Annotated in this window: 88 protein-coding genes, 1 tRNA gene, 4 pseudogenes and 1 riboswitch; of the genes and pseudogenes, 46 read left to right on the plus strand and 47 right to left on the minus strand. The window is 72.0% G+C overall.

Annotation, left to right across the window (positions count from 1 at the left end):
* Window positions 1-47: 47 nt before the first annotated feature.
* Genes ACFV57_RS06925 through dnaK form a run of 4 tightly spaced genes read right to left on the minus strand, consistent with a single transcriptional unit; the run spans window position 48 to window position 4248 of the window.
* On the minus strand, window positions 48-500 hold the full coding sequence (locus ACFV57_RS06925) for a heat shock protein transcriptional repressor HspR (RefSeq protein ID WP_385226524.1): 453 nt from the start codon (window positions 498-500) through the stop codon (window positions 48-50).
* Window positions 501-505: 5 nt separating this feature from the next.
* Window positions 506-1684, minus strand: a complete 1179-nt coding sequence (gene dnaJ, locus ACFV57_RS06930; RefSeq protein ID WP_385226526.1) for a molecular chaperone DnaJ — start codon at window positions 1682-1684, stop codon at window positions 506-508.
* A gap of 42 nt (window positions 1685-1726) precedes the next feature.
* A complete protein-coding gene (gene grpE, locus ACFV57_RS06935) occupies window positions 1727-2386 on the minus strand; it encodes a nucleotide exchange factor GrpE (protein WP_385226528.1) in 660 nt (219 codons plus the stop codon).
* Window positions 2383-4248, minus strand: coding sequence for a molecular chaperone DnaK (gene dnaK / locus ACFV57_RS06940; RefSeq protein WP_385226530.1), 1866 nt, complete (start codon window positions 4246-4248; stop codon window positions 2383-2385). The genes grpE and dnaK overlap by 4 nt, the downstream gene beginning before the upstream one ends.
* Window positions 4249-4599: 351 nt before the next feature.
* Here dnaK and ACFV57_RS06945 point away from each other — a divergent pair, with 351 nt between their 5' ends.
* The 5 genes from ACFV57_RS06945 to ACFV57_RS06965 all read left to right on the plus strand — a co-directional run bounded on the left by ACFV57_RS06945 (window position 4600) and on the right by ACFV57_RS06965 (window position 11064).
* On the plus strand, window positions 4600-6864 hold the full coding sequence (locus tag ACFV57_RS06945) for a heterodisulfide reductase-related iron-sulfur binding cluster (protein ID WP_385226532.1): 2265 nt from the start codon (window positions 4600-4602) through the stop codon (window positions 6862-6864).
* Between the two features lie 373 nt (window positions 6865-7237).
* Window positions 7238-8062, plus strand: coding sequence for a trypsin-like serine peptidase (locus tag ACFV57_RS06950; RefSeq protein ID WP_385226534.1), 825 nt, complete (start codon window positions 7238-7240; stop codon window positions 8060-8062).
* A gap of 115 nt (window positions 8063-8177) precedes the next feature.
* Window positions 8178-8318 (plus strand): hypothetical protein, encoded by a 141-nt coding sequence (locus tag ACFV57_RS06955; protein WP_385226536.1) that lies wholly within the window; start codon window positions 8178-8180, stop codon window positions 8316-8318.
* Between the two features lie 229 nt (window positions 8319-8547).
* Window positions 8548-9516: an AraC family transcriptional regulator gene (locus ACFV57_RS06960; RefSeq protein WP_385226538.1), complete on the plus strand. Its 969-nt coding sequence runs from the start codon at window positions 8548-8550 to the stop codon at window positions 9514-9516.
* Window positions 9517-10068: 552 nt separating this feature from the next.
* The gene (locus ACFV57_RS06965) at window positions 10069-11064 is read left to right on the plus strand and encodes a Yip1 family protein (RefSeq protein ID WP_385226972.1); all 996 of its coding nucleotides are present in this window, start codon (window positions 10069-10071) and stop codon (window positions 11062-11064) included.
* Window positions 11065-11182: 118 nt separating this feature from the next.
* Here ACFV57_RS06965 and ACFV57_RS06970 read toward each other — a convergent pair whose 3' ends face one another.
* The 4 genes from ACFV57_RS06970 to ACFV57_RS06985 form a co-directional block, all read right to left on the minus strand.
* Window positions 11183-12715 carry a ricin-type beta-trefoil lectin domain protein gene (locus ACFV57_RS06970; protein ID WP_385226540.1) on the minus strand — a complete coding sequence of 511 codons (1533 nt, stop codon included), beginning with the start codon at window positions 12713-12715 and terminating at the stop codon, window positions 11183-11185.
* Between the two features lie 336 nt (window positions 12716-13051).
* On the minus strand, window positions 13052-13549 hold the full coding sequence (locus ACFV57_RS06975) for a phosphoribosyltransferase (protein ID WP_385226542.1): 498 nt from the start codon (window positions 13547-13549) through the stop codon (window positions 13052-13054).
* A 16-nt stretch (window positions 13550-13565) separates the two neighbouring features.
* Window positions 13566-14141 (minus strand): dCTP deaminase, encoded by a 576-nt coding sequence (gene dcd / locus ACFV57_RS06980; protein WP_385226543.1) that lies wholly within the window; start codon window positions 14139-14141, stop codon window positions 13566-13568.
* 356 nt (window positions 14142-14497) lie between these two features.
* Complete coding sequence (locus ACFV57_RS06985; protein ID WP_385227002.1) at window positions 14498-14659, minus strand: hypothetical protein; 162 nt, start codon at window positions 14657-14659, stop codon at window positions 14498-14500.
* 221 nt (window positions 14660-14880) lie between these two features.
* On the opposite strand from ACFV57_RS06985, the gene ACFV57_RS06990 reads away from it, so the two are divergent.
* Window positions 14881-14954 (plus strand) — tRNA-Gly (locus tag ACFV57_RS06990).
* Window positions 14955-15418: 464 nt separating this feature from the next.
* On the opposite strand, the gene ACFV57_RS06995 is transcribed toward ACFV57_RS06990, so the two are convergent.
* Entirely contained in the window at window positions 15419-16012 is a 594-nt protein-coding gene (locus ACFV57_RS06995) for a GNAT family N-acetyltransferase (RefSeq protein WP_385226545.1), read from the minus strand.
* A gap of 247 nt (window positions 16013-16259) precedes the next feature.
* Between ACFV57_RS06995 and ACFV57_RS07000 the strand changes: the two genes are divergently transcribed.
* Window positions 16260-16997 carry an ANTAR domain-containing protein gene (locus ACFV57_RS07000; RefSeq protein WP_385226547.1) on the plus strand — a complete coding sequence of 246 codons (738 nt, stop codon included), beginning with the start codon at window positions 16260-16262 and terminating at the stop codon, window positions 16995-16997.
* A gap of 95 nt (window positions 16998-17092) precedes the next feature.
* Window positions 17093-17806, plus strand: a complete 714-nt coding sequence (locus tag ACFV57_RS07005; protein ID WP_385226549.1) for a GAF and ANTAR domain-containing protein — start codon at window positions 17093-17095, stop codon at window positions 17804-17806.
* Window positions 17807-18405: 599 nt separating this feature from the next.
* On the opposite strand, the gene ACFV57_RS07010 is transcribed toward ACFV57_RS07005, so the two are convergent.
* Both ACFV57_RS07010 and ACFV57_RS07015 read right to left on the minus strand, forming a co-directional pair.
* Window positions 18406-19890, minus strand: coding sequence for a M1 family metallopeptidase (locus ACFV57_RS07010; protein ID WP_385226552.1), 1485 nt, complete (start codon window positions 19888-19890; stop codon window positions 18406-18408).
* 548 nt (window positions 19891-20438) lie between these two features.
* Window positions 20439-20936, minus strand: coding sequence for an RICIN domain-containing protein (locus ACFV57_RS07015; protein WP_385226554.1), 498 nt, complete (start codon window positions 20934-20936; stop codon window positions 20439-20441).
* Window positions 20937-21083: 147 nt separating this feature from the next.
* On the opposite strand from ACFV57_RS07015, the gene ACFV57_RS07020 reads away from it, so the two are divergent.
* Window positions 21084-21458: a hypothetical protein gene (locus ACFV57_RS07020; protein ID WP_385226556.1), complete on the plus strand. Its 375-nt coding sequence runs from the start codon at window positions 21084-21086 to the stop codon at window positions 21456-21458.
* A 122-nt stretch (window positions 21459-21580) separates the two neighbouring features.
* Here ACFV57_RS07020 and ACFV57_RS07025 read toward each other — a convergent pair whose 3' ends face one another.
* Window positions 21581-22549 (minus strand): D-alanyl-D-alanine carboxypeptidase family protein, encoded by a 969-nt coding sequence (locus tag ACFV57_RS07025; RefSeq protein WP_385226558.1) that lies wholly within the window; start codon window positions 22547-22549, stop codon window positions 21581-21583.
* A gap of 805 nt (window positions 22550-23354) precedes the next feature.
* Between ACFV57_RS07025 and ACFV57_RS07030 the strand changes: the two genes are divergently transcribed.
* Entirely contained in the window at window positions 23355-24101 is a 747-nt protein-coding gene (locus ACFV57_RS07030; protein ID WP_385226560.1) for a BTAD domain-containing putative transcriptional regulator, read from the plus strand.
* A gap of 148 nt (window positions 24102-24249) precedes the next feature.
* On the opposite strand, the gene ACFV57_RS07035 is transcribed toward ACFV57_RS07030, so the two are convergent.
* The 7 genes from ACFV57_RS07035 to sbnB all read right to left on the minus strand — a co-directional run bounded on the left by ACFV57_RS07035 (window position 24250) and on the right by sbnB (window position 43713).
* Window positions 24250-25068 (minus strand): ABC transporter permease, encoded by an 819-nt coding sequence (locus ACFV57_RS07035; protein WP_385226562.1) that lies wholly within the window; start codon window positions 25066-25068, stop codon window positions 24250-24252.
* Window positions 25061-26026 (minus strand): ATP-binding cassette domain-containing protein, encoded by a 966-nt coding sequence (locus ACFV57_RS07040; protein WP_385226564.1) that lies wholly within the window; start codon window positions 26024-26026, stop codon window positions 25061-25063. The genes ACFV57_RS07035 and ACFV57_RS07040 overlap by 8 nt, the downstream gene beginning before the upstream one ends.
* 5 nt (window positions 26027-26031) lie before the next feature.
* The gene (locus ACFV57_RS07045; protein WP_385226566.1) at window positions 26032-26244 is read right to left on the minus strand and encodes an MbtH family protein; all 213 of its coding nucleotides are present in this window, start codon (window positions 26242-26244) and stop codon (window positions 26032-26034) included.
* 47 nt (window positions 26245-26291) lie between these two features.
* Window positions 26292-33521 carry an amino acid adenylation domain-containing protein gene (locus ACFV57_RS07050; protein WP_385226568.1) on the minus strand — a complete coding sequence of 2410 codons (7230 nt, stop codon included), beginning with the start codon at window positions 33519-33521 and terminating at the stop codon, window positions 26292-26294.
* A gap of 47 nt (window positions 33522-33568) precedes the next feature.
* Complete coding sequence (locus tag ACFV57_RS07055; RefSeq protein ID WP_385226570.1) at window positions 33569-41509, minus strand: amino acid adenylation domain-containing protein; 7941 nt, start codon at window positions 41507-41509, stop codon at window positions 33569-33571.
* Between the two features lie 92 nt (window positions 41510-41601).
* On the minus strand, window positions 41602-42621 hold the full coding sequence (gene sbnA / locus ACFV57_RS07060) for a 2,3-diaminopropionate biosynthesis protein SbnA (protein WP_385226572.1): 1020 nt from the start codon (window positions 42619-42621) through the stop codon (window positions 41602-41604).
* A gap of 48 nt (window positions 42622-42669) precedes the next feature.
* The gene (gene sbnB, locus ACFV57_RS07065) at window positions 42670-43713 is read right to left on the minus strand and encodes a 2,3-diaminopropionate biosynthesis protein SbnB (protein WP_385226574.1); all 1044 of its coding nucleotides are present in this window, start codon (window positions 43711-43713) and stop codon (window positions 42670-42672) included.
* A gap of 262 nt (window positions 43714-43975) precedes the next feature.
* Here sbnB and ACFV57_RS07070 point away from each other — a divergent pair.
* Window positions 43976-44614, plus strand: a pseudogene (locus ACFV57_RS07070) (LuxR C-terminal-related transcriptional regulator); the annotation flags it as partial.
* Window positions 44615-44726: 112 nt separating this feature from the next.
* Here ACFV57_RS07070 and ACFV57_RS07075 read toward each other — a convergent pair.
* From ACFV57_RS07075 to ACFV57_RS07100, 6 genes are read right to left on the minus strand one after another with little or no spacing between them, the layout of a single operon-like run.
* Window positions 44727-45470 (minus strand): 4'-phosphopantetheinyl transferase family protein, encoded by a 744-nt coding sequence (locus ACFV57_RS07075; RefSeq protein WP_385226576.1) that lies wholly within the window; start codon window positions 45468-45470, stop codon window positions 44727-44729.
* Window positions 45467-46312 carry a hypothetical protein gene (locus tag ACFV57_RS07080; protein ID WP_385226578.1) on the minus strand — a complete coding sequence of 282 codons (846 nt, stop codon included), beginning with the start codon at window positions 46310-46312 and terminating at the stop codon, window positions 45467-45469. Before ACFV57_RS07080 ends, ACFV57_RS07075 begins: the two co-directional genes overlap by 4 nt.
* The gene (locus ACFV57_RS07085) at window positions 46309-46575 is read right to left on the minus strand and encodes an acyl carrier protein (protein WP_385226580.1); all 267 of its coding nucleotides are present in this window, start codon (window positions 46573-46575) and stop codon (window positions 46309-46311) included. Before ACFV57_RS07085 ends, ACFV57_RS07080 begins: the two co-directional genes overlap by 4 nt.
* A gap of 30 nt (window positions 46576-46605) precedes the next feature.
* Entirely contained in the window at window positions 46606-47895 is a 1290-nt protein-coding gene (locus ACFV57_RS07090; protein ID WP_385226582.1) for a type III PLP-dependent enzyme, read from the minus strand.
* Complete coding sequence (locus ACFV57_RS07095; protein ID WP_385226584.1) at window positions 47885-49279, minus strand: ATP-grasp domain-containing protein; 1395 nt, start codon at window positions 49277-49279, stop codon at window positions 47885-47887. The genes ACFV57_RS07090 and ACFV57_RS07095 overlap by 11 nt, the downstream gene beginning before the upstream one ends.
* 26 nt (window positions 49280-49305) lie before the next feature.
* A complete protein-coding gene (locus ACFV57_RS07100) occupies window positions 49306-50241 on the minus strand; it encodes a 3-oxoacyl-[acyl-carrier-protein] synthase III C-terminal domain-containing protein (protein ID WP_385226586.1) in 936 nt (311 codons plus the stop codon).
* A 316-nt stretch (window positions 50242-50557) separates the two neighbouring features.
* On the opposite strand from ACFV57_RS07100, the gene ACFV57_RS07105 reads away from it, so the two are divergent.
* From ACFV57_RS07105 to ACFV57_RS07120, 4 genes are all read left to right on the plus strand, one after another.
* Window positions 50558-52033: an MMPL family transporter gene (locus ACFV57_RS07105; protein WP_385226588.1), complete on the plus strand. Its 1476-nt coding sequence runs from the start codon at window positions 50558-50560 to the stop codon at window positions 52031-52033.
* A gap of 97 nt (window positions 52034-52130) precedes the next feature.
* Complete coding sequence (locus ACFV57_RS07110) at window positions 52131-53435, plus strand: sensor domain-containing protein (RefSeq protein ID WP_385226590.1); 1305 nt, start codon at window positions 52131-52133, stop codon at window positions 53433-53435.
* 163 nt (window positions 53436-53598) lie between these two features.
* Window positions 53599-54210, plus strand: coding sequence for a GNAT family N-acetyltransferase (locus ACFV57_RS07115; protein WP_385226592.1), 612 nt, complete (start codon window positions 53599-53601; stop codon window positions 54208-54210).
* Window positions 54211-54320: 110 nt separating this feature from the next.
* The gene (locus ACFV57_RS07120; RefSeq protein WP_385226594.1) at window positions 54321-56465 is read left to right on the plus strand and encodes an MFS transporter; all 2145 of its coding nucleotides are present in this window, start codon (window positions 54321-54323) and stop codon (window positions 56463-56465) included.
* Window positions 56466-56497: 32 nt separating this feature from the next.
* Here the strand turns inward: ACFV57_RS07120 and ACFV57_RS07125 are convergent, their stop codons facing one another.
* Window positions 56498-57085 (minus strand): DUF6344 domain-containing protein, encoded by a 588-nt coding sequence (locus ACFV57_RS07125; RefSeq protein WP_385226596.1) that lies wholly within the window; start codon window positions 57083-57085, stop codon window positions 56498-56500.
* A gap of 394 nt (window positions 57086-57479) precedes the next feature.
* Between ACFV57_RS07125 and ACFV57_RS07130 the strand changes: the two genes are divergently transcribed.
* Window positions 57480-58862: an alkaline phosphatase gene (locus tag ACFV57_RS07130; RefSeq protein WP_385226598.1), complete on the plus strand. Its 1383-nt coding sequence runs from the start codon at window positions 57480-57482 to the stop codon at window positions 58860-58862.
* A gap of 264 nt (window positions 58863-59126) precedes the next feature.
* Window positions 59127-59582 (plus strand): tellurite resistance TerB family protein, encoded by a 456-nt coding sequence (locus ACFV57_RS07135; protein ID WP_385226600.1) that lies wholly within the window; start codon window positions 59127-59129, stop codon window positions 59580-59582.
* 81 nt (window positions 59583-59663) lie between these two features.
* On the opposite strand, the gene ACFV57_RS07140 is transcribed toward ACFV57_RS07135, so the two are convergent.
* Window positions 59664-60239 (minus strand): TerD family protein, encoded by a 576-nt coding sequence (locus ACFV57_RS07140; RefSeq protein ID WP_385226602.1) that lies wholly within the window; start codon window positions 60237-60239, stop codon window positions 59664-59666.
* A 168-nt stretch (window positions 60240-60407) separates the two neighbouring features.
* Here ACFV57_RS07140 and ACFV57_RS07145 point away from each other — a divergent pair, with 168 nt between their 5' ends.
* The 4 genes from ACFV57_RS07145 to ACFV57_RS07160 all read left to right on the plus strand — a co-directional run bounded on the left by ACFV57_RS07145 (window position 60408) and on the right by ACFV57_RS07160 (window position 63812).
* Window positions 60408-60842, plus strand: a complete 435-nt coding sequence (locus tag ACFV57_RS07145; protein ID WP_385226604.1) for a BlaI/MecI/CopY family transcriptional regulator — start codon at window positions 60408-60410, stop codon at window positions 60840-60842.
* A gap of 7 nt (window positions 60843-60849) precedes the next feature.
* The gene (locus ACFV57_RS07150; RefSeq protein WP_385226605.1) at window positions 60850-61815 is read left to right on the plus strand and encodes a M56 family metallopeptidase; all 966 of its coding nucleotides are present in this window, start codon (window positions 60850-60852) and stop codon (window positions 61813-61815) included.
* Between the two features lie 187 nt (window positions 61816-62002).
* Window positions 62003-62257 (plus strand): hypothetical protein, encoded by a 255-nt coding sequence (locus ACFV57_RS07155; RefSeq protein WP_385226607.1) that lies wholly within the window; start codon window positions 62003-62005, stop codon window positions 62255-62257.
* A 220-nt stretch (window positions 62258-62477) separates the two neighbouring features.
* Window positions 62478-63812: an LCP family protein gene (locus tag ACFV57_RS07160; RefSeq protein WP_385226609.1), complete on the plus strand. Its 1335-nt coding sequence runs from the start codon at window positions 62478-62480 to the stop codon at window positions 63810-63812.
* A gap of 84 nt (window positions 63813-63896) precedes the next feature.
* Here ACFV57_RS07160 and cobN read toward each other — a convergent pair whose 3' ends face one another.
* Entirely contained in the window at window positions 63897-67568 is a 3672-nt protein-coding gene (gene cobN, locus ACFV57_RS07165) for a cobaltochelatase subunit CobN (protein ID WP_385226611.1), read from the minus strand.
* A 35-nt stretch (window positions 67569-67603) separates the two neighbouring features.
* Window positions 67604-67756, minus strand: a riboswitch (cobalamin riboswitch).
* Between the two features lie 45 nt (window positions 67757-67801).
* Here cobN and cobG point away from each other — a divergent pair.
* From cobG to ACFV57_RS07185, 4 genes are all read left to right on the plus strand, one after another.
* Entirely contained in the window at window positions 67802-69181 is a 1380-nt protein-coding gene (cobG, locus tag ACFV57_RS07170; protein ID WP_385226613.1) for a precorrin-3B synthase, read from the plus strand.
* Window positions 69182-69200: 19 nt separating this feature from the next.
* Complete coding sequence (locus ACFV57_RS07175; protein WP_385226615.1) at window positions 69201-69833, plus strand: precorrin-8X methylmutase; 633 nt, start codon at window positions 69201-69203, stop codon at window positions 69831-69833.
* Complete coding sequence (locus ACFV57_RS07180) at window positions 69830-71344, plus strand: precorrin-2 C(20)-methyltransferase (protein ID WP_385226617.1); 1515 nt, start codon at window positions 69830-69832, stop codon at window positions 71342-71344. Before ACFV57_RS07175 ends, ACFV57_RS07180 begins: the two co-directional genes overlap by 4 nt.
* Window positions 71345-71535: 191 nt before the next feature.
* On the plus strand, window positions 71536-72030 hold the full coding sequence (locus tag ACFV57_RS07185; protein WP_385226619.1) for a hypothetical protein: 495 nt from the start codon (window positions 71536-71538) through the stop codon (window positions 72028-72030).
* Between the two features lies 1 nt (window position 72031).
* Here ACFV57_RS07185 and ACFV57_RS07190 read toward each other — a convergent pair whose 3' ends face one another.
* Window positions 72032-72241 carry a DUF397 domain-containing protein gene (locus tag ACFV57_RS07190; protein WP_385226620.1) on the minus strand — a complete coding sequence of 70 codons (210 nt, stop codon included), beginning with the start codon at window positions 72239-72241 and terminating at the stop codon, window positions 72032-72034.
* On the minus strand, window positions 72238-73059 hold the full coding sequence (locus ACFV57_RS07195; RefSeq protein ID WP_385226622.1) for a helix-turn-helix domain-containing protein: 822 nt from the start codon (window positions 73057-73059) through the stop codon (window positions 72238-72240). Before ACFV57_RS07195 ends, ACFV57_RS07190 begins: the two co-directional genes overlap by 4 nt.
* A 130-nt stretch (window positions 73060-73189) precedes the next feature.
* On the opposite strand from ACFV57_RS07195, the gene ACFV57_RS07200 reads away from it, so the two are divergent.
* The 3 genes from ACFV57_RS07200 (at window position 73190) to ACFV57_RS07210 (ending at window position 75572) form a co-directional block, all read left to right on the plus strand.
* Complete coding sequence (locus ACFV57_RS07200; protein ID WP_385226624.1) at window positions 73190-73417, plus strand: hypothetical protein; 228 nt, start codon at window positions 73190-73192, stop codon at window positions 73415-73417.
* A 559-nt stretch (window positions 73418-73976) separates the two neighbouring features.
* Window positions 73977-74885, plus strand: a complete 909-nt coding sequence (locus ACFV57_RS07205; protein WP_385226626.1) for a zinc-binding alcohol dehydrogenase family protein — start codon at window positions 73977-73979, stop codon at window positions 74883-74885.
* 45 nt (window positions 74886-74930) lie between these two features.
* Window positions 74931-75572 carry a TetR/AcrR family transcriptional regulator gene (locus tag ACFV57_RS07210; RefSeq protein ID WP_385226628.1) on the plus strand — a complete coding sequence of 214 codons (642 nt, stop codon included), beginning with the start codon at window positions 74931-74933 and terminating at the stop codon, window positions 75570-75572.
* On the opposite strand, the gene ACFV57_RS07215 is transcribed toward ACFV57_RS07210, so the two are convergent.
* Window positions 75542-76321, minus strand: a complete 780-nt coding sequence (locus ACFV57_RS07215; protein ID WP_385226630.1) for a cobalt-precorrin-6A reductase — start codon at window positions 76319-76321, stop codon at window positions 75542-75544. The two genes, ACFV57_RS07210 and ACFV57_RS07215, sit on opposite strands and share 31 nt — an antisense overlap.
* A gap of 17 nt (window positions 76322-76338) precedes the next feature.
* Between ACFV57_RS07215 and ACFV57_RS07220 the strand changes: the two genes are divergently transcribed.
* Window positions 76339-77508 (plus strand): cobalt-precorrin-5B (C(1))-methyltransferase, encoded by a 1170-nt coding sequence (locus ACFV57_RS07220; protein ID WP_385226632.1) that lies wholly within the window; start codon window positions 76339-76341, stop codon window positions 77506-77508.
* A gap of 3 nt (window positions 77509-77511) precedes the next feature.
* On the opposite strand, the gene ACFV57_RS07225 is transcribed toward ACFV57_RS07220, so the two are convergent.
* Genes ACFV57_RS07225 through cbiE form a run of 3 tightly spaced genes read right to left on the minus strand, consistent with a single transcriptional unit; the run spans window position 77512 to window position 80310 of the window.
* Window positions 77512-78090, minus strand: coding sequence for a cysteine hydrolase family protein (locus ACFV57_RS07225; protein ID WP_385226634.1), 579 nt, complete (start codon window positions 78088-78090; stop codon window positions 77512-77514).
* A gap of 40 nt (window positions 78091-78130) precedes the next feature.
* Window positions 78131-78928, minus strand: a complete 798-nt coding sequence (cobM, locus tag ACFV57_RS07230; protein WP_385226636.1) for a precorrin-4 C(11)-methyltransferase — start codon at window positions 78926-78928, stop codon at window positions 78131-78133.
* Entirely contained in the window at window positions 78925-80310 is a 1386-nt protein-coding gene (cbiE, locus tag ACFV57_RS07235; protein ID WP_385226638.1) for a precorrin-6y C5,15-methyltransferase (decarboxylating) subunit CbiE, read from the minus strand. The genes cobM and cbiE overlap by 4 nt, the downstream gene beginning before the upstream one ends.
* Window positions 80311-80604: 294 nt before the next feature.
* Between cbiE and ACFV57_RS07240 the strand changes: the two genes are divergently transcribed.
* Both ACFV57_RS07240 and ACFV57_RS07245 read left to right on the plus strand, forming a co-directional pair.
* Window positions 80605-80838: a hypothetical protein gene (locus ACFV57_RS07240; protein ID WP_385226640.1), complete on the plus strand. Its 234-nt coding sequence runs from the start codon at window positions 80605-80607 to the stop codon at window positions 80836-80838.
* 190 nt (window positions 80839-81028) lie between these two features.
* Window positions 81029-82168 carry a cation diffusion facilitator family transporter gene (locus ACFV57_RS07245; RefSeq protein WP_385226642.1) on the plus strand — a complete coding sequence of 380 codons (1140 nt, stop codon included), beginning with the start codon at window positions 81029-81031 and terminating at the stop codon, window positions 82166-82168.
* Between the two features lie 30 nt (window positions 82169-82198).
* On the opposite strand, the gene ACFV57_RS07250 is transcribed toward ACFV57_RS07245, so the two are convergent.
* The gene (locus tag ACFV57_RS07250) at window positions 82199-83140 is read right to left on the minus strand and encodes an NADP-dependent oxidoreductase (RefSeq protein ID WP_385226644.1); all 942 of its coding nucleotides are present in this window, start codon (window positions 83138-83140) and stop codon (window positions 82199-82201) included.
* Between the two features lie 278 nt (window positions 83141-83418).
* Here ACFV57_RS07250 and ligD point away from each other — a divergent pair, with 278 nt between their 5' ends.
* Together ligD and ACFV57_RS07260 are read left to right on the plus strand one after the other, a co-directional pair.
* Window positions 83419-84354 (plus strand): non-homologous end-joining DNA ligase, encoded by a 936-nt coding sequence (gene ligD / locus ACFV57_RS07255; protein ID WP_385226646.1) that lies wholly within the window; start codon window positions 83419-83421, stop codon window positions 84352-84354.
* 106 nt (window positions 84355-84460) lie between these two features.
* Window positions 84461-85690: an ABC transporter ATP-binding protein gene (locus tag ACFV57_RS07260; protein ID WP_385226648.1), complete on the plus strand. Its 1230-nt coding sequence runs from the start codon at window positions 84461-84463 to the stop codon at window positions 85688-85690.
* A 39-nt stretch (window positions 85691-85729) separates the two neighbouring features.
* Here the strand turns inward: ACFV57_RS07260 and ACFV57_RS07265 are convergent, their stop codons facing one another.
* The 4 genes from ACFV57_RS07265 to ACFV57_RS07280 form a co-directional block, all read right to left on the minus strand.
* Window positions 85730-86647 (minus strand): ABC transporter substrate-binding protein, encoded by a 918-nt coding sequence (locus ACFV57_RS07265; RefSeq protein ID WP_385226975.1) that lies wholly within the window; start codon window positions 86645-86647, stop codon window positions 85730-85732.
* Window positions 86648-86712: 65 nt separating this feature from the next.
* Window positions 86713-87387: an ABC transporter permease gene (locus tag ACFV57_RS07270; protein WP_385226650.1), complete on the minus strand. Its 675-nt coding sequence runs from the start codon at window positions 87385-87387 to the stop codon at window positions 86713-86715.
* Window positions 87384-88064 carry an ABC transporter permease gene (locus ACFV57_RS07275; RefSeq protein ID WP_385226652.1) on the minus strand — a complete coding sequence of 227 codons (681 nt, stop codon included), beginning with the start codon at window positions 88062-88064 and terminating at the stop codon, window positions 87384-87386. The genes ACFV57_RS07270 and ACFV57_RS07275 overlap by 4 nt, the downstream gene beginning before the upstream one ends.
* 157 nt (window positions 88065-88221) lie before the next feature.
* Window positions 88222-89541, minus strand: coding sequence for an alpha/beta hydrolase (locus tag ACFV57_RS07280; protein WP_385226654.1), 1320 nt, complete (start codon window positions 89539-89541; stop codon window positions 88222-88224).
* Between the two features lie 530 nt (window positions 89542-90071).
* On the opposite strand from ACFV57_RS07280, the gene ACFV57_RS07285 reads away from it, so the two are divergent.
* The 7 genes and pseudogenes from ACFV57_RS07285 to metG all read left to right on the plus strand — a co-directional run bounded on the left by ACFV57_RS07285 (window position 90072) and on the right by metG (window position 98743).
* Window positions 90072-91589, plus strand: coding sequence for a VWA domain-containing protein (locus ACFV57_RS07285; protein WP_385226656.1), 1518 nt, complete (start codon window positions 90072-90074; stop codon window positions 91587-91589).
* A gap of 674 nt (window positions 91590-92263) precedes the next feature.
* Window positions 92264-92914 carry a hypothetical protein gene (locus ACFV57_RS07290; RefSeq protein WP_385226658.1) on the plus strand — a complete coding sequence of 217 codons (651 nt, stop codon included), beginning with the start codon at window positions 92264-92266 and terminating at the stop codon, window positions 92912-92914.
* Window positions 92915-93439: 525 nt separating this feature from the next.
* Window positions 93440-93508: pseudogene (locus tag ACFV57_RS07295) on the plus strand (hypothetical protein); the annotation flags it as partial.
* 37 nt (window positions 93509-93545) lie between these two features.
* Window positions 93546-94280, plus strand: coding sequence for a hypothetical protein (locus ACFV57_RS07300; protein WP_385227005.1), 735 nt, complete (start codon window positions 93546-93548; stop codon window positions 94278-94280).
* 129 nt (window positions 94281-94409) lie between these two features.
* Window positions 94410-95993, plus strand: coding sequence for an MFS transporter (locus tag ACFV57_RS07305; protein ID WP_385226660.1), 1584 nt, complete (start codon window positions 94410-94412; stop codon window positions 95991-95993).
* Window positions 95994-96028: 35 nt separating this feature from the next.
* Window positions 96029-96820 carry a class I SAM-dependent methyltransferase gene (locus ACFV57_RS07310; protein WP_385226662.1) on the plus strand — a complete coding sequence of 264 codons (792 nt, stop codon included), beginning with the start codon at window positions 96029-96031 and terminating at the stop codon, window positions 96818-96820.
* Between the two features lie 213 nt (window positions 96821-97033).
* Window positions 97034-98743, plus strand: coding sequence for a methionine--tRNA ligase (gene metG, locus ACFV57_RS07315; RefSeq protein ID WP_385226664.1), 1710 nt, complete (start codon window positions 97034-97036; stop codon window positions 98741-98743).
* 73 nt (window positions 98744-98816) lie between these two features.
* On the opposite strand, the gene ACFV57_RS07320 is transcribed toward metG, so the two are convergent.
* From ACFV57_RS07320 to aspS, 4 genes and pseudogenes are all read right to left on the minus strand, one after another.
* Window positions 98817-99389, minus strand: coding sequence for a Uma2 family endonuclease (locus tag ACFV57_RS07320; protein WP_385226666.1), 573 nt, complete (start codon window positions 99387-99389; stop codon window positions 98817-98819).
* 48 nt (window positions 99390-99437) lie between these two features.
* The gene (locus tag ACFV57_RS07325; RefSeq protein ID WP_385226978.1) at window positions 99438-99647 is read right to left on the minus strand and encodes a type II toxin-antitoxin system VapB family antitoxin; all 210 of its coding nucleotides are present in this window, start codon (window positions 99645-99647) and stop codon (window positions 99438-99440) included.
* Window positions 99648-99662: 15 nt separating this feature from the next.
* Window positions 99663-100226 (minus strand): annotated as a pseudogene (locus ACFV57_RS07330) (Uma2 family endonuclease); the annotation flags it as partial.
* Window positions 100227-100294: 68 nt separating this feature from the next.
* Window positions 100295-102058 carry an aspartate--tRNA ligase gene (gene aspS, locus ACFV57_RS07335; RefSeq protein ID WP_385226668.1) on the minus strand — a complete coding sequence of 588 codons (1764 nt, stop codon included), beginning with the start codon at window positions 102056-102058 and terminating at the stop codon, window positions 100295-100297.
* 167 nt (window positions 102059-102225) lie between these two features.
* On the opposite strand from aspS, the gene ACFV57_RS07340 reads away from it, so the two are divergent.
* Window positions 102226-104490 carry a SpoIIE family protein phosphatase gene (locus ACFV57_RS07340; RefSeq protein ID WP_385226670.1) on the plus strand — a complete coding sequence of 755 codons (2265 nt, stop codon included), beginning with the start codon at window positions 102226-102228 and terminating at the stop codon, window positions 104488-104490.
* On the opposite strand, the pseudogene ACFV57_RS07345 reads toward ACFV57_RS07340, so the two are convergent.
* The 3 genes and pseudogenes from ACFV57_RS07345 to ACFV57_RS07355 form a co-directional block, all read right to left on the minus strand.
* Window positions 104421-105539: pseudogene (locus tag ACFV57_RS07345) on the minus strand (AI-2E family transporter); the annotation flags it as partial. The gene ACFV57_RS07340 and the pseudogene ACFV57_RS07345 overlap by 70 nt on opposite strands.
* Window positions 105540-105677: 138 nt before the next feature.
* A complete protein-coding gene (locus tag ACFV57_RS07350) occupies window positions 105678-106634 on the minus strand; it encodes a pirin family protein (RefSeq protein WP_385226672.1) in 957 nt (318 codons plus the stop codon).
* A gap of 164 nt (window positions 106635-106798) precedes the next feature.
* Window positions 106799-107269, minus strand: coding sequence for an SseB family protein (locus ACFV57_RS07355; RefSeq protein WP_003980379.1), 471 nt, complete (start codon window positions 107267-107269; stop codon window positions 106799-106801).
* Window positions 107270-107376: 107 nt separating this feature from the next.
* On the opposite strand from ACFV57_RS07355, the gene ACFV57_RS07360 reads away from it, so the two are divergent.
* Window positions 107377-107817, plus strand: coding sequence for a hypothetical protein (locus ACFV57_RS07360; RefSeq protein WP_385226675.1), 441 nt, complete (start codon window positions 107377-107379; stop codon window positions 107815-107817).
* Between the two features lie 214 nt (window positions 107818-108031).
* A complete protein-coding gene (locus ACFV57_RS07365) occupies window positions 108032-109858 on the plus strand; it encodes an acyl-CoA dehydrogenase (RefSeq protein ID WP_385226677.1) in 1827 nt (608 codons plus the stop codon).
* A gap of 360 nt (window positions 109859-110218) precedes the next feature.
* On the opposite strand, the gene ACFV57_RS07370 is transcribed toward ACFV57_RS07365, so the two are convergent.
* A complete protein-coding gene (locus ACFV57_RS07370) occupies window positions 110219-110551 on the minus strand; it encodes an ArsR/SmtB family transcription factor (protein WP_385226679.1) in 333 nt (110 codons plus the stop codon).
* A 162-nt stretch (window positions 110552-110713) separates the two neighbouring features.
* Here ACFV57_RS07370 and ACFV57_RS07375 point away from each other — a divergent pair, with 162 nt between their 5' ends.
* From ACFV57_RS07375 to ACFV57_RS07385, 3 genes are all read left to right on the plus strand, one after another.
* Window positions 110714-112009: a M18 family aminopeptidase gene (locus ACFV57_RS07375; RefSeq protein WP_385226681.1), complete on the plus strand. Its 1296-nt coding sequence runs from the start codon at window positions 110714-110716 to the stop codon at window positions 112007-112009.
* Between the two features lies 1 nt (window position 112010).
* Window positions 112011-113987: a BTAD domain-containing putative transcriptional regulator gene (locus tag ACFV57_RS07380; protein WP_385226683.1), complete on the plus strand. Its 1977-nt coding sequence runs from the start codon at window positions 112011-112013 to the stop codon at window positions 113985-113987.
* 283 nt (window positions 113988-114270) lie between these two features.
* Window positions 114271-115263, plus strand: coding sequence for a hypothetical protein (locus ACFV57_RS07385; RefSeq protein WP_385226685.1), 993 nt, complete (start codon window positions 114271-114273; stop codon window positions 115261-115263).
* Window positions 115264-115343 lie beyond the last annotated feature (80 nt).

A 115343-nucleotide genomic window follows, 5' to 3' on the forward strand; every position in this document is an offset into this window, starting at 1 on the left:
GGGTGCGTGTGCACCCCGGCCCCGCGCCGCGAACCCTGTGAAGGCCCCTACTCGGAGCGCTTCTTCGGACGCCAGACCACCAGCGCGCCGGTCTGCTGCACGTCCTGATACGGCACCAGGTCCCGGCGGTACGAGGCGTGCACCGCCGCCTCCCGCTGCTGGATGGCGGCGGCCGCGCCCTCGACCGCGTGCTGGAGCTCGGCGACCCGCTGGCGCAGGGCCGTGACCTGGTTCTCCAGTTCGATGATGCGCTTGATGCCGGCGAGGTTGATGCCCTCGTCCTGCGACAGCCGCTGCACTTCCCGGAGCAGTTCGATGTCCCGGGCCGAGTAGCGCCGGCCGCGCCCCGCCGTACGGTCCGGCGAGACCAGGCCGAGGCGGTCGTACTGACGCAGGGTCTGCGGATGCAGACCCGAGAGCTGAGCCGCGACGGAGATGACGTACACCGGCGACTCTTCGGTCAGCTCATACGGGTTCCGACGCCCGCCCCGGCCATCCATCCGACTCAAGCTCCCTTCGCGGCCTGGAACAGCTCCGCCCGCGGGTCCTCACCCGCGGTCGCCTCGCGGTAGGACTCCAACGACTCCCGTGCGGTGTCGCCGAGGTCCTTGGGGACGCTCACCTCGACGGTGACCAGCAGGTCGCCCCGGGTGCCGTCCTTGCGCGTGGCGCCCTTGCCGCGCACGCGCATCGTACGTCCGTTGGGAGTGCCGGCCGGGAGTTTGAGCGTCACCGGCGGGCCGCCGAGCGTCGGCACCCGCACCTCGCCGCCGAGCGCCGCCTCCGGGAAGGTGACCGGCACGGTGACGGTGAGGTTGTCGGCCTTGCGGCCGAAGACCGGGTGGGCCTCGACGTGCACGACGACGTACAGGTCGCCGTTCGGTCCGCCGCGCTCGCCCGGGGTGCCCTTGCCGCGCAGCCGGATGCGCTGCCCGTCGGAGACGCCCGCCGGGATACGCACCTGCATCGTGCGCGAACTGGTCGCCCGGCCGCTGCCCTTGCAGACGTCGCACGGGTTCTCGGCGATCAGGCCACGGCCCTTGCAGTCCACGCACGGGTCGGTGAGCGAGAAACCGCCACCGCCGCCGCGGCTGACCTGTCCGGTGCCGACACAGGTCGGGCACACGCGCGGCGTGCCGTTCTTGTCGCCGGTGCCCGAACACGCCTTGCAGGGCGCCTGGCTGGACATCCGCAGCGGGACCGTGGCCCCGTCCGCCGCCTCGGTGAAGCTGAGCGTCACCTCGGACTCGACGTCCTGGCCGCGGCGGGGCTGCGTACGCGTACCGCCGCCACCGCGGTTGAACAGGCCGCCGAAGACGTCGCCGAGACCGCCGCCGAAGCCACCGCCCTGGGCGCCGCCCTGCGCGCCGCCTCCGAAGAGGTCACCCAGGTCGAAGTTGAACGATCCGCCGCCGGCGCCGCCGGGGCCGGCGCGGAAGCCGCCGTTGCCGAACAGCGCCCGCGCCTCGTCGTACTCCTTGCGGCGCTTGGGGTCACCGAGGATGTCGTTGGCCTCGGAGATCTCCTTGAAGCGGTCCTCGGCCTTGGCGTCCCCCTTGTTGGCATCCGGGTGGAACTCCCGGGCCAGCTTGCGGTACGCCTTCTTGATCTCCGCCTCGGTGGCGTCCTTCGGGACGCCGAGGACCTTGTAGTAGTCCTTCTCCACGAAGTCCTTGGTGTTCATCCCCGACGTCCCTCCTCCCGTACTGCTGTCCCTGCCGCCGCGTCAGCCCTCGTCCGGGCCACCGCTCTCCTCGTCCGAAGCCTTGGCGTCGTCCTCCGAGGCGGCCTTGCCGGGCTGCGCGCCCGGCTGCGGCTCGGCGACAGCGACCCGCGCGGGGCGGATCGTTCGTTCACCGATGCGATACCCGGGCTGGAGGATGGCGACGCACGTGGTCTCCGTGACATCCGGAGCGTACGAGTGCATCAGGGCCTCGTGGATCGTCGGGTCGAAGGGCTCGCCCTCCTTGCCGAACTGCTGGAGGCCCAGCTTCGCGGCCACCGTCTCCAGCGACTCGGCCACCGACTTGAAGCCGCCGACCAGCTCGCCGTGCTCCCGGGCCCGGCCGATGTCGTCGAGCACGGGCAGCAGCTCGGTGAGCAGATTCGCCGCGGCGATCTCCTTCACCGACACCCGGTCCCGCTCCACCCGGCGACGGTAGTTCTGGTACTCCGCCTGGAGCCGCTGGAGGTCCGCGGTGCGCTCGTTGAGCGCGGTGCGCACCTGGTCCAGCTGCGCCGTGACGGCTACGTCCTGGTTCGTTTCCCCGGCCGGGGCCGAGCCCGCCGTGTCGGCGGACTCGGCCTGCGCCGCGTCATCAGGGGTCTGTGCGGCTTCGGCGGGGACGTCGGGCTTCTCCTCGAAGCCCGGAGTCTCCTCCGTCACGCGGCACCGTCCTTCTTCGGCTTCTCGTCGTCGACGATCTCGGCGTCGACGACATCGTCCTCGGCCTTGGCCTGCTGGCCGCCGGCGGCACCCGCGGCACCGGCGGCGCCCTCGGCGCCACCCGCGGCCTGCGCGTCGGCGTACATGGCCTGGCCCAGCTTCTGGCTGACCGCGGCGACCTTCTCGGTCGCGGTGCGGATCTCGGCCGTGTCCTCGCCCTTGAGCTTCTCCTTCAGCTCGCCGACGGCGGTCTCGACCTCGGTCTTCACCTCGGCGGGGACCTTCTCCTCGTTGTCCTTGAGGAACTTCTCCGTCTGGTAGACGAGCTGCTCGCCCTGGTTGCGGGACTCGGCGGCCTCGCGGCGGCGGTGGTCCTCGTCCGCGTACTGCTCGGCCTCCTGGCGCATCCGGTCGACCTCGTCCTTCGGCAGCGAGGAGCCGCCGGTGACGGTCATCTTCTGCTCCTTGCCGGTGCCGAGGTCCTTCGCCGCGACGTGCATGATGCCGTTCGCGTCGATGTCGAAGGTGACCTCGATCTGCGGCACGCCGCGCGGGGCCGGGGGCAGACCGGTCAGCTCGAACATGCCGAGCTTCTTGTTGTACGCCGCGATCTCGCGCTCGCCCTGGTAGACCTGGATCTGCACGGAGGGCTGGTTGTCCTCGGCGGTGGTGAAGATCTCCGAGCGCTTGGTCGGGATCGTCGTGTTCCGCTCGATGAGCTTGGTCATGATGCCGCCCTTGGTCTCGATACCGAGGGACAGCGGGGTGACGTCCAGCAGGAGGACGTCCTTGACCTCACCCTTGAGGACACCGGCCTGCAGCGACGCGCCGATGGCGACGACCTCGTCCGGGTTGACGCCCTTGTTGGCGTCCTTGCCGCCGGTCAGCTCCTTGACCAGCTCGGCGACGGCCGGCATACGGGTCGAGCCGCCGACCAGGACCACGTGGTCGATCTCGGACAGCTCGATGCCGGCGTCCTTGATGACGTTGTGGAACGGGGTCTTGCAGCGCTCCAGGAGGTCCTGGGTCAGCTGCTGGAACTGCGCCCGGGTGAGCTTCTCGTCCAGGTGCAGCGGGCCCTCGGCGGAGGCGGTGATGTAGGGCAGGTTGATCGTCGTCTCGGTGGACGACGACAGCTCGATCTTCGCCTTCTCCGCGGCCTCGCGCAGCCGCTGGAGCGCCATCTTGTCCTTGGACAGGTCGACGCCGTGGCCGTTGTTGAACTGCTTGACCAGGTAGTCGACGACGCGCTGGTCCCAGTCGTCACCACCGAGGTGGTTGTCACCGTTGGTCGCCTTGACCTCGACGACACCGTCGCCGATCTCCAGCAGCGAGACGTCGAAGGTACCGCCACCGAGGTCGAAGACCAGGATGGTCTGGTCGTCCTTCTCCAGGCCGTAGGCCAGAGCCGCGGCGGTGGGCTCGTTGACGATGCGCAGGACGTTCAGACCCGCGATCTCGCCGGCCTCCTTGGTGGCCTGGCGCTCGGAGTCGTTGAAGTAGGCCGGAACGGTGATGACCGCGTCCGCGACCTTCTCGCCGAGGTAGGCCTCCGCGTCCCGCTTGAGCTTCTGCAGGATGAAGGCGCTCATCTGCTGCGGGTTGAAGTCCTTGCCGTCCAGGTTGACCTTCCAGTCAGTGCCCATGTGGCGCTTGACCGAACGGATCGTCCTGTCGACGTTGGTGACCGCCTGGCGCTTCGCGACCTCGCCGACCAGCACCTCGCCGTTCTTGGCGAAGGCGACGACGGACGGCGTGGTCCTGGCGCCCTCGGCGTTGGTGATGACGGTGGGCTCACCGCCTTCGAGAACACTGACGACGGAGTTCGTCGTGCCCAGGTCGATGCCGACCGCACGTGCCATTTCGATTCCTCCATGACTTGAGTGGAACAGGCTCAAGCGTGCAGCACGTCCGCCAGCCTGTCAATTGACCTGAGCGTGGCCCGCTCAACTTTTATGTCGCACTTACCGTCACTCCCCGCTTCGGAGGACGCGGGACGGGGCGGGAAGGGTTGCCTGCGCGACACAGATCACCGGCCGGGCGGCTTCATGGGGCTCGGGATACTGGGTAACCTCAGCGCAGACCCGAAAAGTTACTGCTTAGTAATCGCTGTAGACCTTGTACCGCCGGACTCCGCGTACCCCTCATACGTACGCGCAGCCCCTCAAAGTATTCCCCGTAACCCCCGCACTCGCAGGCCCGAGGAGCCACCCATGCAACTCGCCGCGATCATCGTGTCGCTGGTCCTTATCGCGGTCGGCGTCGCACTGTTCGGCCGTGCCATCCTGCAGATCGTCCGCACGATGCGGCTCGGCCAGCCCGTACCCGCCGGCACCCGGACCGACGACCCCACGCAACGCACGGTCACGGTGGTCAAGGAGTTCCTCGGCCACACCCGGATGAACCGCTGGGGCGTCGTGGGCGTGGCGCACTGGTTCGTGGCGGTGGGCTTCTTCTCGCTGCTGCTGACGATCGTCAACGCCATCGGCCAGCTCTTCAAGGCGGACTGGCTGCTGCCCGTCATCGGCGAGTGGGCGCCGTACAACGTCTTCGTCGAGTTCATCGGCACGATGACGGTGCTCGGCATCCTGTTCCTGATCGGCATCCGGCAGGTCAGCAAGCCCGGCAAGGCGGGCCGAAAGTCCCGCTTCACCGGCTCCAACTTCGGGCAGGCGTACTTCGTCGAGGCGGTCATCCTGATCGTCGGCGTCTGCATCTTCATGCTGCACGCGCTGGAGGGCGCCCAGCACCACGTGGACGGCTACGAGGCCTCGTTCTTCATCTCGTACCCGGTCGTCTCGTGGCTGGCGGGCATGGATGTCGCCACGCTCCAGAACCTCACCTACTTCTTCGCCGGCCTGAAGATCGCGACGTCCTTCATCTGGATGATCACGGTCGCGCTCAAGACCGACATGGGTGTGGCCTGGCACCGCTTCCTGGCCTTCCCGAACATCTGGTTCAAGCGCGAGTCCAGCGGCGACGTGGCGCTCGGCGCGCTCCAGCCCATGACCAGCGCGGGCAAGCCGATCGACTTCGAGGACCCGGGCGAGGACGACCAGTTCGGCGTCTCCCAGGTCGAGCACTTCTCCTGGAAGGGCCTGCTCGACTTCTCCACCTGCACCGAGTGCGGCCGCTGCCAGTCGCAGTGCCCGGCCTGGAACACCGGCAAGCCGCTGTCGCCCAAGCTGCTGATCATGGCGCTGCGCGACCACGCGCACGCCAAGGCCCCGTACCTGCTCGCCGGCGGCGGCAAGGACGAGGAGGGCACCGAGAAGGCGACCGCCGCCCAGCTCAAGGACGTGCCCGCGGACGCGCTCGCCGAGGCGGAGCGCCCGCTGATCGGCACCCTCGAAGAGAACGGCGTCATCGACCCCGACGTCCTGTGGTCCTGCACCACCTGCGGTGCCTGCGTCGAGCAGTGCCCGGTCGACATCGAGCACGTCGACCACATCGTCGACATGCGCCGCTACCAGGTCATGATCGAGTCCAGCTTCCCCAGCGAGGCCGGCACGATGCTGAAGAACCTGGAGAAGAAGGGCAATCCCTGGGGCCTGGCCAAGAAGCAGCGCCTGGCGTGGACCAAGGAGGTCGACTTCGAGGTCCCGGTCGTCGGCAAGGACATCGAGGACCTCACCGAGGTCGAGTACCTGTACTGGGTCGGCTGCGCGGGCGCCCTGGAGGACCGCGCCAAGAAGACCACCAAGGCGTTCGCCGAGCTGCTGCACATCGCCGGCGTGAAGTTCGCGATCATGGGCGGTGACGAGGCGTGCACTGGCGACTCGGCCCGCCGCCTGGGCAACGAGTTCCTCTTCCAGCAGCTCGGCCAGCAGAACGTCGAGATGCTGAACACGGCGTTCGGCGAGGACGCGGACGAGGGCGTGACCGTCCCCAAGGCCAAGAAGAAGATCGTCGCGACCTGCCCGCACTGCTTCAACACGATCGCGAACGAGTACCCGCAGCTCGGCGGCGAGTACGAGGTCGTCCACCACACCCAGCTGCTCCAGCACCTCGTCGACGAGGGCAAGCTGGTCCCCGTCACCCCGGTCGAGGGTCTGATCACCTACCACGACCCCTGCTACCTGGGCCGCCACAACAAGGTCTACACACCGCCGCGCGAGATCATCGCCAAGGTGCCGGGCCTGCGGAACGAGGAGATGCACCGCCACAAGGAGCGCGGCTTCTGCTGCGGCGCGGGCGGCGCGCGCATGTGGATGGAGGAGCGGATCGGCAAGCGCATCAACAACGAGCGCGTCGACGAGGCCCTGTCCCTCAACCCGGACATCGTCTCCACCGCCTGCCCGTTCTGCCTGGTCATGCTCACCGACTCGGTCAACGGCAAGAAGAACGACGGCAAGGCGAAGGAATCCGTCCAGGTCGTGGACGTGTCCCAGCTGCTGCTGGACTCCGTCAAGACCCCGGTCGACCCGGCGGGCGAGGAAGCCCCGTCGGACGCCCCGGAACCGGAGCCGGTGAAGTAACCGGCCCACCCGTCGGCCCACGGCCGGTCCCGCTTCGGCGGGGCCGGCCGTTGCCGTTGAGGAGGGGTGGGGTGACGTTACGGGGGCGTAGTGACGTCACGTGGCCGTATCGACGTTACGGAGGCGTATCGACGTCACGGGTGCGCAGCGACGCGTCCATAGCGTCACGACGTTTCGGTACCGTGTCGTCGTGCCCGTACCGTAGCGACGTCACAGTGACGTAGCGACGTGCCAGGCCCGTCACAACGCACCAGCCCCGTAGCGACGCACCAGGAGCGTTCCGACGTCACGCCCTCGTATCGACGTACGCGCGCGTGACGACGTACCGAAGTCGTCGCGGCGTGCCGGGGCGTCACGACGTACCGTCCCGTACATGAGAACCGCCCCCGCCGTCCTCGCCACGGCAGCCGCGCTCGCCGCACTCGTCACGGTCGCCGGGTGCGGCCTGTCGCAGGCGGCGGACCCCGCGCAGCCCGCCGCCCGGTCCTTCGAGGGGCTGCCCTTCGTCGGCGTCCTGATCTCCGAGGGCGAGCACTACTGCACCGCGAGCGTCATCGACAGCCCGAAGGGCAACATGCTCGCCACCGCCGCGCACTGCGTCCACTTCCGGGAAGAGGACGAGGACGAGGACACGGACGAGGACGACGAGTACGAGCCCGGTCCGATCACCGGCGACGTACAGTTCGCGCCACGCTTCTCGGGGGCCGGGGAGGGCACGTTCCCGTACGGGAAGTGGAAGGTCAGCGGCGTCCACGTGCCCAAAGCGTGGCGCGACGAGGACGACGACCGCGGCGACTACGCCTTCCTCACCGTCGAGCCGGACGCGCAGGGCCGCACGGTGCAGGAGGTCGTCGGCGCCGCCACCCCCGACTGGTCCTCGGATTTCCGCCGCCACGTCACCGTCGTCGGCTACCCCAACGAGGCGTACAACCCCGGCAACCGCCCGATCACCTGCACCACGGACTCCCGGCGTGACGACGACGAGCCCTACATGACGCGGATGCGGTGCGGCGGCTTCTACGACGGCACCAGCGGCGGCCCCTGGCTGGCCGACCACCACGACGCCCGCCGCCCCGGGCGCCTGATCGGCGTGCTGAGCGGCGGCGACACGGACGCGGAGTCGACGGCCGTCCTCTTCGACAAGGGGGCGCGGGAGCTGTACGAGCGGGTGGCGCGGGGCGCGGCGAAGACGTCCTGATCAGCACCGTCGCATTCCGCCGCGGCCATTGCGCTCTGTCGGGCCGCCCTGCACCATCACCACCGACCGACGGTGCTACTGGGCCTCTTGAGGCGGAGCGGGACACGGTGGACGCATGTCCGGACGAGCACGCCGCACGCCCGTACGAGGCCGAAGACGCACCCCGAAGAGCCCCCGGGCCACCACCGCCCTCGACACCCCCGGCACGGACCTCGCACCCCTCCCCGGACCCCTCGACGCCGACGGCTACAGCTGACCGCCCCGCGCCCCCGGAGCGGCCCTCGCCGTCCGCGGACAACCCCCGTCCGCCGCCCGGGGCATGCACCTATTCTTTCCCCGTGCGCAGTTGAGGCGGCCGGAACCGGACGGACGGTTCTGTCCGCCCGGGGGAGAGGGTCGTACTGATCATGTCTGCGGAGCCGCGGGCCGATGCCCCGTCGGGGCCTTCTGTCCCTTCTGTTCCTTCTGTTCCCTCCACACCTTCCGTGCTGTCCCTGCGTACGGCCGACCTGGACGAGGCGAGGTGGGCGCTCGGTTCGGCGTTCCACCCCAACCACATCGACCGGCTGCGCCCGAGCGACGACGTGGGCGCGTCCTTCGACGTCGTACGGCTGGGCGCGGTCACCGTCGGCGAGGTGGGGTTCGAAGCGGAGCTGCGGCTGCGGTTCGGGGAGCTGGGCTCGTACCACGTGGACGTACCGCTGACCGGCGGCATCCAGTGGCGGCAGGGGGCCCGGGTGTCGGAGACCGCCACACCGGAACGGGCCGGGGTGTTCCAGCCGGACGGCGCCACCACCATCGACCGGTGGAGCGGCGGGTGCCGGCTGCTGGCGGTGAAGATCCGTACGGCGGACCTGGAACAGCATCTGGAGCACCTGCTCGGCCGGGCCGTCCGCACCCCGGTGCGCTTCGCCCCCGCCCTCGACGTGTCCAGGGGGCCGGGGCTCAGCTGGGCGCGGCTGGTGCGGACGGCCGTACGGGACATCCAGGAGGCGGACGGGCTGATGCACCAGCCGCTGGTGTCGGCGCCTCTTCAGGAGGCGCTGCTGAGCGGGCTGTTGCTGGCCGCCGAGCACCCGTACCGCGAGGAGCTGAGCCGGCCGTCCGCCCCGACGGCGCCGTCGTATCGCCCGGCGCCCGTGAAGCGGGCGGTGGACGCCATCGAGGAGCGGCCCGAGCACCCCTTCGACACCGCCGAGCTGGCCGCCGTCGCCCGGGTCGGCGTGCGGTGGCTCCAGGAGGGCTTCCGCAGGCACGTCGGCATGTCGCCGATGGCCTATCTGCGCGACGTACGGCTGCGCCGCGTACGGGACGAGCTGCGCGGCGCGGGGCCCGGCGAGCTGAGCGTGGGCGAGGTGGCGTACCGGTGGGGCTTCGTGCACCTCGGGCGGTTCGCGCGCAGTTACCGGGAGCGGTTCGGGGAGACACCGTCGCAGACGCTCCAGTCACCGTGAGGAAGCAGCCGCTCCAGTCACCGCGAGGCCCCGGCTACCCCGGACATCCCGGGCACCCCTGGCACCGCGGCCGCCATGCGGACGCAGCCACTCCAGTCACTGTCGGGACGGCCGCCCCGCCGCCAACACGCAGCGTGATCCGGATACCGGCTGCGCAGAATGGATCATGCGGCTGCCCCCGTGCGGCTACGGTCTGGGTGCCAGGGTCGAGTCGGCTACGCCGGTGCGTCCGCGCGTCGGTGCATACCGACGGCGTCCACCGATGGCGGGCCGGCCCCTGGGTACCGGCCGGTATCCCCCCGTAACCGCAGCCGGACCCCCGCCCGTGAGGCGTCGGACGACGACGATCCGATGCCTCATGGGCCGGTGGAGCGCGGTCCGCGATTGCTCCCGCGCCCTCCCCTCCCCGCCTTGTGTCGCGCGTCCCCTCGGGGACCCGCCTGCGCTCCCCTAGGGGATGTCACAGGTCGGCAGCAAACCCGCCCGGTGTCCCCGCACCCGGCCACGGGGCCTCCGAGACCAGGTACGTTCGATGACGTGGCTGGATTCAGGATGGGTCGCGGACGGGACGCCCGTTCCGCGCAACAGGGGCAGCAGCAGGGGCAGCAGGCACCGTACGGGCAGCAACAGCCGTACGGGCAGCAGCCCCCGTCTCCGCACGGGCAGCAGTGGCAGCAGCAACCGCACCGGCCGCCGCAGCCCCCGCAGCCGTACGGCGGCCCGCACCCCGCAGGCCCGCACGGCGGCGACCGGCACGGCGAGCCCGAGTACTTCGGTGACGGCGGCTACCAGCCGCAGCAGCAGTCGTACGCCCCGTACACCAACGACAACAGCCCGGGCCACACACAGCAGTTCAGCGTCGGCGAGGCCCCGGACGCGTACGGCCCGCCCGGCGCGCCGCCGAACGGCCACTACGACAACGGCGGCCCCGGCGGCCAGTACGGCGACGAGGCGTACGGCGACGGCGGCACCTACCGCGCGGGCCAGGCCACGGCCCCGCCGGCCAGCCCCCGCCTGCACTGGAAGCAGCTGCTGACCGGCCTGGTCACCCGGCCGAACCCGACGTTCTGGCAGATGCGCGACCACCCGGTCTGGGGCCCGGCCCTGATCGTCACGTTCGTCTACGGCCTGCTCGCGGTCTTCGGCTTCGACAAGGCCCGCGAGGACGTGCTCAACGCCACGCTGTCCAACAGCATCCCGTGGGTCCTGATCACCGCCGTGATGTTCGTCATCGGCGGCCTGATCCTGGGCGCGGTCACCCACACCCTCGCCCGCCAGCTCGGCGGCGACGGCGCCTGGCAGCCGACCATCGGCCTGTCCATGCTGATCATGTCGGTCACGGACGCGCCGCGCCTGCTCTTCGCGATGTTCCTGGGCGGCGACAGCACCCTCGTACAGGTGGTGGGCTGGGCCACCTGGCTGGCCGCGGGCGCCCTGTTCACCTCGATGGTGAGCAAGTCGCACGACCTGCCGTGGCCCAAGGCGCTGGGCGCCTCCGCGATCCAGCTGGTCGCGCTGCTGGCCCTGGTCAAGCTGGGCACGCTCTAGCCGTACGCCCAAGCCGGCCGCAGGCCCACCCACTGTCCGGGCGCCACTTCCGGAAGGCCCCGCTCCGCCCGGAGCGGGGCCTTCCGCGTACCGGAACGACCAGGTCCCTACCCGTCCGTCACGCGAACCGCTGTGCCGCCGACCCGTCGCACTTCCGCAGCCGTACCGCGTCCTTGGCCGAGCCCAGCGTCAGGCACAGCCCCGGCGCCGCCGCCGGCCGGACCCACCCGCTCGCGGCGTCCCTCGTGAACTGCTGGTTGGCCGCGCCCGAACAGTTCCACAGCACCAGCCCGGCCCCGGCCTCGTACTTCGCGCCCGGCACGTCCAGGCACCGGTCCTGCGTCAGCCCGACGTGCACCGAGCGGCGCTCCGCGTCGTGCCACCACTCCTGGTTCCGCTGACCGTTGCAGTCCCAGCCCACGACCGCCGTGCCGTTACCGCTGCCCGCGCCCTCGGCGTCCACGCAGCTGCCCGTACCGGCGTTCTTCAGCGGCTTGTACACGTCGTCCCAGGCCGGCGGGAACAGCTTCGGCTGCCCGGTGCTCGCCGGGTCGGCGCAGGACGCCTCGCGCCGGTCCGACGCGTAGAGCTGCGTCAGGCAGGAGGCGAAGGCGGCGTGACCGCGCGCGTTCGGGTGGAAGGACTGCCGTACGGAATTGGAGTCCGGCGGGAAGGGATTGGCCAGGTCGACGTACAGCCCGCGCGCCCAGGCGTCCTCCATGCACACCTCGTGCCCGTGGAAGAGCCGCGAGTTGTCGAGGTACGTCGCGCCGGTGTCCGCCGCGACCTTCCGCATCCCCTTCTCGAAGGCCGGTACGGCGGTGTTGCGGCCCCACGCCGCGTCGGAGGTGTAGCCCGTGCACCCGCCCGGCAGCTTGCCGGGGAAGTTCGGGTTGTCCTCGATGTCCGGCCCGATCGGGCTCGGATAGCCCATCACGACCAGCTTGTAGTCGCCGTCGGCGTACCCGGCCCCGCGCATCACGGTCCGCAGATCGCGCACGCTGCGCTCGACCTTGGGCACCAGCGCGTCGACGCGGCCCTGCCACCCCGGCCGGTACTTGGGCTCGCAGGTGCCCTGCAAGGTGAACCAGCGGGTGACGCAGTCCGTCATCACCGACGAGAACTGCAGGTCGTCGTTGGCCCCGGCCACCAGCAGCACCAGCTTCAGCCGGGTGTTCCTGGCCTTGATCGCCAGGTTGTCGCTCTGCACCAGCTCGTCGGCGTACTGCTTGCTCCCGCCGATGTTGATGTTGCCGGTGGTCGCGCCGGAACAGGCGACGTTGTACGTCACGTCCGCCGGTATCCCGGTCCGGTGGACGGCGGCGTCCGGCGAGCGGTGGCACCAGTTGTCCGGCCCGTTCGTCCCCGGCTCGTACGTCCCCACGCCCTCGCCCGCGATCTCGCTGTCCCCCACCGAGATCAACGCGGACTTGCGCTGCGCGGCCGGCCGCTCGGCGGCGTCCCCGTAAAGCCGCACGGCCTCGGCCGCCCGGATCTTCTCCAGCTCCGGAGGCAGCGGCTCGGCGGCAGCGGCTGCGCCCCGGGCGGCCACCGCCGTACCGGCGCCCACCCCCGCGACCACACCCGCTCCGCCGAACCCCACCGCCAACGCCGCTGCGGCGGCCAACAGCCGCCCCGCTCTCGCACGCACCCTCGGGCCTCCCCTCCAGTCTGCAGTCACCGCCGGTTTCTACTCGGAGGTAGCGACCGGCGGAACAGCCGGAACGGGATTGGCCCGAATTCACGTACCGCACGGCAAACACGGATGGCGCGTCGCGCCACGGCAGGCCACAGCAATGCCGAAGCGTGGCAATGCGGCAATGCAGAAACGCGGAAACGCACCGGGTGCGTCACTCACCCGATGCGTTCCTCGGCCCGGGACCGGCAGCCGCCCCACCGCCCCACAAGCCCTACGCGTCACGCGCCACGCGGTGCGCTCTGTGCCGTATACGCCGTATACGTCCTTCGCCGTACTCAGACTCAGGACTCAGGCGTCGAGGACCTGACCCTCACGGCGGACCACCGGGGGCTCGACGCTCCACGGGAAATTGATCCACTCGTCCGTGCGCTTCCACACGTACTCGCACTTCACCAGCGAGTGCGACTTCTCATAGATCACCGCGCTGCGGACCTCGGCCACCGTCCCCAGGCAGAAGTCGTGCACCAGCTTCAGCGTCTTGCCGGTGTCGGCGACGTCGTCCGCGATCAGCACCTTCTTGTCGGAGAAGTCGATCGCGTTGGGCACCGGCGCCAGCATGACCGGCATCTCCAGCGTCGTACCGACCCCGGTGTAGAACTCCACGTTCACCAGGTGGATGTTCTTGCAGTCCAGCGCGTACGCCAGCCCGCCGGCAACGAAAACGCCGCCGCGCGCGATCGACAGCACGATGTCGGGCTCGTACCCGTCGTCGGCGACCGCCTGCGCCAGATCACGAATCGCGCCACCGAAGCGCTCGTACGTCAGGTTCTCCCGCACACCACTCACTGGTTCTCTCGCACCCTCAGACCTGTGTCCGATGAAAATTCTTGAACGACCGCGAGGGCGTCGGCCCCCGCTGGCCCTGGTACCGCGACCCGTACTTCGCGGAGCCGTACGGATGCTCCGCGGCCGACGTCAGCCGGAACATGCACAGCTGCCCGATCTTCATACCGGGCCACAGCTTTATCGGCAGCGTCGCGACATTGCTCAGCTCCAGCGTCACGTGGCCGCTGAAACCCGGGTCGATGAAGCCGGCCGTCGAGTGCGTCAGCAGCCCCAGCCGCCCCAGCGAACTCTTACCCTCCAGCCGCGACGCCAGGTCGTCGGGCAGCGTGATGACCTCGTACGTCGAGGCGAGCACGAACTCACCGGGGTGCAGGATGAACGCCTCGTCCCCCTCCGGCACCACCTCGCGCGTCAGGTCCTGCTGCTCCACCGCGGGGTCGATGTGCGGGTACCGGTGATTCTCGAACACCCGGAAGTACCGGTCGAGGCGCACATCGATACTCGACGGCTGCACCATCGACTCGTCGTAGGGATCGATGCGGACCCGGCCCGCGTCGATCTCGGTCCGGATGTCCTTGTCTGAGAGAAGCACGCATCGAGGATACGCGCCCGCCCCCACCCACCCCGCACACCACCGCCCTCTCCCCCGGCCGCGACGCGCAACTGCTGCACCCCGGGGCGCTCCATCTGCCGAGCGCGCCCCCGCCACGACGGTGCGACGGGGCGACGGCGCGACGGCGCGACGGGGCGACGGGGCGACGGGGCGACGGGGCGACGGGGCGACGGCCCACCCCACGGCAAGGGCCCGGCCCCCACCACCGGGGAACCGGGCCCTCACCCACATAATTCACAGCCGCTCCACCGACTGCCGTCCGCCTCGCATCCCCACCCGGCCCGCCACCGGACCGCCGCCCCAGGGCGTACGGTCGGGGCCCGCCGGCCTCGGCCTCAGCGCTTCTCGCACTCCACCGGCACCGAATGCCGCAGCCGCGCACAGCGCGGACACCGCAGCAGCCGTCCGGGGCCGAGCCGGTCCGTGGTCTGCATGGGGAACGAAGCGGTGCTGAACACGTGCCCTTCGGCACAACGTACGACGGTGCGCTCCATCAAGTCCCTCTCCCAAGTGCATGGACAACAAAAGCCACATTAGGGGATGAACTGGGCGCCACCGAAAGCGGCACTCCGCGCCCCAACCGTACGCCCCAACTCCCGCCCACCCGACCGCAACCCACCCCCCACACACGACCGGGCCCCACGGCCAACTGCACCGGGGGCCTGCGATGAGGTAGAGTGTGCGACGCTGCATCGCCCTCACCACGGGCGACGCTCAAGCGGGTGTAGTTTAATGGTAGAACATGAGCTTCCCAAGCTCAGAGCGCGGGTTCGATTCCCGTCACCCGCTCCATATCGAAGTCCCAGGTCAGCGGCCTGGGACTTGTTTGTTGTCTAGACCAATTTGAGTCGCGTGCCACTCGCGTGCCACAAGGCGACGATTGGCGCACCGAGTTGACGGCCATAGCCCTCATCCGAGAGCCCTGACCTCCCGTTCGCCGGCCACCAAGCCCGCTCGACCACGCCCGCCGCCTCGGCCGGTATACCGGCCCGGAGCGCAGCAGCCTCGTCCCGCCCCAGCTCGCGGGCCACCTCACCGCCAACGGCCACCACCTCCTGAGCGGTCCCGCAGACCTCGGCCAGCAGGGCCGCCAGCTCCCGACTGGTCGAAGCACGCCACGGGCTCGGCCTCCGCCCCAGGGGGCAGCTCGCCCGCACGGAACTTCGTGCCCATGAGGTCGGCCGGCCGGTACATCTGGGCCTGCCGCAACGACCAGCAGAGCTTCGCTTTCCATGCCCGCGAACAGGCCCAGGTGGTCATGGTCCAGCCACCAGCCGTCCAGGATCTCCCCGTCTCGTCCGCGCCCCCGCACTTCCCCGCGCGGAACCGAACCCCAGGCTCGTCCACATGTCGCTGATCCCGTAGTCGCGACGGCACTTCGCCTTGATCCCCAGCCGGTCCCGGTGCCTGCGCCGGATCTCCTCCACCAGCAGCCGCGTCACACCGTTCCCGCAGTGCTCCCCGGCGACGCACAGGTGCGCGAGCCGCACGTGCGGACTCCGCTTCGGAAGACCGAACAACGCGTACCCGATGACCTCGCCATGCTCGACCGCGACGAGCAGACCACCATCGCTCGCGCGCTTCGGTACGGTGATGATCCGCGCTGTCCGCTGACTGCGGCTCCAGGCGGGCTCCTGCGCGAGGACGGGCACCAGCCTCGATGCGTGAAGAGGGGCTGGGCGGCTCAGCTCACGCCGGAACGATGCGAAGTCGGCCCGGTGCTGTCCGGCCGACCACGGGTGTGGTTGCCCGAGTAACTTCGGTCCTTCACCGGGACGCCACGGCGGCTGGCTGAGGTTCATCGCACTCGTAACGCCGATATCCGTGCCGAAAACCTTGACAGCCGGCACGGTGAACCCTGCCCGTATCGGGCCTGGGGCGCTAAGCTGGAGGTGCACCGTGAGGTCGTCTCGGGCTGGGTGGAACCAGCCGGCGTGGCGGCCGGGGCGGGTCAGGCGGAGAGCAGGTGGCATCAGCGGTTCCCGTCCGCGGGCATCGGCGGCCCCGTGTGGCCGGACTTCCGCTCCCACCGCTAGGCGCGCGCCCTGTCCCCGCGTCCACGCCGTGGAGGCGGGAGCCTGCCGATCGGCGTCCTTCATGCCTGCGACCCTGCGGGAAGTGCGCATCGCCGAAGCGGTGCGCGATCTGGTTCACCGCGCTGCGGACTTCGATCCGCTGGAGCTGCTGCACGACCTGACCGCATACACAACCGCCCTGCTGCCGGTGGCCGGGGCCGGCGTGACCGTCCTCGACGACCTGGGTCGGGTGGAGTACGCGACCGCCTCCGACGAACGCTGCCGCCAGCTGGAGGACGACCAGATCGACCTCAACGAGGGCCCCTGCGTGGACGCCACCCGCGAGGGTACCGCCGTGCCCACCGCCGTCCTGACCGGCCCGGCTGCGCTGCGCTGGCCACGCTTCGCCCGCCGCGCCCAGCGGGCCGGCATCACCGCTGTGGCCGCGGTCCCGCTGCGCACCCCTGCCCTCAGCGTCGGAGCCCTGAACCTGATGGGCAGCGGGCAGGACACCGACGCCCTGCCCGACGGATCGGACCTGCGGATCGCCCAGGCGCTGGCCACTGCCGCCGCGTCCTGTTTCGGCCACCGGCACGACCTGCACGGCCAGGCCGTCCTGATCGAACAGCTGACCACCGCGCTGGACAGCCGTCTGGTCATCGAACAAGCCAAGGGCGTGCTGTCCGAACGCCTGCGCATCAGCCTGGACGACGCGTTCCACCGGTTGCGCGCATACGCCCGCGCCCGCCAGCGCAAACTCACCGACCTGGCCACCGACGTCGCCCACGGCACGGTCCCCGACGAACTGTCCCGCTCGTGACGGCCCCGCCGTACACAGCATCCAGCGGCGCCCCGCCCCGCCGCGGTGCCCGCGGTGCCCGCGGTGCCCGCGGTGCCCGCGACAGAAGGTGGACCATGCCCCGTGCCGAGATCAATACCCTCTTCGACCGGCTGCGCCATGCCGCGCGCACCGGCCGGGGCCTTGACGCCCTGTCCCCCGGGGCGACCGCGCGCCTGCTCGGCCACGACGCACTGACCCTGTGCCTGGCCACCCCCCGCGGCCACCTCGAACTCGTCTGGACCGACAACGCGGCCGACCTGCTCGGCCCGCAACTGGACGACCTGCAATACACCCTCGGCGAAGGCCCCACCCTGGACGCCGCCCGCACCGGCCGCACCATCACCGAACCCGACCTCACCCGCACCGCCCTCGACCGCTGGCCGCAGTTCCTGCCCGCCGCCGCCGACACCCCCGCCCGCGCCGTCGTGGCCGTACCGCTACGCCTGGGCGTCGTCCCCGCCGGCGTCCTGACCGTCTACCGCATCCGCCCCGGCCCACCCACCGCCCCACAGCAAGAAGCCACCGACCGCTTCGCCCGCGCCGCACTGACCCTGCTCCTGCGCACCTCCCCCGCCCGCCTGCTCACCGGCGAACACGGCCCCGGCCTCGCCCTGCACCGTGCCGAGGTCCACCAGGCCGCCGGCGTCCTCTCCGTCCAGCTCCGCCTCCCCCTCGACCAGGCCCTCCTCCGCTTACGCGCCCACGCCTACACCCACGACCGCCCCCTGCTCGACGTCGCCCGCGACATCCTCACCCACCGCCTCTACCTCAACAACAGCACCGCATGACGCACCACCGCCCCGACACGTCCGGCTGCCCGACGGAGCCGTACGTGGCGTTCCACTTTCGAGGAGCGAGCCGACTCCCTCACGTTGTACAGGGAGGTAGGGCCGGCCCGGGCGCGCCCCGAGACGACGGTGTCAGCCACCGCCCTCAGACAAATTCCGCAAGGCCCTCATTCGCACCGGCAACCCCCGCGGGCCCACGTTCACCGTCGACCAGCCGATAGTCCTCTCGCACGGCCTTCAAGGCACGGCATCGTGACCCTCACAAGCCGCCGTGCCGGTGTCGTGCCGGACACCGCGGTATACGACGGTCAGCGGAGAGCCGGGGAGTCACCTACAGCCATGCCCCGATACGGATCGTTTACCCAGGTCAGGGAGGCGTCAGAGGCACCACGCCCCCTGATTGCCAAGCTCGGAGCGCGGGTTCGATTCCCGTCACCCGCTCCACAGACAAAGGCCCAGTCCAGGGATATCCCCAGGCTGGGCCTCTGTGCTGTCCGAGTTGGTTTGGTTTGGGCTTTTCGTGCCCGTGGCGTGGACGGTCTGGCCTGGTCGCTGGTGACCGTGTGGCTGGGGCTGCCGGGCTCGGAGGCGGGCTGGGGTCAGCCCGTTTGGGCGGGCTTCCAGTCTGGGTGGCCGGGCATCGGTGGTGTGGTCTTTCCGTAGATCCAGGACTTGAAGTACGGCGTGAGGTCTTGGCCGGAGACGCGGTTGGCGACGTCGATGTAGTCCTGGGTGCCGGCCGAACGGCCCTGGTACGTACGGAAGAAGGTGGATTCGATCTTCCGGAAGGTCGATTCGCCGACCTTGTTCTGCAGCCCGTAGAGCATCAGGGCGCCGGGGGCGTCCGTGTTGAAGAGCAGGCTCGTGGCCTTCTTCAGGCGTCCGGGCGGGCCGCCCGAGGCGCGCTGCCCGGCGTCTCCCGCGTACTCCTTCTTCATGGTGGCGTCGAGGGCGTCACCGCCGTGGGACGCGGCGTAGAGCATCTGGTAGTAGGTCGCGTGGCCCTCGCTGACCCACATGTCGTCCCAGGTGCGCACGGATACGGCGTCGCCGAACCACTGGTGCGCGATCTCGTGCACCATGATCGGGGTGACCTTCTCCGGGGCCACCGTCAGGGCGTGGGCGGAGAAGGTGGAGAGAGTGGCGGTCTCCAGTGCCACGCCGTTGTAGTCGCTGTCGACGCCGAGGACTCCGTACCGGGCGAAGGGGTAACGCAGGCCGAGCGTCTTCTCCAGCCAGGAGACCTGGTCCGCGGTGCGCTGCGCGTTCTTGACGGTCTTGTCGTACTGCCCGGCCGGCACCCAGCTGCGTACGGGCAGGCCGTGCGGGCCGCGCTGGTCGACGGGACGGAAGTTGCCCACCGCCACCTGGGTGACGTCCGTGGGGATCTCATCGCGGGTGGCGTACGTGAACTCGTCGCGAGAGCCCGCGAGCTGCCGCTGCCGTACCAGGTCGCCGTTGGCCACGACCTTCGTGCCGCGCGGCACGGTGACGCCGAAGGTGACGCGGGCCTTGTCGGCGGGCACGTCGTTGGAGGGGAAGAAGAGATGGGCGCGGTCGGGCTGACCCATGAAGGCGAAGCCGTCCTTGGTGTTGATCCAGCTCTTGACCGGCCACTTGGTGCCCTTCGGAAGGTGATAGGCGGGCGAGACCGGGTCCTTGGAGCGGTCGGCGGTGTAGCGGATCCGGACGCGGAAAGCCTTGCCGTCGCGCACCGGTTTCTCCGGCACTACATGCAGCTTTTCGCGCTTGTCGTCCGTGCGGAAGCGGGCCGGGCGGCCGTTGACGGTGACCATCTCGACGTCCTTGACCGCCGAGTCGAGGCTGAAGCGGGAGAGATTCTGCGTGGCGACGGCATCCATCACGGAACTGGCCGCCATCTGGGACGTACCGGCGCGGTAGTCGAAGTGGACGTTGTAGCTCCGCGCGTCGTAACCGCCGTTGCCGAGGCCGGGGAAGAGGCGCTCGTGGCCGTGGTCCGCGCCGGGGCGGGCGTCCGCCGGCGCGCCGGCGGTGTGGGCCGGGCTGGCGTCGGCCGGATAACAGCCGGTGGCGGCCAGCGGCACAAGGAGCGCGAGGGTCACAGCCGAGGCCCTCTTCTTCACAGACGCAGGCACACCCGCGGCGTGTGCACCGGTCTGTCGGGGCGGTATGGAGAGCATGGTGGGGGGATCCTTCCTCCCCGTCCGGCGGGCCGGTGTGGGGAAAGGCCCGGTGAACGTGCCGGTACGGAGACGGTGCGTGAGAGTCGTTTGCCCGCGGACGGGGAAGCCCGCCAGGCAACAAGTCCGCGGAGGCCGGGCCCTGTTCTCCCTGCCTCCTGCACCTTCGAGGCTATGCAGGAGCGAATGACCGGCACCTCGCCTTCGGGAGGTACTTCCCGCGCCTGCGATCACACCGGGGCATGACGGCCCGGTACGCCCGGAGAGCGACTTGCATGATCCTCAAGAGGTACGCGCCGCCGTCTGACCAGCACTTGCAGCGCCGGCCGTGCCTGTGGGGCGGTTCGGTTCCCGTCGCCCGCTTCATGACGAAGGCCCAGCCCGGGGAAGTGGTTCCCAGGGCTGGGCCGTTGTGTTCCGCAGCCGTCGGCGAAGCCGGTCCCGCGAGGCGTGGCCGGCCGGAAGCGGTTTTAGAAGGGGCCGGGCGAGATGGCGAAGAGCTCGTCGATCGCGCCGTTGCAGGTCCACTGGATCAGCCGGGTGCCCTGTCCCTTTTCGGAGCCGGTGCCCAGGCACTTGCCGGAGTAGACGTTCCGGAAGACGCCGTTGCCGTACCACCACTTCTCGTCGACCGAGCCGTTGCAGCTGTACTGGATGACGGGGGCACCGTTGCCGAGCTCGGAGCCGACACCCATGCACTTGCCGGAGTGGTCGTTCTTGAGGAAGTAGGCGCGCGCGCCGTTCGCGTCGGTAGTGGGTACGAAGAGCCAGCTCTCGTCCCTCGCGTTGGGGTTACACGTCCACTGGATCACCGGTGCGCCGTTGCCCCACTCGCTGCCGACGCCCGCGCACTTGTCGCTGTACGCGCTCTTGATGAAGCGGCTGCCCGAAGCGTTGGCGGTCGCGTCGCTGATGCCGATCAGAGCAACTGCCGCAGCAGCAACGCCGAGTGTCCTGGAGAACTTCATCCTCGCCCCATTCGCATAAACGTTCGGAAGCGATGACAGTATGTGAGCGTAAATAAGCTGTCAATAAATTTTCAGGTTCACAAGGTGGCATATACGGACTCGTTCTCTCGAAGAGCGTGTGCCCCGATTGTCATACTGGGTGGCACGGTGCTCGGTCCGGATGGCGAGCAGCAGCTGGCCGAACTGCGGATGCCGCCGCGGAAGAAGCGGTGGCGGCCCGTGTACGAGATCCGCCTGCCCGACGGCACGGTGCTGCGCGGTCGGGAGGGGACGGTGCCGTCGCTGCTTCTGTGTCTGGTGCTGCTGCCGTTCGTCCTGCTCTACCTGGTGGCCCTGACTCTCTCCGACTCCCCCGCCGGCACCGCCACCGCGCCCCTGCGAACCGCCTGGAAGCGGCCGGGTGGGCGCTTCGGCCGGGCGGCCCTGACCGAGTCCGCGCGGGGGCGGTTCCGGGTCCGGGGTGCGGGGCTCGACCGGCGGGTGGCGTACGCGCAGGCGGTGGCGAAGTACTGGGAGCGGTGAGACGGCCGGGAGGGGGTGTCGGTACAAGGGCCCCGGGGGCCCCGGGACGAGAGCCGTGGAACGACGCGAAGGGCGCGGCCACTTCTGTGGCCGCGCCCCTCATTCCCGTTCCGGGTGGACGGTCAGTCGCGCTGCGTGTTCGCCGGGAGGGTGCGGAGCTTCATGTTCTTCGCGGTGTCCGCGCCGAAGCCGTAGTCCAGGAGCTTGGCCGCGTCGGCGTAGCGGTCCTTGCTGTTGAGGACGGTGCCGACGAGGGTCTTGTCGCCGCGGGTGGCGGCGAAGACGAGGCAGTCGCCGGCGGGGGTGGTGGTGCCGGTCTTGATGCCGATGACGCCGTCGTACGAGCCGAGCAGCTGGTTGGTGTTGTTCCAGGTGTAGTAGCGCGTACGGCCGTTGGCGGCGGGGGCCTCGCCCTTGTACTGCTTGGTCTTGACGATGGTGCGGAAGGTGTCGTTCGCCATGGCGTGGCGGGCGAGCTTCGTCAGCTCCGTCGGGGTGCTGGAGTCGTTGCCGCCGCCGTCGAAGGAGTCGAAGGTGGTGTGCGACAGGCCGAGTTCGCCGGCCTTGGTGTTCATCTGGGCGATGAACGACTTGGTGCGTTCGGCGCTGGTGGCGCCGGTGCCGAAGGTGTCGGCGATGCCGTAGGCCGCGTCGGCGCCGGAGGGCAGGAGGGTGGCGTAGAGCAGCTGGCGGACGGTGAGCTTGTCACCGGTCTGGAGGTCCGCGGTGCTGGAGCTGTGCTGGGTGACGTAGTCCCGGTACTCCTGCTTGACGGGGACCTGGCGTTCCAGGTCGACGCCCTTGGTGTCGAGGACCACGGAGGCGGCCATGATCTTGGCGGTGCTGGCGATGGGGCGGGCGGTGTCCGCCTCCTTGCCGAACAGGGTCTTGCCGCTCGCGCCGTCCACGAGGGTGGCGCCCTTGGCGGCTACGGCCGGGGCCGGCGCGGGGGCGGTCCGGGCGGCCTGGGGGGAGGATGCGTTCTGCGTGGGGGGTGTGGCCTGCGCGGCCTGAGCGGTCAGGGGGGAGAGCGCGAGCAGGGCGCCGCCGGCGACGACGGCTGCGCGCGATGACAGGACTCGGGCAGTCAAGTGGGAACGCTCCATAACTGTCGTGCTTGTTGTCGAACCGTGCACCCGTGCGTGCGCGGGACGAGCACGCAAAGGATGCCCGGTACATCAAACTCCATGAGTGGCCGGAAGTAACCCCCGGGGCCCGTTTCTTGTGGTGAGCGTCACTGTGCGAGCGTCCGCGTCAGCGCCGGTGCCGGCGTTGGAGCTGGTGGCGCGGGCCCCGGCGGCGTGTGGCTTTCGGCGCGGGCCCGGCGCAATACGCCGGCACGGGGCGAGGGAATTGCGCTCGGGCGGCATTCCCCGTCACGCCACGGCCGTTGACCGTTGAATTGGTCGGCCGGGTGAAGAATTCATTGCGGGAAATATACGCCGGGCGACTTGCGGAACCAGCGGCTCCGGGCTGTTGTCGGGCTTGTGGGCAATGATCCCGGGCGTCGCGGCAACCTGCGCGCCCGGGGTGGACGGGCAGCACGCAGCGGCCCGTCCGCACAGGGGGGACTTGGCTAAGATGGCTTTAAATCTCAGGCGTTTCCCGATCCTTTAGCGGATTTATGCCCGTTTCTCGACGCTTGACAGGCATCATCGAAGACGGGAAGATCTCAATGGTCTAGGTATAGACCACCAAGAGAGCGTCAAAAAGCGTCAAAAAATCATGCTGCGTACGTAGCGTTGGCATTCGCGATGGCAGCGGGGGGCCCAGGGGGTAGGGCGCTGCCGATGAGCTTCCGCTCCCTGCTGGACCGGAAGACAGTCGCCGGCAGATGCGGCTCTACGCGCACCAGCGGGGATGGGAAAACCGGTGCTGATCAATGTTCTTGGTCCAATGGGCGTCGAACACGGGGGAAAGACCTACCGGATCCGGGCGAAGAAGGTTCGCACGCTGTTAACCGTTCTGGCGTTGCACGCCGGGCGGACGGTTTCCTGGGACACGCTGGTCGGTGAGCTGTGGCCGGACAAGGACCTGGCGAACAGCAGGAACGCGCTGCACGCCAACACCGTACGGCTGCGCAAGCAGCTGGAGGCCTGGGACCTGGGGGCGCACCCCAACGACGTGGTCGTGACGGCCAACAACAGCTATCTGCTCGCCGTCCCGTCGGACGCCACGGACGCCGCCCGCTTCCTGCGGCTGGCCTCCCAGGGGTCGGAGCTGCTCCGCGAGGACCCCGCGCGGGCGGGCGAGGTGCTGCACGAGGCCCTGCGGCTGTGGCGGGGGCCCGCCCTGCTGGACGCGGGGGACGGCGTGCTCTGCCGCTCCACCGCCGCGCAGCTCGAAGAGCGGCTGATGACCCTCCGCGAGGACCTGGTGATGGTGAAGCTGCACACCGGCGGCGAGCGCGAAGTGATCGCCGACCTCCAGGAGTTGGTGGTGGCGCATCCCGGGCGGGAGCGTTTCAGCGAGCAGTTGATGATCGCGCTCTACCGCTGCGGGAGACAGAGCGAGGCGCTGGACGTCTACCAGCGCACCCGCGCCTGGCTGGTGGACGAGCTGGGGCTCGACGTCGGGCGCTCGCTGCGGGAGCTGTATCAGTCCGTACTCGCCCAGGACCCGGTGCTGGACGCGCGGGCCTGACCGGACATCGAGCAGCTCACTTTGTTAGCTGAGATGGACGGGGTGCAACGGTGAGGCTCATACGAGCTTCCCGGGCGCCCCGTCCACGGCGTTCCCGCCGTCTTCCGAGGGCGCCCGTCGGCACGTCGTCCCGCCGCGCGGCACCGGCTCACGCCTTCCGGTACGCCCGCAGGCTCAGCGGTACGCATACGGCCAGCAGCACCGCGAGGGTGCCCGCCGTCACCAGGACCGGGTGGTCCGCCGGGAACCCCGTACCGGACACGACCGGGTTGCCCCACAGGGTGCGGCACGCGGTGACGACCGAGCTGACCGGGTTCCACTCGGCCAGGGGGCGGATCCACGACGGCAGCCCCTGGACGGAGAAGAAGGCGTTGGACAGGAACGAGAACGCCACCAGCACGATCGCGCCGACCGAGTCGATGGTCTCCGGGGACCGCAGGAGCAGGCCGAGCAGCACGCCCACCCAGAGCATCGCGTAGACGAAGGCGAGGATCAGCGCGAAGCCGCCCGCGACCGACAGCGGGTCCGCGTGCGGCCGCCAGCCGACGGCCAGGCCCACCAGCATCACGATCACCAGGCCGAGCGCCGAGACGATCAGGTCGGAGAGCGTCTGGCCGACCAGTACGGCCGTACGGGAGACCGGCAGCGACCGGAAGCGGTCGACGAGGCCGCCGCGCATGTCCATCGCCACGCCGATGGCGGTGGGGCCGATGCTCGCCAGGCCGACCTGCACGGCCACGCCGGCCATCAGGTACTCCTGGTAGTTGCCGCTGCCCGGCACCGAGATGGAGTTGCGGAAGAGATAGCCCACCGCGATCAGCAGGATCAGCGGGTTCATCACGATGCCGAGGAACTTCCCCGGCGCCCGCCGCAGGTGCAGCAGGTGCCGCCCGGCCAGGGCGGCCGTGTCGGCCAGGCCGGCGAACGGGCCGCCCGGCGGCACGGTCGCGACGCGCAGTTCACTCATGGACGGCCGCCTCCGGCTCGTTGCGTTCGGTCAGTTGGAAGAACACGTCGTCGAGGGTGGGGCGCCGTACCTCGAAGTCGGTGACCTCGACGCCCGCGGCCCGCAGCGCGCCCGCGAGGGCCGCCACGCTCTCCAGCCCGGCGTCCAGCTGCACCGTCAGCCGCAGCGCCTCGGAGTCCACCACCGGCTCGGCCCCGGTCAGGGGGGAGACGGCGGACAGCGCGGCGGACAGCTGGCCGGGGCGGGCCACGGCGACCTGGAGGTGGTCGGTGCCGACGGCGCGCTTGAGTTCGGCCGGGGTGCCCGCGGCGATCACCCGGCCGGTGTCGATCACCACGATCTGGTCGGCCAGCTGGTCGGCCTCCTCCAGGTACTGCGTGGTGAGCAGCACGGTGATGCCCTCGTCGACGAGGTCGCGCACCACCTTCCACAGCACGGTGCGGCTGGTCGGGTCCAGGCCGGTGGTCGGCTCGTCCAGGAACAGCACCGGCGGCCGGGCGATGATGCAGGTGGCCAGGTCGAGCCGGCGCCGCATCCCGCCCGAGTACGTGCCCACCGGGCGGTCCGCTGCGTGCTCCAGCTCGAAGCGCGCGAGCAGTTCGGCGGCCCGCTGCCGGGCGCCGCGCCGGCCCTGGCGCAGCAGCCGGCCGAGCAGGATCAGGTTCTCGCGGCCGGTGAGCAGTTCGTCGACGGCCGCGTACTGACCGGCCAGGCCGATCCGGCGGCGCACCTCCTTGCTCTGGCGCACCACGTCGTACCCGGCGACGGTCGCATGTCCCGCGTCCGGCGTCAGCAGCGTGGACAGCACCCGTACGGTCGTGGTCTTGCCCGCCCCGTTGGGTCCGAGTACGCCGAGCACCGAGCCCGCGGCCACCGACAGGTCGACGCCGCGCAGCGCGTGGTGGCTCTTGTAGCGCTTCTGCAGCCCTTCCGCGTAGACCGCGGTGTCCGCCCCCATCGCGGTCAGCTGCCGGAGTGCGCGGTGACGAGGCTCTTGGGCCGCATGTCGGTCCAGTCGCGCTCGACGGCGGCCAGTGCCTCGGCGCGCGGGCGCGCTTCGAGGGTCACCGTCCAGCCGGGCGGTACGTCGGCGAAGACCGGCCAGATGCAGTGCTGGCCCTCGTCGTTGACCAGGACGTGGAAGGTGCCGTCTTCGTTGTCGAAGGGGTTCGCCATGGGACTCTCCGTAAGGTGTCGGATGGGGTCGGGTTTGCGGGCGCGGATCAGGGGCGCAGCCGGTCTAGTTCGGCGGCGACGGCGTGGCCGATGGCGGCCTGCGGTCCGGAATGCATCATGAATTCGTGGCCGCACGGGACCGGGTGGACGACCGGCCCGCCGTCGGTGTGCGCGGTCCACCGGCCGGGCCGGGCGGCGCGTTCCCGCGGGGTCAGGCCGAGTTCCGCGACGAACAGGTGCATCGGGGCCCGTACGTGTCCGGGCGTGTGCTCCCGTACGAGGCGGACGTGGTTGCGCATGACGTCCACGAGCCGGGGGATGTCCAGGTCGCCCAGCGGGCTGTCGGCGCGGCGCAGGGCGTCGCGGACGGACGCGGGCGTCGGACCGTCCGTACCGTCCGGGCCTTCGCCGTCAGGCACGTCCTGCTCCAGGCCGCAGTATTCGAGGACGGCGGTCAGCAGCTCCGCATCCGTGGGGACGGGCTCGGCGAGGTCGGCCGGGTAGCTGTCCAGGTTGGCGAGCAGGGCCACTTCCTCGCCCGCGGCCTCCAGTTGCGCGGCCATCTCGTGGGCGACGATGCCGCCGTACGACCAGCCGAGCAGGTGGTAGGGGCCGGCCGGCTGGATCGCGCGGACCCGCTCGACGTACTCGGCCGCGACCTCCGCGATGCTTCCCGGCAGCGGCCCGGTGCCGGTCAGGCAGGACGCCTGGAGGCCGTAGACCGGGTGGCCCTCGCCGATGTGTCCGGCGAGGCCTAGGTACGGCAGCGCGAAGCCCATGCCGCCGTGCACGCAGAACAGCGGCGGCAGGTCGCCGCTGGTGCGCAGGGGCAGCACCGGGCCGTACGGGTCGAGTGGCGCCTCGTCGGCGGACGGGTCGTCGAGCCGCTGCCGTACGCGGTCCAGGAACGTGGTGCCGGCCGCGCGGTCGGCCCGCTCCAGGGCGGCGGCCAGCGCTTCGACGGTCTTGTGCCGGAAGATGTCGGGCAGCGCGAGGTCGAGTCCGGCCTTGCGGGCCCGGCCGACGATCTGCACGGAGCGGATGCTGTCGCCGCCCAGCTCGAAGAAGTCCGCCTCGGCGCCGACCTCGGGCAGGTTCAGGACCTCCGCGAAGACCTGGCACAGCAGCGTCTCGTGGGCGGTGCGCGGGGCCCGGCCGTGGACGGCCGCCTCGGTGGTGTCGAGGGCGGGCAGGGCCTTGCGGTCGACCTTGCCGTTCGGGGTGAGCGGCAGGGCGTCGAGCGTCACGAAGGCGCCGGGGACCATGTAGTCGGGCAGCAGCCCGGACAGGTGCTCGCGCAGTGCGGCGGCGGGCACCGGCGCGTCCTCGGGGACGAGGTACGCGGCCAGCCGCCGGTCGCCGGGCCGGTCCTCCCGTACGTCGGCGACCGCCTGGGCGACGCCGGGGTGCGCGGCGAGCGCGCTCTCGATCTCGCCGAGTTCGATACGGAAGCCGCGCAGCTTGATCTGGTGGTCGACGCGCCCGGCGTATTCGAGGCTGCCGTCCGCCGTCCAGCGCGCCAGGTCGCCGGTGCGGTACATCCGGGCGCCCGCCGGGCCGAAGGGGTCGGCCACGAAGCGTCCGGCGGTCAGGCCGGGGCGGCCGAGGTAGCCGCGCGCCAGCTGGGCACCGGCGAGGTACAGCTCGCCCGTCACGCCGGGCGGCACCGGGTTCAGCCGGCCGTCCAGGACGTAGGTGCGGGTGTTCGACAGCGGCCGGCCGATGGGCGGCTTGCCGTCGCCGGTCAGCGGGTCGCTGGCGGTGGCGCAGACGGTGGACTCGGTGGGGCCGTAGCAGTTGTACAGGGCCCGGCCCGCGGACCAGCGGGCGGCGACCTCGGGCGGCAGCGCCTCACCGGCGGTGATCAGGGTCAGGCCGTCCGGGAGCGCGATGTCCTCGGGGAACGCGGCCAGCACGACCGGGGGCAGTACGGCGAGATTGACGCCGTACCGGGTGACCAGGTCGGCGAGGGGCTCGCCGGGGCCGCGGCTCTCCGGGGTGGCCAGGACGAGGGTGCCGCCGGACAGCAGGGCCATCGACAGTTCGGCGGTGGCCGCGTCGAAGCTCGGGGAGGCGAACTGGAGCACGCGGGAGCGCGCGCCGAGCCCGAAGCGCCGGATGTGGTCGGCGGCGAGGGCGGCCACGCCCGCGTGCTCGACGACCACGCCCTTGGGGCGGCCGGTCGAACCGGAGGTGTAGATGACGTACGCGGCGTCGCGGCGGGTCAGCGGGCGGATGCGGTCGGCGTCGGTGAGGTCGGTGTCGGCGTCGGTGACGTCGGTGTCCGGCAGCGGGCGGTCCGTGGAACCCGTGAGGTCCGCGGCGTCCCCGGCGAGTTCGATCACCTTCGCGCCGCTGTCCCGCAGCGCCCCCGCCGCCCCCGGTGCCGCCAGCACGCACACCGGCCCGGCGTCGCCGACCATGTACGCGATCCGGTCGGCCGGATAGTCCGGGTCGAGCGGCAGATAGGCCGCGCCGGACTTCAGGACGGCCAGGATCGACACGATCATCCCGACCGAGCGGGGCAGCAGCAGCCCGACGAGCGCGCCGGGCCCGGCGCCGCGTGCGACCAGCACACGGGCCAGCCGGTTGGCACGGGCGTTCAGCTCCCCGTACGTCAGTGTCCCGTCGCGGAAGGCGACGGCCTCGTGGTCCGGCTGCCGGGCGGCGTGCTCCTCGAAGAGCTGCGCGACGGTCCGGTCGGGCACCTCGGCGCTCGCGCTGTTCCAGTCGGTCACGACGCGCCGGCGCTCCTCGTCGCCCAGTACGTCGATGCTGCTCAGCGGCGCCTTCGGGGCGGTGGTCACGGCCGTCAGGACGCGGCTGAAGCGCTCGGCGAGCGCCCGTACCGTCTCCGGCCGGAACAGCTGGGTGCTGTACTCGACGAGCAGGTCGATCCCGCCGAACTCCTCCCGGGAGCCGCCGTCCCGCGCCCCGGTGGCGCGCTCGGTCAGCTGGAACGCCAGGTCGAACTTGGCCGTGGCGCTGCCGACGGGCTCCACGGCCGCCGCCAGACCGGGCAGCGCGGCCTCGGCCTCCGCCGTGTTCTGGAAGGCCAGCATCACCTGGAACAGCGGCTGCCGGGCCAGCGAGCGGACCGGGTTGCAGACCTCGACGAGCCGCTCGAACGGCACGTCCTGGTTCTCGTACGCGGCGAGGTCCGTCTCCCGGACGCGGCGCAGCAGTTCGGTGAAGGCGGGGTCGCCCGAGGTGTCCGTACGCAGGACGAGGGTGTTGGTGAAGAAGCCCACCAGGTCGTCGAGCGCCTCGTCCGTACGGCCCGCGATCGGGCTGCCGAGGGGGATGTCCTCCCCGGCGCCCATCCGGGTGAGCAGGGCGGCCAGCGCGGCCTGGACGACCATGAAGAGGCTGACGCCGTGTGCGCGGGCCAGGCCGGCCAGGGCGCGGTGCAGGTCGGGCCCGATGACGGCGGCGTGCTCGGCGCCCTCGTGTCCGGCGACGGCCGGGCGGGCGAAGTCCGCGGGCAGTTCGATCTCCTCGGGCAGCCCGGCCAGCGCGTCCTTCCAGTAGGCGAGCTGGCGGGCGGCGAGGCTGTCGGTGTCGTCCTCGTCGCCGAGCACGTCGCGCTGCCAGAGTGCGTAGTCGGCGTACTGGACGGGAAGTTCGGCCCACTCCGGCGCCGTACCGCCGCGGCGTGCCGCGTAGGCGCGGGCGAGGTCGTCGGCCAGCGGGGTCAGGGACCAGCCGTCGCCCGCGATGTGGTGGAGCACGAGCAGCAGTACGTGTTCGGTGTCGGACAGCCGGAACAGGTCGGCGCGCAGCGGGATCTCGCGGGCCAGGTCGAAGCCGCGGGCGGCTCCATCGGCCAGCAGGCCGCTCAGCCGTGCCTCTTCGGTGGTGTGCTCCCGCAGCCCGAACTCCGCTTCCTCAAGCGCGAGTACGTGCTGACGCGGCGTCCCGTCGCGGTCCGGGAAGACCGTGCGCAGGCTCTCGTGGCGGCCCACGAGGTCGCTCAGCGCGCCGCTCAGCGCGTCCCGGTCGAGGTCGCCGGTCAGGCGCAGGGCGAGCGAGATGTTGTACGTGCCGTGCGCGCCGTCCAGGCGGTTGAGGAACCACAGCCGCAGCTGGGCGTAGGACAGCGGTACGTCCTCGGGGCGGCCTCCCGGGCGCAGCGCGGGCCTGGCGGCACCGGCGCGCGGCAGGCGCTCGGCGAGGCCGGCGGGCGTGGGTGCCTCGAACAGCGCGCGGACCGGGACGTCGGTGCCCAGGACCGTACGGATGCGGCTGACCACGCGCGCGGCCAGCAGCGAGTGCCCGCCGTGCTCGAAGAAGTTGTCCTCGGGACCGAACCGCGCAAGGCCCAGCACCTCGCCGAACACCTGGCACAGCAGGTCCTCCTGCGGGCTGCGCGCGGCGCGTCCGGTGGCCTGGGACCGGAGTTCGGGGTCGGGCAGGGCCTTGCGGTCGACCTTGCCGTTCGGGGTCAGGGGCAGGGCGTCCAGCGTCACGAAGGCGGCGGGAACCATGTACTCGGGCACCCGCTCGGACAGGAACGCGCGAAGGGCGCCGGGCTCCGGAACGGCGGCGCCGTCGGCCGGGACCAGATAGCCGGCCAGCAGGGGCTCGCCCGGCCGTGCCTCGCGTACGGCGACGACGGCCTGGGCGATGTCCGGGTGTCCTGACAGGGCGTTCTCGATCTCGCCCAGCTCGATGCGGAAGCCGCGGATCTTGACCTGGTGGTCGGCGCGGCCGACGTACTCCACCTGCCCGTCGGCGCCCAGGCGCACCAGGTCGCCGGTCCGGTACATCCGGCCGCCCGCCGGGTCGGCCGGGTCGGCCACGAACCGCTCGGCGGTCAGGCCGGGGCGGCCCAGGTAGCCGCGGGCGAGGCCGTCGCCCGCGATGTACAGCTCGCCGACGACGCCGGGCGCGACCGGCCGCAGCCAGTCGTCCAGGATGTGCAGCCGGGTGTTGGCGACGGGGAAGCCGATGGCGGGGGCGCCGGGGCGGATGCCGTCCAGCGGCGGGGCGCCGGTGGACCAGATGGTGGTTTCGGTGGGCCCGTAGAGGTTGGTGATGCTCGCGGTGGCCTTGCGCAGCGTCTCGCCCAGCGGTTCGCTCAGCGCCTCGCCGCCGACGAAGCCGCGGACGCCGCCGAGGACGTCCGGTGCCACGGTGACCAGGGCCTGCCACAGGCTGGGCGTGGCCTGCAGGACGGTGGCGCCGGTCGCGGTGACCGCCCGGCCCAGCGCGGCCGGGTCGCGTACGGTCTCCCGGTCGGCGAGGACCAGCCGGGCGCCGCTGACCAGCGGCCCGAACAGCTCGGTGTTGGCGATGTCGAAGCCGAACGTGGTGACGCTCAGCAGGGTTTCGCCGCGCTCCAGGGCGTAGCGGTGCCGGATGTCCTCGACGACGTTGGCGAACCCGCCCCGGGTGACCACGACGCCCTTGGGGCGGCCGGTGGAGCCGGAGGTGAACAGGACGTACGCGGCGTCGTCCGCGCTGATCGGGCGGGCCCGGCCGGCGTCGGTGAGGTCGGTGTCCGGGAAGCCCGCCACCAGCGCCGCGGCCTCCGCGCCGTCCATGATCCAGCGGGCCTGTCCGGCGTCCGGCAGCGCGGCGTCGGTGGCCGTGGTGGTGAGCGCCAGGACGGGCCGGGTGTCCTCCAGGACGACGGTGTTGCGCTCGGCCGGGTGGTCCGGGTCGACCGGCAGGTAGGCGGCGCCGGACTTCAGTACGGCGAGGGCCGCGACGACCAGGCCGGTGGAGCGGGGCAGGGCGATGGCGACGGTGCGGCCGGGACCGGCGCCGTGGGCGACGAGGGCGTGCGCGAGGCGGTTGGCCCGCGCGTTCAGCTCCCGGTAGGTGAGAGCGTCGTCGCCGCACACCACGGCGGTGTCGTCGGGCAGTTCCCGTACGCGTTCCTCGACGGCCTCGGCGACCGGGCGGGCCGGTGCGGCGGTGGCCACGGCTTCCCCGGCCGCCTGGAGCAGCCGCGCCTCCGCGGGCTCCAGCACGCCGATGCGGGCGAGCGGCTGCGCGGGGTCGGCGGCGACGGCCGCCAGGACGCGCAGCAGGCGGCGCCCGAACAGTTCGGCGTCGGCGGGACCGTACAGGTTGGGCGCGTAGTCGAAGCGCAGCGCGAGGCGGGTGCCGGGGCCGGGCAGCACGGCGAGGGCGAGCGGGTAGTGGGTGACGGAGCGGATGGCCGCGTCCGCGACCCGCAGGCCCGGCAGCGACGCCGCCAGCTCGTCCTCGTCCATCGGGTAGCTCTGGAACAGCATCACCGTGTCGAACAGTTCACCGATGCCGGCCTGTCGCTGGATGTCGGCGAGCCCGACGTGCTCGTACGGCATCAGCCCGGACTGCCGCTCCTGTACGTCCGCGAGCAGTTCGGCCACCGACTGGCCGGGGCGGGCTGTCACCCGCACGGGAACGGTGTTGGCGAACAGGCCGACCATCGTCTCGACGCCGGGCAGCTCGGCCGGGCGGCCGGCGGTGACCGTGCCGAAGACCACGTCCTCGCGGCCGGTGAGGGCGCCGAGAACGAGCGACCAAGCGCTCTGGAAAACGGTGTTGAGCGTGACGCCGAGGCTGCGTGCGCGGGCCGCGAGGTCAGCGGCCAGTTGCTCGGGCACGTCCATGGTCAGCGACTGCGGCAGCACCGGGGTACGGCCTTCGGCGGGCGCCAGGCGGGTGGGCTCGGCGAGTCCGGCGAGCGCGTCCCGCCACGCGGTGTGCGCGGCGGTCTCGTCCTGCGCGGCCAGCCAGGCCAGGTAGTTGCGGTACGGGGCGGCCTTGGGCAGCCCGGCACCCTCCTCCTTGCCGCCGTGCGCGTACAGCGTGAACAGGTCCTGGATGAGCATCGGCAGCGACCAGCCGTCGGACAGGCTGTGGTGCAGCGTCCAGATGAACGTGTGCCGCTGCGCCCCCTGCCGGACCAGGACGAAGCGCATCAGCGGCGGCCGCGCCAGGTCGAAGCGGCGGCCCCGCTCCTCGTCGGCGGCGGCGCGCAGCTGCCCGGCGTCCGCGTCCGGCAGGTCCAGTTCGCGCCACGGCAGGTCGACCTCGTGCGGGACGAGCTGTACGGGGTCGCCGGTGGCCCGGCGGCGGAAGCAGGCCCGCAGGTTGGGGTGCCGGCGCAGCAGGCCCTCGCACGCGGCGCGCAGGGCGCCGGTGTCCAGCGGACCGTCGAGTTCGACGCTGAGCTGGAGCGAGTACGCGTCCGCGCTCTGCGGGTCGTACTCGGACAGGAACAGCAGGCCCTTCTGCAGCGGCGCCAGTGGCAGTACGTCGCTGATACCCGAACGCTTCACGGCGCCCTTCCCTTCGTCCTTCGCCGAACTCACCGAAAGTCCCGTGCTCACTGAAAGTCCCCGAATTCCATGTCGAACCCGTCGAGTTCGTCGTCTGACAGCGCGACCAGCGGCTGGTCGGCGGCCACCGGCTCGTACGCGGCCGGCGCGTCCTGGACCGGCTGCGCGGCGGCGGCGAGCGCGGCCGGTGTCTTGTGCAGGAACACGTCCCGCGGCGTGATCACCAGCCCGGCCCCGCGTGCCCGGCCGACGAGCTGGATGGAGCTGATGCTGTCGCCGCCGAGGGTGAAGAAGTCGGCGTCGGCGGCGACCGTCGGCAGGTCCAGCACCTCGGCGAAGGCGGTGCAGAGGATCGTTTCCTCCGGAGTGCGCGGCGCACGGCCGGTGCCCGTCAGCGCGGTCGCCTCGGGGGCGGTGAGGGCCTTGCGGTCCACCTTGCCGTTGGGGGTCAGCGGCAGGGCGTCGAGGGCGACGAAGTCCCCCGGGATCATGTACTCGGGCAGCACCCGCAGCAGCGCGGCACGTACCTCGTCCGCGCCCGCCGGTCCGACGAGGTAGCCGACCAGGCGCTTACGGCCGGAAGCCGCGTCCGTGTGCACCTGCGCCGCCGCGTCCGTGACGCCGTCCACGGCCCGCAGCGCCGCCTCGATCTCCCCCAGCTCGATCCGACGGCCGCGGATCTTCACCTGGTGATCGCGACGCTCCAGGAACTCCAGCTGCCCGTCCGCGCGGTAGACCACCCGGTCACCGGTCCGGTACATCCGCTCACCGGCCGGGCCGTACGGGTCGGCCATGAACGTCGCAGCCGTACGCCCCGGATCTCCCAGGTAGCCGCGGCCGACACCGGTCCCCGCCACGTACAGCTCACCGGGCACACCGACCGGGACCGGCCGCAGCGCATCGTCGAGCACGTACAGGCGGGTGTTGCGCACCACGCGGCCGATCGGCACCCGGGAGCCCGTCAGGTCCGAGTCCACGGTCAGCACGGCGTGCGTCACGTCGTCCGAGCACTCGGTCGGCCCGTACGCGTTGACCAGCGGAATCCCCGGATAGCGGGCGAACCAGCGCCGGCAGACGTCCACCGGCAGCGCCTCGCCCGTCACCACCAGGTGGCGCAGCTTCGGCAACGACGGGAAACCACCCGCCGTCTCCCACGCGTCCAGCGCCGCCCGCAGCAACGACGGGACGACTTCGAGGACGGTGACGCCTTCGGTCACGGTCACGTCGAACAGCGCGTCCGGGTCCGCGGAGGTCACCCGGTCCACCACGCGGGTGGTGCCGCCCGCCACCAGCGCGGCCAGCATCTGCCACACCGAGATGTCGAACGTCACCGGCGCGTTGTGCACCAGGACGTCGCCCTCGGCCATGGCCAGGTCCTCGACCTTGGCGAGAAGGTGGTTGACCATGCCCCGGCGGTGCACCATCGCGCCCTTCGGGCGTCCCGTGGAGCCGGAGGTGTAGATCACGTACGCGAGATCGTCCTCACCGCCGCGCACCGGACCCAGACCCTCGGCCCGCGCCCCAGCGGCCGGGAAGGGCTCGTCCAGGCACAGCACGCGCAGTTCGCTGCCGTAAGCGTCGGCGATCTCCCGCGCGCGGGCCAGCTCGCCCGGCCCGGCCAGCAGGAACCGTGCGGCACTGTCCTCCAGCAGCCCGGTCTGGCGGGCGATCGGCGCGTCCACGTCCAGGGGCAGCCATGCCGCACCGGCGCCCAACACGCCCAGCACACCGCCGACATAACGGGCCCCCGGCTCACCGAGAACCGCCACCAGCGAACCGACCTCCGCGCCCGCCTCCGCCAGCCGCCCCGCGACCCCGTCAGCCCACAGCGCCAGCGCCCCGTACGAGACCGAGACCTCACCATCGGACACGGCCACCGCATCCGGACGGGCCGCAGCGTGCTCGCGCACCCGCTCCACCACACCCGCGAAGCCACCGGCCCGCCCGGTGTCGTTCCACTCCACCAGCAGCCGCCGCGACTCCGCCTCGTCCACCAGGCCGAGTGCGGCCAGCGGCCGGTCGGCGGTGGCCGGGACGGCGGCGAGCAGGTGCAGCAGACGGGCGCCGAGCCGTTCGACGGCGTCCCGGGTGAAGGCGCCGGGCGCGTAGTCGAAGCGCAGGTCCAGACGCCCGCCGGCGCCCGGCAGGACCGCCAGGCTCAGCGGGTAGTGCCGCCCGTCGCGGGCCTCGGCGTCCAGGAGGCGCAGGCCGGTCGCGGAGGCGCGCACGCTCTCCTCGTCCAGCGGGAAGTTCTCGAAGAGCAGCACGGTGTCGAAGAGGTCGCCGATCCCGGCCCGGCTCTGGATCTCGGCGAGCCCGACGTGCTCGTACGGCATCAGGGCCGACTGGCGTTCCTGGATACCGGCGAGCAGGCCGGCGACGGTCTCCTCGGGCCGGGGGCGCACCCGCACCGGCACCGTGTTGAGGAAGAGACCGATCATGCTCTCGACGCCGGGGACCTCGGCCGGGCGGCCGGAGGTGACCGCGCCGAACACGATGTCGTCGCGGCCGGTGAGGCTGCCCAGCAGCAGGGCCCAGCAGCCCTGGAAGACGGTGTTCAGGGTCAGGCCGCGGTCGCGGGCCCAGGCGGCGAGGCCGGAGGACAGCTCCTCGGGTACGGGCATGCCGACCGTGTCCGCGTGGACGGCCGGGTGCCCGGCGCTCTCCGGGGCGGCCAGCGTCGGTTCCTCGACGCCGTGCAGCGCCTCCTTCCAGGCCGCGAGCGCCGCTTCGGTGTCCTGCTCCGCCAGCCAGGCCAGGTAGTCGCGGTAGGGCGCGGGCCCGGGCAGCGCGGCGGCGCCGTCGGCACCGGCCGCGTACAGCGTGAACAGCTCCTGGACCAGCAGGGGCATCGACCAGCCGTCGACCAGGCTGTGGTGGACCGTCCACAGGAAGCGGTGCCGGTCCGGGCCGGTACGGGCGAGGACGAAGCGCATCAGGGGCGCCTGCGCCGGGTCGGACAGGTCGAAGCGGCGGGCGCGCTCCTCGTCGGCGAGGCGGGCGACGGCAACGGCGCCATCGGCATCGTCGGTCAGGTCCGTCTCCCGCCACGGCACCTCGACCGCGTGCGGTACGAGCTGGACGGGCGCGCCGGACTCGCGGTGGCGGAACGTGGCCCGGAGGTTGGGGTGCCGGTGCAGGAGCCGCGCGCAAGCGGCGCGGAGGCGGGCGGCGTCCACGTCGCCGCCCAGTTCCAGGCCGAGCTGGAGGACGTACGCGTCCACGCCGTCGCCGTCCCGCTCGTACTCGGACAGGAAGAGAAGGCCCTTCTGGAGGGGCGCCAGCGGCAGCACGTCAGCGAGACCGGAGGCAGCCAACTCGACCTCGTAGCAGTCCAGTTCGCTTTGGGACACCGACACCAGGGGCAGGTCGGACGGCACCCGGCCGCCCGCGCCGGGCCGGGCCGCGTGGGTCACCAGCAGCTCCAGCGCGCGGAACCACGTACGGGCGATGTCGCGCGCGTCCTCGTCCGGCAGGATCTCCCCGGCCCAGAGCCAGTCCGCGACCAGGTGCGGGCCGTCGGGCCGGTCCTCGGTGACCGGGGTGACCTCCAGGACGTGCTGCAACGGCATCTCGGGGGCGGCGGCGGTGCCGACCGCGGCGCCCTCGCCGGACAGCGACCAGTCGGCCGCTCCGGCGGCGTTGAAGCGGCCCATGTAGTTGAAGCCGATCTGCGGGCGCGGGTGGCGCGCCAGGAGAGCGCTGGTCTGCGGGTTGAGGTAGCGCAGCAGGCCGTAGCCGATGCCGTGGTCCGGGACGGCCCGCAGCTGCTCCTTGATGCGCTTGAAGGCGGTGCCGACGGCGTCGCCGCCCGCCCACACCTCGTCCCAGTCCAGCTCGCCGGGGGCGAGGCGGACGGGGAAGGCGCTGGTGAACCAGCCGACCGTGCGGGACAGGTCGGTGTTGTCCACGACCTGCTCGCGGCCGTGGCCTTCGAGTTCGATCTGCGTGTCCGTGGTGCCGCAGTCGGCGGCGTTCCTGCGGCGGCGCCAGTCGGCCACCGCCAGCGCGAGTCCGGTCAGCAGGACGTCGTTGATCTCGGCGTGGAAGGCAGTCGCCACATCGGTCAGCAGGGCCGCGGTCTGCTCGGCGGGCAGGACCAGCCGCAGGCGGCGGGCGGTCGCGTAGGTGTCCCGCGCGGCGTCCAGGCCGCGCGTCCCGGGCAGCGGGTCCGGGGCGCTCGCGTGCCCGGTCCACAGCGGCAGCTCCGCGGTGCGGGCGGCGGTGCGCGCGTTGTCGGCGAGCAGGCGCGACCAGCTGCGGTACGAGGTGCCGACCGGCGCCAACGCCGGTGCGCGGCCCGCCTCGACGGCCGACCAGGCCGCGGCCAGGTCGGGCAGCAGCACCCGCCAGGACACGCCGTCCACGGCCAGGTGGTGGACCATGAGCAGCAGGCGCCGGGGCTGCCCGGGGCCGGCGTTCAGCAGGACGGCCTGGAGCAGGTCGCCGGTGGTGGGGTCGAGACGCCGCTGTGCGACGGCGGCCTGCTCGACGATCACCGCGCCGCCGTCCGTACCGCCGTCCGCGTCGGCCGGTACGGCGGCCTCGTACACCGCGCCCGTCAGGTCCACCGTGCCCTGCGGCCGTACCTTCAGCGTCCACAGGCCCTCTACGGGCACGTCCAGCTGCATCCGCAGCGCGTCGTGCCGGTCGGTCACCGCGTGCAGCGCGCGGGTCAGCCGCGCGGTGTCCACGTGGTCGGGGACCTGTACGACGACGTACTGCGCGAACGAGCCCACCGGACCGGCGACCGGGCCGCCGTCCTCCCGCAGCTGGTGGGCGATCGGCATGATCTCCAGCTCGCCGACGCCGTCGTCCGTGCCGACCACCGCCGCCGCGTCCTGGGCCGCCTGCGCGGCGGCGGCCAGCGCGGCCGGTGTCTTGCGCAGGAACACGTCGCGCGGCGCGAACACCAGGCCCGCCTTACGGGCGCGGCTCACCACCTGGATGGAGCTGATGCTGTCGCCGCCGAGCGCGAAGAAGTCGGCGTCGGCGGCGACCGACGGCAGGCTCAGCACCTCGGCGAAGGCGGCGCAGAGGATCGTTTCCTCCGGGGTACGGGGGGCCCGGCCCGCGCCGCTCGCGGCCGTGGCCGCCTCGGGGGCGGTGAGGGCCTTGCGGTCCACCTTGCCGTTCGGGGTCAGCGGCATCAGGTCGAGCGCCACGAACTCGCCCGGGATCATGTACTCGGGCAGCACGAGCGACAGCGCGGCCCGCACGTCCTCCGCGCCCGCCGGTCCGACGAGGTAGCCGACCAGGCGCTTACGGCCGGAAGCCGCGTCCGTGTGCACCTGCGCCGCCGCGTCCGTGACACCGTCCACGGCCCGCAGCGCCGCCTCGATCTCCCCCAGCTCGATCCGACGGCCCCGGATCTTCACCTGGTGGTCCAACCGCTCCAGGAACTCCAGCTGCCCGTCCGGGCGATAGACCACCCGGTCACCGGTCCGGTACATCCGCTCGCCCACGGCCCCGAAGGGGTCGGCCATGAACGTCGCAGCCGTACGCCCCGGGTCGCCGAGATACCCGCGGCCGACGCCCGTACCCGCCACGTACAGCTCGCCCGCTACGCCCACCGGCACCGGCCGCAGCGCGTCGTCCAGGACGTACAGGCGGGTGTTGCGCACCACGCGGCCGATCGGCGTGCGCGTGCCCAGTTCACTGCCGGCTTCGATCACCGCGTGGGTCACGTCGTCGGAGCACTCGGTCGGGCCGTACGCGTTGACCAGCGGAATCCCCGGGTAACGGGCGAACCAGCGGTGGCACACGTCCACCGGCAGCGCCTCGCCCGTCACCACCAGGTGGCGCAGCTTCGGCAGCGACGGGAAACCGCCCGCCGTCTCCCACGCGTCCAGCGCCGCCCGCAGCAACGACGGGACGACCTCCAGCACCGTCACGTCCTCGTCGACGGTCACCGCGAACAGCGCGTCCGGGTCGGCCGCCACCGTGCGGTCCACGACACGCGTCGTCCCGCCCGCCACCAGGGCGGCCAGCATCTGCCACACCGAGATGTCGAACGTCACCGGCGCGTTGTGCACCAGGACATCACCCTCGGCCATGGCCAGGTCCTCCACCTTGGCGAGAAGGTGGTTGACCATGCCCCGGCGGTGCACCATCGCGCCCTTCGGGCGGCCCGTGGAGCCGGAGGTGTAGATCACGTACGCGAGATCGTCCTCACCGCCGCGCACCGGACCCAGGCCCTCCGCCCGCGCCCCCGCCACCGGGAACGCCTCGTCCAGGACGAGGACCCGTACGCCGGAACCGGCCGCCGCCACGATCTCCTCGGCCCGCGCCGCCTGGCCGGGCCCGGCCAGCAGGAAGCGCGCACCGCTGTCCGCGAGCAGCCCGGTCTGGCGGGCGATCGGCGCGTCCACATCCAGCGGCAGCCACGCCGCACCGGCGCCCAACACACCCAGCACACCGCCGACATAACGGGCCCCCGGCTCACCGAGAACCGCCACCAGCGAACCGACCTCCGCGCCCGCCTCCGCCAGCCGCCCCGCGACCCCGTCCGCCCACAGCGCCAGCGCCCCGTACGAGACCGAGACCTCACCATCGGACACGGCCACCGCGTCCGGACGGGCCACGGCATGCAGACGCACCCGCTCCACCACCCCGGCAAAACCGCCCCCACGCCCGGTGTCGTTCCACTCCACCAGCAGCCGCCGCGACTCCGCCTCGGTGAGCACCCCGACGCCCGCCAGCGGCCGGTCGGCCGCCGCCTGCGACAGGGCGTCCAGGAAGGCGGTGAACCGGTCGCGGTGGGCGTCGAGTTCGGTGGCGCTGTACAGCTCGGGGTTGGCGTTGAGGTGGATCTCCACGTCGTCGCCGGAGGAGTCGGAGACCGCGAACATGAAGTCGTTGACGATGCCGGTGGACAGGTTCGTCAGGGTGACGGCGCAGGGGCCGAAGGCGAGTTCCGGCTCGGGCGGCAGGACGTTGACGAACGGGCCGAAGGGGCGCCGGTCGTCGACCCGCAGGCCCATGTCGCGGCGTACCCGGTCGCCGCGGTAGCGCTGGTGGCTGAGCGTCCGCAGCAGGGCGTCGGCGACCGTGCGCAGCAGCTGGTCGGGCGTGGCGCCGGGGGCGATGGCGACGCGCAGCGGCAGGTAGTTGGCGACCATGCCGGGCACCGAGCGGCCCGCGGCGCTGGTGCGCGCGTTGACCGGCAGGGTCAGCAGGATCTCGTCGGCACCGGTCAGCCGCTGGGTGTAGGCGGCAGCGGCGGCGATGACCAGCGTCGGCCAGGTCACCCGGGCGCGGCTCGCGGCGGCGCGCAGGCGCTGCACGACGGGCCGCGGCAGGGTGGTGCTGCGGCGCAGGAAGCCGCGGGCGGGGGCCGGCTCGCGGCCGGAGAAGCTGACCGGGTCGGGGGCGTCGGCGTACGCGCGCGACCAGTACGCGCGGTCCCGCTCGGCGCGCCGCGACGACGCGTATGCGATCTCGTCGTCCACCAGGGTCTTCAGGGGCGGCAGCTGTCCCTCGTCCGTGGGGCGCCCTTCGTGCAGGGCGGTGTAGAGGTCGGCCAGCCGCCGGTAGAACAGCGGGCGGACGAAGCTGTCGCTGACGATGTGGTGCGCGCACATGTAGAGGAACGCGCGGTCCGGGCCGAGGGTGAGCAGGGCCGCCCGCAGCAGCGGGAAGGACGTCACGTCGATCGGCCGGTCCAGGTCCCGGGCCATCCAGGCACGGGCGGCGGCCTCGGGGTCGGCCTCGCCGCTCAGGTCGACGGCGGTGTACGGCAGGGTCTCCAGGGGTTCGACGGTCTGCCGGGGCTCGCCGTCCTCGTCGGTGAGGCGCACGCGGAAGCACTCGGCCTCGCCGAGGGCCAGGCGCAGTGCCGTTTCGAGCCGGGCGGCGTCCAGGGGGCCGCGGATGTCGAAGTGGTCGGCCATGTTGTAGGCCAGGTCGCCGTCGGCGAACTGCTCGTCGAACCAGATCTCGGTCTGGGCCGCGGTCAGCGGCAGACCCGGCTCGATACGTGCGGTCATGACAGCAACCTCCTGGAGGACCTGCGGATGCAAGGGGTTCGGTGCGGCGGGCCGGCGGCCCGGTGCGGGGTGGGGCGTTGCGGCCCGGGGCGTTACGCGGTGGCCGGGGTCGTCTCGGGCAGCCCGTCCAGCTCGGCGAGGTCGTCCAGCTCGGCCAGGTCGTCCGCGTCCAGGCCGTAGATGTCCTGGAGCCACTTCTCCTGGTAGACGGTGTCCAGGTAGTGGTCGCCGAGGTCGGGGGAGATCGCCACGCCGACGATGTCGCGCTCCGGCCGGTTCTCCGCGATCCAGCGCCGGGCGCCGCTGAGCACGGTGCCGGTGGAGCCGCCCAGGACATAGCCGTGCCGGACCAGGCGGTGGCACATGCGCAGCGTGTCGGTCTCGGGGACGTGCACCACGGCGTCCACGTACGACTCGTCGAGGAGCTGCGGCCGGACGCCGGCGCCCAGGCCGGGGATCATGCGCGGGGCCGCCGGGGTGCCGAAGGTGACCGAGCCGACGCTGTCGACGGCGACGACGGTGACCGAGGGCTGGTTCTCGCGGAAGTAGCGGGCGCAGCCCATCAGGGTGCCGGTGGTGCCGGCGCCGATGAACAGGACGTCCAGGTCGGGGAACTGGGCGGCGATCTCGGGCCCGGTGGTGCGGTAGTGGCTCATCCAGTTGCCAAGGTTGGCGTACTGATTCAGCCAGGCGTAGCCGTCGCCGCTCGCGCACAGTTCCCGTACGTACCGGATGCGCGCGCCGAGCAGGCCGCTCTCCGGGTCGGGCTCGGTGATGATGCGTACCTGGGCGCCGAGGTTCTCCATGCGCTGGCGGTTGGCGAGGGTGCAGCGGCTGTCGGTGACGCACACGAAGCCGTAGCCCTTGCTCCTGGCCACCAGGCTCAGCGCGACGCCGAGATTGCCCGACGACGATTCGACGAGGGTCATTCCGGGCCGCAGGGTGCCGTCCCGCTCACCGCGGGCGATCATTTCCACGGCGGCCTTGAGTTTGATCGATCCGGCGAAGTTGAAGCCTTCGCACTTGAGGTAGAGATTCTCTCCGAGGACGCTTTTCAGGTCGACGAAGAGATCCGGCACGTTGAATTCGTGCGGGGCGGATATAACGGGCACGTCCGGTCCTCCCAACCGCAGGCGTGTGGTCCTGTCGCGGGGCAGCGGTTATTTCTTTCCGTGCCGGGACAGTTCGTGGAAGAACCCGTCGACGGCGTGCAGGCCGCCGTCCGCCGCGAGTTCGTCGTAGACGTGCTTGGCGACGGTCAGGTCCAGTACGCCGAGGCCGAAGGGCGAGAAGACGACGGGGCGGTCCCGGGGAATCTTCACCATGCCCGTCATCACGTTGTGCAGGGTGCCGTTGATGAAGTAGCGGTTGCCGACCTCCTGCTCGACGAGGTGCACGGAGGTGTTGGCCTTCATGACGTGCTCGACGTCGTCCACGAAGTTCGAGGACGCCTTGATGACCTCGGGGCCGAGGTCGCGCAGCGAGACGTGCAGCACCACCGGGTTGTGCGCGAACCAGGCGGGGCTGGTGACGTGCGGGGTGCCGGCGACGGTGGCGAAGACGACCAGGTCGCTGTTGCGGATCAGGCTCTCGGCCGAGTCGTGGATCACCGTGCGGGCGGTGCTGCCGGCGTCGCTCAGGTGGCTCTCGAAGCCCGCGGCGTACTCGCTGCTGAGGTCGTGGACGCCGATCTCGTCGAATTCCCAGCCCGTACCGGCCAGATAGGTGTGGATGTAGCGGGCGATCAGGCCGGTGCCGATGAATCCGACGCGCTTCGGGCGGCCGCGCTCGCGGGTGAGCCAGTCGGCGGCCAGCGCCGCGGAGGCCGCCGTGCGCACCGCGCTGATGATGGAGCTCTCCATGCACGCGAACGGATATCCGGTGTCGCGGTCGTTGAGGATGAGCACGGCCGAGGCGCGCGGCAGTCCCGAATCGATGTTCTCGGGAAAGCTGGAAATCCATTTGATGCCGTCGACACCGACCTCGCCGCCCACCGAGGCGGGCAGCGCGATGATGCGCGCCGACGGACGGTCCTCGAATTTGAGGAAGTACGAGGGGGGATTGACGGTGTCGCCGACGCCGTGCACGCGGTAGGCGTAGTCGACGAGGTCGACGATCTGCTTTTCCTGCCCGTGCAGAACTCGGGAGACCTGCTCGCCCGAGACGACGGAGAAGGACGGTACCTCAGTGCCAGAGGAGGGCATGGAAACTCCACCATTGGTCCGGGACTGACGGGGCAGCGCGGGGCGCGGGCGCGTCAGGGGGCATCGGTGCCGGGAAACCACACTTCCCGACTCCACTGACAGTTCGATGACCAGTCGATTACCGCTCCGGCCGTGGGCGGGGTGGCCGAATCCGTCATCGATCCGTCACTGGGACGTCAGGGGCCGGCGGTAAGGTCCGTTTCTCAGAGACGCTGTGTGCGGTGGGCGGCGTCCACGACCGGCTGCCGCGGGGAGGCCCATGATGCGCGTCGTCCTCGGAGAAGACCTGTTCCTCCTGAGGGAGGGCATGGAACGTCTGCTGACGGCCCATGGCTGCACGATCGTCGCGTCCGTCGACAACGCGCCGGAGCTGCTGCGCGCGCTGCTCGACGAGCGCCCCGACGTGGCCATCGTGGACGTACGGCTGCCGCCCACCTTCACCGACGAGGGCATCCAGGTCGCCCTGGAGGCGCGCCGGCAGATCTCCGGACTGCCCGTCCTGGTCCTGTCGCAGTACGTGGAGCAGCTGTACGCCCGCGAACTGCTCGCCGACGGCACGGGATCGGTCGGCTATCTGCTCAAGGACCGGGTCCTCAACAGCGGCCAGTTCATCGAGGCGGTCCGCCGCGTCGCCGACGGCGGCACGGCCATGGACCCCAAGGTCATCGAGCGGCTGCTGCACAACGGGTCGCGCCGCGAGCCCCTGGGCAACCTGACCCAGCGCGAGCTGGAGGTGCTGGGGCTGATGGCGGAGGGCAAGTCCAACGCCGGTATCGCCGAGTCGCTGTTCGTGACGGACAAGGCGATCGGGAAGCACATCAACAACATCTTCAGCAAGCTCCAGCTGCTGCCGTCCAAGGACGACAACCGGCGGGTGCAGGCCGTCCTGACGTACCTCAACAACGACACGTCCCGCGTCGGCGCGCCCTCCAGGCCGGTCCCCGGGGCGGCCTCCGGGGCGGCCTCCGGGCCGTCGTCCCCCGGCGCGCCCGCCGGCCGGGCGGCCAGGGCGCCTAAGGCCCCGCCGCGGCTGCCGCCCGGCGCGTTCGCCACTGCCTGACTTTTACCCGTACGGGACTCGCCCCCGGCCCGGCCGACACGGCGAGCGCCGCCGTGTACCCCTCGCCCGCCGGTACGCCGGTCAGCGACCACCATCCCGGTACGCGCCCTTCGGCGTCCCGCACCACGGCGCCGTCGCGGAGCCCCGGCCCCACCGGCAGCCGCAGCCCGTGCACCATGCGCCCGCCGGCCGCCTTGACCCACGCTTCCTTACGGGTCCACAGCAGCGCGTAGCGCGCGGCCGATTCGTCGTGATCGCGCGCCGCGCGCACATACGCCGCCTCCTCGGGCGGAAACCAGCGCTCGGCCTTCCGGGACCGGTCGGCCGCGCTTACCCGCTCCACGTCGATGCCGACGGCGCGCCGCACGGCAACCGCCAGCAGGGCGAGGCCGCCGGAGTGGGAGAGGTTGAAGCACAGCTCCGGGTGGCCGGCGAGGGCGGGTTTGCCCCAGCGGCCGTGGGTGTAGCAGAGCTGCTGCGGCGGCCTTCCCAGGTACGCGCCGAGGATCGCGCGGGTGGCCCCGTGCGCGATGCGGAAGCGCGCGCGGTCGTCGGGCAGGGCCCGCGCGACGCGCTGCCGCTCGCCGGGGTCGAGCAGGGCGGCCAGGCCGCTGACGTGGTGGGGCGGAGCGGACAGCGGAATCCGCCAGACGTGCACCGTGCCGTCCGGCGGACCTTCCGCATCCGTACCGCTCACGCCGCCGCGGCCCCGAAGTCGACGACGCAGAAGCAGAGTTCGCCGCCCTTCTCCTCGTCGGTGCCCTGCGGCACGTAGTCGGCGAGGACGACCGGGCGCCGCTGTCCGGCGAGGTCCGGCACCCGCTCGGCGAGCAGGGCCCACACGCCGCTGCACGGGAACTCACCAGGCGCGGATTCCACCGTCACACCGGACGGCACGGCGACCAGCTCCGGGTCGAGGCCGCCGCCCACGAAGAGCGACCCCAGCCCGCCGGGCAGCGCCTCGCCCAGCAGGGCGTGGGCGTCCGCACGCGTCAGGCCCCCGTACTGCCGCACCCCGATGGGCGCCCCTGGGCCGTCGGCGGACAGCAGCAGCGCCGCCGCACCGTCCCGGGCGTCCTCGCCCTGCCGGGGCGGACCGGGGTTCGCGGGCGTCGTCGTCTGGTCCATGACCGCGACCAGGGCGCGCCCGGCCCGGCCGTCGGCGGCGTACTGACCGGCCAGCCGCAGCGCCGTGTACGGCGCCGCGTCGCCCTGGTCGCACAGGGCGAAGCCCGGCGGCGTGCCCGGCAGCGCGTCGGTCAGGTACGAGACGCCCGAGACGCGGGGTTCGAAGTCCGGCACGTCCGAGGCGACGACGACCAGGTCGAAGGGGTCCGGCTGCGGCGGCAGCGCGTCGAGCAGGCCCCGCGCCAGGTCGGAGAACGTGTTGCGGTTGGCGCGCTCGAAGCGCTCCTGGTCGAAGACGGTGCCGTACAGCTGCGCCATGTCGGAGTAGATCCGGACCAGGTAGGGGTCGGCGGGGGCGGGCGGCCGGCCGTCGAAGGCGCGGTGCGCCGCCCCCGTGAGGCGCAGGGTCACTGTGCGGCGGCCACGTAGTCGGCCAGCGTGCGGACGGTGGCGAAGTGGCTCATCTCCAGTTCCTCGGTGTCGAACTCGACGTCGAAGACCTCTTCGAGGCGCATCAGCAGGTCGAGGACGCCGGTGGAGTCCAGGCCGTAGTCGTCGAAGAGCTTGGCGTCGGGGCCGAGGTCGGGCAGCTCGCGCTCCAGCACGTCGCCGAGCGCCTCGCGGACGGCGGTGATCGTCTGGTCCTGGGCGGTGCTCTCAGCGGTCTGCGGCATGTCGGTGTCTCCTTGCGGGGGTCGGTCGGGTCAGTTGGCGTCGGAGGCGGGCGCCTCGTCCGTGTACAGGCGCTGGCGCCGCAGCAGGTCCTCGGGGTGCTCGCGCTCGCCGATCAGGTGGTCGCGGCCGCCGGTCACCAGCACCTCGGCCGGGTAGCCGTGGCTGAGGAAGTGCACCGGCGAGGCGGTCGGCCCGTACGCGCCGGAGCGCAGGACGCCGATGAGGTCGCCCGGCCGCAGCGGCGGCAGCTGGACCTTCTTGCCGAGGGTGTCGTTGGGGGTGCAGAGCGGGCCGGTGATGTTCCAGCTCTCCGTCTCCCCCTCGTCGGCGCGGTCGAGCAGCCGGATGGGGAAGTTGCGCTTGACGAAGGAGCCGATGCCGACGGCCGCCATGTGGTGGTTGGTACCGCCGTCGACCACCGCGAAGTTCTCGTGCATCGAGGTCTTCACGTACCGCACGCGCGAGACGTAGGTGCCGTACGGGGCGGTCAGGTAGCGGCCCAGCTCGTTGATCAGCCGGGTGCCGGGGTGGCGGGCGGCGAACTCCTCGACGACCGGGTTGAGCAGCGCGGTCAGCCGCTCCTGGTCGAGGTCGCGCTCCCCGTCGAAGTACGCGACGCCGAAGCCGCCGCCGAAGTCGACCAGGTCCAGGGCGAAGCCGAGCTTCTCCGACAGCCGCTCGGCGAGGTCGAAGATGCGGCCGGTGTTCTCGGCCACCACCTCCTCGGCGAGGATGCGGGTGCCCATGTAGACCTGTACGCCCATCAGGCGGACGTTGGCGTGCCGCCCGGCCAGGTCGGACTGGTCGAACAGGACGGTCTCGTCGATGCCGAACTGGCGCGGCTTGCCGCCCATGGTCAGGCCGGAGCCCTTGACCGCGAAGCTGGGGTTGACGCGCAGCGCGACCGGGGCGGTCACCCCGCGCTCGCGGGCCAGCTCGTCGATGATCTCCAGTTCGCCGAGCGACTCGCAGACGATGGCGTAGATGCCCTCGTCCAGGCAGGCGGCGATCTCGGCGCGACTCTTGCCCGGCCCCAGGAAGATGATGTCGCGCGGCGCGATGCCCGCCCGGCGCGCGGTGACCAGCTCCGTCATGGAGGAGATCTCGGCGCGGGCGCCCTCGGCGCCGAGCAGGGCGCAGATGGAGACGTTCGGGTTCGCCTTGAGGGAGAAGAAGATCTCCGCGCGCGGGTGCAGGCGTTCGCGCAGCGAGCGGAAGTTCGCGGCGAGCGCGTCGCCGTCGTACACGTACATCGGCGTGCCGTGGCGCTCGGCCAGCTCGGTGATGCCGATGCCCTGGATCTCGAACTCAGCCGGCATGGACGGCTCCTTCCGTCACCGCGGCCAGCCGGGCGGTGATCTCGGTGTCGATCGCGTTGACCTGGTCCGCGGTGTCGCCCACGACCAGGCCGTACAGTCGCCCGTCGGCGGTGGCGCCGGGCTCCGCGAGGGTCTGCACGGCGGCGTTGACGGTGGCGTAGTTGTTGACGAGCAGCCCGGCGCCGTCGGGCCGCTCCAGCAGCAGCCCGTCGAGTGTGCGGCGCAGCTCGTCGAAGGGCAGCGGCGCGCTCAGCTTGAGCGGGTAGTGCCGGGCGAGGGCGATGCGGCCCTCGCCGACGAATGCTTCCTGCAGCCGGACCTGGTACGTGGACATGTTGTTGCGGGCGTTGATCTCGATGACCGGGAAGACCGTGCCGTCCGGCAGCAGCAGGGCGTCCATGCCCGCGACGCCGAAGTAGCCGTCGGCGGCGAGGCGGGCGCCGATGCGCAGACCGGCGTCGGTGATCTCGTCGAGCTGGGCGGGGGTGAGGCGGGCGGGCATCCGGTGGCCCTTGTGCGTGCCGTTCTCGGTGATCGCTTCCTTGACGAAGTCGAACCGCACCGAGCCGTCCCGGCCGACCGTGACCTGGTAGTTCAGGTCGGTCTGCTTGGTCACCCACTCTTCGAGGACCAGCCCGGCCCGGTCGCTGCCGGCCGCCTCGGCGCGGGCGAGCACCATCCGGTGCACCCGGTCGAGCCGCCGCTCGCTCTCGATGACCATGATGCCCTTGCCGGACACGCCGTAGGCGTCCTTGAGGACCAGCTTGCGTCCCTGCGTGAGCAGTTCGCGGGCCTCCTCGACGGCCCGCGTCAGCTCGACGACGGTGTCGCACGCCCAGCCCTGCGCCTGCCGGATGCCCAGCTCGTCGGCGACCCGGCGGCTGTAGATCTTGCTGTTGACGTCCTTGCACACCGCGGCCGTCGGGTGGGCGAGCGGCAGCCCCGTACGCTCCGCGAGCTGCTCCTCGACGCCGGAGACGCCGTGTGCGTACAGCATCAGCCCCGCGCCGGCCCGCGCCAGTTCGGCGTGCAGCGCGGTGTCGGCCAGCGCGTCCTGGGAGACCGTGCGCGCCGGATCGGACTCGGTGACGACGTGCACGGTGGGCAGTGCCAGGCCCAGGCCGCGCAGGTACGCCAGGTAGCCGGCGTCCGGGTGCGCCTTGAGGACGACGTGGTCGCCCTCGCCTGCCAGCAGCATGGCGAACTCGTCCATCGAGTTCACCACGGCGCCGCCGCCGGTGAAGCCCATGCGCGGCAGGCCGGGTTCGCCGACCGCCCACTGTTCCTCGACCTCGAAGTTGCCGAGGAAGACGAAGCCCGCCGTCCCGTCCCCGGCCACGGCCGCCTTCAGACGGGCGGTGAAGCCCGGCAGCAACGATTCCATGATGTCCCCTCGCCCGGTGTGGCCGGTCAGTGCTCGACGACCATCGCCGAGAATGTCGCGCCGAGTCCGACGGCGGTCAGCAGATACCGCGCGCCGGGGCGCAACCGGCCGAGCTGCCCGGCCGTCCCGTAGTTGATGAAAGGGTCCGCGCTGAAGCAGTGTCCGGTCACCGGGATGTTGTCCAGAAAAATGCGTTCCACAGGAAGTTCGAGCCGGTCGGCGACCGCTTTCCAGGAAATGGTGTTGACGCTGTGCGGAATGACCAGATCGATATCGCCGAGCGTGATCCCGGCATTTTCACAGGCCGCCAGCATCACGTCGCCGAGCGCCGTCGGATAGAGCTTGTTGAACTCCGCGGACGACGCCAGGCCGGTCACGACCTCGTCGTGATAGCTGCCGTGCAGCCGCACGGCCCGGCCGAGCACCCGGTCCCCGTCCGCCGCCCCGCCCTCGCGCACCAGTACGGCCGCCGCCGCCTCGCCGCCGATGTTGCTGCGCGGTACGCACCGGGCGACGGGCGTGAAGGTCTTCTCGCCGGTCAGCAGCAGCGCCAGCGCGTCCGGGTCGCCGTCGGCCGCCAGCAGCCGGCCGCACAGGTCGACCGCCTGCAGACCGCTGGCGCAGGCCTGGCCCGTCACCGCGAAAGCGGTGGCGTTGGGCAGGCCCAGCTCCTCGGCGACGCGCCGCAGGGCGCTGGTAGGGTTCGGCCTGCTGTTGGGGAAGGTACGGGCCTGTACGACGTACCGGACCCGCTCCTCCTGCCCGCGCAGCGCGTCGAGCTTGTCCGCCGCGGCGAGCAGCAGTCCCTCCTCGTCACGCTCCGGGTCCCGGCACACCGCGGACAGCCCGTAAAAGCGCTGGAAGCGGCGGACCATCCCCTCGTCGAGCGGGGAATCCTCCCGGAGTTCGGCGATCGGCACGCTCGGGGGGAGGTACGTTGAAACAGCTGCGAATGATGTCATCCGGCCGCTCCGGAAAGTCTCGGCACGCGCGCGCTCCCCGTCTGTTTGTCTATTCCAGCGATGCGCTTTCCGGGCCAGTCTGGCCAATTGTGCTGACAGTCCAGTGACCGGTTGATGACGGACCCGGCGTACGCGGGCGCGTACTGCTGAAATGGCCGAAGTCCGGTAGTGCTAGCACTACTTCCGCAGGCGTCCTAGTACCTGTGCGCGCCCCGGGCCGCACACCCGAGCATGGACAACGCCTTTCCCGGCCCGGCCTTTCGGCCCCGGGAGGGGACCCGGGACCCGGGTGAGGACCGAACAGAGAGGTGGACCGGTGGGTGTGACGGGCCTGAAGGCGGCCGTGGGCAGGGTGGCGGGCTGGAGCGCGGGGCATCCGTGGCCGGCCCTGGCCCTGTGGCTGGTGGTCGTCGCGGTGTCCACGGCGGGCGGGGCCCTGGCCCTGCGCACCCCGGCCGGGGAACTGTTCGCCGCCGACTCCACCGGCCGGCGCCTGCTCTGGTACGCCCTGGCCGGCTGCGCCGCGGTCCTGCTGCTGCTCGTCGCGCTGCTCGCGGCGATCACCCCGGCGGTGGTCGCGCTGCTGGTCAGCCTCAGCGCCGTCGCGGTCGCCACCAGCTGGTGGAGCGTGGTGGCCCGGCTGTTACCCGAGCAGTGTCCGTCCACCTCCGTCCTCGCCCTGGTCGCCGTACTGGGCACGGCGCTCGGCATCACGTACTGCCTGCTCTACCTGTGGGTCGAGCGGCAGGCCCGGCGGCACGGCGCGCGGCGCCCGCACGTCGCCCGCACGGCCGCCGCCTCCAGCCGGGCGGTCCTGCTCTCCAGCCTGGTGACGATCGCGGTGGTCAGCGGGCTCTTCGTGTCGGGGGACGCGATGCTGTCGGCGGTCGCGGTCGGTGTGATCCTCACCGTCGCCGCGGTGATGCTGGCCTCGGTCACCGCGCTGCCCGCGGTGACCGCCCGCTTCGGACGGCGGCTGGGCTGGCCCCGGCTGCCGGTGCTGTGGCGGCTGACCTACCGGCTCGGCCCGCCGCGGCTGTGGCCGCTGCTGCTGCGGCCCGGCACCCGGCGCCCCGGCTGGACCCTGGCGGCCTCGGTGGCGCTGCTCGCCGTGCTCGCCCTGCCGCTGGCGTGGTGGCGCCCGGAACTCCCCGGCCAGCCGGCCACGCTGCTGCACGCCGCCGAAGCCGCCCGCGCGCACGGCGTCCCGGCGGCGACCATCGTCGCGGTGATCGCGTCCACCGTCCTGCTGGGCTTCGCCGCGCTGACCGCGGCGTTCCGGTCCGCGCCCGCGGCCGTCGCCGTGACGGTCCCCGGCGCCCTGGCCGCCGCGGCGGCGTGCGGCACCGCGACGCTGATCCTGCGGACGTGGAAGCCCCACCAGGCCCCCGGCTCCTGGGGGCACAGCACCCCCGCCGCCTGGGCCCCGCTGCTCAGCTTCGCCCTGGCGCTCGCCGTGTCGGTCCTGCTGCTGCGCCACGTCGTCCTGCGGATCGCCGAACTGCGGAGCACCGGCATGTCCCCACGGGAGGCCACGGCCCGCGCGGTCACCTCCACATCGGACGGCGTGTCCGTCACCGCCGTCATCATGTGCACCATCTTCCTGCTCGCCGAGCGCACCGGCTCGGTCGAAGTGGGGCGGCTGAGCATCGTCCTGGCGTGCGCCGTGGTGCTGACGGCCACCGTCGTACGGGCGTTGACGCTGCCCGCGCTGGCCGTGCTGCTGACCGGCACCCGGTTCTGGGCGCGCAACGCCGGGCGGCACCCGGGGCATTCCCTCCCTCAGAAGTAGGCCTAACACCACTGATTCCCGGCGCCATGCGTCGGACGATGGACACGCACGACGCCGGGACGACCCTGCACCGAGCACAGACACGGAGACGAGTGAGATGTCCGAACATTCGAAGAGCGCCGCACAGGGTGCGCGTCAGGGACGCAACTGGTTCACCGCCGGCTGGATAGCCATGGGCCGCGGACTGACCATGTTCTTCCTCGGTCTGCTGGCCGTCTTCCTCGCCTGGTTCGCCCTCGTCGGCATGTCCCTGACGCTCCTCGGCTTCGGCCTCTTCCTCGTCCCGGGCCTGATCGCGGCGCTGCGCTGGTCCGCCAACACCCAGCGCCGCCTGACCGGGAAGAGCGGCGTGAGCATCGCCGAACCGTATCCGCCCACGCCCCGTACGGAGGGCGGCTGGAAGGGCGCCTGGCGCAAGTGCGAGGCGATCTTCACGGACAGCGCGACCTGGCGCGACATGCTGTGGGCCCAGTGCGCGGTCACCGTCACCGGCCTCTTCGCGATCATCCCCTTCGCGATGCTCGCGCACGGCCTCTTCGGCATGGTGCTGCCGTTCATCTGGGAGCCGGTGATCGAGGCCTGGGACGGCACCTGGTACATGTTCGTGCCGGTACGCAGCCAGGACTCCGCCTGGATCGCCGGCGGCCTCGGCCTGCTCGAAATCCCCATCGGCCTGCTGATCGCCCCGTACGTGCTGCGCCTGCACGCCCGCATCACCCACTCGCTGCTCGCGCCCACCGCCAAGGCGCGGATGGGGCTGCGCGTCGAGCACCTCTCCCGCACCCGCACCGACGTCGTCGACTCCTCCGCCGCCGAGATCCGCCGCATCGAGCGCGACCTGCACGACGGCGCGCAGGCCCGGCTGCTGGCCATGGGCATGAAGCTGGGCGCCGCCGAATCGCTCCTGGACGAGAACCCCGAAGCCGTCCGCACGCTGCTGGCCGAGACCCGCGACGCCTCCGTACGCGCCCTGGAGGAGCTGCGGGACCTCGTACGGGGCATCCACCCGCCGGTGCTCGCCGACCGCGGCCTCGTGGACGCGGTCCGCTCGCTCGCGCTGGAGAGCCGCCTCCAGGTCCAGGTCACCGCGAACCTGCCGTCCCGCCCGGAGCCGGCCGTGGAGTCCGCCGCGTACTTCGCCGTGTGCGAGCTGCTGGCCAACGCGACGAAGCACTCCGGCGCGCGCCGTGTCCTGGTCGACATCCAGTACCGGGCCAACGCGCTGGCGATGAGCGTCACCGACGACGGCAACGGCGGCGCGGGCCTGGAGTCCGGCAGCGGTCTCCAGGGCATCCAGCGGCGGCTGGCCGCCTTCGACGGCACCCTCGGCATCAGCAGCCCGGTCGGCGGCCCCACGACCGTCAGTCTTCAGGTCCCCTGCACCCTGACGGTCATGCCCTGACCTCGTACCACCGCACGCCGGGCCCGGGTCGGTCGCCGACCCGGGCCCCGTGCGTTCCGGGGACGGCCCGGGCATGTCCGGAATGCGGGGCCCGAAGACCCGCGGCCGGTCCTCGTCCGCAATTCGCTTGCCAAGCCCGTGCCGGCTGTCCTTACCTGAGCCGGTGACCCCCGAAACCCCCGAAACCCCCGCAGTCCGGCCCGCCACCCGCGACGACCTGCCCCGCGTCCTGCGCACGCTGGACCGGGCGTTCACCGACTACGCCTTCACCCGGCACACCATCGCGGCCGACGGCCACGCCGCCCGCCTGCGCCGTTTCAACGAGCTGTTCGTCACCCGCGTCGGCTTCGCCCACGGACGGGTCTGGGTGGCCGACGACGGGGACGCGGTGGCCGTGTGGACCTCCCCCGAGACCGCGGCGGCGGGGGACGTCTTCGCCGAACTGGCGCCGCGGTTCGCGGAGATCGCCGGGGACCGGGCCGAGGCGTCCGGGCGGGCCGAGGAGGCCATGGCCGTACACCGCCCCACCGGGCCCGTGTGGTTCCTCGGCTCGCTGGGCGTCGATCCCGGCCGCCAGGGCCGGGGGCTGGGGGCCGCGGTGGTCCGCCCCGGCCTCGAAGCCGCCGCCGCCGCGGGCCTGCCGGCCTTCCTGGAGACGTCCGAGGAACGCAACCTGCGCTTCTACGAGCGCCTCGGCTTCCGGGTGACGGCCGGCTACCGGCTCCCGGACGGCGGTCCCCCCACCTGGGCCATGACGCGCGATCCGGAAGCCTGACCCGCCCGCCGCCGGGCGCCCTTGTGGTCACTGTTCAGGGGGCGTTGGAATGTCCACGTCGGCAAAAGCGTTCAAGGGGCATTCACTTGCACCGACCGGAGGCCGCACGTATGCCGCAGACGACGGACCAGCGCGCCGGGGAACCGGCGCCCACCGCCGCGCATCCCCAGCCCGATCCCACCGACCCAGCCCCCGAAACCCACCGGCGGGCCCGGCGGACCGGAAGCGGTGCCGTCGTCCCCGTACTCGCCTTCTCCGGCATCGTCGTCGCCGTCATGCAGACGATGCTCGTCCCCGTCATCAAGGACCTGCCGACGCTCCTGGCCACCGCCCCGAGCAACGCCACCTGGATCATGACGGCCACCCTGCTCACGGGCGCCGTCGCCACGCCCATCATGGGCCGCCTCGGCGACCTCTACGGCAAGCGCCGGATGCTGCTGGCGAGCCTGGCCTTCATGGTCGTCGGCTCGCTGATCTGCGGCGTCACGGTTGACATGACCACGATGCTGGTGGGCCGGGCGCTCCAGGGCTTCGCCATGGGCGCCATCCCGCTCGGCATCGGCATCATGCGCGACGAGCTGCCGCGCGAACGCCTGGGCTCGGCCATGGCCCTGATGAGCTCCTCCATCGGCGTCGGCGGCGGACTCGCGCTGCCCGCCGCGTCCCTGGTCGCCCAGCAGGCCGACTGGCACGCGCTGTTCTTCGGCTCCGCCGGCCTGGGCGTGCTGGCCATGCTGCTCAGCCTCGCCTTCGTACCCGAGACCTCCGTACGGGCCACCGGCCGGTTCGACGTCATCGGCGCGGTCGGGCTGACCGCCGGACTGGTCTGCCTGCTGCTGCCGATCACCAAGGGCAGCGACTGGGGCTGGGGCTCGCCCACCACCCTCGGCCTCTTCGGCGGCGCCCTCGCCCTCCTGGTCCTGTGGGGCGTCTTCGAACTGCGCATCGCCGCGCCCCTGGTGGACCTGCGCACCACCGCACGCCGCGAGGTGCTGCTGACCAACCTCACGTCCATCATGGTCGGCGTCGCCTTCTACGCGATCTCCCTGGTCCTGCCGCAGCTCCTCCAGCTCCCGGCGTCCACCGGCTACGGCCTGGGCCAGTCGATGGTGGTGGCGGGCCTGTGCGTGGCCCCGCTCGGCCTGACGATGATGCTCACCGCGCCCGTGTACGCGCGCATATCCGCCCGGCGCGGCCCCAAGACGACCCTCATGCTGGGCATGCTGATCATCGCCATCGGCTACGGCGCCGGAATGGGCCTGATGAGCGCCGCCTGGCAGACCGTGATCATCTCGGTGATCGTCGGCGCGGGCATCGGCCTGGCCTACTCCTCGCTGCCCGCTCTGATCGTCGGCGCCGTCGACCCGTCCGAGACCAGCGCCGCCAACGGTCTGAACACCCTGATGCGCTCGATCGGCACCTCCGTGTCGAGCGCCGTCATCGGCATGGTGCTGGCCCATATGTCCGCACCGGCCGGCGCGGTCCCGGTACCGACCATGGCCGGGTTCCGCGTCTCGTTCGCCATCGCCACCGGCGCGGTCGCCGTCGGTCTCCTGCTGGCGGCGTTCCTCCCGTCCCAGCGCGCCGCGTCGCGGCCGCAGCTGCTCGCGCGGAGCGGGGCCGAAGACGGGGAATTCGAACTGGTCGCCCCGGAAGACAGGCAACAAGCGGACACCGGCGCCACCACGCCCGTGCCCGCTCTCGTCACTCCTTCACCTCAGCCCGGCGCGCGCCGCGTACACGGCACCCTGCTCGGCGGCACCGACGGCACGCCGCTCGACGGCGCCCGCATCGTCCTCACCGACGCACACGGCGCAGTCGTGGCCACCACGACGGCCGATACACAGGGCGACTGGGAACTGACCCGGCTCCCCACCGGGGACCACACCCTGGTCCTGAGCGCCGACGGCCACCGGCCGCTCGCACGCCCGCTGCCGTCCTCCGGCACGTCCGCCCGTCAGGATGCCCGGCTCGCCCCGGCCGCCGCGGTCCGCGGCACCGTACGGGACCCGCACGGGCGCCCGCTGCCGGACGCCACCGTCACTCTCCGGGATCAGGACGGCTCAACCGCCGTACACACCCGCACCGGCCCGGACGGCACCTTCGCCTTCACCGGACTCGCGGGCGGCGCCTACACCCTGACGGCCGCCGGCTACCCGCCGCACGCCGACCGGGTCACGCTCGCCCCCGGTGACGGGGAACGCCGTCTCGATCTCGACCTCACCCACGAGGCCGCCGGGAGGCCGCTGCCGTAGGCCGTTTGACACGGCCCGTTGACGCGGCCCGCTCAGGCAGGGCACGGGACGCGCTCGGGGCGACGGGCCGCCGGAACCGCCGCGCGGGGCGACGGCACCGTGGCCGCGCGGGCCGGAGGCGCGCCCACCGGGCCGGTGTACGGGGCGTCGAAGGCGTCGGACTGCACGCTGCGGGAACTGGGCGCCGCGCCGTGTGCCTCGGCGCGGATGCGCTGCTTCATCGTCGGCGGCAGGGTCCGCCCGTACAGCATCCGGGGGCCGGCGAACAGCGGTGATGCCGACGGGTACGCGAAGTCCCGCCAGTCGTCCGGGCTTTCGGCGGCGTCGTACGCCGTGTCCGTCCTGCCGCCCCGCGGTGGCGCGGGCGCCTCCCCCGCCCCGGTCCCGGCGGCGGGCGCCGCGGCCGTACCGTACGTCTCCCCCTCGGCCGCGGCGGGGGCCGGGGCGGGGGCCGTGGTGGGGGCCGTGGTGGGGGCCGTGGTGGGGTCCGTGGTGGGATCCGTGGTGGGGTCCGTGGTGGGGTCCGTGGTGGCGGCGGTGCGGAAGCCCAGTGCGGCGAGGCACTTGAGGACGATGACGACGAAGGCGGTCCAGAGTCTCGTGACCTTGGTGGCGGCCATGATCCCTCTCTTCTCTGCTCGGTCCTGCGGTGGTTCGGGGGGCCTCGGTGCGGCGCCGCGGTGAAGCGGTGGCGCGGCGTCGCGGAGACGCTTGTCCCGATGACCGATTTGCGTACTTTCCTCATGATGGGAAGTCACCCCGGGAACACGAGGACCCACGGCCGCGATTCGCCGTTCTTCTGATGAACACCACCCGGTCGGCGGCATCCGCGCCCGGCCGCGGACACCGCCGCGGCACTCCCGCGGCACCCGCGCGACACCCTGCGCCCGTGAGGGTGCGTCCCCCGTTGGGGTTGCGGCGGCCAAGACGCCGTGCGGTGGTCACCCGTGGTTCACCGGGGGCTGGTGGGCTTCGCTGCGTCGGCATCCGGCCGGCGTACGAAGAGGAGATCTCATGCGAAGACTGCGCCTGTCCCGCCGCGGCGTCATCACCGGTGCCGCCGTGGTGCTCGCCACCGCCGCGGCCGTGCCCGCGGGGGCCGCCGCTTTCGGGTCCGAGGACCAGGCGGAGCGGGCCGTACGGGGCGGAGCGGCGAAGAACGTCATCCTGCTGATCGGCGACGGGATGGGCGACAGCGAGATCACCCTCGCCCGGGACTACACCGTGGGCGCCGCCGGCCGGCTGAACATGGACCGGTTCCCGATGACCGGCGCGTACACCACGTACGCCGTCGACAAGCACAGGAAGCCGGACTACGTCACGGACTCCGCGGCCAGCGGCAGCGGCTGGGCCACCGGGCAGAAGACCGTCAACGGCCGCATCTCCAAGACGCCGGACACCGACAAGGCACTGCCCACGATCCTGGAACTGGCGCAGAAGAACGGTTACGCCACCGGTTCCGTCACCACCGCCGAGCTGACCGACGCCACCCCGGCCGTGCTCGCCTCGCACGCCACCGACCGCAGCTGCCAGGGCCCGGCCGACATGGCCAAGTGCCCCGCCGACACCATCGCCAAGGGCGGCCCCGGCTCGATCGCCGAGCAGAGCGTGAACCACAAGGTGGACGTGCTCCTCGGCGGCGGCAAGCAGCGCTTCGACCAGAAGATCACCGAAGGCCCGTACAAGGGTCTGACGGTCGCCGAGCAGGCCCGCAAGCTGGGCTACCAGGTCGTCACGGACCGGGACGCGCTCAAGCGCGTCCGGAGCGTCGCGGGCGGCAAGCCGGTGCTCGGCCTCTTCGCGCCGGGCAACGTGCCCGTCGAGTGGACCGGCAAGCCCGCCGCCGTCGGCGGCACCGACCCGCAGCGCTGCACGACCTCCAACCCGCAGCGGCCCGCGGGCACGCCCGCCCTCGACGAGCAGGCGGCCAAGGCGATCCAGCTGCTGGAGAAGAAGCAGAAGGCGCAGCGCGGCCACGGCCGGGGCAAGGGCTTCTTCCTCCAGGTCGAGGGCGCCTCGATCGACAAGCAGGACCACGCGGCCGACCCGTGCGGGCAGATCGGCGAGACCGCGGCGTTCGACCGCGCGGTGAAGGTGGCCCGGGACTACGCCGCCAAGCACCCCGACACGCTCGTGGTCACCACCGCCGACCACGGCCACTCCAGCCAGATCGTGCCGCTGGAGGCCAGCCCGCCCGGCCTCTCCTCGACGCTCGTCACCGACGAGGGCGGCAAGCTGAAGGTCAACTACTCCACGAACACGCCGGGCAAGTCCCAGGAGCACACCGGTACGCAGGTCCGGATCGCCGCGCAGGGCCCGCAGGCGTACCGCGTGCTCGGCGTCACCGACCAGACGCAGCTGTTCACCACGCTGCGCACGGCGCTGCGGCTGCGCTGAGGACGGCAGCGGGCAGGACCGCCTGAACGGCCCGAGGGGGGCTTTCGGGGGAACGGGGGGATGCGGAGGGCCGGGGCCGGTGCCCCGGCCCTCCGCCTGTTTCCCGGGGCCCGGGGGCCCGGCCGGGACCGGCCGCGCCGCCCGCACGGCGGACCCGGCACCCCGCCCCGCACCACCTGTCTCTACAAGCCTGTAGATTTTGCTTGCGCATTACTCGACCGGCAGTGATGCGCCGCACCACGCGGGAACGACAAGGAGATCCACATGGCTCTGTGGGACCGGATCAAGGATTCCGCCCAGACGATGCAGAACCAGCTCGTCGCGAAGAAGAACGACCTGAAGAGCGGCGCCTTCCGGGACGCGAGCATGGCGATGTGCGCGCTCGTCGCCGCCGCCGACGGCTCCGTCGACCCCTCCGAGCGCCAGCGGGTGGCCCAGCTCATCGCCACCAACGAGGTGCTGCAGAACTTCGCCGCCGACGACCTGCGCCGCCGCTTCGACGACTACCTGGACAAGCTGACCGCCGACTTCGACTTCGGCAAGGTCGGCATCATGCAGGAGATCGGCAAGGTGAAGAAGAAGCCGGTCGAGGCGCGTGCCGTCATCCAGATCGGCATCGTCATCGGCGGCGCCGACGGCGACTTCGACAAGACCGAGCAGGCCGTGGTGCGCGAGGTCTGCTACGCGCTGGACATCCCGCCGGCCGAGTTCGACCTCTGACCGGCCCCCCGGCACACGGCGGCGGGCCCGCGGCACACACGCCGCGGGCCCGCCGCCGTAGCACCGGCTTCCGCGGCCGGGTCAGACGTTGACGCCGAAGTCCGCCGCGATGCCGGCCAGCCCGGACGCGTAGCCCTGGCCCACCGCGCGGAACTTCCACTCCGCGCCGTGCCGGTACAGCTCGCCGAAGACCATGGCGGTCTCGGTGGAGGCGTCCTCGGTCAGGTCGTAGCGGGCCAGCTCGGCGCCGCCCGCCTGGTTGACGACGCGGATGAACGCGTTGCGTACCTGGCCGAAGCTCTGGCCGCGGGTCTGCGCGTCGTGGATGGACACCGGGAAGACGATCTTGGAGACCTCGGCGGGCACGCCCGCCAGGTTCACGTTGATCGACTCGTCGTCGCCCTCGCCCTCACCGGTCAGGTTGTCGCCGGTGTGCTGCACCGAGCCGTCCGGGCTGGTGAGGTTGTTGTAGAAGACGAAGTGCCGGTCCGAGACGACCTTGCCCGACTCGTTGCACAGCAGGGCGCTCGCGTCCAGGTCGTAGTCGGCGCCGGTGGTCGTGCGCACGTCCCAGCCGAGGCCCACCGTCACGGCGGTCAGGCCGGGCGCCTCCTTCGACAGCGAGACGTTGCCGCCCTTGGCCAGCGAGACTCCCATGGATGTTCCTCCCGGGTCGGGGTGTGGCCTCCCTGTGCGGCGGGCCACAAAATCTACAGTGCTGTAGAGGATGACGAACGAGGACCGGGACACGTTCCCGGACCGCTCAGTAGGATGCGGCGACGCCCCCGCCGCGCGGGGCGTGCGGCACGAACGGGAGGCGACGGCATGAACGGGGACCCCTTCGGCGGCCATCCGGGCGGGCGCGACCGCGCGCGCCGCCGGGGCCAGGGCGAGCTGGAGGCGCAGGTACTGGCCGTACTCCACCGGGCCCCCGGCCCCGCCACCGCCGCATGGGTACAGGACCACCTCGGCGACGACCTCGCCTACACGACGGTGATGACGATCCTCTCCCGCCTGCACGCCAAGAAGGCCGTCACCCGCGAACGCGTCGGCCGGTCCTACGCGTGGACCCCCGCCGCCGACGAGGCCGGGCTCGCCGCGCTGCGGATGCGCCGCGTCCTGGACAGCGAGTCGGACCGGGACGCCGTACTGGCCAGCTTCGTCTCGGCCCTCTCCGCACAGGACGAACGCCTCCTGCGCACCCTGCTCGAACGCGCCACCGGCGAGGACCCCGGAGAACCCGAGAGCTCCGGAGACTGAGTGACCCATGGGCGTCTTCGTCTTCCTCCCGCTCGTCCTGCCGCTGACCGCGCTGCCGATCGCCCGCCTCGCCGGCCAGCACCTGCACCCGCGCAGCACCACCCGCCTGCTGACCGCACTGGCCGTCGTCCTCGGCGTGTGCAGCACGCTCTGCCTGGCGCTGCTGATGGTGGTGGGCACCGCCCAGCTCCCCGGCAACCCGCTGCCGGACGGCTGGTCCGACCCCGAGGTGCGCGCCGCGGTACCGATCGCCGAGTTCGCCGGTACGGCGGCGATCGCCGCGCTCGGCGCCGTCCTCACGGCCTGCGGCACCGAGCTGCGCCGCCACTACCGCGTCCGCTCCCGCACGCACCGCGCGCTGGACGGCCTGCCCTCCCGCACGGAACTGGCGGTGCTGCCCGACGACACCCCGTACGCCTACGCCGTGCCCGGTCTGCCCGCCCGCCCCGGCAGGCCCGCGCGGCCCGGCCGGATCGCGGTCTCCCGCGGCATGCTGCACAGCCTGGACGGCGACGAGCGCAGGGCGCTGCTCGCCCACGAGCGGGCTCATCTGACGGAGCGGCACCACCGCTTCCAGCTCGCCGTACGGCTCGCGTGCTGCGCGAATCCGCTGCTGCTCCCGCTGCGTACGGCGGTCGCCTTCAGCGCGGAGCGCTGGGCCGACGAGGAGGCGGCCCGGACCGTCGGCGACCGCCGGCTGACCGCGCGGGCCGTGGGCAGGGCCGCCCTGGTCTCCCGCCCCACGCCCGGCCCCCTGCTGGCGGGTTTCGCGGCGCCGGAGCCGGGTCCCGTGCCGCGCCGGGTGGCCGCCCTCCTCGGCCCCGTGCCCCCGGCGCGCAGCTGGCCCCCCGCCCTCACCCCGGCGGGCCTGGCCGCCCTGGTCGCGGCCGCGGGCACCGCCGCGTCGGCGCTCTCGGCGGCGAACGCGGCGGTGGCCCTCTTCCTCGTTCTGAAGGCGGCCACGCCGCTCTGATTCCCCGTCCGCAAAGCGGGCACACCGCCCTGAACGAGCGCCAAATGCCCCGGACGTCACCGGTCGGCACATCGGGGCACCACCCCGCCGGTGTGATCCGCCCCACACCCGCGTACTTCTACAGCCTTGTAGATCCGGGCTGTAGAGTGCGCCAGAACGTTCGCAACGGACGTGGCGGGAGGGGGAGATGACGACGAGGTGCGGGCCCCTGCCGAGGGGCGGTCCGCCTCCGGAGGCGGAAGTACGGTGGGTCTACCAGCCGGTGGAGCTGCAACACCCCGACGGCCGGTGGGAATTGGGCCGTATCAGCGCCTGGTGGCGGGACGGGGCAGGCGAACTGTGGTGCAGGTTGCGTACGATGCGCGGCAGCAGCGGCAGTTGCCCGCAGTGGTTTCCGTACGACCCCGACCGCATTCTCGTTCTGCCGAGCGCGGGCATCTGACGCACCAGAAGGACCAATAGGCGTGCAAGACAGGAACCGGCCCCCGCGGGGCGCATCCTCCGGCCAGACCGGCACCTCCGTCAGCTCCGGCCCCGCCGGGGGCTCCCGGAGCCCGGGCGGCCCCGGCGGCGGCCGTTCCTCCCGGCGGGCCGACCGGCCCGGCCCCGGCGGCCGGTCGCGGCGTGCCGCCGGCTCCGGCCGCGGGCGCCCCAAGGCCCGGATGACCCGGCGCGGACGCGTCCTCGCCTGGACCGGCGGCGTCATCGGCGTCCTCCTGCTGATCACCGCGGGCGTCGGCGGCTGGATCTACTTCAAGCTGGACGGCAACATCCACGGCGCGGACGTCGGCAGCCGCCTCGGCGGCGACCGCCCCGCCAACCTCAGCCCCGGCTCGAAGAACATCCTGGTCGTCGGCTCGGACAGCCGCGCGGGCGCCAACGCCAAGTACGGCAAGAACCTGGAGACGATGCAGTCGGACACGCTGATGGTGCTGCACATCGCCGCCAACCGCGAGTGGGCCACCGCCGTCTCCTTCCCGCGTGACTCCTGGGTGTCCATCCCGTCCTGCGACAGCGGCAACGGCCGCAAGTCCAAGCCCCACCACTTCAAGATCAACGAAGCGTTCACCATCGGCGGCGAGGGCGGCGACGTCGCCAACGCGGCGGCCTGCACGATCAAGACCGTCGAGAAGAACACCGGGCTGCGCATCGACCACTTCGTCTCGGTCGACTTCCAGGGCTTCAAGGGCATGGTCAACGCCCTGGGCGGCATAGAGGTCTGCCCGAAGACCGCGATCCACGACAAGAAGGCGCACCTGGACATGGAGGCGGGCTGCCAGAACGTCCAGGACGAGAAGGCGCTCGGCTACGTCCGTACCCGCTACAGCGTCGGCGACGGCTCCGACCTCGGCCGCATCGGCCGCCAGCAGGAGTTCATGAAGGCGCTCGGCGAGAAGGCGCAGTCCAAGCTGACCAGTCCGGGCGCGCTGTACAACTTCCTCGACTCGGCGACCAAGTCGATCACCACGGACGAGGACCTTGCGGGCGTCCCGCCGCTGGCCGAGCTGGCCTCCACGGTCAAGGACATCCCCAGCGACCGGCTCACGTTCCTGACCGTGCCGAACTACTCGCGCGAGGCGGACGTGCCCACCGACAAGGCCAACGTGGTCTGGCAGTACCCGCAGGCCGGCGGTCTGTTCAGCGATCTGGCGCACGACAAGGAGGTCAGCAAGGACAAGCTGGCCGCCGAGTCCAAGAAGCTGGTCACGGCGCGCTCGGTGAAGGTACGGGTCCTCAACGGCACGGGGAAGCTGGGATACGCGGCCAACGTGGCGGCGGAGCTGCGCAAGATGGGCTTCACGGTGGTCGCCACCGACAACGCGCCCCCCGGCTCCCACGAGACGGCCATCAGCTACCCCGCGGCGCTGGACGCGCAGGCGAAGGTGCTCGCCGCCCGGCTGGGCGGCGTGAAGACCGAGAAGTCCGCGGACGCGACGGCCGCCGGTCCCGGCGTGGTGACGCTGACGGCCGGCGAGGGGTTCAGCACGACGGGCTGATGTCCGTAACCCTGTGAACGGCGGAGCGTCGGCCGAGCTGTGCGGACAGCCCGGCCGGCGCTCCGCCGTAGGTCCTTTTGGAGGTCAGCCCTTCTCCTCCAGGTCGCCCTCGGTCTCCAGGAACGCCTCCCGGAGCGCCGCCAGGGTCTCCTTGTCCGGCTCGGCCCACATACCGCGCGACTCGGCCTCCAGGAGGCGTTCGGCGATGCCGTGCAGGGCCCAGGGGTTGGCTTCCTGGAGGAACTCGCGGTTCTCCGGGTCCAGGACGTAGGTCTGGGCGAGCTTGTCGTACATCCAGTCGGCGACGACGCCGGTCGTGGCGTCGTACCCGAACAGGTAGTCGACCGTCGCGGCGAGTTCGAAGGCGCCCTTGTAGCCGTGGCGGCGCATCGCCTCGATCCAGCGCGGGTTGACCACCCGGGCACGGAAGACGCGGGAGGTCTCCTCGACCAGCGTGCGGGTGCGGACCGTCTCGGGGCGGGTCGAGTCGCCGATGTACGCCTCGGGCGCGGTGCCCTTGAGCGCGCGCACCGTCGCGACCATGCCGCCGTGGTACTGGAAGTAGTCGTCCGAGTCGGCGATGTCGTGCTCGCGGGTGTCGGTGTTCTTAGCCGCCACCGCGATCCGCTTGTAAGCGGTCTCCATCTCCTCGCGCGCCGGGCAGCCCTCCAGGCCGCGGCCGTACGCGTAACCGCCCCACACCGTGTAGACCTCGGCGAGGTCCGCGTCGGTGCGCCAGTCGCGGGAGTCGATGAGCTGGAGCAGGCCCGCGCCGTACGTGCCGGGGCGGGAGCCGAAGATACGGGTGGTGGCGCGGCGCTCGTCGCCGTGCGCGGCCAGGTCGGCCTGGGCGTGCGCGCGGACGAAGTTGACGTCGGCGGGCTCGTCGAGCCCGGCGGCGAGCCGTACGGCGTCGTCCAGCAGGCCGATGACGTGCGGGAACGCGTCACGGAAGAAGCCGGAGATACGCAGCGTCACATCGACGCGCGGACGCCCCAGTTCGTCGGCGGGGATCGGCTCCAGGCCGGTCACACGGCGCGACGCGTCGTCCCACACGGGCCGGACGCCGAGCAGGGCGAGGGCCTCGGCGACGTCGTCACCGGACGTCCGCATGGCGCTCGTCCCCCACAGGGACAGCCCCACCGAGGTCGGCCAGTCGCCGTGGTCGGTGCGGTAGCGCTCCAGGAGGCTGTCGGCGAGCGCCTGGCCGGTCTCCCAGGCGAGGCGGCTCGGTACGGCCTTGGGGTCGACCGAGTAGAAGTTACGGCCGGTCGGCAGGACGTTGACCAGACCGCGCAGCGGCGAGCCGGACGGGCCCGCCGGGACGAAGCCGCCGGCCAGCGCGTGCACGGCGTGGTCGATCTCGTCGGTGGTGGCGGCCAGGCGCGGGACGACCTCGCGGGCGGCGAAGGCGAGGATCGCCGCCACCGGCTCGCGCTGGTCCTCCGGCAGCCCGGCGGTGACCCGCTCGACGGCCGCCAGGTCCCAGTCCGCGTCGTCCATGGCCTGCACCAGGCCGCGGGCCTGCTCCTCGACCGCGTCGGCGCTCGTCCGGGTCGCGGCCGACTCGTCCAGGCCCAGCGCCTCGCGCAGGCCCGGCAGCGAGGACGTACCGCCCCAGATCTGCCGGGCGCGCAGGATCGCCAGGACGAGGTTGACGCGCGCCTCACCGGCGGGCGCGCCGCCGAGGACGTGCAGCCCGTCGCGGATCTGCGCGTCCTTGACCTCGCACAGCCAGCCGTCGACGTGCAGCAGGAAGTCGTCGAAGCCCTCGTCGTCCGGGCGCTCCTCCAGACCGAGGTCGTGGTGCAGCTTGGCGGCCTGGATCAGCGTCCAGATCTGGGCGCGGATGGCGGGCAGCTTGGCCGGGTCCATGGCGGAGATCGCCGCGTACTCGTCGAGCAGCTGCTCCAGGCGCGCGATGTCGCCGTACGACTCGGCGCGGGCCATCGGCGGCACGAGGTGGTCGACGAGCGTGGCGTGCACCCGGCGCTTGGCCTGGGTGCCCTCGCCCGGGTCGTTGACCAGGAACGGGTAGATCAGCGGCAGGTCGCCGAGGGCCGCGTCCGGGCCGCAGGCGGCGGACAGGCCGGCGTTCTTGCCGGGCAGCCACTCCAGGTTGCCGTGCTTGCCCAGGTGCACCATGGCGTCGGCGCCGAAGCCGCCGTCCTCCTGGGAGGCGGCGATCCAGCGGTAGGCGGCCAGGTAGTGGTGCGAGGGCGGCAGATCGGGGTCGTGGTAGATCGCGATCGGGTTCTCGCCGAAGCCGCGCGGCGGCTGGATGAGGATGAGCAGATTGCCGCGGCGCAGGGCGGCCAGCACGATGTCGCCGTCCGGGTTCTTGCTGCGGTCGACGAACATCTCGCCGGGCGGCGGGCCCCAGTGCTCCTCGACCTGCTCGCGCAGCTCCCGCGGCAGCGTGCCGTACCAGCGCTTGTAGTCGGCGGCCGGGATGCGGACGGGGTTGCGGGCGAGCTGCTCCTCGGTCAGCCACTCCTGGTCGTGGCCGCCCGCCTCGATCAGCGCGTAGATCAGCTCGTCGCCGACGCCGGACTCCAGACCGGGCACGGGCTCGTCGCCGTAGTCGTAGCCCTCCTCCTGAAGCCGCCGCAGCAGCGCCACCGCGCTCGCCGGGGTGTCCAGACCGACCGCGTTGCCGATGCGGGAGTGCTTGGTCGGGTACGCGGACAGCACCAGCGCCAGGCGCTTGTCGGCGGGCGCGATGTGGCGCAGCCGGGCGTGGCGTACGGCGATGCCGGCGACCCGGGCGGCGCGCTCGGGGTCGGCGACGTACACCGGCAGACCGTCCTCGTCGGTCTCCTTGAAGGAGAACGGGACGGTGATCAGCCGGCCGTCGAACTCGGGCACCGCGATCTGGCTGGCCGCGTCCAGCGGGGACAGGCCCTCGTCGTTCTCCTCCCAGGCGCTGCGCGGCCCGGTCAGGCACAGGGCCTGGAGGATCGGCACGTCCAGTCCGGCGAGCGCGCCCGCGTCCCAGGACTCGTCGTCGCCGCCGGCCGAGGCCTCGGCGGGCTTGGTGCCGCCCGCCGCCAGCACGGTCGTCACGATCGCGTCGGCGGCGCGCAGCTCGTCGATCAGCTCCGGCTCGGGCGCCCGCAGCGAGGCGACGAACAGCGGCATCGGGCGCCCGCCGGCCTCCTCGATCCGCTCGCACAGCGACTCCACGAAGCCGGTGTTGCCGCTCATGTGGTGGGCGCGGTAGTAGAGCACGGCGACCAGCGGGCCGGTGGCGGCGCCCGTGTCGTCCGTACGGGCCACGACCTCCGCGCCGGTACGCGCCTCCGCCGCCAGGTGCTTCGAGCGCTCCAGGTGGCCCCAGGAGGGCGCGGCGGCGGGCGGCTCGAAGCCGTGGCCGGTCAGCAGCACGGTGTCGGACAGGAAGCGGGCGAGCTGCTCCAGGTTGGCGGGGCCGCCGTGCGCGAGGTAGGCGTGCGCCTCGGCCGCGATGCCGATGGGGACGGTGGACGCCTCCATGAGCTGCGCGTCCGGCGCCTGTTCGCCGGTGAGCACCACGACGGGCCGGGCCTGGTCGGCGGCGAGGAGCTGGTCCAGGCCCTCCTGCCAGGCGCGCAGACCGCCCAGGAGCCGGACGACGACCAGGTCGGCGCCCTCCAGGAGGCCGGGCAGCTCCGCCAGGTCGAGGCGGGCGGGGTTGGCGAGCCGGTACGGCACGGGACCGGCGGCCGCACGGGCGCTGAGCAGGTCGGTGTCGGACGTCGACAGCAGCAGGATCATGGCGGCGTCTGGCCTTCCTCGGGGTCCGCGCCCCGGGCGGTGTTCACGGACGGCGGGAGTTCCTGGCTCGCCCGGCGGTGGCCGGGCTCACAGTGGCGGGACCGCACCGGATTTGCACCGGGCTTCCTCCCTTGGCGCCGTCGATGGCGTCCGGTGGGCCAGCTGACCCACCGACCTGCATAGTAAGGGCTGCGGCCGACGGCCGGGCGGGGACCGTCCAGGCCATCGTCGGTATGCTCGCCGCCATGCCGCCCACCCCCGCGATACCCCCGCATCGGGACGAATCCCTCGCACGGGACCGCGGTGACGCCTGCGTACGGACCCGCGGCGACGCCTGTCCCGGAGCCCTGCGGCTGCACTCGGCCGCCGACGGCTCCCTGGCCCGACTCCGCCTGCCCGCAGGCCTGCTGACAGCCCATCAGGCGCTGGCGCTGGCCGAAGCGGCGGACGGCCTCGGCGACGGCCACCTCTCCCTCACCTCCCGCGGCAACGCGGAACTGCGCGGCCTGCGCGACGGCTGCGCGGAGGATCTCGCCGGCCTGCTGCGCGCCGCCGGCCTCCTCCCCTCCGACCGCCACGAACGCGTACGCAACATCGTCGCCTCCCCGCTCGCCGGCCTGGACGGGCAGGGCGCCGACGGCGCGGCCCCCGTCCAGGAATGGGCCCGTGAGCTGGACCTCCTCCTGTGCGCGAGCGACACGGCACCCGACCTCTCCGGCCGCTTCCTCTTCGCGCTGGACGACGGCCGCGGCGACGTGGCCGCGCTCGGCGGCGATGTGACGTTGATCGCAGAACCCGGTGGCACGGCGCTGCTGCGCGTCGGCGACGACACCGAGGCCCTGCGCCTCCCCGGCCGCGACGCGCCCCGCGCGGCCCGCACCGCGGCCGAAGCGTTCCTCTCCGTCGCCCAGGAGGCGGGCAACGGCTCCTGGCGCGTACGGGAGCTGCCGCCCGGGTACGGGGCCCCGGCGGTCCGCGCCCGCCTCCGTACGCGGCTCCCGCAGCCGGACACCCGGCCGGACACCCAGCCGTACACGCCGGTCCCGGCACCGCCCCCACCGCGCCCGGGACCGGTCACCGGCCCCGACGGCACCACCGCCCTCTCCCTCCTCGCCCCCCTCGGCCGCCTCACCACCGCCCAGCTGCGGCGGCTGGCCGCCGTCGCCCGGGACGGCTCCGGCGAACTGCGTATGACACCCTGGCGCGGCGTGGTCCTGCCCGGCCTGCCTCCCGAGGCGGCCGAGTCCGGACTGCGCGAACTGGCCACGGCCGGTCTGGTCACCGACCCCGCCTCCCCCTGGTACGGGCTCGGCGCCTGCACCGGCCGCCCCGGCTGCGCCAAGTCCCTGTCCGACGTACGCGCGGACGCCGCCGCCACCCTCCCCGAGGACGGCACCGGACTGCCCGTCCACTGGTCGGGCTGCGCCCGGCGCTGCGGCCACCCGCACGGCGCGTGGGTCGATGTCGTCGCCACCGGCGACGCCTACGAGGTGTCCGTACGGGGAACCCGGCACAACGCGCCCGCGACGACCACCATCCCCCTGACCGACCCCGCCGACCGCCTCGCCGACGCCGTCGCGTCGGCCCGCGCGGCCACCCGCACCACGACATGACCGAGGGCAACGAGACACAGTGAGCGAGTTCGACTACGAGAAGGACGGCGCGGAGATCTACCGCCGGTCCTTCGCCACCATCCGCGCCGAGGCGGACCTCGCGCACCTGCCCGACGACGTCAGCAGGGTCGCCGTCCGGATGATCCACGCCTGCGGCATGACCGACCTCGTACGCGACCTGGCGTACTCCCCGCAGGTCGTCGCCCGCGCGAGCGAGGCCCTGCGGGGCGGCGCGCCGATCCTGTGCGACGCGAACATGGTCGCCAGCGGCGTCACCCGCAAGCGGCTGCCCGCCGGCAACGACGTGATCTGCACCCTCGCCGACCCGTCCGTACCGGACCTGGCCAAGCGCCTGGGCACCACCCGCAGCGCCGCCGCCCTCGAACTGTGGCGCGACCGCCTGGACGGCGCGGTGGTCGCCGTCGGCAACGCCCCCACCGCCCTCTTCCGCCTCCTGGAGATGATCGAGGAGGGCGCGCCCCGCCCGGCCGCCGTGCTCGGCATCCCGGTCGGCTTCATCGGCGCGGCCGAGTCCAAGGACGCGCTGGCCCAGCACCCCTCGGGCCTGGAGCACCTGGTGGTACGCGGACGGCGCGGCGGCAGCGCCATGGCAGCGGCAGCGATCAACGCGATAGCGAGCGTGGAAGAGTGACCGAGCAGCACACCACCCCCGGCCCGGGGCGTCTGTACGGAGTCGGCCTCGGCCCCGGCGACCCCAGCCTGATGACGCTGCGCGCCGTCGAGGTCATCTCCGCCGCCGACGTGATCGCGTACCACAGCGCCCGCCACGGCCGCTCGATCGCCCGCTCCATCGCCGAGCGCCACATCCGCCCGGACCACCACGAAGAACCCCTGGTCTACCCGATCACCACCGAGACGACCGACCACCCCGGCGGCTACCGGGGCGCCCTCGACGACTTCTACACCGAAGCCGCCGCCCGCCTCGCCGCGCACCTCGACGCGGGCCGCACCGTCGCCGTACTGGCCGAGGGCGACCCGCTCTTCTACGGCTCGTACCAGCACATGCACCAGCGCCTGGCAGACCGCTACGAGACCGAGGTCATCCCCGGCGTCACCTCGGTCAGCGCGGCGGCAGCCCGCCTCGGCAAGCCCCTCTGCGAAGCCGACGAGGTCCTCACCATCCTCCCCGGCACCCTCCCCACCGAGGAACTGACCGCCCGGCTCGCCGCCACCGACGCCGCCGTCGTCATGAAGCTCGGCCGCACCTTCCCCTCCGTACACCAGGCGCTCACCGACTCCGGCCGCCTCCCGGAAGCGGACTACGTCGAACGCGCGACGATGCCGGGCGAGCGCACCGCACCCCTGACGTCCGTCGACCCGGCCTCCGTCCCCTACTTCTCCGTCGCCGTCGTACCCAGCCGCATCGCCACCCCGCCGCCCGCGCCCGTCACCGGCTCGGTCGTGGTCGTCGGCACCGGCCCGGCAGGCCCCCTGTGGCTCACCCCCGAATCCCGCGGCGCCCTCGCCTCCGCCACCGACCTCGTCGGCTACACCACCTACCTCGACCGCGTCCCCGTACGCCCCGGACAGGCCCGCCACGCCTCCGACAACAAGGTCGAGTCCGAACGCGCGGAACTGGCCCTCGACCTGGCCCGCCGGGGCCGCCGGGTCGCGGTCGTCTCCGGCGGCGACCCCGGCATCTTCGCCATGGCCACGGCCGTCCTCGAAGTAGCCGCCCAGCCCGCCTACCAGTCCGTCCCCGTACACGTCCTCCCCGGCGTCACCGCCGCCAACGCGGCCGCCGCCCGCGCGGGCGCGCCCCTCGGCCACGACTACGCGGTCATCTCCCTCTCCGACCGCCTCAAGCCCTGGGAAGTCATCGCCGCCCGCCTCCGGGCCGCCGCCTCCGCCGACCTGGCGATGGCCCTCTACAACCCCGGCTCCCGCACCCGCACCTGGCAGGTCGCCAAGGCCCGCGAACTCCTCCTCGAACACCGCTCCCCGGACACCCCGGTCGTCATGGCCCGCGACGTGGGCGGCCCGACCGAGTCCATCCGCGTCGTCCCCCTCACCGCCCTCGCCCCCGGGGAGGTCGACATGCGCACCATCCTCCTCATCGGCTCCTCCCAGACGGAGTCGGTACGCCGCGGCGACGAGGACCGGGAGACGGTGTGGACGCCTCGGAGGTATCCGGAGGGGTGACCGGGTGACGGGCGGGCCGGGGGCTCCGGCCCGCCCGCCCGTATTCCGGCCAGAAATCCGCCACAAGCCCCCTCCCCGACCGGTAGATCCAGCCACCGCCGGGGCCGCGCCCCCATCGATCACTTAACCTCGGCGCCGTCCCGCCCACCCGGCGGACAACTCACCGGAAACGCAGGCGGGGGCATCACCACATGACCGGCAGACCGAAGCAGCGGACAGCCTTACGGACCACAGCTGCCGCCACTTCCACAACGCTCCTGCTCACCCTCTCCACCACCGGCTGCGCCTCCGAGGAGAAACGCTGCGGCCCGGAACCGTCGACGCGCTACAGCGCCGCCGACCTCTACGGCGCGTGGTCGTCCGACCGCGGAATCTCGGTGGACCTCAAGAACCTCGGCGGCAAACTCGGCCGCACGTTCCTCGTACACGACTGGCCCAAGTCCCACGACGCCGCCCTGGCCACCAGCGACGCACCCCCGTCCGGCTTCATCAGCGACGGCACCTGGACCATCACCCCGGACCGCACCACCCTCTCCCTCACCTTCGACCGCCTCGACGCAGAGCTGGAACGCAGCACGGTCCGTTCGCTGCGGATCGGCGAGGAGAAGGGGCACCCGGTGCTGTACGAACGGCTCGGGGGTGGCCCGGATGCGTGTCACGTCCTGACGCTGAAGCGGGAGCGCTGAGTCAGAGGCAGCCGCGCCCCTTCAGGCCGCCTATGAAGGCGCCCCACGCCTCGTGGGTGAATATCAGCGCCGGGCCGTCCTGGTCCTTGCTGTCGCGCACGGGAACGGCCTCGGGGAAGCCGTCGGCGACCTCGACGCAGTTGTTGTCACCGCCGTTGCTGTAGCTGCTCTTCCGCCACGCAGTGGCCCGCGTTTCACGACTGGTGTTCATTGGTTACTGGACTCCATCAACTGTTGGATGAATGCGATCGATTCGGTCAACGACAGGGACATATCCCTCAACCGGTCGTAGGACAGCCAGTGTTGCTTCACTTCGTCCCTGTCTTCGATCAAGTCGCCCGACTTGTTGCCCTCAAGGTAGGCAACCGCACTCCCGTCGTCCATCCACAGCAATGACAGCGAGCCACCCATCAGGTCATGCGAGCCTGCACTGAAAGGCAGCACCTGCACTGCGATGTTCGGCGCTTCGGCCGCCTTCAGGACGTGACCGAGCTGGGTACGCCAGACCCCCCGCCCCGCCATGGGGCGGCGGAGCGCGGCCTCATCGAGAATGAAGCGCACGCTCGGCAACGGGACCCGGTCCAGTAGCTCCTGCCTTCCCAGCCGGTCAGCCACGCGATCGTCCAGCAGTTTCTTGCTGATGGGCGTCGGCGATGACGACAACAACGCGCGCGCGTATTCCTCGGTCTGGAGCAGTCCAGGCATGGCCATCGCGTACTTGTGCATGACGACGGCCTTTTCCTCGCACTGCATGAACGACCGGTACCTGCCGAGGAGGGCGCTGCGGCGCGCGAGTGCCCAGAGCCCGACCAGGAGTTTCCCGGTCCCGTAGATGCGGTCAAGCGCCACCATGACGTCCCGCCTGGACAGACGCTCTCCGTTCTCCAGCCGGTTCAAGTACGTACGGTCGTAATTGGCTTCATCGGCCAGCTGGCTCAGCGACCTACCGGATACTTCACGTAGGCGACGCAGTTCATTGGCGAGCACCTCGCGCGCCGACTCCTCCTCATCGAGGTCACATTCGTCCATCTCGGCCAGCCCCCTCGTTGTCGTACCCAGACGGCAACAGGTTCCCGCTACCGCACTCCTTCTCGGAGCGTAACGATGGGTTCACGCAAGGTGCTTGCGGATTCCGACGACCGCTCAAAGGCGGAAACACATGGCCACGACCGAGCCCATCCGAACCACAAACACGATCAAAATCGCCGAGGAAGCGCGCGACGAACTCCGTACCGCCCTCACCGCCGTCGGCATCAAACTCCCCACCCTGAGCCTGGACGCCGCCTCCCTCACCGGCGACATCGCCCGCCCGCTCGTGACGCTCGGCCGCTGCACCCCCGAGGTGGCCCGCCGCCTCGCCGCCGTACTCCGGACGTGCTCCACGTGACCGGCGAGCAACCCCGGCCCCCGAAGCCGCCCCCACCCCCGCCCGCGGACGACGCCACCCGCCGCGAGGCGCTGGAGGCGCGCGTCAGGGAGGCCAACCGGTGGAGTGCGTCATGGCCCCGGTGAAGCGCGATTCGCGCGCCGTGATCCAGGCAGTTCGTCCCGAGGGGGACCTTCTTCGATGTAGCCGCCTTCGGCACGCCGGCACCCCTGGGAACCCGTACGCCTCCGATCCTCCGTCGCCTGCTTCGTGACGCAGCCCGCTGCGCCGTCCGCCGAGTCGGTGCGGGCGGCCGGTGGCGACGTCGTGCTGCTGGATGCGGCGACCAGCTACAAGGCGTGGACCGAATCCGGCAACCACAGCGCCGACCGCACGGCGAGGCCGACCAAACCGGCCGGGTCAGCGAGGCCGGCCAGTCCGGCCACGCCTTGACGCCCCGCACGCGCCGTCATAACGTTCCGATCCGGATTGGAACGTTATCCGGATCTCGGATCAGTCGTCGTCGTGAGGGAGCCGCACAGTGAAAGCAGTGGTCGTCAGGTCTTCCGGAGGACTCGCCGTGACCGAGGCACCGGAGCCGGCCCCCGCCCCCGGCCAGGTGCTCGTCGATGTCGAAGCGGCCGGGTTCGGGTTTGTGGATGTCATGGCGATGCGGGGCGAGTATCCGGGGTTTCCCGGTGTGGGGGCGGTGCCGGGGGTGGAGGTTGCCGGGCGCGTCGCGGCGGTCGGGCAGGGGGTGGCCGAGGGGCTGGTGGGGCAGCAGGTTCTGGCCATGCTGCCGGGCTTCGGGGGCTTCGCCGAGAGGGTCGTGACCGACGCCGGGCTGGTCTTTCCGGCTCCGCATGGCACCCGGGCCGTTGATGTGGTCGCGCTGGGCGTCAACGCGCTGGTCGCCGACATCGCGCTCCACCGGGCGGGGGCGGCCGCCGGTGAGCGGGTGCTCGTCCGTGGTGCCGGAGGCGGGATCGGGGTGCTCGCCACGCAGTTCGCGCGCGCCCGTGGAGCCGAGGTCACCGCCGTCACCTCGTCGGCGGCCCGCGGTGAACGCCTGCGGGCCCTGGGCGCCGCGCACATCGTCGACCGTACGGAGGCGTCCGCTCTTCCCGGGGCGACATACGACGTGGTCGTGGACACGGTCGCCGGGCCGGACGTGGAGAAGCATCTCGGACTCCTGCGCCCCAACGGGCGCTACATCCTCTGCGGCGGCGCCGGCGGATTTCCCGGAGTGGAGTCCTTCGGGCCGCTGCTGCGTGATTTCCACAAGTCGCTGTCGCTGAGCGCGTTCAGCCTCAATTCGGTGGCCCCGCAGGACATGCAGGTCTCCTGGAAGAGGGTGGTGGCGCTGCTGGGGGAGGGCCGTGTCTCGGCCGTGGTCGATCAGGGTTTCCCGCTCGCCGAGGCCGACAGCGCGCTACGGCGGGTGGCGGGCGGAAAGGCGTTCGGCAAGGTCGTCCTGCTTGCCCGGTAGGGTTGCCGGGCAACGAGGTCGGCGGGCGGTTCCCGGGAGTGTTCGATGGCGCGCAGGCGGGACGAGCGGATCGATCACGCCGTGCCGGCCGCGGTGACCGAACTCCTTCGGGAAGTCGGCTACCGGGGCCTGACCATGGAAGCCATCGCGAAGCGGGCCGGAACCACCAAACCCGCCGTCCGCCGGCGCTGGGAGAGCCAGCAGCACCTGGTCGTCGAGGTCATGGCACAGGCCCGGGTCGGTGTCGTGGAGATCGACACCGGATGCACCCACTGCGACCTCGTCGGGCATCTCGAAGCGCTCCGGGCCGCGATGGACGACCCGGCCCTCGGCCAGGTGCTCCCCGCGCTGGTGGCCGACCTCGCGGACGACCCGGAACTGCGGGAACGCTTCCTCACCGACTTCTGGGCACCCCGCCGGAAAGCGTGCGTCGCGTCCCTGCGCAAGGGACAGGAACGCGGCGACCTCCGGCCCGGCCTCGACGTCGACCTCGTGCTGGACCTGTTCGCCGCGCCCATCGTGTTCCGGGCGCTCTTCGGCCATTCCGGCCTCGGGCCGGAGGTCCCGGAGGACGTGGTGTGCGCCGCGCTCATGGGAGCGGGAACGGGAGCCGGGGGCGGGGCGCACGGCTGCGTGAAGCACCGCCCGCCGCGCGGTCACAGCGCCGACAGCCAGGCCACCGCCTGATCCGGAGTCTCGACGACCGGCACGCCCGGCGGGACGGGCGGCCGCTGTACGACGACCACCGGCACCCCCGCCTCGCGCGCCGCCGTCAGCTTCGGGGCCGTGGCCGCGGCGCCGCTGTCCTTGGTGACGAGGACGTCGACGCGGTGGTCGTGGAGGAGGGCGCGTTCACCTTCGAGGGTGAAGGGGCCCCGGTCGAGGAGGACGTCCATCCGGGGCGGGAACGGCGGCTCCGGGGCGTCCACGGAGCGGACGAGGAACCAGAGACCGGTGAGGTGGGCGAAGGTGGCGAGGCCCATGCGGCCGGTGGTGAGGAAGACGCGGTGGCCCAGCGCGGGGAGGACCGCCGCGGCCCCGGCCAGGGAGGCGACCGGGTGCCACGTGTCGTCCGGCCCGGGGACCCAGCCGGGCCTGCGGAGCGCGAGCAGGGGAACATGGGCGGTGGCGGCCGCCTGTGCCGCGTTGAAACTGATCGTGCCGGCGAAGGGATGGGTGGCGTCGATGAGCGCGTCCACCGCGTGCTCGCGCAGCCAGTGTGCGAGGCCGTCCGGGCCTCCGAACCCGCCGATGCGCACCTCCCCGGCCGGGAGCCGGGGCGCGGCCACCCGGCCGGCGAGGGAGGTCGTGACGCGCGCGCCGGGGAGCCGGTCCGCCAGGTCGGCGGCCAGCCGGCGGGCCTCGGTCGTACCGCCCAGGATCAGGACGTGCGGGCGGCGGGCCGCGGCGGACGCGGCGGTGGCGGGGGCGGTCATCTCGGGTGGTCTTTTTCGTGGGTGAGTCGGATACGGACACGAACGGTACGCCAGGCGGCACCGGCGGGCGTACGGCGCAGCTCGCGCACACCGGGCTGCGGCACGGCTGGACGACCGGCGCCTGCGCGACCGCGGCGACCACGGCCGCCTACACGGCCCTGCTGACCGGGGACTTCCCCGACCCGGTGACGATCACGCTGCCGAAGGGGCAGACACCCGCGTTCGCGCTGGCCGCCGAGGAGATGGCCGAGGACCGCGCCGTGGCCATGGCGGCCGTCGTCAAGGACGCGGGGGACGACCCCGACGTCACGCACGGGGCGCTGATCCGGGCGACGGTGCGCAGGCTCCCGGCGGGCAGCGGGGTGGTGTTCAAGGCCGGTCCGGGGGTGGGCACGGTCACCCGCCCCGGGCTGCCGCTCGATGTCGGCGAGCCGGCCGTCAATCCCGTGCCGCGGCAGATGATGCGGGAGCATGTCGCCGAGGTCGCGGCGCGGTACCGGGGCAGCGGCGACGTCGAGATCGAGCTGTCGGTCGACCACGGCGAGGAGATCGCGCGCAGTACGTGGAATCCGCGGCTGGGAATCCTGGGCGGGCTGTCGATCCTGGGGACGACCGGGATCGTGGTGCCGTACTCGTGCTCGGCGTGGATCGACTCGATCCGGCGCGGCGTGGACGTGGCGCGCGCGGCCGGGCGTACGCACGTGGCCGGGTGCACCGGCTCGACCTCGGAGAAGGTCGTCGTCGCCGAGCACGGCCTGCCCGAGGACGCGCTGCTGGACATGGGCGACTTCGCGGGCGCGGTGCTGAAGTACGTACGGCGGCACCCCGTACCCCGGCTGACGGTCTGCGGCGGCTTCGCGAAGCTGTCCAAGCTGGCGGCGGGCCATCTGGACCTGCACTCGGCGCGGTCGCAGGTGGACAAGGGGTTCCTGGCGCGGCTCGCCCGGCAGGGCGGTGCGGACGAGGCGCTGGCGGCCGAGGTGGCGACGGCCAACACGGGGCTGGCCGCCCTCCAGCTGTGCGCCGCGCGCGGCGTGCCGCTCGGTGACCTGGTGGCCGCGACCGCCCGCGACGAGGCCCTGGCGGTCCTGCGCGGGGCGCCGGTCGCGGTGGACGTGATCTGCATCGACCGGGCGGGGAACGTGGTGGGACGGGCCGCTGCGCGCGGGCCGCGAAGCGGGCCGTAGCCGTTACACGGCCGGCGGCGCCCCGAAGGGGACGTCCTTCGCGTACGCGACGATCTCCACCTCGTCGCCCAGCGCCCATTCCGCCACCCGCGAGGCCATCGCGGCCGGGACGCCCTCGGTCTCGCCGGGCGCGGGCGGCACGTCGTACGTACCGTGCGCGTCGTGCGGGAGGACGACGCGGTACTTCCGCTCCAGGGCGCTGCGGGCGGTTGCCAGTACGCACATCTCGGACATCACGCCGCAGACGACGAGCGACCGCACCCCGGCCCCGGTGAGCAGGCCGCCCAGCGGGGTTTCGTGGAAACCGTCGTCCTCCGTCTTACGGATCACGACCTCGCGCGGGCCGGGGGTGACCGGCAGGTGCAGCTCCCAGCCCTTGGTTCCCGTCTCGTCGGACATGCCGGGCGCGCCGTCGTTCTGGAGGTAAACGATCAGGGCGCCGGCGGCCCGGGCGCGGTCGACCAGGTCCTCAAGGCGCTCCTGGACGGCCGCCGCGTGCGGTGCCGCCTCCTCGCCCTCGAAGAAGGCCGACTGGACGTCGACGACGAGCAGGGCTTCGACGGGCTGCGCGGTGGTCTCCATTCGGACGATCCTGCTGCTTGCGCCGCTCCCGATCAACCGGTTATCCGGCCTGATCGCCGGGGGCGCTCCCGGCGTCCGCCGCGCAGCCCAGGTCCCGGTGCCGCTCGCGCTCCGTCGAGTACAGATGGCTGTCGCGGAACTGCGAGGCCCCCAGTGTGCGGCCGACCATGATGACCGCCGTACGGACCACGCCCGCCGCCTTCACCTGGTCCGCGATGTCGGACAGCGTGCCGCGCAGGACCAGTTCGTCGGGGCGGGAGGCCATCGCGACGACCGCGGCGGGGCAGTCGGCGCCGTAGTGCGGCAGGAGTTCGCCGACGACGCGGTCCACGTAGCGGGCCGCGAGGTGCAGGACGAGCAGCGCGCGGCTGCGGCCCAGCGTCGCCAGGTCCTCGCCTTCGGGCATCGCGGTGGCCTGCTGGGCGATGCGGGTCAGGATGACGGTCTGGCCGACGGTGGGGACGGTCAGTTCGCGCTTGAGGGCCGCCGCTGCGGCGGCGAACGCCGGTACGCCGGGTACGACCTCGTACGGCACGCCCGCCGCGTCCAGGCGGCGCATCTGCTCGGCCACGGCGCTGAAGACGGACGGATCGCCGGAGTGCAGCCGGGCCACGTCCTGGCCGGCCTCGTGCGCGCGGACCAGTTCGGCGGTGATCTGGTCGAGGTCCAGGTCGGCGGTGTCGACCAGGCGGGCGCCGGGCGGGCACTCGTCGAGCAGTTCGCGCGGCACCAGGCTGCCCGCGTACAGGCAGACCTCGCAGCGGGCCAGCGTGCGGGCGCCGCGCAGGGTGATCAGGTCGGCGGCGCCCGGTCCGGCGCCGATGAAGTGGACGGTCACTGTGCGTCTCCGGGGGCAGAAGGGGCGTTGGGCGCGTCTGGGGCGCTGGGGGTGTCAGAGGCTTCGGGTGTGTCCGGGTCCTCTGGGGCGGAGAAGGCCGGAGAGGCGGCTGCCCGGTCCTTCGTCACCGACCACTGCGTCACCGGCATGGCCTGCCGCCACCCGGTGAAACCGCCGACCGGCACGGCGTGCGCGACCGCGAGCCGTACGAGGTCGCCGCCGTGCCGCCGGTACCAGTCGGCGAGCAGCGCCTCGGACTCCAGCGTGACGGTGTTGGCGACCAGTCGGCCGCCCGGCGGCAGCGCCGCCCAGCACGCCTCCAGGAGGCCGGGCGCCGTCAGTCCGCCGCCGACGAACACCGCGTCGGGGGCCGGGAGTCCGGCGAGCGCTTCGGGCGCGGGGCCGGTGACCACGCGCAGGGCCGGTACGCCGAGCGCGTCCGCGTTACGGGCGATGCGCCCGGCCCGTACGGCGTCCCGCTCGACGGCGACGGCGCGGCAGGCGCGGTGCGTGCGCATCCACTCGATGCCGATGGAGCCGGAGCCGCCGCCGATGTCCCACAGCAGTTCGCCGGGCGCGGGGGCCAGCGCGGCGAGCGTGGCGGCGCGTATGTGACGCTTGGTCAGCTGGCCGTCGTGCTCGTACGCGGCGTCGGGCAGGCCAGGGGCGGCGGAGAGCCGGAGGGCTTCGGGGGCGCGGGCACAGTCCAGGGCGACGACGTTGAGCGGGTCGGTTCCGGAGGCGGCAGTCGGGGGCGGCCAGTCCGCTGCCGTGCCCTCGGCCCGGCGTTCGCGCGGGCCGCCGAGCTGTTCCAGTACGCGCATCCGCGTCGGGCCGAAGCCACGTTCGCGCAGCAGTCCCGCGACCTGGGCGGGGGTTTCGGCGCCCGCGGACAGGACGAGCAGGCGGCGGCCGTCGTGCAGGGCGGCCGCCAGGCCCGCGAGGGGACGGCCGACGAGGGTGACCACCTCCGTGTCCTCGACGGGCCAGCCGAGGCGGGCACACGCGTACGAGACGGAGGACGGGTGCGGCAGCACCCGGGGCGGCGCCGCGCCCACCTCTCCGAGCACCTCGGCCAGCGTCCGCCCGATGCCGTAGAACATGGGATCGCCGCTGGCCAGGACGCACACCTCGCGCCCGGCGTGCGCCGCGAGCAGCCCCGGCACGGCGGGCCGCAGCGGCGACGGCCACGGGACCCGCTCGCCCGCGCACTCGGCGGGCAGCAGGGCGAGCTGCCGCGCACCGCCGACGAGCGTCCCCGCGCCGCGCAACACCTCCCGGGAAGCCGCCGGCAACCCGTCCCAGCCGTCCGCGCCGATACCGACGACGGTCACGCGGGCGGGGGTACGCGGCGGGGGCGCTGCGGGCGGGGCGGTGCTCACTGCCGGTTACCTCATGGCTCGGGGTCGGACGTCGTACGGGGCGGCACGACGGGTCCGGTGGACGCGGGAAGTCAACCGGGAGCGGACACCCGGTCGGCGCGTTTCAAGGGTAAGAGGCGGGCCGGGACCGGCCCACCGGCGGGCTCGCGGAGCCGGATACGCCGGTATCCGCACAACCCCTCCCGATTTCGTTTCGCGGCCGCATAATTGGCTACTCCTAGTAATCGTGGTTTCACTGAGCGATGCTCTTCAGTGGAAGCGCGACATGGGCTCCGAGGGAAGGCGCTGCGAATCATGGACACAGTCGAACGCGCGACGGCGGACGGACAGATCAAAGACGCGGAGGAGGCCCGGGACGAACTCCAGGCCGCTCTGGCCGGCGTGGGAATCACCCTGCCGTCGCTGGGCCTGGACGGCCCGTCACTGGCGGCCGACGCCCCCCGCCCCCTCGTGGAACTGGGCCGCTGCGCCCCCGACGTGGCACGGCGCCTGGCGGCGGCATTGCGATGTCGGGGCCGGGATCGGTGAGGGGGGCGGGGCGGCCCGGGAGCTGACCGGGCCGCCGCGCGGCTTACCGAGTGCACCGCTGTGACCTGCGACGATACGCCGTTTGACGGTAATGACAACGGTCACCGCTGCAGCCTTTGGATCTAGCGGCGAAGTGCGGTTTGCTTCCTTGCGCACGTCCTTTCGGACGCCCCAGGGAGGAGCGCGTTCCATGACCGAGCACGCCCGCACCGCCGCCGCCGACGCGACCACCGCGACCACCACCGCGGCCACCACCGGACACCCGCCCAGCGCACACGGCCACGGGCACGAGCAGGGCCACGATCACGGCCACGAACACAGCCACGGCCACGGGCACAACCACGGGCACGCGCACTCGCACGCCCTCTCCCCCGACGCCGACCGCCGCTGGCTGCGCGCCGCGCTGGTGCTGATCACGGCGTTCATGGCCGTGGAGGTGGTGATCGGTTTTCTCGCGGGCTCCCTGGCGCTGATCTCCGACGCCGCCCACATGCTCACCGACGCCGCCTCGATCGTGCTGGCCCTGGTCGCGATGCGGCTGGCCGCCCGGCCCGCGCGCGGCGGCTACACGTACGGGCTCAAGCGCGCCGAGATCCTGTCCGCGCAGGCCAACGGCGTCACGCTGCTCGTGCTGTCCCTCTGGCTCGGGTACGAGGCCGTCACCCGCCTGGTGTCACCGCCCGAGGTCACCGGCGGACTGGTCCTGGTCACCGCGCTCGCCGGGATCGTCGTCAACATCGCGGCCGCCTGGTGCATCTCCCGGGCCAACCGCAGCAGCCTGAACGTCGAGGGCGCCTACCAGCACATCCTGACCGACCTGTTCGGCTTCATCGCCACCGCCGTCGCCGGCGCGGTGGTGCTGCTCACCGGCTTCGCGCGGGCCGACGCCATCGCCTCCCTCGTCGTGGTCGTGCTGATGCTGCGCGCCGGCACCGGCCTGGTGCGCGAGTCCGGCCGGATCTTCATGGAGGCGGCGCCGAGCGGCGTGGACCCGGACGCGCTGGGGGACCACCTCGTCGAGACGGACCAGGTGGTGGAGGTCCACGACCTGCACATCTGGGAGATCACGTCCGGCGAACCGGCCCTGTCCGCGCACATCCTGGTCGCCCCGGGCGGCGACTGCCACGCCGTACGCCGCAGCCTGCACGAGCTGCTGAGCCTGAAGTACGGCATCACCCACGCCACCCTCCAGGTCGACCACGTGGGCGAACTGCCCCGCTCCGGCGAGATGCTGCACATAGCGGCCGGGCCGGACGACGCGGCGCTCGCCGCCCCGCACTGCGAGGGCACGCACGGGCCGGTCCACCGGCCGGGCCCGCACGATCACTGAGCCGCCCGCCCGCCGAGGGGCGGGCGGCGATCAGAAGGTGATGACCGTCTTGCCCTGCGCATGGCCCGTACGGCTGGTCTCCAGCGCCTCCGGGGCGTCCTCCAGGACGATCTCGTCGGCGACGATCGAGGTCAGCCGTCCCGCGTCGAGCTGTCCGGCGAGGATCTCCAGCAGCTGCGGCGAGGGCCGGTTGACGAAGTTGAAGCCGCGCAGGTTGTGGTCGGTCAGGACGTCCGCGTCGGCGGACCCGACGGTGGAGACGGCCGTGCCGCCGTCCCGCACGGTACGGGTCATCTCGCCGAACGCGGTCGGGTCGCCGACCAGGTCGAGCAGCACGTCCACCCCGTCCGGGTGGGCCGCGAGCACCTGGTCGGCCACCGGGCCCAGCGTGTGGTCCACGGTCTGTGCGGCGCCCAGGTCGCGCATCAGGTCCGCCAGGCCCGGCCGCGCGGTGACGATCACCTCGGCGCCCCGGCCGGCCGCGAGCTGGGTGACGAAGGTGCCGACGCCGCCGGTCCCGCCGACGACCAGGACGCGCCGGCCCTCCGCGACGCGCGTCTCCTCGACCAGGTTGTACGCCGTCGTCCCGGCCGTGGGCACGGCCGCCGACACCGCGTAGGTGACGTTGCGGGCCGCGCCGGCCAGCGCCTTCTCCGGGGCCACCGCGAACTCCCCGTACGAACCGCCGCCCCGCTCCGGCCGCTGGAACTGGCCGAACACCGAGTCGCCCACCGTGAAGCGGCGCACGCCCGGCCCGATGGCGACGATCTCGCCCGCGCCGTCCGACCCCAGGACGAGGGGGAAGGAGTGCCGGACGGAGTCCTTGAGGAGCCCGTCGGCGGTCTTCCAGTCGACGGGGTTGACCCCCGCGGCGGACATCCGCACCAGGACCTCGCCGGGTCCGGGGTCGGGCTCCGACAGCTCCATGAGCTGGGGCTGTTCGCCGAATGCGGTGACTGCTACGGCTTTCATCGTCGCGTTCCCTTCCGCCCGTGCGATCCACCCTCCCGACCGAGGGCAGGGCAAGGGCCACACCGTCAACGTGGCGCCGGTCGCGTCCCGCCTTCGGGTGAAACGACGCCAGGTGACGACGGCCCCCAGGATCGTAAGCACGCGAACCGGGAGGTATGCGGCAGGACGAGGGGCGGTGCCCCGGAAGCAACTCGTACGGCCCCCCGCCGAACCGGTACCGGGCGGCCCCGCCCCGCCCCGCGTTTGCCGCCCGGCCCGCCCGGTTACCCGTCCACGGTATGAGCGGCAGCAGCGGCGGCGCGGACGACGTACACACCATCAAGGCGGGGCGGCGCACGGTCGGGATCAGCCGGCCCGGCAAGGTCCTCTTCCCGGACGACGGGATCACCAAGGAGGACCTGGCCGAGCACTACAAGGCGGTCGCCCGGCGCGCGGTCCCCCATCTGCGCGACCGGCCGCTGATGATGGAACGGCACCCCGACGGCATCGGCGGCCGTCCCCTGATGCAGAAGAACGCGCCCGACCACTTCCCCGAGTGGGTACGCCGCTCCGAGCAGGCCAAGGAGGGCGGCACGGTCACCCACGTCGTGTGCGACGACGCGGCGACCCTCGTCTACCTCGCCGACCAGGCCAGTGTGACCCCGCACCGCTGGCTCTCCCGCGAGCACCGGCCCGACCACCCCGACCTGCTGATCTTCGACCTCGACCCGTCCGAGGGCGCGGACTTCGAGGACGTCCGGTGGACCGCGCACCGCGTCTGCGAACTGTGGGACGAACTGAAACTGCCCGCCCGCCTGATGACCACCGGCTCACGCGGCCTGCACGTGATCGCGCCGCTGGACGGCGGCGCGGACTTCGACACGGTCCGCGACTTCGCGCACCTGGCCGCCGGACGGCTCGCCCGGCGCCACCCGGACCGGCTCACCACCGAACAGCGCAAGGCCGACCGCAAGGGCCGGATCTACCTCGACGTCCAGCGCAACGCGTACGCGCAGACGGCCGTCGCGCCCTATTCCGTACGGGCCAAGCCGGGCGCCCCGGTGGCGACACCCATCTCCCGCGACGAACTGGACGATCCCGAACTGACGCCGCAACGGTGGACGTTGCCGACCTTCGCCGGCCGCCTCGGCGAGGCCGACCCGTGGTCCGGGCTGTCCTGGCGGGGCCGGTCGGTACGGGCGGCCCGGGAGCGGCTGGAAGGGCTGGAGGGGTAACGAGGCCAAGGGGGCCGGAGGGGCGCCGCGTCGGAGCGGTGGGTCGGTGCCCGCCCGTTTGCCCGCATAAGGAGACCGTCCCCATGCCCCGGGCTTCAATGGACCAATGATCCGGTTCGAGTCCGTCACCAAGCGCTACCCCGACGGCACCACCGCCGTGGACGGCCTCTCCTTCGAGGTGGCCGAGGGGGAGCTGGTGACGCTGGTCGGACCGTCCGGCTGCGGCAAGACGACCACCATGAAGATGGTCAACCGGCTCACCGACCCCACCGGCGGCCGCATCCTCGTCGAGGACCGGGACATCGCGACGGTGGACCCCGTGCACCTGCGCCGCCGCATCGGCTACGTCATCCAGCAGACCGGCCTCTTCCCCCACCGCACCGTCCTCGACAACACCGCCACCGTGCCGCTCCTGACCGGCTGGCCGCGCAAGAAGGCCCGCGCCCGCGCCGCCGAGCTGCTGGAGCTGGTGGGCCTGGACCCCGCCGTCCACGGCCCCCGCTACCCGGACCAGCTCTCCGGCGGCGAGCGGCAGCGCGTCGGCGTGGCCCGCGCGCTGGCCGCCGACCCGCCCGTCCTCCTGATGGACGAGCCGTTCGGCGCGGTGGACCCCGTCGTCCGCGACCGCCTCCAGAAGGAGTTCCTGCGGCTGCAGGCGTCGCTGCACAAGACGGTCCTGCTGGTCACCCACGACATCGAGGAGGCGATCCGGCTGGGCGACCGGATCGCGGTCTACGGGCAGGGGCGCGTCGAGCAGTACGACACCCCGGCGAGCGTGCTGGGCGCGCCGGCCTCCCCGTACGTCGCCGAGTTCGTCGGCAGCGACCGGGCCCTGAAGCAGCTCGCGGTCACCGGCATCGACCCCGGCGACCTGGAACACCCGCCCTTCGCCCGCCTCGGCGAACCCGCCGCCCGGGCGGCCGGACGGCTGCGCGCGGACGGCGCGCGCTGGGCCGTCGTCCTGGACGAGGAGGGCGGGCTGCACGGGTGGGTGGGCACGGAGGAGATGTCGGGCGGGTCCGGTGGGTCTGGTGGGTCCGGTGGGTCTGGTGGGTCCGGTGGGTCCGGCGCTTTTGGCGCTTCCGGCGCGCGGGGAAACGTTTCGGAGCACGCGCGCCGCATGGAGGCGTGGGTACCGGTCAGCGGCTCGCTCAAGGACGCCTTCAGCGAGATGCTCAAGTACGACGCGGGCTGGATCGCCGTCGTGGACGGCACCCGCTTCCTCGGCGTCCTGACCCCGGCCGGACTGCACGAGGCGCTGCGGCGCACGATCGGGTCGGGCGAGCAGGGGGTGCCGCGGGCGGAGGCCGAGGTGGATTCGGTGCCTGCCGATTGAGAGGGGGCGACGCCCGGGAGTGGCTCCCCCTGGCCCCGGCTACAGCAGCCCCTTCCCCCGCAGATAGTCCCGCGCCACGTCCTCCGGCAGCCGCCGCCAGCTGTCCACCCGCTGGTTCAGCCGCGCCAGGTCCTGGGTCGTCAGGACGGAGTTGAGCTTGCCCAGGGCCGCGGCGACCCGCGCGCTGCCCGCGCGGGCCCGGTTGACGACCGGGACGACGTAGTCCGCGTTCTGGAGCTTCTTGTCGTCGGCGAGGAAGACCAGCCCGAACTGCTCGACGGTGGCGTCCGTGCTGGTCGTCAGCACCATCTGGTCCTGCCCGTTCTGCACGGCCTGCTTGGCGGGCGTGGTGCCCACCCCCTTCGGGTCGACGGCCGTGATGTCGATCCCGTACGTACGCTTCAGGCCCGGCGCGCAGAACGGCCGCTGCACGCACTCGTCGCCCGCCGCCAGCCGTACGGGGAGCCTGGCGCGCCCCAGGTCGCTCAGGGTCTTCAGACGGTGCTGCTTCGCGTACGCGGCGGTCACGGCGAACGCGTTCTGGTCGACGGCCCGGCCCGGCGGCAGCACGGTCAGGCCGCGGGGCGTGGCCAGGGCGCGCAGCGCCTTCATCGTGGTGCCGAGGTCCGGCGAGGCGACCGGATCGGCGTCGGCGCCCTTGGACTTGGCGCTCAGCCAGTCGGCGAAGGTCGCCGCGTACTCGGGTACGACATCGATCTGGCCGCTCTCCAGGGACGGTTCGTACAGCTCCCGGTTACCGACGGTCAGGATGTCCGTCTCGTACCCGGCCTTTTCGAGCAGCACCGCGTACATTCGGGCCAGCAGCTCGCTCTCGGTGAAGCCGGCCGAGCCGATCGACAGATGGCGGCTGTCGCCGGGCGGGGCGGTGACCTGGCCGCGGTTCTCCAGGGACGGGCCGGTGGCGCAGGCGGAGAGCACGACCAGCGCCGCCGGCACCGCGAAGCGGGATTTCCGGCCCGTACGGCGGAGTACGGCCCGGACCGGGCCACCGGGCCGCCCGCTCACCGCGCCCGTCCCCGCGCCCACGCCGGACCCAGCCGCTGGGCGACCTCGAACAGCGCCTCCATCAACAGCGCGAACACCGCCACGATCACCGCCCCCGCGACCACCTGCGGCGTGCTCGCCAGGTTGAACCCCGCGGTGATGATCCGGCCGAGCCCGCCCCCGCCGACCAGCGCGGCCAGCGTCGCCGTGGCGACCAGCTGCACCGCCGCGATCCGTACCCCGGTCAGCACCAGCGGCAGCGCCAGCGGCACCTCCACCCGCCACACCAGCTGCCCGCCGGACATCCCCATCCCGCGGGCCGCCTCCACCACGTCCCGGTCCACCGACCGCATCCCGACGTACGCGTTGGTCAGCAGCGGCGGCAGCGCGAACAGCACCAGCGCGATGAACGTCGGCCAGTCGCCGTGCCGCCCGAGCGGCGTGAGCAGGAGCAGCACCAGCACCGCGAAGGTGGGCACGGCACGGCCGACGTTGGCGAGGTTGACGGCCAGGGCGCCGCCGCGGCCCAGGTGCCCGAGCGTGACGGCGACGGGCAGCGCGATCAGACAACTGGCGAACAGGCAGCCGACGGTCAGCAGCAGGTGTTCCACGAGGCGGTGCCGGACGCCGTTCTCACCGGTCCAGTTGGCGCCCGTGCCCAGCCAGTCCCAGACGTTCCCGAGCGTCGTCATGCGCGCCGCCAAGGCGTCAGCAGCCGTTCCAGGCCGAGGAGCAGCAGATCGAAGGCGACGGCGATGACGACGCACAGCACGGACGCAGTCAGCACCTGCGCCTTGAAGAACGAGTTCATGCCCGCGTAGATCAGATTGCCCAGGCCGCCGTTGCCGACGATCGCGCCGATCGTCGTCAGGGCGACCGCGGAGACGGTGGCGATGCGCAGCCCGGCCATCGCGGCGGGCACCGCCAGCGGCAGTTCGACGGCCAGCAGCTGCCGCAGCGGCCCGTACCCCATGCCGCGGGCCGCCTCCTTCGCCTCCTCCGGTACGCCTGCCAGGCCCGCCAGGATGTTCCGTACGAGGAGGGTGAGCGAGTACAGCGCCAGGCCCACGATGACGAGGGTGGACGACAGCCCGTACAGCGGCAGCAGCAGCGAGAACATCGCGAGCGAGGGGACGGTGTAGAGCACGGTGGTGATACCCAGCACCGGCCCCACCGTCCAGGCCCACCGGCGCGCGATCAGCGCCAGCGGCAGCGCGATCACCAGGCCGAGCAGTACGGAGACCACGGTGAGGTGCAGGTGCTGGAGGACCGCGTCGAGGAGGATGTGGCGGCGGGTGGCGAGATAGTCGCCGCAGATCCAGTCGTTGCGGGCCAGGCAGTCGTCCGGAGGGGCCGTCGCCGCGGTCACTGCGGTCGCTGTGGTCGCTGCGGTCACTGTAGAAGTCCACCGCGGTGGGGGGCCGGTGTCCTGCCGGGTGGGGTGGATGGGTGAAGAGCGGGCTGTGCCGGGCGGGCGGGTAGGTGGGACAGGTAGGGCAGGTGGGGCGCGGGAGGAGCCGTGCGCCTCAGCCGGTGGGTGAGGTCGTCCCGGCCGGGGGCGTTCCGGCCGAGGGTGTTCCGGCCGGGGACGCTGTCGGCGACGCTGACGGCGCCGACGAAGGCGACGGTGACGGCGCCGAATCCGCCCCCGGCCGCTTCGGCGGCGCGTGCGCGGCCTCCACGTCCTGCGGGAACGTCAGCTGCCGCCCCTGCCACTCCAGGGCCGGCGCCACCTCCCGCCGCCACGTCGAGAACTGGTGGCTGCCGCGCGGCAGGATGATGGAATCCACCGTCATCGGGGGCCGCACGGCCTCGATGAAGCGCAGGGTGTCGGCGTAGTTCGGCTCGCCCAGGCGGCTGCTGGACACCAGCGCGGAGACCTGAGGTACGGGCAGGTTCCGCAGCCGCCACAGCAGGTCGTGCTCGCGCTCGCGCCGCCCGGCTGCCGCGCCGCCGCCGAACAGGCTCCCGGTCGTCAGGTCGTCCTTGACGGCGTAGTCGCCGGACAGCGAGACGGCGGACGTGTAGACGCCGGGGTTGCGCAGGGCCAGTTGCAGCGAGCAGGTACCGCCGGAGGAGTACCCGAACGCCCCCCACGCGCTGGGGTCGTGTCCGACCCGGTAGGCCGCCTTGACGGCCTCCGGGAGATCCCGCACGAAGAACGTCTCGGCCCGCGGCCCGTCCGGCACGTCCACGCACTCGGTGTCCCGCGGCGGCGCGATCGTCGGCCGGACCATCACCAGCACGGTCGGCGGCATCCGGCCCTCTTCGACCAGCCTGCCCGCGGTCTGCGGAATCCGGAGGTGCTGCGCGAGGTTCATGATGCCGCCCGGATAACCGCTGATGACGACGGAGACGGGGAAGCGCTGACGGCGGTACTGGTGCTGGAAGTACTGCGGCGGCAGGTAGACGAAGGCCGGGTTGATGACGCGGGTACGGCGCCCGACGATCCGTACGGACTCCACCCTGCCGACCTCGGCGGGCGCGCCCTCCGGCAGGCCGGACACCCGGTCCAGGCCCTGCGGCCCCGCGGGCTGCACCAGCCCGTCCCGGAGGCTGCCGGCATCGGCGTACCGCGGCCCGCCGCCCTTGTTCACCGCCACCGGCGCCTCGTCGGTGTTGCCCAGCAGCTCGTCCCAGCTGCTGTAGAACTCGAAACCGGAGTTCACGGCGAGGGCGAGCGAACACAGCACCGCCACCTGGGTGACGAGGATGGACCCGAGCCTGCCCAGTACGGGGAGCACACCGCGCCGGGACAGCCGCGGCCACAGCCACACCGTGAGGACCACACAGGCCACGGCCAGCGCGATCACCGCGAATTCGAGCGACTGGCTGGTCAACCCCATGCGCCCACATCTCCCGTCACCCGTACGAGGGTTCTCCGGCCTCCCGGACCGCCGCCAGGGTCAACGGACGGCCGGGCCGATGGTCACCGCACAGCCCGAGACCGGCCCGATCCCGTCGCCGCCTCCGCCCCGCCCCCCGCCGGGCCCCGGCACCGCACCTCCCGTACGACCCCTCACATGACGTGCACGAACACTCGGTAACCAGCCCTCCGCCACACCTCCCCCCAACCTCCACTCCACCCACACCGCCCCGTACCGCACAAACATCCGCCCCCCGCCTTGCCCTCTTCGCCCCGTCCCCTCCCCCACCACTTCGCACGCCCGCCCCCCGCACATACGCTCTCCAAACACACGCCCAGCCCGCACCACCCCGAGTCGCAAAACACCCATACGGGGCGTGTAGCGAGACGCGCGGGGTCCCACGGTCAGACCGGCCCAGGCGGCTACCCTTACGTGTCCGGCCTGGTCAGGGACATGTCCGCGCTTCTCGGACATTCGCCGCACCCCACACACGCTAGAGAGGTTCGCCGATGGGCATTCGGAGTCTGCTGCGCAACGCTTTCGGTCGCTCCAAGGCGGCCCGCGAGGAATCGAACGAGGCGGCGAGCGGAACTCGGGCGCCGGAGACGGCGACGATCCCGGAGGCCCGCGAAGAGGCCACCCCGGAACCCGCCGCCCCCCGCGACCCCGCCGTCCCCACCGCCCGCACCGCCCCCGCCGACACCCCGGCCGCATCCCTCCCCGCCCAGAGCGCCCCCACCGACACCTCCCCCGCCAACACCTCTCCCACCGACACGGCCGCTCCCGAGCCTTCCGAGGACTCGGCCTCCGACCTCGTCTCCCAGGCGTTCGACACCCCGAAGCCGGGACGCAGCGCGCAGGCAACGGAGCCGAAGGGCGGGGAGGAGGGCGAGGCGGCCGAGGCGAAGGCCGCGGCCGAGGCGAAGGCCGCGGCCGAGACCGCGCCGGAGCCGGGCCCAGAGGTTACGGCTGTGGCTGCGGTTACGGATGCGGATGCGGATGCGGCGAAGCCGGAGGCCGGGGCCGGGGCGAAAGCGGAGGCCGCCGCTGAGGCCGCGCCGGAGCCGAAGACCGACGCCGGGACCACGACGAAGCCGGAGACGGCCGCCGAGGCCGCGCCGGAGCCGGAGAGCAAGAACGAGCCGGTGATCGAGGCGGAGCCGCCGATCGAGGCGGAGCCGGAAGGCAAACCGGCGGCCGAGACGAAGCCGGAGCCCACGCCTGAGCGACAGGCCGCACCCGCGCCGGAGGCCGTGCCTGAGCCGGAAGCCACACCCGCCGCAGAGGCCACACCCGCGCCGGAGCCCACCGGCCCCTCCCTCACCAAGATCGAGTCCGAGGCCCCCGGTCTCGTCAGCCTCTACAAGGCCGCCCGGGTCTCCCTCGAAAAGCAGGGGCTGGCCACCCAGCGCGCCGCCGTCTACCTCGTGCTGGACCGCTCCGGCTCGATGCGCAACTACTACAAGGACGGCACGGTCCAGCACCTGGCCGAACAGGCCCTCGGCCTCTCCGCCAACCTCGACGACGACGGCACCGTACCGGTGGTCTTCTTCTCCACCGACGTCGACGGCACCGCCGAACTCGACCTGGCCAACTACGAGGGCCGCATCGAGGAGTTGCACGCGGGCCTCGGCCACATGGGCCGCACGAACTACCACTGGGCCATCGACGCCGTGATCGGGCACTACGAGAAGTCCGGCGCGACCGACCCCGCCTTCGTCATCTTCCAGACCGACGGCGCCCCCACCTCCAAGCCGGCCGCCGAGAAGGCCCTGTGCGAGGCCGCGAAGCTGCCCATCTTCTGGCAGTTCGTCGGCTTCGGCGATCCGGACGCGAAGGGCTTCGACTTCCTCCGCAAGCTGGACGACCTGGCCGTACCGGAGAAGCGCGTCATCGACAACGCGGGCTTCTTCCACGCCGGCCGCGACCCCCGCGCCCTCGCCGACGCCGACCTCTACCAGCAGCTCATGGTCGAGTTCCCCGCCTGGCTCCAGGAAGCCCGCACCGCCGGCATCCTCCCCGCCTGACCCACCCCGACTCCGCTCCACCCGCCGGCCGCGGCCGGGCCCCCGGCCCGCCGCGGCCGGCGTCGTGATCCGACGAAACCCACTGGTTGAATTCTCCACCACAACAGCGGACCGCCAGGCTCCCACCGGAATCAGGCTCCACTGTCAGTGCCATGTGTAAGAGTGTTACGGCATTGACCACACGGGGGTGGGGGGACGGCTATGCCATTGACCGACGAAATCGCCGGTATGCATGCATACGAAGGCGACCCGGCGGCGCTCGTCGGTGAATTCCGCCGCACCAGCGTCTTGGTGCCGGTATCCGACGACGGACTCATGTCCGCCGAACTGGGCGGAATCCGCTGGCTCTACGCATTCACGGACGAGGAAGCGCTCAACCGGTTCGCCCGCACCAGGCAAAGCCCCCCGGAAACGGAGTGGCAGTACGTCTGCGTCTTCGGCGCCCGCCTGCTCGACGTCGTCATACCCGCCATCGGGGGGATTCGCCAGATACCAAAGGGACTCGCAAGCCCTTTCCAGCAACCCGCTACCCGAGGGCGTCCGAGAGATTGTGCGCAGCGGAGACGGTGCCGTACTCCGCATGGACAAGGACGGGAGGCTGATCATCATTCAAGACGGCAAGATCAATACTTATTTCCGACCAGATAACCCTCGCGAGTACATGGAAAACGAAAGTGATCGCTGAATCTTCGCCTTTCACGTCACACTTCAACCGGACTTTCCACTCACTGGGGTGGACTCACGACATTTCACCGAACCAGGCAATGTCCCGTTGGCGCACTTTCGAAGTGGATTGCCGGCAAGGCTACCCGTGGGACCTCGAGGACTACCAGAACGAACTCACCCTCAGGGGCACACTGAAGAAGGCGGTCCCAAAGCTGCACCAATGCGATTCGACAGCCACTGCCGACATGGTCGAGCAGATCGAAGTCATCGACCAGAGCCTGCAAGCACTTTTCACGAATCTCCTCAGCCCAACCGCGGCTGACTGGTGGGTAAGGTTCACCCTCCCGTACGCATCAGTTTCGTTCTGCGAACAGGCTGGCGAGGCTTACGGAGTCCACATCCGGCCGAGTTCCAAATTCGACGAAGACTTGCTGAACCTGCAGCAAGCCCTGGCCGATGAGCGCAATCCTACCGATGCATACATAATGGCCCGACGGGAAGGATGGTACGTGACCGAACGCCCATCCTTGTTCTACCGGTGCTGCACGCACGCTTTGGCCATGGACCGTCGAAAAAGGCAAGCACTCCGATTGTGGGTTCATGGAAAGCTGCCGGATGAAGCATTCCGAGCCGTTTTTCAATCCAAACCAATTCAGTAAGTGAGACGCAGACGCACGACACCGCCCGATCTGAACTGGCGCCGCGGCTCCTCCCCCGGATGGGATGGCTGGTGGCCAGTGGCGGAGGAGCGAACCGGCAGCCGATGATCACTGCTCGTACGCTGGCGTTCGGTAGACGGAAAACGGCGGCAGTCGTCGGCGCATTCAGCCTCGTCAGCTGAAAAGGCGGACAGAAGAGGAGCAAGAGGTGCACGGGACGGGGGCGCAGCAGGCGGGGAGGGCGTCGGCGGCCGATGTGAAGGAAGCGCTGTACTGGGCGCGAGCCCGGGGTGACTGGGGGCATGTTTTGACGCCCTGGCCGGCTCCCCCCCCCACGTTTACCACGCGGTCGGCCGACGGGAGGCCGACACCGGGAGTGAAGAGTCCGGATTGGCCGCCTGATCGTGGAGACGCCGGACCGACGACCTACTGGCCGAGGGAAAGTACGTACGATCCTTCCTGGCCTGAGACTTGGGTTGAGACTCCAACTCGGCGCGCTGTGCGCTCGGTTGTCGCTTCTGCGACATGGCCGAGACGGAGCGCATCCTCCTGCACACGGCCCGCCTCAGTCAGGCCGCTCACGCCTCCTGGGCGGATTTCGACCCGGGTTTCGTCCTCGGGCGCTGCCTGCATGTCGACGAAGAGCGCTTCGGCATGTGGTTCACCCGAGATGGTGGACGTCTACCGCACCCTCATGACGAATCCGGCGAGCCCATGGCTCACCATTCCCTGGCAGGAGCCGATCGGGCAGCCCCCGCGTAAGAGCAACACCGGGAAGGTGCTGGGCATCGTCGGCGGTGTGGTTGCGCTCTTGGTGGTCGGGGGGATCGTGGCGTCGGTGGCGTTGAGGGGTGCCGATGAGCCCAAGTACAAGACGGTGGTGCCGAAGGCTCTCGTGGGCGGGAAATACACCCTCACGAAAGATCTGACTGACACCGTGAGCGCTCAGGTCCCGCGCAACGGCTCGTACGCGCACGGCATGACCACGGTGGGCGGGCAGTACCAGTCCGGCACCAAGTCACTGGTGCTGCTCTCGATGTACGGCACCGTCAGCGACCCGACGGAGGCCGTCAAGCAGACGATTCACGGAATGCAGAGCAGCGGCGGCGAACTGGTCGTACCGAAGCACGAGGAGCGGCCGCACGGCACCAAGGAACCGGCGTACTGCGGTGTCCTCGTGAAGCGGCAGATGGGGCAGAAATTCACCGCGCCGTTCTGCATCTGGGCGGATTCGAGTACGCCCGGGAATGTGATGGAGACGGACGCGGAGCGTATCGACGCGGACCCGTTCTCGGTGGATCTGGAAGCGCTCGCGGAGAAGGCGGACCGGATTCGTAGCGAGATCAAGGTACCGGTCGGGCAGTGAATCGGGCGATAAGCGGAGTCCGGGCGGCCGAGAGGCGAAGGGGCAGGGCAGCGCCTACGCTGGTTTCGGGCTGCGGTGCTCGCCCGACGGGTGACCGTTGTCCGTTGTCCACGGCGGAGGCGGGTATTCATGAGCCAGGGCCAGGGTCAGGATCAGGGGCAGAGTCGGACGCGGGAACGGACGGGTACGGCCGGGGAGCCTGATCCGCGGCGATGGTGGGGGCTTGTCGTCATCGCCGTGGCCCAGTTGATGGTGGTGCTGGATGCCACGATCGTGAATATCGCCCTGCCGTCGGCGCAGCGGGAGCTGCACATGTCGGATGCCAACCGGCAGTGGGTGATCACGGCGTACACGCTCGCGTTCGGCGGGCTGCTGCTGTTGGGTGGACGGATCGCCGACCTGGTGGGCCGTAAGCGGGCGTTCATCATCGGGCTGGTGGGGTTCGCGATCGCTTCCGCGCTGGGTGGTGCGGCGTCGGGACAGGGATTGCTGTTCGGGGCCAGGGCATTGCAGGGCGCGTTCGCCGCAGTGCTGGCACCGTCCGCATTGTCGTTGTTGACGACGACGTTCACGGACGGGAAGGAGCGGAGCAAGGCGTTCGGGATTTACGGCGCCATCGCGGGCGGTGGCTCGGCCATCGGGCTGATAGCCGGCGGGCTGCTGACGGAGTACCTGGACTGGCGGTGGTGTCTGTATGTGAATGTGCCGATCGCGGTGATAGCGATCGCCGGAGCCTGGGTGTTCCTGCACGACCGGCGGGGGCACGGGGGCACGGCCCGGCTGGATGTGCTCGGAGTGGTGCTCGGGTGTGGCGGATTGGTCGCCATCGTGTACGGGTGCAGTGAGGCGCAGCCGCGGGGGTGGGGCGACGGGCTGGTCCTGGGGATGCTGATGGGCGGGGCCGTGTTGTTGGCCCTCTTCGCGTGGTGGCAGAGCCGGGCGCGGTATCCCTTGCTGCCGTTGCACATCGTGCGGGACCGGAACCGTGCGGGTGCGTTTTTGACCATGGCGCTGGCGGTCATCGCCATGTTCGGGATGTTCCTGTTCATGACGTACTACTTGCAGGTGGTACTGGGGTATTCGCCGGTGAAGACGGGCCTGGCGTTTCTGCCGGTCACGGCGGCGATCATTGTGGGGTCGACGCAGATATCGGCGCGGCTGCTGCACCATCTGCCGCCCCGCGTGCTGATGGTGCCGGGCGCGGTGTTCGCCGCGGCGGGACTGTTCTGGCTGACGACGCTGACCGCCGAGCCCGCGTACGTATCGCATGTGCTGCCCTCGGAGCTGCTCGTGGGGCTCGGGATGGGTCTGATCTTCATGCCGGTGATGTCCACGGCCACGGCCGGGGTCGCCCCGCAGGACTCCGGGGTGACGTCCGCGACCGTCAATACGGCGCAGCAGGTGGGCGGTTCGATCGGTACGGCGCTGCTGAACACCATCGCCACGTCGACGAGCGCGACGTACATCGGGAGCCATCTGGCGACGGCGGCGCGGGAGGCGGGCGGCCGGCTCACGCCCGCGATGCGGGAGGGGGTCGTCATGGACGGTGTCGTGCACGGGTTCACGGTGGCCATCGGGTGGGGCGCGGGGATCATGCTGCTGGCGGGGGTGGTCGCGGGCGTGATGGTGAATGGCAGGGCGCCCAAGCACGGGGGTGGGCCTGCGGCTGGGACTGAGGGTGGAGCGGAGACACCGAAGACGACCGCCCCGTAAGCCCGGCCCCGTACGGCGCTCAGTAGCCTGGTCCCGTGTTCACTCCCGAGGGACCCACGCTCCGCGAGCTGACCGTTCAGGCGCTCTCCTCCGTCGAGCGCGGCTACGACCTGCTGGCCCCGAAGTTCGACCACACGCCCTTCCGCACCCCCGACCGGATTCTCGACGCCACCGCCGAGGCCCTGCGCGGCCTCGGGAAGGCCGGCGACCGGTTCGGGTTCGGGGCGGGGCTCGATGTGTGTTGCGGTACGGGGGCGGGGGTGAGCGTGCTGCGGGAGCTGTGCCGCAGCAAGGTCGTCGGGGTGGACTTCAGTGCCGGGATGCTCGCCCGGGCCAGAGCCGGGTACGGAGACGGCGGCGCCCCGGCCGGGCACGCCGGCGAGGCCCGGCCCGCCGCCACGACGGGCGACCCGGCCATCGACTACGTCCGGGCCGACGCCCGCGCCCTCCCCTTCGCCGCCGCCTTCGACCTCGCCGTCACCTTCGGCGCCCTCGGCCACTTCCTGCCCGGCGAGCGCGCCGCGCTGTTCCGCGGTGTCCACCGGGCGCTGCGGCCGGGCGGGATCTTCGCGTTCCCCGTCGCCGCGCCCCCGCACCCCGGCTCCGCGCTGTACTGGACGCTGCTCGGCTTCGACGCGGTGATGCGCGTACGGAATCTGGTGTGGCGTCCGCCGTTCGTCATGTACTACCGGACCTCGTCGCTGCGGGCCGTGGGGGCCGACCTGGCCGAGGCCGGGTTCGCGGTGGAGCTCGTGCCCGTACGGGGAGCCGCCCGCCGCGCCGACGGCAGCCCCGGCTGGGGGCTCGTGGTCGCCCGCCGGCCGTGACCGCCCGCCCAGGACGGTCGCCCGCCGGCCGTGACCGCCCGCCGGGGACGATCACGGTGCGTACGGACGACGATCAAGGCGCATACGGGCGACGATCAAGGGACTTACGGGGCACGGAAAACCGGGCGCGGTGGCCCCGTACCGGTCCAGTACGATATTGACGTTCCGTAGAACAAATCCTCACTCACCGTAGCGACTTGGGAGCAGCCGGCAATGGCTCGACACCTCATCACCAGCGCCCTTCCGTACATCAACGGGATCAAGCACCTGGGCAACATGGTGGGGTCCATGCTCCCGGCCGACGTGTACGGGCGGTATATGCGCCAGCGCGGCCACGAGGTGCTCTACATCTGCGCGACGGACGAGCACGGCACGCCCGCCGAGCTGGCGGCCAAGGACGCGGGGCAGTCTGTCGACGCGTACTGCGGCGAGCAGCACGACGCGCAGAAGGCCATCTACGACGGCTTCCACCTGCAGTTCGACCACTTCGGCCGCAGCTCCTCGCAGCAGAACGTGGAGCTGACCCAGCACTTCGCCCGCAAGCTGCACGAGAACGGCTTCATCGAGGAGCGCGCCATCCGGCAGGTCTTCTCGATCACCGACGAGCGCTTCCTGCCGGACCGCTACATCGTCGGTACGTGCCCGCACTGCGGCTACGACAAGGCCCGCGGCGACCAGTGCGAGAACTGCACCCGCGTCCTGGACCCGACCGACCTGATCGACGCGCGTTCGGCGATCAGCGGCAGCAGCGACCTGGAGGTGCGCGAGACCAAGCACCTCTTCCTGCTCCAGTCCAAGCTCCAGGGCGAGGTCGAGCAGTGGATCGACGACAGCAGCGAGGACTGGCCCACGCTGGCGTCGTCCATCGCGCGCAAGTGGCTGACCGAGGGCCTCCAGGACCGGGCGATCACCCGTGACCTGGAGTGGGGCGTGCCGGTGCCCGCCGATGTGTGGCCGGAGCTGGCCGCCGAGGGCAAGGTCTTCTACGTGTGGTTCGACGCGCCGATCGAGTACATCGCCTCGACGAAGGAGTGGGCGGACGCCGATCCGGCGAACCGCGACTGGAAGTCGTGGTGGTACGAGGCCGACGACGTGCGCTACACGGAGTTCATGGCCAAGGACAACGTCCCGTTCCACTCGGTGATGTTCCCGGCCACCGAGATCGGCACCCGCGAGCCGTGGAAGAAGGTCGACTTCCTCAAGGCGTTCAACTGGCTGACGTACTACGGCGGCAAGTTCTCCACCTCGCAGCGGCGCGGCATCTTCACCGACGCGGCGCTGGAGCTGCTGCCCGCCGACTACTGGCGCTACTTCCTGATCGCCAACGCGCCGGAGTCCGACGACACGTCCTTCACCTGGGAGCTGTTCTCCTCCTCGGTCAACAAGGACCTGGCCGACACCCTCGGCAACTTCGTCAACCGGGTGCTGTCCTTCTCCCGCAAGCGCTTCGGCGACGAGGTGCCGGCGGGCGCGGCGGCCGGAGAGGCCGAGCGCAAGCTGGGCGAGCAGATCGCCGAGCTGCTGGCGGAGTACGAGGGCCACATGGAGGCGCTCCAGTTCCGCAAGGCGGCGGCGGCGCTGCGGGCGCTGTGGAGCGCGGGCAACTCCTACCTGGAGGAGAAGGCCCCCTGGCTGGAGATCAAGACCGACCAGGAAGCGGCGGCGCTGACGCTGCGGACCGCGATGAACCTGATCCACCTGTACGCGATCGTCTCGGAGCCGTTCATCCCGGCGGCGGCGAAGGCGATGCGGGGCGCGTTCGCGCTGGACGGCGACACGGCGGCCTGGGTGACGGCGGACGAGGCCCGCGCGCTGTCCTCGGTCCCGGCGGGCACGGCGTTCACGGTCCCGCCGGTGCTCTTCGCGAAGATCACGGAGGATGACCTGGCGGCGTACCGGGAGCGGTTCGGCGCGGCGGAGTAGGCGGGCCGACGACATAGGGCGAGGGCCCGGGACCGGTGACCGGTTCCGGGCCCTCGGCATGCGCGGGCGGTGCCTACGCGGACGTACTGCCGGGGCCGCCGGTACCGCCGTACGGGTGCCAGCCCGCCGTCCGTACGGTGAAACCCATCGGGTCCGGCAGGGGAATCTCCTGGCCGAAGATGCCCTTCGCGGTCTCGACGTAGTGGCGGCCGTCGAGCTGGAGGATGTGCCAGGTGGCGTCGTTGGGGTCGACGATCAGGTAGACGGGGATGCCGGCCTCGGCGTAGCGCTCGCGCTTGTCCTCCCAGTCCCGCTTGATGGCCGTACGGGTCGTGGAGACCGTTTCCACGACGGCGAGGACGATCTGCGGCGGCAAGTCCGCTTCCGCGAAGTCGGGGGCCGGGCGGTCTTGAGCACGGATGATGACGGCGTCGGCGCGGGGCCGGTAATCATCGGCCACCAAAATGCCGCGCTCGCTCCATGCCTCGAAAGGCTCTGGAGTGTGCCGGACGAGGCTGCGGGCCGGGAGGTCGTGGACGATTCCCGGATTCGCCCGCACGATGAGTTCGCCGTCGAGCAGCTCGGCACGCAGACCGCCTGGCTCGTCCAGTTCGTGCCACATCTTGACGAGTGCGTTGTTGTCCACCGGAGGTCCTTTCAACACACCGTCCACCACCAGGCAGGTACGAGTTCTTCACCCGCGGTAGTTCCTCTTGTCGAGGAGAAGATCGAAGTCGCCGCGCGCACCCCACTCCCTGAGCTTCGCGAGCGCTATGGCCCGACCACGCCGCTTGGCCACCTCCACCAGCGCCATGTTGACGGTGTCCTTCTTCGTCTTCGTACCGAGGAGCTTCGCGGCTTCCGCCAGCGCCTCGTCGTCGACCTCCAGCAGAAGTTCCGACATGCCGACCGACTTGTGCACCCAGCCTTTCAACGGCTCGGTGTCCAGGTCGATGCCCACCGGGTCCGGCAGGGTGACCACCTTGCCGAACGGCACCGTCAGGACTATCTCGTAGCGTCCGCCGTCGGGCTGAGAGTGCACCTTGACCTCGCAGGTGTCCCGGTCGATCAGCAGGTACACCGGGATGGCGGTCCCGGCGTACGCCTTCGGCTTCTCCTCGCGGTCCCGGCGGTCGGTGGCGTGGTCACGGGAGGTGACCTCGACGACCATGAGGACGCTCTCGGCGTCCGCCCACTCCCCCTGGCCGACGAAGGCATCGCTCGGTGCGAGACAGCCGTCGGGGCGGGCGTTGCCCTTGCGGTACGTCTCGACCCGCAGCCCCTGTCCCACGTGCAGCCACCACCCCGCATCGACCTGGACGCACAGCCGCGTCAGCCACGCGATGATCTCCGCGTGATCGCCGTCCGGCAGGGGCTTCTCCCGGATCCTCCCGTTGACCGATTCCAGCCGCAGCGCCTCGTCCACCCGCAGACCGAGGCGCGCCAGCTCTTCGAACTGCTCCTGACTCAGCACACTCGCCATGCCCGGAGCGTGGCACGCGAAAGGGCCCGCGATCATACGATCGCGGGCCCTTCACACGTACGAACGAACTACTTCACCTGCGGCTTGCGGATCGACAGGTGCAGCTCCTTCAGCCGCGCCTCCTCGACCTCCGTCGGCGCGCCCATGAGCAGGTCCTGCGCGTTGCCGTTGAGGGGGAAGGCGATGGTCTCGCGGATGTTGGGCTCGTCGGCGAGGAGCATGACGATGCGGTCCACGCCCGGGGCGATGCCGCCGTGCGGCGGGGCGCCGAACTTGAAGGCGCGGAGCATGCCGCCGAACTCGGCCTCGACGGTGTCCTTGTCGTAACCGGCGATGGCGAACGCCTTGTACATGACGTCCGGCTCGTGGTTGCGGATGGCGCCGGAGGACAGCTCGACGCCGTTGCAGACGATGTCGTACTGCCAGGCCAGGATGTCCAGCGGGTCCTTGGTCTCCAGGGCCTCCAGGCCGCCCTGCGGCATGGAGAACGGGTTGTGGGAGAACTCGATCTTGCCGGTGTCCTCGTCCTTCTCGAACATCGGGAAGTCGACGATCCAGCAGAAGCGGAACTCGTCCTCGACGAAGTGGCCGGTGCGCTTGGCCGCCTCGACGCGGACCGCGCCCATGATCTTGGAGACCTCGTCGAACTCGCCGGCGCCGAAGAAGACCGCGTGGCCGGGCTTCAGGTCCAGGGCCTCGACCAGCGACTTCACGTCGTCCTCGGTGAGGAACTTGGCGATCGGGCCGGACAGGGCGTTCGACTCGCCGACACGGACCCAGGCCAGGCCCTTCGCGCCCTGCTGGACGGCGAAGTCACCCATCTGGTCGAAGAACTTCCGCGGCTGGTCGCCGGTGTCCGGTACGGCCAGGGCACGGACGTGCTTGTCGGCGAAGGCCTTGAAGCCGGAGCCGGCGAAGACCGACGAGACGTCGACGAGCTCCAGCTCGGCGCGCAGGTCCGGCTTGTCGGAGCCGTACTTGAGCATCGACTCGCGGAACGGGATGCGCGGGAACGGCGAGGTGACCGTACGGCCGCCGCCGAACTCGGTGAAGAGCTCGGTCATCAGCGTCTCGATCGGGCCGAAGACGTCCTCCTGCTCGACGAAGCTCATCTCGACGTCGAGCTGGTAGAACTCGCCCGGCGAGCGGTCCGCGCGGGCGTCCTCGTCGCGGAAGCAGGGCGCGATCTGGAAGTAGCGGTCGAAGCCCGCGATCATCAGCAGCTGCTTGAACTGCTGCGGGGCCTGCGGCAGCGCGTAGAACTTGCCTGCGTGCAGGCGGGACGGGACGAGGAAGTCGCGGGCGCCCTCGGGGGAGGTCGCGGACAGGATCGGCGTCGCCATCTCGTTGAAGCCGAGCGCGGTCATCTTGTGCCGGATGGCGGAGATGACGGCGGTGCGCAGCATCAGGTTGCGGTGCATCCGCTCGCGGCGCAGGTCCAGGAAGCGGAATTCGAGGCGCTTCTCCTCGTTGACCCCGTCCTCGGCGTTGATCGTGAAGGGGATCTGCTCGGCGGCGCCGAGCACCTCGACGGCCGTGACCTCGACCTCGATCTCGCCGGTGGGCAGATCGGGGTTGACGTTGTCCGCGCCGCGCGCGCTGACCCGGCCGTCGATACGGACGACGGACTCCTTGGTCAGCGAGCCGAGCGCCTCGTTGGCGGGGGTGCCGGGGCGGGCGACGAGCTGGACCAGACCGTAGTGGTCGCGCAGATCGATGAAGAGGATGCCGCCCAGGTCACGTCGATTGTGCAGCCAGCCGCTGAGGCGGACGTCGGTGTCGACGTCCGCGGCTCGGAGCTCGCCACAGTTATGGGACCGGTACCGATGCATCGCTCATCCAAGTCGTCGCAAGTTGGAGGGTGGGTTTCCTGTAACCGCTCCAGGTTACCGGTCACCCCCGGGCCCGCGATTGTCATATCCCTGTCAAAGTGGTCATGCGAAGATGGTCGTACCCGCCGCGCTGGTCGGGTCCCGTCAAACCCACCTAAAGTGATGCAATGCGCACCAAGGACCTCCTGGCCGCCACCGCGACCGGCCTGTGGCGCTGGGACAACGTCTCGGGTCGGGTGACCCTCGACGCCGAGACCGCCCGGCTCCTGGGGCTGCCCGCGGAGCCCACCGAGCTGTCCGAGGCCGCCATGCGCTCCCGCCTCCACCCGGCCGACTTCGCCGAGATCACCGGCATCGTCAACCTCGCCGTCAGCGAGAGCACCATCGCCGAGGCCCGGCTGCGCGTGATGGACCGCGACGGCCGCGTACTGCGCACCGTACGCAGCCGCTCCCGCGCCTTCCTGCGCAGCGAGACCGACCACACCGACTACGAGCTGGTCGGCACCGTCCAGGAGATCCCCGAGGCGCAGCCCGGCACCGCCTCCCCGCACGCCCCGGCCTCCGGCGACTGGCGCCGCTCCCGCGAGGCGTTCCTGCTGGACGCGGGCCGCGCGCTCGCCGAGGCGCACTCCACCGCCGAGGTGCTGCGGGTCGCCGCCGGCCTGTCCATGCCCGGCTTCAGCCCCGACGGCCTGGCGGTCTTCGGCATCGAGGGCGACCGGATCTCCGTCATCGGCCACCACGGGCACCGGCAGGGCGACATCGAGCCCTTCGTCGACATGCCGCTGGACACCGACTACCCGGCCGCCGAGGTGGTACGGACCGGCCGCGCCGTCTATCTGCCCACCCCCGAGGACTACCGCCGCCGCTACCCCGCCACCTGGCCGCTGGCCGCCGCCTTCCACCGCGAGTCCTGGGCCTTTCTGCCCCTGGTGAGCGCGGGCCGCACGGTCGGCGCCTGGATGGCCGGCTTCGGCACCCCCGTCGCCTTCACGCCCGACGAGCGCTCGGTGCTCACCACCGTCGCCCGGATGCTCGCCCAGGCCCTGGCCCGCGCCGGCGACCAGGAGTCACGGCGCGAACTGACCGACGGCCTCCAGCGCAGCATGATGCCGACCGTGCAGCCGGACATCCCGGGGATGACGGTGGCGGCGCGGTACGTGCCGACCGGCGGCGGGCTGGAGGTCGGCGGCGACTGGTACGACATGATCACGCTGCCGTCCGGCCGGATCGCGCTGGTCATCGGCGACGTACAGGGCCATGACGTACGGGCCGCCGGCCTGATGGGACAGCTGCGGATCGCGCTGCGCGCCTACGCCTCGGAGGGCCACCACCCCGACGCGGTGCTCTCCCGCGCTTCCCGCTTCCTGGCCGGTATCAACGACACCGAGTTCGGCGGCGAGGACCCGCGCTTCGCCACCTGCCTCTACATCGAGGTGGACCCGGCGACCGGGCTGCTGGACATCGCGCGGGCCGGCCACCCCGACCCGACCATCCGGATGGCCGACGGCACCGTCCTCGTCCGGCCCACCGCGGGCGGCCTGCCGCTGGGCATCGTGCCGGACACCGACTACCCCACCACCCGGCTCGTCCTGGAGCCCGGCGAGACGATGCTCGTCTGTACGGACGGGCTGATCGAGACCGGCGGGCACGACCTGGAGACGGGCTGGGCGCGGCTGCGGCGCGTCATCGAGACGTACGGGGCCGAGGACCCGGCCGAGGACGTCGCGGACGCCATCGCACCGACCCTGGAGGACGTCGCCGGCCTGGAGAAGCTCGCCGACGCCCTTGTCCAGGCCGTGCACGGCCCGCCCTCGTACCACACCACCGGCCCGTACCTGGACCGGCGCGAGGACGACATAGCGCTCCTGCTGCTGTGCCGCGCGGGCGGCAGCTGCGGCGTCGGTACGGGCGGCACGGCGGCGCACCAGCCCGTCCGCCGTACGGTGCTGACCGTCAAGCAGGCCGAGCCCGAGCGGATAGCGGAGGCCCGGCACCAGGTCCGCGACGTGCTGCACGACTGGAGCGACGAGGACCAGGTCGACTCGGCCGTCCTGATGGTCTCCGAGATGGTCACCAACGTCCTGATGCACACGGACGGCGACGCGCTGCTGGTCGCGGAGATCACCGGGCAGAAGGGCGGCCGCCGCATCCGGGTCGACGTCGCCGACAGCAGCGACGAGCTGCCGCACCGCCGCACCCCGGGCGAGCTGGCGTCCTCGGGGCGCGGCCTGGTGCTGATGGAGTTGCTGGCGGGCGCGTGGGGCGTGGATCCGCGCGGCGACGGCAAGTCGACGTGGTTCGAGCTCTACGAGGACGCGGCGGGCGGCGCCGAGCCCTCGGCCGCCGACCTGCCCGCCCCGCCGGCCGGTGCGTCGGCCGACCCGTCGGCCGATCCGCCGGTCGGCCCGGTGCCCGAGCCCGCGGCGTAGTGCCGGCGCAGCTCCGAGAGCACGCCGAACGCCGCCGCGGTCAGCGGCACGGACAGCAGCATCCCCATGACCCCGGCGACGCTGGCGCCCGCGGTGATCGCCAGCATCACGATGGCCGGGTGCATCTGGACCGTACGGCTCTGCACGATCGGCTGGAGGATGTGGCCCTCCAGGAAGAACACCACCAGGACGATGCCCAGCGTCCACAGCGCGATGGCCGGGCCCCGGTCGTCGGCGAACGCGACCAGCACGGCCACCGAGCCGGACAGGAACGAGCCCAGGTACGGGATGTAGGCGCCCACGAAGACCAGCGCGCCCAGCCCGAACGCGCCGGGCACCTGGAGGATCAGCAGACCGACGGTGATGCCGAGCGCGTCGATCAGCGCGATCAGCGTCGTACCGCGCATGAAGCCCTCGATGGCCTGGTAGCCGCGGCGGGCCATCTGCTCCAGCCCCGGGCCGGAGTCGCCGGGCGCCCAGTCGTGCAGGGCGCGGACGGCCTTGTCCGCGTCGCGCAGGAAGAAGAACGTCAGGAACAGGGCGAGTACGGACGCGGCGAGGGTGGCCGCGACGACGCCGACGCCCTCCAGGACGCCGGTGGCCGCGGTGCCGCCGAACTTCCCTATGAACGGCTTGGCGTTGGAGACGATGTCGTCCAGTGACGTGCCCGCGGCGCCGAAGTGCCGGGACACCTCCTTGGCCGCGTCCTTGAGCGAGGCGATGATCTGGTCGCCGGTGTCGATGAGCGCGCTGACGACGATGTATCCGGCGCCGCCGACCACCACGACCAGCAGCGCGCAGGTCAGCCCGGCGGCCAGCGACCGGTTGAGTTTCATCGCCACCAGCCGCCGGTAGACCGGCCCGAGCAGCGCGCTGCCGAGCAGGGCCAGCAGGACGGGGGTGACGGCGGCGCTCAGCGTCACACACAGCCAGACGCCGACGGCCGCCACGGCGGCGACGAGCAGGCCCACGCCGCACCAGGCCGCGGCGCGGCGGGCGGCGACCGGGAGCAGCGGCTGACGGTCCGGGGATCTCAGATCGTTTCGCACTCTGCCAGTGGATCACGGGGCCACCCGGCTGTGGCGGCATTCCGCCGCGAGCGGATGCGGTCCTGATGCGGACGCGGGGGGGTACGGGCGGGTACGAGCGGGTACGGGCCGCCGCCGGCCCGTACCCGCCGTCCCGGCTCAGTGCCCTTCGGCCGGTACCGTCCCGAGCCGCCCGGCCTGGAAGTCCTCGAAGGCCTGGGCCAGTTCGGCGTGGGTGTTCATGACGAACGGGCCGTAGTGCATCATCGGCTCGCGGATCGGCTGCCCGCCGAGCAGCACGACCTCCAGGTTGGGGCTGCGGGACTCCTGCGTCTCGTCCGCCCGGATGGTGAGCGAGTCGCCGCCGGGGCCGAAGACCACGGCCTGCCCGGTGCGGAACGGCCGCGCGAGCGGGCCCGCGGTGCCGTGGCCGGCCAGCCCGTACGCGAGTGCGTTGAAGTCCGAGCGCCACGGGATGGTCACCTCGGCACCGGGGCTGACCGACATGTGCATCATCGTGATCGGGGTGTGGGTGATGCCCGGCCCCTGATGACCGTCGATGTCGCCGGCGATCAGCCGCAGCAGCGCGCCGCCGTCCGCCGAGGTCAGCAGCTTCACCTGGCCGCCACCGATGTCCTGGTAGCGGGGCGCCATCATCTTGTCCTTCTTGGGCAGGTTCACCCACAGCTGGAGGCCGTGGAAGAGCCCGCCGGTCATGACCAGCTCCTCCGGCGGCGCCTCGATGTGCAGCAGGCCGGAGCCCGCCGTCATCCACTGGGTGTCGCCGCCGTTGATGACGCCACCGCCGCCGTGCGAGTCGCGGTGCACGAAGCTGCCGTCGATCAGGTACGTGACGGTCTCGAAGCCGCGGTGCGGGTGCCAGGGGGTGCCCTTGGGCTCGCCCGGCGCGTACTCCACCTCGCCCATCTGATCCATCATGATGAACGGATCCAGGTACTTGTAGTCGATGCCGGCGAAGGCACGGCGTACCGGAAAGCCCTCCCCCTCGAAGCCGCTGGGCGCGGTGGCCACCGCGAGCACGGCGCGCGGCCGGGCGTCGGCGGGTGCCGCGACGCGCGGCAGGGTCAGCGGGTTCTCAACGGTCACTGCGGGCATGACGGCCTCCTCGGTCGTTCGTCATTCAACTTAGTTGAACCCTGAACAACCTGCAAGGCGTCCGCCATTCCCCGCCGGGTTCCGGCGGGAAGGAATCGATCCGGTGGCGCGCGGCAACGCAAAAAGCGGCGGCACCCTCCGGTACCGCCGCGGAAAAGCCGACGTCAGCCGTACATCCGGCGCATCGCGAAGTCGACCATCTGCTCCACCGACTTCGCGTCGAAGACCATGCGGTGGTCGCCCTCCATGTCCAGGACGAAGCCGTAGCCGGTGGGGAGCAGGTCCAGGACCTCGGCGCCGGTGATCACGAAGTACTTGGACTCCTTGCCCGCGTACCGGCGCAGCTCCTTGAGCGAGGTGAACATCGGGATGACCGGCTGCTGGGTGTTGTGCAGCGCCAGGAACCCGGGGTTGTCGCCTCGGGGGCAGTAGACCTTGGAGGTGGAGAAGATGCCCTGGAAGTCCTCCGCCGACATCGAGCCGGTGGTGAAGGCCCGCACCGCGTCGGCGAGGGAGGGCGGGGACGGCTCGGGGTAGAGGGGCTGCTCGCCGTAGCCGCCGGGGGCCGGGTGCTGCGGCGGGGGCGCACCGTACTGCTGCTGCCCGGCGCCCGCGTTCTGGTCGTAGCCGTACATGCGGCACAGCGTACTGAGTCGGCGCGTCGCATACGCCGCCATGCCGCGACCGCCCCGCGTACGTTGTAAGAGCCACGCGCCCGCACTACCGACCGAGGCCGCCACTGATGACCGACCGTGACCGCCGTAAGCCGCGCATCACCCGCGGCGGCGTGCTGCTGACCGTTACCGCCGTGACCGCCTGCGGACTGATGCTGTACGGCGCCTTCCAGCTCCGGGACAGCCAGATCTCCTGGTCCCTGAAGTACGAGGCCGCCTCCACCGGCGGGCCGCCCCGCGCCGACGAGGTGCGCTACCTGCACGACTCCGGGGATGACGACCACCGCGAGGAGCGGGTCGGCGGGACGCGGCTGCCCTGGCGGGAAAACGTCGTCGTGGACGGCGGGGAAGAGGCGCGGGTGGAGGTGACACCGGCCGGGAACGGCACGGCGTCCTGCCGGATTCTGCTGGACGGCAAGCGCGAGGTCGCCGCGGGGCGGTCGCCGGGGCCCGGCCGGCCGGCCGTGTGCCGGGTGACCGCCAGTGACACGTCACAGAAGTGGGAGTAGGGGCGATCGGGGCAGGTGGCGGGGGCCCCCGGCCCCTGGGGACGCACCCCCGGGGCCCTGGCGCCGTTCAGGGACGCTCGTCACAGATGGGCGGTCAGGGGTTGCTTCTTATTACCGACGGGTAGCATCATCGTAGCTACTTGCTGGTATTGCGTTTTGAGGTCCCTCGCTTCCAAGCGCTGGGTCTCCTCCCGAACCTTACGGAGCCGTACCCATGGGCCACTACAAGTCGAATCTCCGCGACATCGAGTTCAACCTCTTCGAGGTGCTCGGCCGCGACGCCGTGTACGGCACCGGACCGTTCGCGGAGATGGACGTGGACACCGCCAAGAGCGTGCTGAGCGAGATCGCCCGGCTCTCCGAGAACGAGCTCTCCGACTCCTTCGCCGACACCGACCGCAACCCGCCGGTCTTCGACCCGGACACCAACACCGCGCCGGTCCCCGACACCTTCAAGAAGAGCTACCAGGCGTACATGGACGCCGAGTGGTGGCGCCTGGGCATCCCGGAGGAGATCGGCGGCACCACCGCGCCGCGCTCCCTGCTGTGGGCCTTCGCCGAGACCATCCTCGGCGCCAACCCGGCGATCTGGATGTACGCCTCCGGCCCGGCCTTCGCGGGTGTGCTGCACGACGAGGGCACCGAGGAGCAGCACCGGATCGCGCAGCTGATGGTGGACCGGCAGTGGGGCTCCACCATGGTGCTGACCGAGCCCGACGCGGGTTCGGACGTGGGTGCCGGCCGCACCAAGGCCACGCAGCAGGCGGACGGCTCCTGGCACATCGAGGGCGTCAAGCGCTTCATCACCTCCGGTGAGCACGACATGTCCGAGAACATCGTGCACTTCGTGCTCGCCCGCCCCGAGGGTGCCGGTCCGGGCACCAAGGGCCTCTCCCTGTTCATCGTGCCGAAGTACGACTTCGACTGGGAGACCGGCGAGCTCGGTGAGCGCAACGGCGCCTACGCCACGAACGTCGAGCACAAGATGGGCCTGAAGGCCTCCAACACCTGCGAGATGACCTTCGGCGCCAACCACCCGGCCAAGGGCTGGCTGCTGGGCGAGAAGCACGACGGCATCCGCCAGATGTTCAAGATCATCGAGTTCGCGCGGATGATGGTCGGCACGAAGGCCATCGCCACCCTGTCCACCGGCTACCTGAACGCGCTGGAGTACGCCAAGGAGCGCGTGCAGGGCCCGGACCTGGCCGCCTTCACCGACAAGACCGCGCCGCGCGTCACCATCACCCACCACCCCGACGTGCGCCGCTCGCTGATGACGCAGAAGGCGTACGCCGAGGGCATGCGCGCCCTGGTGCTCTACACCGCGACCGTCCAGGACGAGATCATCGCCAAGGAGGCCGCGGGCGAGGACGCCTCCGCCGCGACCCGCCTGAACGACCTGCTGCTGCCGATCGTCAAGGGCTACGGCTCGGAGAAGTCCTACGAGCAGCTGGCCCAGTCGCTGCAGACCTTCGGCGGCTCCGGGTACCTCCAGGAGTACCCGATCGAGCAGTACATCCGCGACGCCAAGATCGACACCCTGTACGAGGGCACCACCGCCATCCAGGGCCAGGACTTCTTCTTCCGGAAGATCGTCCGGGACCAGGGCCAGGCGATGACCGCGCTCTCCGAGGAGATCAAGAAGTTCCTCGCGGAGGCCGTCGGCGGCGAGGCGCTGGAGGAGGCCCGCGGCGAGCTGGCCAAGGCCGCCGCCGACCTGGAGGCGATCGTCGGCGCGATGCTGACCGACCTGGCGGCGACCGAGAAGGACGTGAAGTCCATCTACAAGGTGGGCCTGAACACCACCCGCCTGCTGATGGCCTCCGGCGACGTCGTCATCGGCTACCTGCTGCTGAAGGGCGCCGCGGTCGCGAGCGAGAAGCTGGCGGGCGCCTCCAGCAAGGACAAGCCGTTCTACGAGGGCAAGATCGCGGCGGCGAAGTTCTTCGCCCACAACGTGCTGCCGGCCGTATCCGTGCAGCGTGGCCTGGCCGAGACCGTCGACCAGTCGCTGATGGAGCTGGACGAGGCCGCGTTCTGAAGTGACCCGGGGGGCGTGGTGCGCCCTGCGGGCGTTCTAAGGACGGTTTAAGACACGTCCGAAAAAAACGGTTTCGCCGGGCGCTCTCACCACGTTCTCAGACAACCGCGCCAGACTTGGCGTTGCCCGCCTCCCATCCCCCGGGGAGGCGGGCATCGTCGTATCGGGAGGGCTTTCACCAGGGTTTTCCGGAGCGGTGGCACGAGATGCGGGCCCGGGGCCCGGGGTGCCTCCAGGTGTACCCTTTGTGCCCTCGGGTGTGCCCTTAGGTGTCTTCTTGGGTGCCCTCGGGCACCTCGGCACCCTCAGGTGTGCTGACGTGTACCGAGGCGTCCCGAGGCGGGAATCCGGTCCGGGTTTCTAGGGCGTGTCGGCCATCCCGCCAGGGTTGTCCCGGACCAGCCCCACCAATCCGGGGAAACGGGCCTCGATCTCGTCGCGCCGCAGCGCCGCAGCGCGGCTGTTGCCGCGGTCCACCTGCCGGATCAGCCCGGCCTCGCGCAGCACCCGGAAGTGGTGGCTGAGTGTCGACTTGGAGACCGGAAAGCCGAAGGAGGCGCACGTGCGCGCCGCCCCGTCGGCCTCCTGGGCCAGGCTCCGCACGACCTCGTACCGCAGCGGGTCGGCCAGCGCGGCCAGCAGCGTGCGCAGGGTCATCTCGGCGGGGGCCGGGTGGCCCTCGGCGTCGGGCATCGGGACGGCCTCCTCCGTTGTCGCGTACGGTTCAGGTTTGCCGTCCACCGTATCCAACCCCCGTCCGGCGGGCCGCCCGGCCGGGCCGCGAGGTTCCCATACCGTGATGCATGGGGATCGGTATACAGGGGAAGCGGACCCGGCAGTCCTTATGCTGAATCCATGAGCCATTCCGCCCGCTTCGACCGCGGCCACACCGACGACCTGATGTCCTTCCTCGCCGCCTCCCCCTCGCCGTACCACGCGGTGGCCAACGCGGCCGAGCGGCTGGAGAAAGCGGGCTTCCGGCAGGTGGCGGAGACCGACGCCTGGGACGGGGAGAGCGGCGGCAAGTACGTCCTGCGCGGCGGGGCGATCATCGCCTGGTACGTACCGGAAGGCGCCACCGCGGCCACTCCGTACCGCATTGTCGGCGCCCACACCGACTCGCCCAATCTGCGCGTCAAACCGATCCCGGACACCGGCCACCGCGGCTGGCGCCAGGTCGCCGTGGAGGTCTACGGCGGCACCCTGCTCAACACCTGGCTCGATCGCGACCTGGGCCTGAGCGGCCGGGTCACGCTGCGCGACGGCACCACCCGGCTCGTCAACGTCGACCGCGCGCTGATGCGGGTGCCGCAGCTCGCCGTCCACCTGGACCGCTCGGTCAACGCCGACGGCCTCAAGCTGGACAAGCAGCGCCACATGACGCCCATCTGGGGCCTGGGCGAGGTGCGGGAGGGCGACCTGGTCGCCTTCGTGGAGGAGGAGATCGGCGCGGCGCCCGGCGACATACGCGGCTGGGACCTGATGCTCCACAGCATCGAGCCGCCCGCCTACCTCGGCCGCGACCGCGAGCTGGTGGCCGGGCCGCGGATGGACAACCTGCTGTCCGTACACGCCGGTACGGCCGCGCTGGCGACGGTCGCCACGTCCGACGGGGAGCCGCCGTACATCCCGGTGCTCGCCGCCTTCGACCACGAGGAGAACGGCAGCCAGTCCGACACCGGCGCCGACGGCCCGCTGCTCGGTACGGTGCTGGAACGTTCGGTCTTCGCCCGCGGCGGCTCGTACGAGGACCGCGCCCGCGCCTTCGCCGGCACGGTCTGCCTCTCCTCCGACACCGGCCACGCCCTGCACCCCAACTACACGGAGCGGCACGACCCGGGCCACCACCCCATGCCCAACGGCGGCCCCATCCTGAAGGTCAACGTCAACCAGCGCTACGCCACCGACGGCAGCGGCCGCGCCGTCTTCGCGGACGCCTGCGAGCGGGTCGGCGTGCCGTGGCAGTCCTTCGTCTCGAACAACGCGATGCCCTGCGGCACCACCATCGGGCCCATCACCGCCGCCCGGCACGGAATCGCCACGGTCGACATCGGTGTTGCCATCCTGTCGATGCACTCGGCGCGCGAGCTGTGCGGCAGCGAGGACCCGCACCTGCTGGCCAGCGCCCTGACGGCATTCCTGGAGAACTGAGTTGGACTTTTCCCTGCTGGGCCCGATCTCCGTCGCCACCGGCAACGGTGAGCTGGCGCTCGGGCCCGCCAAACGGCGCAGCGTGCTGGCGCTGCTGCTGTTGCAGCCCAACACCACCGTCCCGCTTGAGCAGTTGATCGACTCCCTCTGGGAGGACGAACCGCCCGAACACGCCCGTACGGTCGTCCAGGGCCATGTCTCGCGGCTGCGCGCGACGCTGGCCGGGGGCGGCGCCGAGGCGTACGGCATCGAGCTGGCCACCCACGGCTCGGCGTACCTGCTGCGCCTGCCCGAGGAGCTGATCGACGCCCACCGCTTCGGCGAGCTGGTCGCGCTGGCCCGTCCGGAGGCGGCCCCCGGCGACGCGGTGCCGCTGCTGCGCGAGGCGCTCGGGCTGTGGCGCGGGCCGGCACTCACCGGCACCGTCACCAGCCCGCCGTTCGCCGCCGCCGCGCACGCGCTGGAGGAACAGCGGCTGACCGCGACCGAGGCGCTCGCGCGGGCGCACGGCGCGCTCGGCGAGCACGAGCAGGCCGCGGCGATCCTCTACACCGCCGCGGTCAACAACCCGCTGCGGGAGGGGATGGTCGCCGAGCTGATGCGGGCGCTGTTCCGTACGGGGCGGCAGTCGGACGCGATGGAGTGGTTCCACCGCACCCGGCGGCTGCTCGACGAGGAACTGGGCGTCGGGCCGGGGGCGCGGCTGAAGGGGGCGTACGAGGAGATCCTGCGCGCGGAGGAAGCCGGGGCGGCGGGCCGTGCGCGCGCCGACGCGGCTTCCCGGGGCGGCCCTGCCGGGACCGGCGGCGCGGACCGGCGGACCGGCGGTGCCGCGCAGGCGGCGGGCGACCCCGCCGAGGCCGCTCGCGCGAGCGCCGCAGGCCCCGGCACAGCCGCGGTGGACCCCCGCGTACCGGCCCAGCCGGGGCGCGGGAGCACGAGCGGTTCGCCCGCCCGGGCCGCCGCACCCCGCCTGCTGCCCCGGCCGCCCGCCCGCTTCCTCGGGCGCGAACAGCAGCTCGCCGCGCTGACCACCGTGGTGCGGTCCCCGGTACCCGGCGAGAGCCCGCTCGCCGTCGTCACGGGGCCGGCCGGCGTCGGCAAGACCGCCTGCGCGGTGCAGTGGTCCCACGCGCACGCCGAGGCCTTCCCCGACGGCCAGCTCTTCGCCGACCTGCGCGGCTTCAACGAGGGCGCGCCCGCCGAACCCGTCGAGATCCTGCGGGACTTCCTGCTCGCGCTCGGCACACCGCCGGACCGCGTACCGACGTCCGCGCAGTCGGCCTCCGCGCTCTTCAGGTCGCTGGTGGGCGGGCGCCGGCTGCTGGTCTTCCTCGACAACGCGCAGAGTTCCGCGCAGGTACGCCCGCTGCTGCCCGGCGGCGAGCACTGCGCGACGGTCGTCACCAGCCGCAGCCGCCTGGACGGCCTGGTCGCCACCGACTGCGCCCGCCCGGTCGCCCTCCAGGCGCTCGGCGCGGGGGAGGGTACGGCGCTGCTCGGCGCGATGCTCGGCGCGGAGCGCGTGGCGGACGACCCGGACGCCGCGCAGGAACTGGTCGCGTTGTGCGACGGGCTGCCGCTGGCCCTGCGCGCGGCCGCCGCGCAGCTGACGGCCCGTCCGCGCTGGCGGCTGGCCCGGCTGGCCTCCGCCCTGCGTGACGAACGGCGGCGCCTGGCGCTGCTGTCCGCCGAGGACACCGGGGTCGCGGCGGCCCTGCGGATGTCCGTCGCCCGCCTCTCGGCGGACGACGCGCGCCTGCTCAGCGCGCTCGCCGCCAACGCCGACGGGCACCTGAACGCGTCCGTCGCGGCGGCCCTGGCCGGCTCCGCGCCGGAGGACATCCAGGACAGCCTGGACCGGCTGACCGAAATGCACCTGGTCGACGAGGAGTCCACGGACGTCTACACGATCAGCACCCTGACCCAGCTGTTCGCCCGCGACGAGGGGTCGGAGGGCAAGGGCACCGGGGGCTGAGGGGGGACAAGGCCGGGAGCGGGGGCCCGGTGGCCGGGGATGGTACGCAGCCGAGAGGCAGGCGGCCGAGCGGTGGGCGATCGGTCGATACGGGGCCGAGCGGGGCGGGACATGGTGGGGAGGGGCTTGGCGGGGCGGGACATGGCGGGGAGGGGCTTGGCGGGGCGGGACATGGCGGTGCGGGACATGGCGGTGCGGAACGCCCCTGAACTGCCCGAATCGCCCGTTCCCGCTGCCCGCAAGGCTGTTCCCTTCCCGGCCCGGCACCCCCTACCGTCTGCCCATGATCAGAAGCCGGTACATAGCCGCGGCGGCCGCCCTCGCCTGCGCGGCGCCCCTCCTCGCCGTACAGACCGCCACCGCACACCCTGCCAAGTCGGCTGCCCCCGCCACCGCTTCCGCCTCGGCCGCCGCTTCCGGCGCACGGGCCGCGGTCCGCGCCCCCGCCTGGCAGAAGGTGGGCGACGGCATCACGTCAGGAGTCAGCGGCGTCGCCGTCCTCCCCGGCTCCCGGGCGGACCGGACCGACCTCCTCGTGGCCCGCGACAACAAGAAGCCCGGCGAGAACCGGCTGGCCGCCATACGGCTGCGCCCCGGCGCGCAGCCCCGGGTACGCCCCCTGGCCTGGAAGGGCAGCCGGCCCCCCGTCGACCTGGAGGCACTGGACGCGGTCCCCGGCCGTCCCGGCGAGTACATCGCCCTGACAAGCGCCGGCACCGGCTACCACCTGCGCCTGAACGCGGACGCGACCGCCGCGCACACCCTCGGCACCTTCACCGTCCCCGGCGCCCGCGAAGACGACAACTACGAGGGCTTCGCGCTCTCCGCCCAGCGCCACGGGCTCGTCGCCGTCTGGGCCGACCGCGGCGAGGACAGCCGCCCCGGCACCCTGCACGCCGCCCGGCTGGACCTCGCCCGCCACACCTTCGGCGCCCCGGTCACCGCCGCGTTCCGCGCGCCGTACCCCGCCGCGGACGTACGGCACATCAGCGACGTCGTGGTCTCCCCGTCCGGCGCGCTCAAGGTCTCCTCGGCGTCCGACTCGGGCGACGACGGCCCCTTCGACTCCGCCGTCTACGATGCGGGGAAGGTCACCGTCGACCGGCAGGGCGCGGTACGGCTGTCCGTACGGCGCGCCCCGGAGCCCCTCGGCCGCTACACCGGCCACAAGATAGAGGCGCTGGCCTGCCTGCCGCACTCCCGTCGCGCAGTGCTCGGCACGGACGACGAGAACGCCGGCGGCGCGGTCCGCGTCGTCCCGGGCGGCCCGTGCTGAGACACCGGCCGGCCCGTGCATGTGCCGGACGGCGCTTTTGGCACACGGGGCCGAATCCGTTAGGGAAGCGTTAGCCAGGC

The sequence above is a fragment of the Streptomyces sp. NPDC059788 genome (assembly GCF_042732265.1).
GTDB lineage: Bacteria > Actinomycetota > Actinomycetes > Streptomycetales > Streptomycetaceae > Streptomyces.

What these genes read in the sequence shown, in the direction of transcription:
- ACFV57_RS07280 (WP_385226654.1), bottom strand. Translation starts at nt 89,541, where the DNA reads ATGGGGTTGACCAGCCAGTCGCTCGAATTCGCGGTGATCGCGCTGGCC.
- cobN (WP_385226611.1), bottom strand. Translation starts at nt 67,568, where the DNA reads ATGATCCTGCTGCTGTCGACGTCCGACACCGACCTGCTCAGCGCCCGT.
- ACFV57_RS07155 (WP_385226607.1), top strand. Translation starts at nt 62,003, where the DNA reads ATGACGACGAGGTGCGGGCCCCTGCCGAGGGGCGGTCCGCCTCCGGAG.
- ACFV57_RS07055 (WP_385226570.1), bottom strand. Translation starts at nt 41,509, where the DNA reads ATGACCGCACGTATCGAGCCGGGTCTGCCGCTGACCGCGGCCCAGACC.
- ACFV57_RS07000 (WP_385226547.1), top strand. Translation starts at nt 16,260, where the DNA reads ATGCCTGCGACCCTGCGGGAAGTGCGCATCGCCGAAGCGGTGCGCGAT.
- ACFV57_RS06945 (WP_385226532.1), top strand. Translation starts at nt 4,600, where the DNA reads ATGCAACTCGCCGCGATCATCGTGTCGCTGGTCCTTATCGCGGTCGGC.
- ACFV57_RS07145 (WP_385226604.1), top strand. Translation starts at nt 60,408, where the DNA reads ATGAACGGGGACCCCTTCGGCGGCCATCCGGGCGGGCGCGACCGCGCG.
- ACFV57_RS06950 (WP_385226534.1), top strand. Translation starts at nt 7,238, where the DNA reads ATGAGAACCGCCCCCGCCGTCCTCGCCACGGCAGCCGCGCTCGCCGCA.
- ACFV57_RS07375 (WP_385226681.1), top strand. Translation starts at nt 110,714, where the DNA reads ATGAGCCATTCCGCCCGCTTCGACCGCGGCCACACCGACGACCTGATG.
- ACFV57_RS07185 (WP_385226619.1), top strand. Translation starts at nt 71,536, where the DNA reads ATGACCGGCAGACCGAAGCAGCGGACAGCCTTACGGACCACAGCTGCC.
- ACFV57_RS07110 (WP_385226590.1), top strand. Translation starts at nt 52,131, where the DNA reads ATGTCCGAACATTCGAAGAGCGCCGCACAGGGTGCGCGTCAGGGACGC.
- ACFV57_RS07130 (WP_385226598.1), top strand. Translation starts at nt 57,480, where the DNA reads ATGCGAAGACTGCGCCTGTCCCGCCGCGGCGTCATCACCGGTGCCGCC.
- ACFV57_RS07030 (WP_385226560.1), top strand. Translation starts at nt 23,355, where the DNA reads ATGGGCGTCGAACACGGGGGAAAGACCTACCGGATCCGGGCGAAGAAG.
- ACFV57_RS06955 (WP_385226536.1), top strand. Translation starts at nt 8,178, where the DNA reads ATGTCCGGACGAGCACGCCGCACGCCCGTACGAGGCCGAAGACGCACC.
- ACFV57_RS07270 (WP_385226650.1), bottom strand. Translation starts at nt 87,387, where the DNA reads ATGACGACGCTCGGGAACGTCTGGGACTGGCTGGGCACGGGCGCCAAC.
- ACFV57_RS07370 (WP_385226679.1), bottom strand. Translation starts at nt 110,551, where the DNA reads ATGCCCGACGCCGAGGGCCACCCGGCCCCCGCCGAGATGACCCTGCGC.
- aspS (WP_385226668.1), bottom strand. Translation starts at nt 102,058, where the DNA reads ATGCATCGGTACCGGTCCCATAACTGTGGCGAGCTCCGAGCCGCGGAC.
- ACFV57_RS07135 (WP_385226600.1), top strand. Translation starts at nt 59,127, where the DNA reads ATGGCTCTGTGGGACCGGATCAAGGATTCCGCCCAGACGATGCAGAAC.
- ACFV57_RS07360 (WP_385226675.1), top strand. Translation starts at nt 107,377, where the DNA reads ATGACCGACCGTGACCGCCGTAAGCCGCGCATCACCCGCGGCGGCGTG.
- ACFV57_RS07260 (WP_385226648.1), top strand. Translation starts at nt 84,461, where the DNA reads ATGATCCGGTTCGAGTCCGTCACCAAGCGCTACCCCGACGGCACCACC.
- ACFV57_RS07355 (WP_003980379.1), bottom strand. Translation starts at nt 107,269, where the DNA reads ATGTACGGCTACGACCAGAACGCGGGCGCCGGGCAGCAGCAGTACGGT.
- ACFV57_RS07195 (WP_385226622.1), bottom strand. Translation starts at nt 73,059, where the DNA reads ATGGACGAATGTGACCTCGATGAGGAGGAGTCGGCGCGCGAGGTGCTC.
- ACFV57_RS07095 (WP_385226584.1), bottom strand. Translation starts at nt 49,279, where the DNA reads ATGGAATCGTTGCTGCCGGGCTTCACCGCCCGTCTGAAGGCGGCCGTG.
- ACFV57_RS07285 (WP_385226656.1), top strand. Translation starts at nt 90,072, where the DNA reads ATGGGCATTCGGAGTCTGCTGCGCAACGCTTTCGGTCGCTCCAAGGCG.
- ligD (WP_385226646.1), top strand. Translation starts at nt 83,419, where the DNA reads ATGAGCGGCAGCAGCGGCGGCGCGGACGACGTACACACCATCAAGGCG.
- ACFV57_RS07300 (WP_385227005.1), top strand. Translation starts at nt 93,546, where the DNA reads ATGTCGACGAAGAGCGCTTCGGCATGTGGTTCACCCGAGATGGTGGAC.
- ACFV57_RS07340 (WP_385226670.1), top strand. Translation starts at nt 102,226, where the DNA reads ATGCGCACCAAGGACCTCCTGGCCGCCACCGCGACCGGCCTGTGGCGC.
- ACFV57_RS07005 (WP_385226549.1), top strand. Translation starts at nt 17,093, where the DNA reads ATGCCCCGTGCCGAGATCAATACCCTCTTCGACCGGCTGCGCCATGCC.
- cobG (WP_385226613.1), top strand. Translation starts at nt 67,802, where the DNA reads ATGCTCGCCGCCATGCCGCCCACCCCCGCGATACCCCCGCATCGGGAC.
- ACFV57_RS07305 (WP_385226660.1), top strand. Translation starts at nt 94,410, where the DNA reads ATGAGCCAGGGCCAGGGTCAGGATCAGGGGCAGAGTCGGACGCGGGAA.
- ACFV57_RS07325 (WP_385226978.1), bottom strand. Translation starts at nt 99,647, where the DNA reads ATGTCGGAACTTCTGCTGGAGGTCGACGACGAGGCGCTGGCGGAAGCC.
- dnaJ (WP_385226526.1), bottom strand. Translation starts at nt 1,684, where the DNA reads ATGAACACCAAGGACTTCGTGGAGAAGGACTACTACAAGGTCCTCGGC.
- ACFV57_RS07215 (WP_385226630.1), bottom strand. Translation starts at nt 76,321, where the DNA reads ATGACCGCCCCCGCCACCGCCGCGTCCGCCGCGGCCCGCCGCCCGCAC.
- ACFV57_RS07040 (WP_385226564.1), bottom strand. Translation starts at nt 26,026, where the DNA reads ATGGGGGCGGACACCGCGGTCTACGCGGAAGGGCTGCAGAAGCGCTAC.
- ACFV57_RS07225 (WP_385226634.1), bottom strand. Translation starts at nt 78,090, where the DNA reads ATGGAGACCACCGCGCAGCCCGTCGAAGCCCTGCTCGTCGTCGACGTC.
- metG (WP_385226664.1), top strand. Translation starts at nt 97,034, where the DNA reads ATGGCTCGACACCTCATCACCAGCGCCCTTCCGTACATCAACGGGATC.
- ACFV57_RS07385 (WP_385226685.1), top strand. Translation starts at nt 114,271, where the DNA reads ATGATCAGAAGCCGGTACATAGCCGCGGCGGCCGCCCTCGCCTGCGCG.
- ACFV57_RS07120 (WP_385226594.1), top strand. Translation starts at nt 54,321, where the DNA reads ATGCCGCAGACGACGGACCAGCGCGCCGGGGAACCGGCGCCCACCGCC.
- ACFV57_RS07200 (WP_385226624.1), top strand. Translation starts at nt 73,190, where the DNA reads ATGGCCACGACCGAGCCCATCCGAACCACAAACACGATCAAAATCGCC.
- ACFV57_RS07240 (WP_385226640.1), top strand. Translation starts at nt 80,605, where the DNA reads ATGGACACAGTCGAACGCGCGACGGCGGACGGACAGATCAAAGACGCG.
- ACFV57_RS07035 (WP_385226562.1), bottom strand. Translation starts at nt 25,068, where the DNA reads ATGAGTGAACTGCGCGTCGCGACCGTGCCGCCGGGCGGCCCGTTCGCC.
- ACFV57_RS07160 (WP_385226609.1), top strand. Translation starts at nt 62,478, where the DNA reads ATGACCCGGCGCGGACGCGTCCTCGCCTGGACCGGCGGCGTCATCGGC.
- ACFV57_RS07085 (WP_385226580.1), bottom strand. Translation starts at nt 46,575, where the DNA reads ATGCCGCAGACCGCTGAGAGCACCGCCCAGGACCAGACGATCACCGCC.
- ACFV57_RS07150 (WP_385226605.1), top strand. Translation starts at nt 60,850, where the DNA reads ATGGGCGTCTTCGTCTTCCTCCCGCTCGTCCTGCCGCTGACCGCGCTG.
- ACFV57_RS07190 (WP_385226620.1), bottom strand. Translation starts at nt 72,241, where the DNA reads ATGAACACCAGTCGTGAAACGCGGGCCACTGCGTGGCGGAAGAGCAGC.
- ACFV57_RS07045 (WP_385226566.1), bottom strand. Translation starts at nt 26,244, where the DNA reads ATGGCGAACCCCTTCGACAACGAAGACGGCACCTTCCACGTCCTGGTC.
- ACFV57_RS07250 (WP_385226644.1), bottom strand. Translation starts at nt 83,140, where the DNA reads ATGAAAGCCGTAGCAGTCACCGCATTCGGCGAACAGCCCCAGCTCATG.
- ACFV57_RS07090 (WP_385226582.1), bottom strand. Translation starts at nt 47,895, where the DNA reads ATGCCGGCTGAGTTCGAGATCCAGGGCATCGGCATCACCGAGCTGGCC.
- ACFV57_RS07125 (WP_385226596.1), bottom strand. Translation starts at nt 57,085, where the DNA reads ATGGCCGCCACCAAGGTCACGAGACTCTGGACCGCCTTCGTCGTCATC.
- ACFV57_RS07365 (WP_385226677.1), top strand. Translation starts at nt 108,032, where the DNA reads ATGGGCCACTACAAGTCGAATCTCCGCGACATCGAGTTCAACCTCTTC.
- ACFV57_RS07350 (WP_385226672.1), bottom strand. Translation starts at nt 106,634, where the DNA reads ATGCCCGCAGTGACCGTTGAGAACCCGCTGACCCTGCCGCGCGTCGCG.
- ACFV57_RS07015 (WP_385226554.1), bottom strand. Translation starts at nt 20,936, where the DNA reads ATGAAGTTCTCCAGGACACTCGGCGTTGCTGCTGCGGCAGTTGCTCTG.
- dnaK (WP_385226530.1), bottom strand. Translation starts at nt 4,248, where the DNA reads ATGGCACGTGCGGTCGGCATCGACCTGGGCACGACGAACTCCGTCGTC.
- ACFV57_RS07245 (WP_385226642.1), top strand. Translation starts at nt 81,029, where the DNA reads ATGACCGAGCACGCCCGCACCGCCGCCGCCGACGCGACCACCGCGACC.
- ACFV57_RS06965 (WP_385226972.1), top strand. Translation starts at nt 10,069, where the DNA reads ATGGGTCGCGGACGGGACGCCCGTTCCGCGCAACAGGGGCAGCAGCAG.
- ACFV57_RS07210 (WP_385226628.1), top strand. Translation starts at nt 74,931, where the DNA reads ATGGCGCGCAGGCGGGACGAGCGGATCGATCACGCCGTGCCGGCCGCG.
- ACFV57_RS06925 (WP_385226524.1), bottom strand. Translation starts at nt 500, where the DNA reads ATGGATGGCCGGGGCGGGCGTCGGAACCCGTATGAGCTGACCGAAGAG.
- ACFV57_RS07140 (WP_385226602.1), bottom strand. Translation starts at nt 60,239, where the DNA reads ATGGGAGTCTCGCTGGCCAAGGGCGGCAACGTCTCGCTGTCGAAGGAG.
- ACFV57_RS07100 (WP_385226586.1), bottom strand. Translation starts at nt 50,241, where the DNA reads ATGACATCATTCGCAGCTGTTTCAACGTACCTCCCCCCGAGCGTGCCG.
- sbnB (WP_385226574.1), bottom strand. Translation starts at nt 43,713, where the DNA reads ATGCCCTCCTCTGGCACTGAGGTACCGTCCTTCTCCGTCGTCTCGGGC.